Origin of the sequence: Pseudomonas sp. NPDC086581, assembly GCF_044746165.1 — a bacterium.
GTDB lineage: Bacteria > Pseudomonadota > Gammaproteobacteria > Pseudomonadales > Pseudomonadaceae > Pseudomonas.
Window position 1 is genome coordinate 57672 of the sequence record NZ_JBIVBR010000001.1, and the last position, 112379, is coordinate 170050.

The window sequence follows — 112379 nt, forward strand, 5'->3', positions numbered from 1 at the left end:
GTTCGCGGGTCTGGGCTTTCTTGTCGCTCATGGCTGACGTCTCCCTCGGGAAATATTATGGATAGAATATTATTATCATAATAAAATCGACAAGTAGAAAACGTGACCGCTGGTCGGAGGAAAATTTTCTGGAGGGAGAAAAAACAAAAGGGCCACTGAAAGTCTCAGTGGCCCTATAGGCATCGCAGAGCGATAAAAATGGCGTCCCCTAGGGGACTCGAACCCCTGTTACCGCCGTGAAAGGGCGGTGTCCTAGGCCACTAGACGAAGGGGACATATCCTTCGAAGAAACCCACCACGCGGTGGATTCTGGCTTCATCCCGTTTGGGAATTTGGTGGAGCTAGACGGGATCGAACCGTCGACCTCTTGCATGCCATGCAAGCGCTCTCCCAGCTGAGCTATAGCCCCAGATGACTCTGGCTGACGATGCGGACGCATCGTCGCTGGATAAGTGGCGTCCCCTAGGGGACTCGAACCCCTGTTACCGCCGTGAAAGGGCGGTGTCCTAGGCCACTAGACGAAGGGGACGCAAAACCTTCGATTTCGGCTTCGTTCGGACAAACGAAGCTTACTGGTAATTTGGTGGAGCTAGACGGGATCGAACCGTCGACCTCTTGCATGCCATGCAAGCGCTCTCCCAGCTGAGCTATAGCCCCAAAGTACCGCTGGATCTACCGTTCCGCTTCTCCCTGTCAATTCAGTTCGTCGCTGGAACGGGGCGCATCTTAGGGGCGGGGCGAACCCCTGTCAACAAAATTTTTTCAGATTTCTTATTTTTTTCTCCCAAAGAACAATCACTTATGTGACCACCCTGATTTCCGCACGGTGAAATCCACGGCCCTCCTGCCCTCCTCCGGCTCGCCCGCAATCACTGGCGCCAGCATGAAAAAGGCCGGGCGCTTCGTAGCGTCCGGCCTTTTTCAGTGTAGGAAAGAACTCAGGAGCCGATGGCGTCGCGAATCTTTTCCCACTCCTTGGCTTCTTTCTTCGACGCACCGCCCAGCAGCTCCAGGGCCTGGCGCAGACGATAGCGTGACAGATCGGCGCCGAGGATCTCCATGGCATCGAGCACCGATACCGAGCTCGCTTGCCCGGTGATGGCCGGGAACATCAGCGGCATCACGTCCCGCAGCTTGAGGCCCAGGTGCTCGGCCACGGCCTGGATGGTCGCGGTGATACGGTCCTTCTCCCACTGGCGCAGCGATTCGAGCTTCCACAGCACCAGTTGCAGCACCTGGCGAACCTGGGTGGCGTCGAGTTTCTTGTGTTCGAACAGCTTGGCGTCCAGTGGCACGCCGCCGCTGAAGAAGAAGCCGGCCAGCGGGGCGATCTGGCTGAAGTTCTCCACGCGACCTTGTACGTGCGGGGCGATCTTCATCAGGTACTCGGGGTTCAGCGCCCACTTCTGCACTTCTTTCGCAAAGTCCTCGACGGACAGCTCGCGAATCCACTGGCCGTTCAGCCAGGAGAGCTTCTCGATGTCGAAGATAGGGCCGCCCAGCGACACGCGGGACAGGTCAAAGTGTTCAATCATCTCCGCCAGGCTGAACTTCTCGCGCTCGTCGGGCATGGACCAGCCCATGCGACCGAGGTAGTTCAGCAGCGCCTGGGGCAGCAGACCCATGCGCTCGTAGAAGGTGATGGAGGTGGGGTTCTTGCGCTTGGACAGCTTGCTCTTGTCCGGGTTGCGCAGCAGCGGCATGTAGCAGAGCACCGGCTGTTCCCAGCCGAAGTACTCGTACAGCTTGATCAACTTCGGTGCCGAGGGCAGCCACTCTTCGCCGCGCAGGACGTGGGTGATGCCCATCAGGTGGTCGTCGACCACGTTGGCCAGGAAGTAGGTGGGCAGGCCGTCGGCCTTCATCAGCACCTGCATGTCCATGCGGTCCCACGGGATTTCCACGTCGCCACGGAGCATGTCCGGCACCACGCAGACGCCCTCGGTCGGCACCTTCATGCGCACCACGTGGGATTCGCCGGCGGCGATGCGCTTGGCCGAATCCTCTTTCGGGATATGCATGCAGTGACCGTCGTAGCGCGGGGTTTCCTTGCGCGCCTGCTGCTCAGCGCGCAGTGCGTCGAGGCGTTCGGAGGAGCAGAAGCAGGGGAAGGCGTGGCCTTTCTCGACCAGCTCGTCGCTGTACTGCTTATAGATAGCGCCACGCTCGCTCTGCCGGTACGGGCCGTGCGGGCCGCCGACGTCCGGGCCCTCGTCCCACTCGATACCCAGCCAGCGCAGCGCGTCGAAGATCTGCTGTTCCGATTCGCGGGTCGAACGCACCTGGTCGGTGTCCTCGATGCGCAGAATGAACTGACCGCCGTGCTGGCGGGCGAAGCAGAGGTTGAACAGCGCGATATACGCGGTGCCGACGTGCGGGTCGCCGGTGGGAGACGGCGCGATACGGGTGCGGACTGTGGTCATGAAGGCTCTCGTGTGCAGCAATTCTTCGTGTGAAGCGGACAGCGCGCGACAGCGCACGCGCTCATGGGTGCGATGGTATCAGGCGGGCCGCCTTCGGCTCCAGCCAGCGACCGGGATCGATGGGCAGGTTATGAATCAGGAAGTCGAGGAAAGCCTTCACTTTCATTGCCTGGAAACGTCGCGACGGATACACAGCGTACAGCTCGCCGACCGGCAGCTGTACATGCGGCAACACGCGCACCAGACGGCCGCCGGCCAACTGTTCGTCGACGATCAGCTCCGGCAAGGAAGCGATTCCCACCCCGGCCAGCACGGCTTCACGGGCAAACGTGATGTTGTTGCAGGACAGCACGCGGTGGCACGGCACGGTTTCCCCACGCAGCGGCCAGTAACGCTGGGAGTCGGCCTGCAGCAGCACGGCGCGGTGGCCGGCAAGCTCCTCGACGGTCTCCGGGCGGCCGTGCAGCTCCAGGTACTCCGGGCTGGCGCACAGGCAGCGGTTGGTGGTCAGCATGCGCCGGGCGATCAGGGTCGAATCCTCCGGCTGGCCAACCATGATGACGATGTCCACGCCCTCCTCCAACGGATCGACGGTGCGCGAGGTCAGTTCGACCTCGGCGGTGATCTGTGGATAAAGGTTCATGAAATCGCCCACCACCTTGGCCAGGTACATCTGGCCGAACTCGATGGGCGCGCTGATGCGCAACAATCCCGACGGTGCCTGCTGCAACTGCATAACCGCCTGCTCCGCCTCGGCGAAGTCATGCATGATCTGCCGGCAGCGGTCGTAGTAGGCCTGCCCCACTTCGGTCAAGCGCAGTTTGCGCGTGGTGCGGTTGATCAGGCGCACGCCCAAACGCTCTTCGAGCAGCGCGATACGCCGGCTCACCGTGGACTTCTGCATGCCCATGCTCTGCGCTGCCTGGGTGAAGCTGTGCAGTTCCACCACGCGAGTGAAGATCAGCGCATCATCCAGCCCCATGATTGTTCCCTATAAGCAACAAAGTTTCCGAAGTGTAGCGGCTACGTGCCGCCACGGAACACTGTTACATTGGCAAACATTTTTTGGCCAACCAAACGCTCGTTTACCTATGCCCGCACAATTGAAACGCCGCCTGTCCGTGTTCTTCGTCATCCTCGCCGTGGTCGCCCTCGCCTTCCTGGCGCGCTGGTACTTCATCGGCCGCTTCGTCGAGAGCACCGACAACGCCTACGTGCAGGGTGAGATCACCCGCATCGCCAGCCAGCTTGGCGCACGTGTCGACGAGGTGCTGGTGCAGGACAACCAGCACGTCGAGAAAGGCCAGTTGCTGGTGAAACTGGAGGCTGCCGACTTCCAGCTCGCCCTGGACCGCGCCAAGGCCACCCTGGCTACCCGCGAGGCGGAACTGGAACAGGCGCGCAGCAAGCTCAAGGGCCAGACCAGCATGATCGCCGCCAGCGCGGCTGACGTGAACGCCAGCCAGGCCACCCTCGGCCGCACCGAAGTCGACCTCGGCCGCGCCCAGGCCCTGCGCAAGCCCGGCTATGTGTCGGAAGAGCGCGTGACCACCCTGGCCGCCGACTCCAACGTCGCCCGCTCCCAGGTGGCCAAGGCCCAGGCCGACCTCCAGGCCCAGCGCGTGCAGCGCGAAACCCTGGGCACTGACGTGCAGCGCCTGCAGGCGCAGATCGAAAGCGCCCGCGCCGACCTTACCCAGGCCGAGATCAACCTCGCCCGTACCGAAATCCACGCGCCGGTCAGCGGCCTGGTCGGCCAGCGCGGCGCCCGCGTCGGCCAGTACGTGCAGGTCGGCAGCCAGTTGCTGTCGCTGGTGCCGGACGACGGCATCTGGGTCCAGGCCAACTTCAAGGAAACCCAGATCGGCAAGATGCGCCCCGGCCAGACTGCCAAACTGGTGTTCGACTCCTTCCCCGACCAGCCCATCGAAGGCCAGGTCCAGAGCCTGTTCGCCGCCTCCGGTGCGCAATTCAGCCTGCTGCCGCCGGACAACGCCACCGGCAACTTCACCAAGGTGGTGCAGCGCATTCCGGTCAAGATCACCTTCGCCGACGACAACCCGCTCAAGGGGCTGATCCGCCCAGGCATGTCCGTCGAGGCCGAGGTCGAGCTGCGTGGCCGGTGATCAACTGGTCCGGCCGGTCGGCGAACCGACCCGCCGCGACTGGATCGCCGTGTTCAGCGCCATGCTCGGCGCGTTCATGGCGGTGCTCGACATCCAGATCACCAACTCTTCGCTGAAGGACATCCAGGGCGCGCTGGCGGCCACCCTGGAAGAAGGCTCGTGGATTTCCACCTCTTACCTGGTGGCCGAAATCATCATGATCCCGCTCACCGCGTGGCTGGTGCAGTTGCTCTCGGCGCGCCGGCTGGCCTGGATGATTTCGGTTGGCTTCCTGTTCTCGTCCCTGCTCTGCTCGTTCGCCTGGAACCTGGAGAGCATGATCGTGTTCCGCGCCATGCAGGGCTTCACCGGCGGCGCGCTGATTCCCCTCGCCTTCACCCTGGCGCTGATCAAGCTGCCGGAACACCACCGTCCCAAGGGCATGGCGCTGTTCGCCATCACCGCCACGTTCGCGCCCTCCATCGGCCCGACCCTGGGCGGCTGGCTGACGGAGAACTTCGGCTGGGAATACATCTTCTACATCAACATCCCGCCGGGCCTGCTGATGATTGCCGGCCTGCTCTACGGCCTGGAGAAGAAGGAAGCGCACTGGGAGCTGCTGAAAAGCACCGACTACGCCGGCATCATCACCATGGCGATCGGCCTTGGCTGTCTGCAGGTATTCCTCGAAGAGGGCCACCGCAAGGACTGGCTGGAATCGAACCTGATCGTCAGCCTGGGCAGCATTGCCCTGATCAGTCTGATCCTCTTCGTGATCCTGCAGACCTCGCGGCCGAACCCGCTGATCAACTTAGGCATCCTGCGTAACCGCAACTTCGGGCTGTCGAGCATTTCCAGCATTGGCCTTGGCATGGGGCTGTATGGTTCGATCTATGTGCTGCCGCTGTATCTCGCGCAGATCCAGGGTTACAACGCCATGCAGATCGGCGAGGTGATCATGTGGATGGGCGTGCCGCAGCTGTTCCTTATCCCGCTGATTCCCAAGCTGATGAAGATCATCGCGCCACGCCTGCTCTGCGCCCTGGGCTTCGGCCTGTTCGGCATGGCGAGCTTCTTCTCCGGCGTGCTCAACCCGGACTTCGCCGGCCCGCAGTTCAACCAAATCCAACTGTTGCGCGCCCTCGGCCAGCCGATGGTGATGGTTACCATCTCGCTGATCGCCACCGTCTACCTGCAGCCGCAGGATGCAGGCTCGGCGTCCAGCCTGTTCAACATCCTGCGCAACCTCGGCGGCGCTATCGGCATCGCCCTGCTGGCGACCCTGCTGGATAGCCGCGCGAAGGTCTATTACGACTACCTGCGCGAAGCGGTGGTGCCGGTGAATGGCGCGGTGGACGAGCGCCTGGCGCAACTGACCTCGCAGCTAGGCACGCAGCAGGCGGCGCTGGGCAAGATCAGCGAGATCGTCCACCAGCAGGCGGCGATCATGGCCTACAACGATGCCTTCCACGCCATCGGCATCGTGCTGGCGATCAGCATGGTGGCGGTGCTGCTGACCCGGCCGCTGCCGGCTGGAATGGGGGCTGGCGCGGGAGCCGGGGCGCACTGAGCCCCCGCCCTCCTCTTACCCCATCGACACCATGCGATCGCGCAACTTGCCGATCTCGTCGCGCACCCCAGCCGCGGCCTCGAACTCCAGGTCGCGGGCCAGCTGGTACATGCGCTCCTCCAGCTGTTTGATGCGCTTGCCGATCTCGTCGGGCGTACGCAGCTCGTTCTCGTACTTCCCGCTCTCCTCCGCCACTTTCGCCAAGCTGCGGCGCTTGCCCTTGGCGCCCGGCACCACGGCCCCTTCGAGGATGTCCTTGATGTCCTTCTTCACACCCTTGGGCACGATGCCGTGCTTGGCGTTGAACTCCAGCTGCTTGGTGCGGCGGCGCTCTGTCTCGTTGATCGCTCGCTCCATCGAGCCGGTGATCTTGTCGGCGTAGAGGATCGCCTTGCCGTGCAGGTTCCGCGCGGCGCGCCCGATAGTCTGGATCAGCGAGCGCTCGGAACGCAGGAAGCCTTCCTTGTCCGCATCGAGGATCGCCACCAGCGCCACCTCAGGCATGTCCAGGCCCTCACGCAGCAGGTTGATGCCCACCAGCACGTCGAACTTGCCCAGGCGCAGGTCGCGGATGATTTCCACCCGTTCCACGGTGTCGATGTCCGAGTGCAGGTAACGCACGCGCACGTCGTGGTCGCCCAGGTAGTCGGTAAGGTCCTCGGCCATGCGCTTGGTCAGGGTGGTGACCAGCACGCGCTGATCGACTGCCACACGTTTGCCGATCTCCGAAAGCAAGTCATCCACCTGGGTGGTTGCCGGGCGGATTTCCACTTCCGGATCAACCAGACCGGTGGGGCGCACGACCTGCTCGACCACGCGGCCAGCATGCTGGTCCTCATAAGGGCCGGGCGTTGCGGAGACGAAGATGGTCTGCGGGCTGATCGCCTCCCACTCTTCGAAGCGCAGCGGGCGGTTGTCCAGCGCCGAGGGCAGACGGAAGCCGTACTCCACCAGGGTTTCCTTGCGTGAGCGGTCGCCCTTGTACATGGCGCCGACCTGGGGAACGCTGACGTGGGATTCGTCGATCACCAGCAGGGCGTTGTCCGGCAGGTAGTCGTAGAGGGTCGGCGGTGGCTCGCCGGGACCGCGTCCGGAGAGGTAGCGCGAGTAGTTCTCGATGCCGTTGCAGTAGCCCAGCTCGAGGATCATCTCCAGGTCGAAGCGGGTGCGCTGCTCCAGGCGCTGGGCTTCGACCAGCTTGTTGTTGGTGCGCAGGTAGTCCAGGCGCTGCTTCAGCTCGGCCTTGATGTGCTCCACCGCCTCGAGCAGCGTCTCCCGCGGGGTGACGTAGTGGCTCTTGGGGTAGAAGGTAAAGCGCGGCAGCTTGGTCAGCACCTCGCCGGTCAGCGGATCGAAGGCGGCGATATTTTCCACTTCGTCGTCGAACAGCTCGACGCGGATGGCCTCGAGGTCGGATTCCGCCGGGAAGATGTCGATCACGTCGCCGCGCACGCGGAAGGTCGCGCGGGCGAAATCCATGTCGTTGCGGGTGTATTGCAGGCTGGTCAGGCGGCGCAGCAGCTCGCGCTGGTCCATCTTGTCGCCACGGTCCAGGTGCAGAACCATCTTCAGGTAGGACGCCGGGTCACCCAGGCCGTAGATCGACGACACGGTGCAGACGATGATGGCATCCTTGCGCTCCAGCAGCGCCTTGGTCGCCGACAGCCGCATCTGCTCGATGTGGTCGTTGATCGAGGAATCCTTCTCGATGTAGGTGTCCGAGGACGGCACATAGGCCTCGGGCTGGTAATAGTCGTAGTAGGAGACGAAGTACTCGACGGCATTGTTCGGGAAGAAGGTCTTGAACTCGCCGTAGAGCTGCGCGGCCAGCGTCTTGTTCGGCGCCAGCACCATGGTCGGGCGCTGCACCTGGGAAATGACGTTGGCGATGCTGAAGGTCTTGCCGGAGCCGGTCACCCCCAACAGCGTCTGGTGCGACAGCCCCGCTTCCAGTCCTTCCACCATCTGTCGGATGGCTTCGGGCTGGTCGCCGGCGGGCTCGAATCGCGAATCCAGCTGAAAAATCGACATGGGAACCTCGCTATGGCGTGTGACGCTTCGGTCGCCAAAGCGTCATACCAGTCGAAAAGCACGCGCGACAACTCGCCGCCTGCTGTAGAGGCCTATATAATACCGGCCCGTCGACGCAACCCCCAGCGCCGTGTGCGGGTGGGTTGCAATTGCACTTCACTCCCGCCTTAGAGCTGCTGCCAACATGAGTCTGTTCTCCGCTGTCGAAATGGCCCCCCGTGACCCGATCCTGGGCCTGAACGAAGCTTTCAACGCCGATACCCGTCCGGGCAAGATCAACCTGGGCGTAGGCGTTTATTACAACGAGGAAGGCCGTCTCCCGTTGCTGCGTGCCGTGCAGGCCGCGGAGAAAGCCCGCATCGAGGCCCACGCACCGCGCGGCTACCTGCCGATCGAAGGCATCGCCGCCTATGATTCCGGCGTGCAGAAGCTGCTGTTCGGCGCTGATTCCGAGCTGCTGGCCGAAGGCCGTGTGGTCACCACCCAGGCCGTCGGCGGTACCGGCGCGCTCAAGACCGGTGCCGACTTCCTCAAGCGCCTGCTGCCCAACGCGACCGTCGCCATCAGCGACCCGAGCTGGGAAAACCACCGCGCGCTGTTCGAAGCCGCCGGCTTCCCGGTGCAGAACTACCGCTACTACGACGCCGCCACCCATGGCGTTAACCGTGCCGGCCTGCTCGAAGACCTGAACGCCCTGCCTTCTCAATCGATCGTGGTTCTGCATGCCTGTTGCCACAACCCGACGGGCGTCGACCTGACCATGGACGACTGGAAGCAGGTCCTGGACGTGCTCAAGGCCAAGGGCCACGTGCCGTTCCTCGACATCGCTTACCAGGGCTTCGGTGACGGCATCGACGAAGATGCTTCCGCCGTGCGCCTGTTCGCCAAGTCGGGCCTGAACTTCTTCGTGTCCAGCTCCTTCTCCAAATCGTTCTCGCTGTACGGCGAGCGTGTTGGCGCCCTGTCGGTGGTGACCGACAGCCGCGAGGAGTCCACCCGCGTCCTGTCCCAGGTCAAGCGCGTGATCCGCACCAACTACTCCAACCCGCCGACCCACGGCGCCAGCGTCGTCGCTGCTGTGCTGAACAGCCCGGAACTGCGTGCAGTCTGGGAAGAAGAGCTGGGCGAAATGCGCACCCGCATCCGCGCCATGCGCGTGGCCATGGTCGAGCAACTGGCCGCCCTGGGCGCCAAGCGCGACTTCAGCTTCGTTGCCGAGCAGCGCGGTATGTTCTCCTACTCCGGCCTGACCGCCGAGCAGGTTGAGCGCCTGAAGAACGAATTCGGCATCTACGCTGTCGGCACCGGCCGCATCTGCGTCGCCGCGCTGAACAACGGCAACCTGGACACCGTCACCCGCGCCATCGTCCAGGTGCTGTAAAAAAATCAGGGGAAGTCGTCGGCACTATGTTGACTTCCCCTTTTTAATCAGTAAGATACGCCTCGTTGTTCCGCGATAGCTCAGTCGGTAGAGCAAATGACTGTTAATCATTGGGTCCCTGGTTCGAGTCCAGGTCGCGGAGCCAAAATTCAAAGCCCTCGGCACACGCCGGGGGCTTTTTTATTGAGCCGGAGAAATGCGCCCCATTGAAAAAAGCCGGCCAGTGACCGGCTTTTTCATTTCACCAGGCAAAGGTTCAGAGCGAGATCCTGTCCCGGTTCTTGTCCAAAGTGCCCTTGCCGATACCCTTCACTTCCAGCAGTTGATCGACCGTGGTGAACGGCCCGCTGCTGGTCCGATAGTCGATGATGGCCTGGGCCTTCACCTTGCCGATGCCCTTCAAGGACTTCTGCAATTCTTCGACGGATGCCGTGTTGATGTTTACCGCCTCGACTTGGGCGACAGGCGCCTTGGCAATCGGCGCCGATACTTCGACCGCTGGCTTGCTGACAGGTTGAGTGCTGGTGGCAGCCTGGACGACACCACCAAAAGACAGGCTGGTGAACAAGATCAAGCTGGCGATGGAGAGCAGGTTCTTTTTCATGAGTCATTCCTTGAAATGAGAGGCTTCTAGGCGGGCGCGAAGGCGCCGCCCAGTGACCATATCGCCAGGAGTACTCGTGAGAACCTTGGTTTAGAGAGTCGACGCCAGTTTCCGGCGCCGCCGACAGATCGCCAGGAAAGAGCTGACGATGCTTGCAGACGCGGCGATCAAAGCGTCTGCTAGGAGCCCGGTATCAGGGCTCCATCCGCCGTTGCTGGTGGATCAGATCGACGATCTCTCCCTCGGGGCAATAGCCGCTGACGGTTTCCCGCAACAGTTGCCGCACCCGCGCGTAGTTGCCCTGGTCCACCGCCCTGAGCAGGTCCGCCAGGACGAGCTTGAAGCCCTCCCAGTGCATCAGCTCCTCGTTGGCCTTCATGATCATCGGATGCTCGGTGGCGCTGACGTTGTCGCCAATCAGCAGCTCCTCATAGAGCTTCTCGCCAGGCCGCAGACCGCTGAACTCGATGGAGATGTCGCCGTGGGGAGTTCGCTCGGAACGAACGCTCAGGCCCGACAGGTGGATCATCCGCTCGGCCAGTTCGAGGATCTTTACCGGCTGCCCCATGTCCAGCACGAAGACGTCGCCACCGCGCCCCATGGAGCCGGCCTGGATCACCAACTGGGCCGCCTCCGGGATGGTCATGAAGTACCGGGTGATGCCCGGATGGGTCACGGTGACCGGCCCGCCGCGCTTGATCTGCTCGCGGAACAGTGGGATGACCGAGCCGGACGAGCCGAGCACATTGCCGAAGCGCACCATGGTGAAACGGGTCTTATTGACCTGGTGCACCCCGGATTTATCGCCGAACAGCACTGGCGCCGATTCCTGGCTCAGGGCCTGGAGGATCATCTCCGCCAGGCGCTTGGTACTCCCCATCACATTGGTCGGGCGCACAGCCTTGTCAGTGGAAATCAGCACGAAGTGCTCGACACCAGCCTGCACCGCCACTTGCGCGGTATGCAGGGTCCCTATCACATTGTTCAGCACGCCCTCGGAAATGTTGTGCTCGACGATCGGCACGTGCTTGTAGGCAGCGGCGTGGTAAACGGTGACGACCTTCCAGGTGCGCATCACATCCAGCAGGCGCTCGGCGCTGCGCACGGACCCCAGGATCGGCACCAGTTGCACCGCGAGAGACTCGCGCTTGATGCGGTTTTCCAGCTCCTGGTGCACGCGGTAGAGGTTGTATTCGCTGTGCTCGAACAGCACCAGCACGGTGGGCGATGAGCCGAGGATCTGGCGGCAGAGCTCCGATCCGATGGAGCCGCCCGCACCCGTGACCATCACAACTTCGCCACGAATGCAGTGCTCGAACAACTCCTTGCGCGGCTCGACCGGGTCACGCCCAAGCAGGTCGGCGATGTCCACTTCCTGAATGTCGTCCACCCGAACCCGACCGTTAGCCAGCTCGATGAATCCCGGCACGCTTCGTACGTGAACCGGGTAGGGCTCGAGCAGGCCGAGGATTTCACGGCGCCGGGCGCGGGTAGCAGAAGGGATCGCCAGCAGCACTTCCTGGACCCCGGTCTCGTCGATCATCTGCTGGATGTGCTTGGGCTTGTAGACGCGCAGACCCGCGATAACGCGGTTGGCGATCTCGTCATCGTCATCGATGAAGGCCACCGGGCGCATCGCACGTCCCAGGCGCAACGCCGCCACCAGTTGGTTGCCGGCAGAACCGGCACCATACACCGCCACCTTGGGCAGGCCATCCTGTTGCTTGAGGAAGGGTACCGCCTGGACGGTGCTGTACCAGTCCCCCATGAAATACTGGCGCATGGCCAGGCGTAGGCCGCCGATCATCAACAGGCTTAGCCACCAGTAGTTCAGCACCAGAGAGCGCGGAACCATTTCGGTCACTGAGCGGTTCCAGTAGACCACTAGCGAGAGCAGCAGCGCCGAGATGGTCACCGCCTTCCAGATGGCGATCAGCGCGTCATTGCCCAGATAACGCATCACCGCACGGTACATGCCGAAGCGGATGAACAACGGGATCGCCACTGTCGGCGCCGCCACGAACAGCCAGCCATGAACGCGCAACGGATACTCCAGATCATCCGTACCCAGTCGCACGATGAACGCCAGCCACAGCGAGAACCACACCAGACAGATATCTGTGGCGACCTGCAATAGCCGTTTATGTCGTCTCGGAAGCCTCAGCAGGCGTTCTCGGAGCATCAGCGCTTGTCCTTAATCCCGAGCGGAGAAAATCATCCACTCGCTACATTGACCACCAAATCCGGCGGAGTTCAGCTCACATCCTGTTCATCCGGGCGTCCCGCACCCAGATGAGCTACGACAAGCACCAACGGAGCATAGGCCACAATCAGCGCCAGCAAACCCGAAACATGCCCCAGTGCAGCCAGCAACGCCAGCGGTAACAGCCACAGCAGGTTGATCAAGGTGACCCACAGCGATACCCGCAGATGACTGCCAAAGCGCCGTGATATGCGCTGGTATGCGTGGCTGCGATGTGCTTCGTAGACGCGCTCGCCACGCATCAGGCGATGCACCAGAGTGAAGGTCGCATCGACGATGAATGCGCCAAGCAGGATCAACCAGCTCCAGACCAGCGGCTGCGCTACCGACGCCGCCTGCAATGCCAGGCCGCCGAGGATCAACCCCAGGAATCCACTGCCCGCATCCCCCATGAAGATCCGCGCCGGGGGAAAGTTCCAGACCAGGAACCCCGCCGCCGCCATGCCCAGGATCAAGGGCAACCACACCAGTTGCGACTCGCCGACGAACCACCCGCAGAGGGCTCCGCCCAAGCAGACGCTGATAGCTTCCAGGCCGGCAATCCCGTCGATGCCGTCCATGAAGTTGTACAGGTTGAGCAGCCAGACCAGGAACACCACGCCCAGCAGGTCGCCGGCCAAACCCAGGTCCAAAGGTCCCCACGGCATAGTCAGCGCAGGCAGCCCACCGAGCCAGCCAAGCAGCCAGAACGCGGCGACAAAATGCCCGAGCAGCCGCCAACGCGCCGGAATATGACGGTGATCGTCCAGGAAACCTATGACCGCAACCAGAGAGCCGGCCGGCAATAGGGCCAACAGACTGCGGCCATCCACGGCGCCGAGAACAGCGGCCAGCGGTAGGCAGCCCAGGAAGCCCAACACTATGGCAACTCCGCCGCCGCGGGGCGTGGGAATCTGATGCGAACTGCGAGCGTTGGGAATATCCATGATGCTGCGCGCCAGTGCGTAGCGGCGCACGCCAGCAGTCATCACCCAGGATGCTATGAATACGACCACCAGCAGAATACCCATGCTCATCGTCCCTGCTCCTGATCACGCCCCTGCGCCGCTTCCCTCAGGGCTTGCTCGACGCTGACCGGCGGAGTCCAACCCAGTCGACTGCGCGTCGCGGAAATATCCACCTGCAGCGATCCCAGCAAGCGCTGGACCTGCCGGCTCCGCCCGGTCAGCAGCCCGAGCAGGCGCAGCAGCGCGGCGGGAACCGGCAGCAACCGCGGGCGAACCTCCAAAGCTCTGCTCAGGCCACGGCACAGCTGTGCCGTCGACAAATCTTCGCCGTCGCTAACCAGAAATACCTGCCCGGCGGCTGCCGGATGACGCGTGCAAAGCACCAGTAGGTCCACCAGGTTATCCCGCGCCACCAGGCTTCGACGATTATCGATAGAGCCAAAGGGCAACGGCAGGCGACGCTGCAAGGCGCGCATCAGGCTGGCGAAATTGGCCTTCACACCCGGACCATAGACCAGCGGCGGGCGCACCACAGCAACTTCGAGCCCGGTCTGGCGGGCCACGTCGAACAAAGCCTGTTCGGCTTCGAGCTTGGATTGCCCGTAAGGGTCCTGCGGTTGCGGCTCGGCGTCGGCAGTAAAGGGATGACCCGGCGCAGTCTCCTCGCCATTGACCTTGATCGAACTGACAAAGACGAAGCGCTTCGCACCAGCTGCCGCGGTCTGCTGCGCCAGATGCCGGGTCGCCTCGACGTTCACCGCGCGAAACTCGGCAAGCGGATCCGCCGCCTGCTCGTCCATGACATGAACGCGGGCAGCGCAGTGAATCACCACGTCCACCCCTTGCAGGGCCTGCGTCCAGGATTGCGCCACGCTCAACCCGTCGATGAGCGCCACCTCGACACCTTCGGGGTACTGTGCGATGGCGCCACGCTGGGCGACGCGAACCTGCACGTTATCTTCCTGGCACAAGCGCGCCAGTACGCCTCGGCCGACAAAACCGCTCGCACCCGTGAGAAGAACCTTCAATACAGTACCTGCAGAACCTGACGCCAGCGGCGTCTTCCATGTTTGAGCGAGCGCGTCAGAGCGGCGAAATGACCGGCCGCAGCGCATTCCAAGCGTGGCAACTGGGACATTGCCAGTGCAGTTCGCGGCCGGCAAAACCGCACTTGCCGCATCGATAGCGCGGCATTGTCTTATACAACCCGATGATTATTGGAGCGATTTTTCCCGTCGCCGAGTCTTTTTCCGTGTCGCTCCCCACTACTTCCAGGTATTCGCCCACACCTTGCCAGGAGGGATGGCGTTCCACCCGCTCCAGCATTCTTTCGCGCCAGCTGGAAGAACGCCCCGGCTGCTCGCTGTCGGCCAACAGCGCGAGGATCGCCGGCGGTACTTCCTCGCCCCCTGCCAGCTCGCGCAAACAAGCCAGCACCTCAGGCCGGGCAAGGCCGTCGTGGCGACGCAACAGCGGAACGATCTCGCCCAGGAAGGCCTTGGCATCGCTCGCCAGTTCGCCGATGGTGGCGACGGCAGCGGCCGGATCCTTGCGCCACAACTCGCAGTCCAGCCGCATCAGCAGAGCGCGTACACAGCGCTTGTCGACGCGACGAGCCTCGCGCAGCAGCTCCTGCATGGCACTGCGATCCCCAGTCTTGCCTTTTTCCTGAGCGAGCTCGCAGTAGTAGTTGGCCAGCGCCGCGCTCAACTCGGGCCGGCTCGACACCAGCCGGGCGGCCAGTTCGATCGCGCGGGACCAATTCTTCTCGCGCTCGCAGATGAGGCGCTGTTCATCCAGCGCCTCAAGCGAGATAGGCTCATCACGCTGCTGGGTCAGCTCGTCCAGCAACTCCTCGGCGCTGCCGAGCAAGCCGCCGGCAATATAGTCTCGAGCCAGCTCCAGGCGCACTTGCGCCACCAGCGAACCATCTTCGCCGGCGCGTCCCAGCAGGTCCTGGTGGATGTGAATGGCTTTCTCGATATCGCCACGGCGGCGGAACAGGTTGCCAACGTGAAGGTGGCTTTCGAGCGTTTCCGGGCTGACGACCAGGCCCTGGGAAAGGCTTTCCAGCGCGTCGTCGGAATGTCGCTCCAGCAGATTGTGCATGCTGTGGACGCGCGCCCGGAGGTTCGACTCGGACGCTGGCTGGGTTCGGGAAAGAGAGCGACGCCCCATCCACCAGCCGATGGCCAGGGCACAGAAGAAGAACAGCGTGGCGATGACGCTAGGCATGGTCCGTCAGCGACTTTTCACGCAGCGCGTCATTCTCCTTGCGGAAACGGGTGACTTCTGAACGCAGCCCGGTCATGCGGACGTGCGTCTTAGCGCGGAAGGGAATGCTCAGCAGCAGGCCGATCACGCCGCCGACGATGAAGGCAAGGGAGATGAAGACTACCAGCGGCCACTGCGGCGACTGCCAGCCGAGGAAGGTCAGCTGCGCGGGCTGCAGGTTTTCAAGGACGAAAACCACGACGACGGCAGCCAGGACGACCAGTGCCAGAATCAGCAGGAAACGTTTTGCCCGAAGCATGGACACTCCTTCTTGAAGACGGATACCCCGGGTTCATTCGGGTTCGTTGACGCGGTCGCGCAACTCCTTGCCAGGCTTGAAGTGCGGGACGAACTTGCCATCCAGGCGCACGGACTCGCCGGTCTTCGGGTTGCGGCCGGTGCGCGGCGCACGGTAATGCAGCGAGAAGCTACCGAAACCCCGGATTTCGATGCGATCCCCAGTGGCCAGAGCCTGGGACATTTGCTCAAGCATGGTCTTGATCGCCAGCTCCACATCCTTTGCGGAAAGCTGCCCCTGATGGGTGACGATTCTCTCGATCAACTCCGACTTGGTCATGGTTTTCCCTTCTTTTTCAAGCGGCTAGATCAGCTCTAGGTTCTTTTAGCATGCTGGTCATGCTTTGAACAGCCCGAACGGGAAGGATGTGTTTTCATCCGGTCAAGTAGTTGGCAAATAAAAAATGGCCGATTCCTGGGGAAGGAATCGGCCACGGTCGCGCCCAGGAGCGGGAGGACGCGCAAACAGGAAACGGATCAAGCGATGGCGGCGACCTGCGCCTTGGCCTTGGCCAGGCCCTTCTCGGCGAATTCACCACCCATGTTCAGGCCTTCGGCATGGATGAAGGTCACGTCGTGGATGCCGACAAAACCCAGCGCCTGGCGCAGGTAGGGTTCCTGGTGATCCAGCGCACCGCCGGCGTAGACGCCGCCACGGCTGGTCAGGACGAAGGCGCGCTTGCCGGTGAGCAGACCCTGCGGGCCGGTCTCGGTGTACTTGAAGGTGACGCCGGCGCGCAGCACGTGGTCCAGCCAGGACTTCAGGGTGCTGGGGATGGCGAAGTTGTACATCGGCGCAGCCAGGACCAGCACGTCGGCAGCCTGCAGTTCGGCGGTCAGTTGGTTGGAGCGTTCAAGCGCGGCGCGTTCGATCTCGCTGTGCTCCTGAGCCGGCTTCATCCAGCCGCCTAGCAGATTGGCGTCCAGGTGCGGCACCTGCTCGACGACCAGGTCGCGCACCTGGATCTCGTCGGCCGGGTGAGCGGCCTGCCACTGGGCGATGAAATCGCGGGTCAGTTGGCGGGAAACGGAACCTTCCTGACGGGCACTGCTTTCGATAACCAGGACGCGGGACATGGACTGGACCTCCATCGGTCGTTGAATGTGTCGATGGAGGTCATCCTAAAGATGAACAAATCGATAAAAAAGCGTAAATAGTCGCTTCTAATTATCGAATAAATTGATTTCTTACCTGACTGCTTCTAGTCTTGGGGGAACTCAGGAAGGGTTGCAGGTCAGCTTGATGCGCAGCTTGATCACTGCGCGGCTGAAGCTGGAAGTCAGGTTGGCCTCCTTGCCCGGTGCAATGGTCGCCTTGCGCACATGCGGCGTCTCGGGACCGTTGACGAAGACCGCAGTGCAGGTCACCGGCTGCTGGCCGCCGTTGCGCAGGAGGATCGCCCCCATCTGGTCACCGATGTCCTGGGTCTCGATATCCACCTCGGTGCCATTGAGGCTCTTCTGCACTTCGATGGGATAGGCCAGGGCGGTCAGCGGAAGCATGGCCAGAACGGCACAACAGAATTTTTTCATGGCGGTCTCTTGTAGGTCTTCTGCGGACCGCCAGAGTAGACAAGAGGAAGCGAGGATGAAAGCGCCCCGCGTTACCCTGGATCAGTGGAGAACCCTGCAGGCCGTGGTCGACCATGGCGGCTTCGCCCAGGCGGCGGAAGCCCTGCACCGTTCGCAGTCGTCGATCAGCTACACCGTGGCGCGCATGCAGGAGCAGCTCGGCGTGCCGCTGTTGCGCATCGACGGGCGCAAGGCCGTGCTCACCGAAGCCGGCGAGGTACTCCTGCGCCGCTCACGGCAACTGGTGAAATCCGCCGGCCAGCTGGAAGAGCTGGCCCACCATATGGAGCAGGGCTGGGAGCCGGAAGTGCGCCTGGTTGTCGACGCCGCCTATCCCACCGTGCGTCTGGTGCGCTCGCTGTCGGCCTTCATGCCGCAGAGTCGCGGCTGTCGCGTGCTGCTGCGCGAGGAAGTGCTGTCGGGCGTAGAGGAAGCGCTGGTGCAGGGCCATGCGGATCTCGCCATCAGCGGCCTGAACATTCCCGGCCACTTGGGCGCAGACCTATCCATCGTCGACTTCGTCGCTGTCGCCCACCCCGATCATCCGCTGCATCGCCTGCAACGCGAGGTCACCCACCAGGATCTGGAAACCCAGATGCAGGTAGTGATCCGCGACTCCGGCCGCCTGCAACCGCGCGACGTCGGCTGGCTCGGCGCCGAGCAACGCTGGACCGTCGGCAGCCTCGCCACTGCCGCCACCTTCGTCAGCAACGGCCTGGGCTTCGCCTGGCTGCCGCGACACATGATCGAGCGCGAACTGCGCGACGGCCAGCTCAAGCCCTTGTTGATGAAACAGGGCGGCGTGCGCGAGAGCCGCTTCTATCTTTATCCGAACAAGGAAAAGCCCCTGGGCCCGGCCACGCAGATACTCGTGGAACTGCTGACCACCTTCGCCAACGTGCCCCTCGACGCCCATTTCGCCGCCCCGGAAAGCCCGGCCTGAGCCCACAGCCGCCCGAACAAGGAGCCCGTCATGCCGTTCTTCGACCACGCCGGTCATCGCCTGCACTACGAGGAAAGCGGTTTCGGCACGCCGGTGCTGCTGGTGCATGGGCTCGGTTCCAGCACCCGCGACTGGGAATACCAGGTGCCGGAGCTGGAGAAACGTCATCGGGTGATCGCCCTCGACGTACGCGGCCACGGCCAGTCGGACAAACCGCGCCAGCGTTACAGCATCGCCGCCTTCGCCGAGGACGTGATCGCCCTGCTCGATCACCTGAGCCTGGGACGTGTGCACCTGGTGGGCATCAGCATGGGCGGCATGATCGGCTTCGAACTCGCCACCCGCTGGCCGGAGCGGCTGAACAGCCTGACCATCGTCAACAGCGCCCCGGAAGTGAAACCGCACAGCCTGCGCGAGTACCTGGAAGTGGCGCGCCGGCTGTTCCTCGCCCACGTGTTGGGCCTGGATACGGTAGGCAAGGCGCTGGGCAAGATGCTCTTCCCCAAGCCCGAACAGAGCGACCTGCGCCGCAAGATCCAGCAACGCTGGCCGCAGAACGACAAGCGCGCCTACCTCTCCAGCCTCCACGCTATCATCGGCTGGGGTGTGCAGGAACGCCTGGCGCGCATAACCTGTCCAACCCTGGTGATCAGCGCCGACCGCGACTACACCCCGGTCTCGCTCAAGCAGGCCTATGTCGGACGCATGCCCAACGCACGTCTGGTGGTGATCGAGGACTCGCGCCACGCCACGCCGCTGGACCAGCCGGAAAGATTCAATACCACCCTGCTCGACTTCCTCGAGCAGGTCGACCATCCCTAGAACCCTCAGGAAACATCCGCCAAATGACCCTGTTCAAACGCATCCTGCTCGCCGCCTGCTCCCTGGTCCTGGCCGGCTCGGCAATCGCCGCCGACGCCAACAAGCCCCACGTGCTGCTGTCCACCACCTCGGGTGAAATCGAAATCGAGCTGTACGCCGACAAGGCACCGATTTCCGTGAAGAACTACCTGTCCTACGTCGACAGTGGCTTCTACAACGGCACCATCTTCCATCGCGTGATTCCCAACTTCATGATCCAGGGCGGCGGATTCACCGAAGCCATGAAGGAGAAGGACACCCAGGCGCCGATCAAGAACGAGGCCGACAACGGCCTGCTCAACGAGCGCGGCACCCTGGCCATGGCACGCACCAGCGATGTGAATTCCGCCACCAGCCAGTTCTTCATCAACCTGACCGGCAACGACTTCCTCAACCACGGCGCCCGCGATTTCGGCTACGCGGTGTTCGGCAAGGTCGTGCGCGGCATGGGCGTGGTCGACCAGATCGCCGGTGTGAAGACCGGCAACAAAGGCATGTTCCAGGACGTACCGACCACCCCGGTGGTCATCCTCTCCGCCAAGCGTCTGTAAGTTTCCACAATTACGGCTGACGGAGGCCAATCAAGACGAGCCCAGGACGGGCTCGCCGACACAACCCGAGAGCCATCATGCTTTACCGTCGTTTCGAACGTCTGATCGATCCCTTCCGCGACACCCCCGAGCGCATGCCGCCTTCCGACGTCGTCCGCTTCTACGTCTACTACCTGCGCCAGGTCTGGCCGGTCTTCCTCGCCCTGCTCTTCGTCGGGCTGATCGTCGCACTGATCGAAGTCGCGCTGTTCAGCTACCTGGGGCGCATCGTCGACCTCGCGCAAGGCACCGCGCCTGCCAACTTCTTCACCGTGCACGGCCGCGAGCTGATCTGGATGGCGGTGGTCGCGCTGGTCCTGCGCCCGGTATTCAACGGCCTGCACGACATGCTGGTGCACCAGAGCATCAACCCCAGCATGACCAACCTGATCCGCTGGCAGAACCACCGCTACGTGCTCAAGCAGAGCCTGGGCTTCTTCCAGAACGACTTCGCCGGGCGCATCGCCCAGCGCATCATGCAGACCGGCAATTCCCTGCGCGATTCCGCCGTGCAGGTAGTCGACGCCATCTGGCACGTGGTGATCTACACCGTCAGCGCCCTGGTGCTGTTCGCCGAGGCTGACTGGCGCCTGATGATTCCGCTGGCGCTCTGGGTGTTCGGCTACGTCGGCGCGCTGGCTTACTTCGTGCCCCAGGTGAAGAGCCGCTCGGTGGCAGCCTCGGACTCGCGCTCCAAGCTCATGGGGCGGATCGTCGACGGCTACACCAACATCACCACCCTCAAGCTGTTCGCCCACACGCGCCAGGAAGAGGACTACGCCCGCGAAGCCATCGACGACCAGACCCGCAAGGCCCAGCGCGCCGGGCGCGTGGTGACCTCGATGGACGTCACCATCACCATCTTCAATGGCCTGCTGATCGCCGGCACTACGGGCCTCGCCCTGTGGCTGTGGACCCAATCGCTGATCTCGGTCGGCGCCATCGCCCTGGCCACCGGCCTGGTCATCCGCATCAACAACATGTCCGGCTGGATCATGTGGGTGGTCGGCGGCATCTTCGAGAACGTCGGACAGGTGCAGGACGGCATGCAGACCATCGCCCTGCCCCGCCAGGTGACCGATGCGCCCGACGCCAAACCGCTGGTGGTGAAGCACGGCGAAGTGCGCTTCGACCAGGTGAACTTCAGCTACGGCAAGGGCGGCGGCCTGATCAGCGGCCTCGACCTGACCGTGCGCCCCGGCGAGAAGATCGGCCTGGTCGGTCCTTCCGGTGCCGGCAAGTCGACCCTGGTTAACCTGCTGCTGCGCCTGTATGACCTGGAGGGCGGACGCATCCTGATCGACGGCCAGGACATCGCCCACGTGACCCAGGAAAGCCTGCGCGCGCAGATCGGCATGGTCACCCAGGACACCTCGCTGCTACACCGCTCGATCCGCTCCAACCTGCTCTACGGCCGCCCGGATGCCGGCGAGGCCGAGTTGCAGGACGCGATCCAGAAGGCCCGCGCCTCGGAGTTCATCCCGCAGCTGAGCGACGCAGAAGGGCGCACTGGCCTCGACGCTCACGTCGGCGAGCGCGGCGTCAAGCTCTCCGGCGGCCAACGCCAGCGCATCGCGATCACCCGTGTGCTACTCAAGGACGCGCCGATCCTGATCCTCGACGAGGCCACCTCGGCGCTGGATTCGGAAGTGGAAGCGGCGATCCAGGAAAGCCTGGAGACCCTGATGCAGGGCAAGACAGTGATCGCCATTGCCCACCGTCTCTCGACCATTGCGCGCATGGATCGCCTGGTGGTGCTGGAGCACGGTCGCGTGGTCGAGAGCGGCAGCCATGCCGAGCTGCTCGCCCATGGCGGGCTCTATGCGCGGCTGTGGCGACACCAGACCGGCGGGTTTGTCGGGGTGGATTGATCACGCCCCGCGCACGACCGTCCACGATTGTGCGTCGGAGCTTCCCTAGGAGCGGGCCATGCCCGCGATCAGCGTCGACAGGCAGTGCCTGATTCACAAGTCCTCGCGATACTCCCCCGGCGTCTTGCCGAACCAGCGGCGGAAGGCGCGGAAGAAGTTGCTCGGCTCCGAGAACCCCAGCAGGTAGGCAATCTCCAGCAGCGTCATGCGCGGCGTGGCGAGGTACTGCTGGGCCAGTTCGCGACGCGTATCGTCGAGCAGTTGCTGGTAGCTGGTGCCCTCTTCCTGCAGGCGACGCTGCAGCGTGCGCTCGGACAGGTGCAGCGCCTGCGCCACGCTCTCGCGCTTGGGTTCGCCTTGCGGCAACAGGCGACACAGCACCTGACGCGTCTGGTGGCTGAAGCGGCTGCTGACGAAGCGCGCCAGGTACTCCCCGGCGAAACGGTCGTGCAGCCGCGCCAGCTCCTCGTTGGCGGTGGGCAGCGGCGCGCTCATGTCCTCGTGGGAGAACAGCATCGCGCAGTCCGCATGGCCGAAGCTCAGCGGCGCCTGAAACAGCTCGCAGTAGGGTTCGACATCCGGCGGCGCCTCACCAGCCAGGCGCACCTCCAACGGCTTGATCGCCCGCCCGGTGATCCAGCGCAGCATGGCGATCAGGCTCGCCAGCGAGCACTCCGCGCTCTGCCGCGGCACGGGCAGGAGATCACCATGGACGACGATGCGGTACAGGCAGCCCTCAGGCAGGCGGCGGAAGGTCAGGTCGGCACCCTCGGCGATGATCCGCTGGTAGCGCTCCAGGCGCTCGAAACCCTCGCCCAGGTTGCGGCTGGACATCAGCGCATAGCCCACCACGGGGAACGCCGGCGTATGCACGCGAGCGATGTTCAGGCCGATGGCCGGGTTGCCGGACAGCTCCACGGCGCGGTTCCACAGGCGGCTCATGGCGTCTTGCGGGAAGCGCGCATCGGGGTCGTCGAGGGCGGCGAAATCAAGCCCCAGTTCGGCGAACAGCGCGCGGCAGTCGAGGCCTTCCAGCTCCAGCGACTGGACGATCCCCCGCACCCAGCTCGACAGGGTCGTACGCTCAGGCATGCAATTTCTTCTGGTTATGGTGGTGATCCGCGCCGATCGGCCGGAGAAGCCGGCGGCACAGGGGGATACTAAACTGGCCCCCTATGTCATCCGCAAGTCTGAAGGCACCAGCCTACACTGGCGCCATCACAACAACAGGAGGTGCGCCATGAGCACCCAGACCGCCGATCGATTCCAGAGCTTCGCCGAGTTCTACCCGTACTACCTGCAGGAACACAGCAACGCCGTGTGCCGCCGCCTGCACTACGTGGGCAGCCTGCTGGTGCTGTCGATCCTCGCCTACGCCATTTTTAGCGGCCACCTGCTGTGGCTGCTGGCCATGCCGCTGGCCGGCTACGGCTTCGCCTGGGTCGGCCACTTCGTGTTCGAGAAGAACCGCCCAGCCACCTTCAAGTACCCGCTGTGGTCGCTGATGGGCGACTGGGTAATGCTCAAGGACGCCTTCACCGGGCGCATCCGCTTCTGAGTCACTGAGCGATCAGCGCGCGGCGTTACGCAGCGACGCGCGCTCGAACAACAGCGCCTGTACTTCCCCGCCGGCATGCTGGGCAACGCGCCGCCAGCTCGAGGGAACGTCGGGAATCTCCTGGTCGTTGTAGCGACTCATCACCAGCCACACGCGGCCATCGCCTGGCGGCAGGTCGGCCAGGCGATCGACGAAGCTGTGCTGGCGGTCGTCGATCAGCGAACCGAAGCCATACTCGCCAGGTCGCCCGGAAGAGCCGTCGTCCGCTGGCGCGGTATAGAGCAGCGGCTCGATGCCGGTGCGGTTGTAGTAACGGAATGCCAGGTACCAGAGGATGTCGTCGACCACCACCCGGTCGCCGGCGCGGTAATGGGCGTTGACGAAGTCGACCATGCCGTCGAACTGCTCATCCGGGTCCGTTTCGAGGGCGCGTTCCAGGCCCATGCCCTGCAGGCCGAGCAGCGTGGCCAGCATCACTGCGCCGAGAACGCGCCGCGCCTCCAGCAGGCGGTCCAGCGCCAGCGCGAACAGCAGCGGCAGGCCGAGGGCAAAGGCCGTCAGGTAGCGCTCGACGAACACCGGCGAAACGAAGGACACACCATACAGCCCCAGCAGCGGCAGGCCGACGTACAGCGAGACCAACACGCCAGCGCGCTGGCGGCTGCGATCGTGACGCAGTACCAGCAACATCGCCCCCACCACCAGCAACGGCACGCCCGCCAGCAGGGGCCAGGACAGCTCGTTGCCATCGGATTGCGCCAGCCATTGCCAGAGCATGGAGGGAACGGAACGGCCATCCACCGGCGGCTCCCAGCCCACGTCGCCACCGGCGACCAGCACCGCCATATGCCGAACCAGGTCCAGCAGGCCGGGCAACCAGGGCAGGAACAGCACGGCGATGGCCAGGTTGGCCAGCCACCAGTCGCGGCGGCGCAGCGGAGTGTTCGGCAGCGACGCCAGCCAGGCCCAATGCACGAGCAGGCCGAACAGGCTGAAGTAGTGGGTGTAAAAAGCCGCCGTCATCAGCAGCACGTAGACCAGCAGATGACGACGCTTGCCCTCCTCCAGCCAGTAGAGCAAGGCCAGAGTCGCCGCCAGCAACCAGCAGCCGAGCAGCGAATACATGCGCACTTCCTGGCTATAGCGCACCGCCGTCGGCAGCACCACCAGCAGCAGAACGGCGAGCCAGGCCGCGCGGCGACTGGCGAGGCGCCAGGCCAGCCAGCCACCGAGGAATACCGCGAGCGTGCCGAATACCGCACTGAACAGGCGCAGCGAGAACACGCCCTCGCCCAGCAGCCCGGTCCACAGGTGCAGCAGATAGAAGTACAGCGGCGGATGCACGTCGCGGGCGGCGTGCTGCCAGAGTTGCAGCGGCGAATAGCGGGCGAGGAACAGGCTGGAGCTTTCGTCGCCCCAGATGGCCGAACCGGTCAGCTCATACAGGCGCAGACACAGAGCTAGCGCCAGCAGCGGCAGGAACCACCACTGGCGCAACAAGGCAAACAGACTCGGGGACTCGCGGGAAGACATCACAGCCTCGCAGGGAGAAACTGCCGTGCCGCTGAGTGTACGTCAGCCGCGCCCGGCTTACCGGCGGATCAGCAGTTCCCGCGCGCGGGCCTGGTCTTCCGGCGCCAGCTCCGCGAGCAGCTCCACCTCGCTGGCGATCAACGCGCCCACCGGCACACCATCGCGATAAAGCACGCGGTTGCCGCTCACCGCCGGTACCTTGCGCCCCGGCAACAGGGTGCCGGCCAGGTTCAGCGGATCGACTGCAGACACCACCACCCATTCGCCGCTCGCTTCACGGCGGCGCACTTCGCGCAACAGGCCGACGGCTTCGGGCAGGGCGAACTGCTCGCCGGTCAGCCCGGCGACGAAGCGCCCGCCACGGATTTCCCCGCGCGCCTCCAGGCGGTGATAGACCCGCAGCAGATCGCGCCACGGCGGCAGCCAGTCGGCTTCGCGGTCGAGCAGGCGCCAGCAGACCACGCCGTAGCGGCGCAGCAGGGTCATGGCGACATGTTCGAGCACTTCCGCCGGCAACCGCGCGCCCGGCTCCAGCGTGGAGCGACGCAGCAGCGCCCAGCGCCCGGCATCGGCCATGCCGAACAGTGGCGTGCGCGAGCGACGCTGCGGGTGCCGCCGCGCCGCCGGCATCAGCAGCGCGCGCAGGCCGGCGAAGCTGTCGGCATTCACCCGCCCCGCCGCTACCAGTTCGCCCAGCACGGTTTCCAGCTCGGTGCGCAGCAGGTGGCTGTCGCTGGCCAGTTCCTCGAAGAAAGACGCGCCTTGCTCCTTGAGCACCTCCAGCACCTTGCTGGCCTTGGCGGACAGCTCGGCATCCGCCTGCCCCGCGCTCAACGCGCTCCACTGCGCCATCTGTGCGCGGGGCAGCAGCACGATGGGCGTGCTCTTCAGCGGGCCGCCACGCCCCTTTGCAGCGGTTCGACCCGGCAGGCGCGCCCAGACGATGCGACCGGCGCGGCACAGGTCGTCCAGCCAGTTGATTCCGTAGTCGGCCACGCGGCTGGGCAGGATGTCGCTTTCCCAGGCAGCAGCGGCCGCCTGGAAGCCTTCCAGCTGGCTGAGCACGCCGGCCAGTGATTCCGCACCGCGCACCCGCGCTGCGCTGGAGACGCGCTGCCAGTCGAACAGGAAGCGCATGAAGTCCGCCCGCGCCACCGGCTCGATCTCCCGGCGCAGGCGCTTGACCGTGTAGCGGTGGATGCGCGCCAGCAGATGGCGTTCGCACCACTCGTCCTCGCTCGCGCCGGGGGTAAAGCGACCTCGCAGCACGTAGCCCTCACGCTCCAGGCTGGCGAGGGCGAAGCCGGTATCACCGGTGGCAATGCCCAGGTCATCCGCCAGTTCACGCAGCAGGCGCGGGCCGAAACCGGTCAGGCGCGCCCGCACCAGTTCGACCTGCGCTTCGTCCACCGCACAGGGCTCACACAGCGCCGCCGGTAGATCAAGCGAGTGCTTCATCGCGAGCTGCGGATGCAGCGCAAGCCATTGGCTGAGCCGTTCCGCCGCCACCCAGACGGCGCCCACGGGCAGTTCCAGGCGCGTCGCCCTCCCCGCCTTGGCCAGCGCGTGGAGCAGGAAGGGCCAGCCCTCGGTGGCCTGCGCCTCGCTGTCGCGAATGCCGCCCAGACCGGTCAGCGCCTCGTGCATTTCATCGGCGTCGCGGGCTTCGGGCCAGGTCTCGGCACGCACCGCGTCGATGGCATCGGCATCCAGCGCACCGAGGTCATCGGCGCTTTCCGGGTCGGTCCAGCGGCGGCTCTGCACGGCCTGGGTACGGCGTTCTTCCAGCGGCGCGTCGTCGAGGAAGGCGTACGGACTGGCGGACAATACCTCCGCCGCCAGCGGTGACGGCGCCGGCAGGTCGCGCGCCAGCAGGGTCACCGCACCGCTTTCCATGCGCCGCAGCAGGTTGAGCCAGCCTTCACAGTCCATCGCCTCGTGCAGGCAGTCGTCGAGGGTCTGCGCCACCAACGGATGATCGGGAATCTCGCGCTCGCCGACGATGTTCTCCAGGCACGCCACCTGATCGGGGAACACCGAGGCCAGCAGGTCTTCGCTGCGCATGCGCTGCAACTGCGGGGCGACCTTGCGCCCGCCGCTATAGCGCGGCAAGGCTAGCGCGGTAGTCGCGTTCCAGCGCCAGCGCACACCGAACAGCGGCGCGTCGAGCAGCGCCTGGATCAGCACATGCTCGGCGCTGTTGGAGTGCAGGTAGCGCCACACCTCATCCAGCGGGAAGCTGTGGCTGGTGGACAGCGAGAGGATGATCGCGTCCTCGGTGGCGGCGGCCTGCAGCTCAAAGTTGAAGGTACGACAGAAGCGCTTGCGCAACGCCAGTCCCCAGGCGCGATTGATGCGGCTGCCGTAGGGCGAATGGATGACCAGCTGCATGCCGCCGGATTCATCGAAGAAGCGCTCGAGGATCAGCGTCTTCTGCGTCGGCAGCGCGCCGAGGGCGTGGCGCGCGCGGGCCAGGTATTCCACCAGCTGCCGCGCCGCGGCGTCGCTCAAGCCAAGCAGCCCCTGCAGCCAGTCGATGGCCTGTGTCAGCGGTTCGGGGTCATTCGCACCCTGGGCGAGCAATTCGTCCAGTTGGCCGCGCAGGCGCGCGACGCTGGTGGACAGCTCGTCGGTACGCCCCGGCGCCTCGCCGAGCCAGAAAGGGATGTTCGGCGGCTGGCCCTGGGCGTCTTCGACGCGCACGCGTCCCGGCTCCACGCGCAGGATGCGGTAGGAAATATTGCCCAGCTGGAACACATCGCCGGCCAGGCTCTCCACCGCAAAGTCCTCGTTCACCGTGCCCACGGTGAGGCCTTGCGGCTCCAGCAGAACGGCGTAGTCGCCGGTATCGGGGATGGTGCCGCCGGAGGTCACGGCGGTGAGCTTGGCGCCGCGTCGGCCGCGCAGGCGTTGGTGCACGGCGTCACGGTGCAGGTACGCGCCACGCTGGCCGTTGCGGCTGGTGTAACCCTCGGCGAGAGTGCGCAGCATCGCGTCGAAGTGCTCGCGACTGAGGTCGGCATAGGGCTGCGCGGCGGTGAACAGTTCGAAAAGCGCGTCCTCGCGCCATTCCTGGCAGGCCACTTCAGCGACTATCTGCTGGGCCAGGACATCCAGCGGCGCGTGGGGAATGCTCAGGGCGTCCAACTCGTTCTGCCGCACGCTGTCGAGCAGCGCCACGCACTCGATCAGGTCGTCCCGCGAGGTCGGGAACAACCGCCCCTTGGGCGTGCCACCGACGCTGTGGCCGGAGCGGCCGACGCGCTGCAGGAAGGCGGCGATCGAGCGCGGCGAGCCGATCTGGCAAACCAGTTCGACGTCGCCGATGTCGATGCCCAGTTCCAGCGAGGCAGTGGCCACCAGCACCTTCAACTGGCCAGCCTTGAGTCGCCGCTCGGCGCCCAGGCGCAGTTCCTTGGACAGACTGCCGTGGTGCGCCGCCACCCAGCCGGCACCGATGCGCTCGGCCAGGTGCCGGGTGATGCGCTCGGACAGCCGCCGAGTGTTGACGAAGACCAGCGTGGTGCGGTGCTCGCTGGCCAGTTCGGCGAGGCGATCGTAGACCTTGTCCCAGACATCGTGGGACATCACCGCCTCCAGCGGCGCCGCCGGCACTTCCAGGTTCAGGTCGCGCTCGCGGCTGTAGCCGATGTCGACGATGCGACAGGCCTGGTGGCGGCCGACGAGAAAACCCGCCACCGCCTCGATGGGTTTCTGCGTGGCGGACAGGCCGATGCGCACCAGCGGCGCTTCGCACAATGCCTGCAGGCGCTCCAGTGACAGCGCCAGATGGCTGCCACGCTTGCTTGCGGCCAGTGCGTGGATTTCATCGACTATCACGCTGCGCGCGCCGGCCAGCATGGCGCGGCCGGAGTCCGAGCCGAGCAGCACGTAGAGCGATTCAGGTGTGGTGACGAGGATATGCGGCACCTGCCGACGCATGGCCTCGCGCTCGCTGGAGGTGGTGTCGCCGGTGCGTACCGCCGTGCGGATATCCACTTCCGGCAGGCCCATTTCGACCAGCGCCGCGCGGATGCCGGCCAGGGGCTCTTCGAGGTTGATGCGGATGTCGTTGGACAGCGCCTTGAGCGGCGAGACATAGACCACGGTGGTGCGATCGGGCAGCGCGTCGCCGTTCGCCAGCCCCTCGCGGACCAGCGCATCGATGGCCGAGAGGAAGGCCGTGAGCGTCTTGCCCGAACCGGTGGGCGCCGCCACCAGGGTCGATTCTCCGGCCTGGATCGCCGGCCACGCCTGCACCTGGGCTTGGGTCGGAGCCGGAAAATGCGCACGGAACCAGCCGGCCACCGCCGGGTGGAAGGCAGACAGCACATCGGCTCGCTTGGCGCGGGGGGAGGTTCGGGGAGCGCTCATGCAGACTAATATGGTGGCGCGCGAAGCCCGTCACAAGGACCACTGATCGCGCCTCGCCGCAGGCCGCACCAGCCGTTACTCTTCATTCACCCACCCGGCGGAAGTACATCGATGAGCGAGCGTGATCGCGACTATTACTGGGAGCAGGTCAGGCAGCAGAACAAGCAGAAGCCGCCCGAAGACCCGAAGCGCAACTGGCGGATGCTGGTGAAGCCGCTGCTGTGGTTCCTGATTCCCTTGCTGATCCTCGCCGCCGGCACCGCCCTGTGGCGCAACCCGGCCAGCCAATTCTGGCTGCACGAACGCTGGGTACTGCTGCAGATTCGTCTGGGCGTGACTCCTGACGGTCTGCAGACGACGCCCGCGGCCTCGCCCTACAGCGACAGCCCGCGCAAGCTGTCCGACTGCATCAAACCGGGCAATGTGATCGACGATGAAGTGCGGGCGTGCGTGAAGGGATATCAGCCGAAGACCTGGTGACCAGCGCCTCAGGACTCCTCGCTCTGCCCCAGCCCGTGCATCCGCAGCTTGTTGGCGATGGTGGTGTGCGACACCCCCAGCCGCTTGCCCAGTTGCCGGCTGCTCGGGTGCTCGCGGTAGAGCCGCTCCAGCACCGCGCGTTCGAAGCGGCCGACGATGGCGTCCAGCCCGCCTTCCAGGGAAAAATCCCCCAGCGGGTGCGGCGCACCGTAGTCCGGCAGGCGGATGTGCTCGGGGCGGATGGTGCCGCCTTCGCACAACGAAACCGCCTGGAACAGCGCGTTCTCCAACTGCCGCACGTTGCCCGGCCAGTGGTAGCGGCCGAGGCGGTCCAGCGCCTGCGGCGAGAGCCTGGGCAGCGGGCAGCCGATCTGCCGGCTGGCCTGGTCGAGGAAGTGCTCCACCAGCGGCTCCAGGCCGTCCAGGCATTCGCGCAGCGGCGGGATGTGCAGCGACAGCACGTTGAGGCGGTGGTAGAGGTCCTGGCGGAATTCGCCCTTGGTGCACAGCTCGGACAGGTCCACCTGGGTCGCGCAGATCACCCGCACGTCCAGGTACACCTCCTCGTCGCTGCCGACGCGGCGGAAGCAGCCGTCCTGCAGGAAGCGCAGCAGTTTGGCCTGTAGACGCGGGCTCATTTCTCCGACGCCATCGAGGAACAGCGTGCCCCCGGCAGTCAGCTCCAGCAGGCCGAGCTTGCCTTCCGGGCGCGCACCTTCGAAGGCGCCGGGGCCGTAGCCGAACAGCTCGGTCTCGGCCATGGATTCGGGCAGGCCGGCGCAATTCAGCGCCATGAACGGCGACTGCCCGCGCGGGCTGGCGAGGTGGCAGGCGCGGGCCAGCAGCTCCTTGCCGGTGCCGGTCTCGCCTTCGATCAGCAGCGGCGCGTCCAGCGGCGCCATGCGCCTTGCCTCGCGGACCACGGCCGCCATCACCCGCGAGCTCTGGAAGATGCTGTCGAAGCCGCGCAGCTCCAGGCGACGCACGTTGTAGATGCGCTCGCCGACCCGGTCAGCGCGGTGCAATGTGAGTACGGCGCCAGCCAGTGCTTCGCTTTCGTCGTGCTCGGTCTGCAGCGGCGCGATGTCGGCGAGGAACACGTCGCCCTTTACCTTAACTCGCAAGCCATTGATGCGCGCCTTGTTGGCCCGCACCAGTTCGGGCAGGTCCAGGTCTTCGACGTAGCGCGACAGGGGGATACCCGGCACTTCGTCGACGCGCACGCCCAGCAGCTGGGCGGCGGCGCGGTTGCCCGCGACTATCTGCCCGGCCATGTCGATGGACAGCACCGGGAACTCCAGCGCCGCCAGCAGTGCGTTTAGCTCGAGGTGGCGGCGCTCGCTGGGCATCAGGCCGACGCGCTTGACGCCGAACACGCCGGGCACCGCTTCAAGCTTGGGCTTGAGTGACTGGAACTGCAGGTTGATGAGGTTCGGGCAGAGCAGGTAGATGGCGTTGCCCTGCTCGCCGCCGACTTCGCCGCGGTTGACGTTGATGCCGTAGTCGACCAGCAGGTTGAGGATGTCGCGCAGGATGCCGACGCGGTTCTGGCAGTGCACTTTGATGCGCATGGCGGGCCCGTGGTTGTCGTTGTGATGGGCACTCCGGCACGGGTTTTCGCAAGGCGGCCGGAAATTACCGTCAAGAATATGTGACAGATCAGCGCACCTTCAAGCCATGGCGGGATGCTTGCGCCGCCAAGCGTAATTATTTCTTTACGGATTGCCGCTCAGGGCGCTGGCCAGCGCTGCGCCAGGGGGCTGATCGCCGGCGCGCATCGCGCTATTGATGAGTCATCACAAGAACAGGCAGCTCGACGCCGGAGGCTCCATGAAGACAACGCAGTACGTGGCCCGCCAACCTGATGAAGACGGTTTCATCCACTACCCGGAAACCGAGCACCAGGTCTGGAACACCCTGATCACCCGCCAGTTGAAAGTGATCGAGGGCCGCGCTTGTCAGGAATACCTGGACGGCATCGAGCAGCTCGGCCTGCCCCATGAGCGCATCCCGCAGCTGGCCGAGGTCAATCAGGTGCTCCAGGCCGCCACCGGCTGGCGTGTGGCGCGGGTGCCGGCGCTGATCCCGTTCCAGACCTTCTTCGAGCTGCTGGCCAGCCAGCAGTTCCCCGTCGCCACCTTCATCCGCACCCCAGAAGAGCTGGACTACCTGCAGGAGCCGGACATCTTCCACGAGATCTTCGGCCACTGCCCGCTGCTCACCAACCCCTGGTTCGCCGAGTTCACCCACACCTACGGCAAGCTCGGCCTGGCCGCCAGCAAGGAAGAGCGCGTGTACCTCGCCCGCCTGTACTGGATGACCATCGAGTTCGGCCTGCTGGATACCTCGCAGGGCCTGCGCATCTACGGCGGCGGCATCCTCTCGTCGCCCAGGGAGACGGTCTACAGCCTCTCCGACGCGCCCGAGCACCAGGCCTTCAGCCCGCTGGAATGCATGCGCACGCCGTACCGCATCGACATCCTGCAGCCCCTGTATTTCGTGCTTCCCGAGCTCAAGCGCCTGTTCGAGCTGGCCCATGAGGACATCATGGCGCTGGTGCGCGAAGCCATGCGCCTGGGCCTGCATGCGCCGAAGTTTCCGCCGAAACAGGCCGCCTGATCCGCTGCAATCGATCCCATCTGTGCCTAGGATGAGACGTGCTCGCGAGCCTAAGATGGTTCGCGAGCGCACTCCTATGCCACCCACGACAAGGAGAACCTTTGATGACCGCACTCACCCAAGCCCATTGTGAAGCCTGCCGCGCCGACGCCCCGAAGGTGTCCGACGAAGAACTGGCGGTGCTGATCAAGCAGATTCCGGACTGGAATATCGAGGTCCGTGACAATCACATGGAACTGGAGCGGGTCTTCCTGTTCAAGAACTTCAGGCACGCCCTGGCCTTCACCAACGCGGTAGGCGCCATTGCAGAGGAAGAAGGCCACCACCCCGACCTGCTGACCCAGTGGGGCAAGGTCACCGTCACCTGGTGGAGCCACGAGCTGAAGGGCCTGCACCGCAACGACTTCATCATGGCCGCGCGCACCGACGAGCTGGCCGCCACAGCAGAGGGACGCAAATGAGCCATTTCGCCAAGGTCACCCGCGTGCCGGGCGACCCGATCCTGGGCCTGCTCGAAGCCTACCGGGCGGACCCCAATCCCGCGCGGCTCGACCTTGGCGTGGGCGTCTACAAGGACGCCCAGGGCCTCACGCCGATCCCGCGCGCGGTGAAGCTCGCCGAACAGCGCCTGGTGGATACCGAGACCACCAAGAGCTACGTCGGCAGCCACGGTGACGCGCTGTTCGCCGCGCGCCTGTGCGAGCTGGTGCTGGGCGTCACCTCGCCGCTGCTGGCCGACTCCCGCGCCGACGCCACCCAGACGCCCGGCGGCACCGGCGCGTTGCGCCTGGCGGCGGAGTTCATCGCCCACTGCCTGCCGGGCAAGAACATCTGGCTGAGCGACCCGACCTGGCCGATCCACGAAACCCTGTTCGCCGCCGCCGGCGTGCCGATCAAGCACTACCCCTACGTCGGCGCGGACAACTGCCTCGACGCCGAAGCCATGTTCGCCATGCTGGAGAAAATCCCCCAGGGCGACGTGGTGCTGCTGCACGCCTGCTGCCACAACCCGTCCGGCTTCGACCTGGATCATGCGCAATGGCAACGCGTGCTGGAGATCGTCCGCCGGCGCGAACTGCTGCCGCTGCTGGACTTCGCCTACCAGGGCCTGGGCGATGGGCTGGAAGAGGACGCCTACTCGGTGCGCCTGCTGGCGGAAAGCCTGCCGGAAGTGCTGATCACCAGCTCCTGCTCGAAGAACTTCGGCCTCTACCGCGACCGCGTCGGCGCGCTGATCGTCTGCGCCGAGAACGCCGACAAGCTCACCGACATCCGCAGCCAGCTGGCGCTGTTCGCCCGCAACCTGTGGTCCACCCCGCCGGCCCACGGCGCGGAAGTGGTCGCCACCATCCTGGGCGACCCGGAGCTGAAGAACCTCTGGCTGGACGAACTGGACGGCATGCGCGGCCGCATCGCCGAACTGCGTATAGGCCTGGTGGAAGCCCTGCGCCCCCACGGGCTGGCGGATCGCTTCGCGCACATCGCTATCCAGCGCGGCATGTTCTCCTACACCGGCCTGCAGGCCGAACAGGTGCGCATCCTGCGTGAGGAGCACAGCATCTACCTGGTGAGCAGCGGTCGCGCGAACATCGCCGGGCTCGACGGCGAGCGCCTCGACCACCTGGCGGCGGCCATCGCCCGCGTCTGCCGCTGACGACGATTTCTTCCCCCTCGACCGGCCTTTGAGCCGGTCTTTTTTTGCCTTGGCTGAGGGGGCGCATGAGCGTAGGAGCAGGCTGGTTGCGCCGGCGAAAACCTGTAGGAGCGAGGTTGGTCAGTAATCGTCACGCTTGCGAAACGCCCAGCGCCCGGCCAGCCCGGTGAAGCTGGCCACCAGCACCACCAGGATCCAGAAGCCTTCCGGGTCGCCGGAGAACGGAATGCCGCCGACGTTCATGCCGAAGAAGCCGGCGATGATGTTGATCGGCAGCGCCAGGACAGTGACAACGGTGAGGGTGAACAGCGTGCGGTTGCTCTGCTCGTTGATCTTCGCGGCGATCTCTTCCTGCAGCAGCTTGATGCGTTCGCCCAGCGCCGTGAGGTCGTTGATCACCAGGGAGAACTCCTCGGTGGCCTCGCGCAGCACGCGCACGTCGTCCTCGGTCAGCCAAACCGGTGGGCGATTCAGCAGGCGCATCAGCGAGCCCGGCTCCAGCGCCAGCAGGCGTTGCAGGCGAACCAGCACACGGCGCATGGCGCCCAGGTCGGCGCGGCTGGCGGAGAGGCGCGAGGACAGCAATTGGTCCTCGATGCGATCCACGCTGATGCTGGTCTCGCGGACGATGCGGGTGAGGATTTCGCCCTGGTCGCGCAGCAGGTGCACCAGCAGTTCCAGCGGCGAATTGAAGCTCTCACCGTGCTTCACCGAAGAACGCAGCGTGTCCACCGAGCGCAGCGGCTGCGCACGGGCGGTGACCAGTACGCGGCCACGGGCGCAGACCCAGAGGGTGGCGACGTCCGAAGACATGCGGCTGCCGAAATCGAATACCACGTCGTTGACCACCGCCAGCAGCGCACCGTCCACATGCTCGATGCGGGTGGAGCGCGAGCCTTCGCGCAGGGTTTCGAAGAAGTAGTCGGGCAGCTCCAGGTGCGACTTCATCCAGCGCTCGCACGCTGCGTGCGCCAGGTTCAGGTGCAACCAGAGGAATTCATCCGTGGCGCGCGGCTCCCGCAGGCGTTGCAGGGCGGTAGGCGAATCGATCTCCAGCCCCGGCTGGTCGGGGCGAAAGCTGAAGCCATAAAGCAGGCCGAACAGATCGGAATCCTGATGGCTCTGGACGATGCTGTGGTTCATGGGACTCCGTGCACGCAGGTGGGAGGTGCGTGTAGGAGCGAGCTTGCTCGCGAACCCGCACGGCACGGGCTATTCGCGAGCAAGCTCGCTCCTACGAAGAGCAGATTGCGCCCGCCCCTTGGTGTTACCAGACACCCATGAAAGTCAGATGACAGCCACGTGTCAGCCGAACAGGGTCGCCACAGTGCGCTCGCCCAGCGCCGGGCCGATGCTCATGCCCACCCCGGTATGCATCAGCACGGCGGTGATGCCATCGCCGGCCTGCAGCACCGAGAACGGCCCCGGCCCGCGCGAGCCATAGACACCCTGCCAGCGCTCGACCACTTCCACGCGCATGCCTAGCGTGTCCTCGGCCAGTTGCAGCATCAGCCGGTCGACGAACTCGGCATTGAACGGCGCGGCATCGCTGCCGTAGTGGTGGGAGTCGCCGATGATCAGCTCGCCATGGGGCGTCGGGCTGACCAGCAGGTGGATGCCCTGCTCTTCCAGCTCCGGTGTCTCGCGGCGAATCTGCTCGCGCACCGCCTCGGTCTCGGGCAGGTCGGAGAAGGCGCCGTAATGCACGCAGCTCAGGCCGGTAAGGATCGAATGGGCGAGGCCGATGTCGACCTGCGGGCGGGCACGCAGCATCTGCAGGCGGCACACCTGCGGCTGCAGCGGAGCGATGACCTCGGCCAGCAGCGTCTGGTAGTCGTGGCCGGAGCAGACGATCACCTGTCCGACGGTGAAGGTGCCCGCGGTGGTGCACAGCACGCCGGTGTCGACGTCACGCACCAGGGTGGAGAAGTGGAACTCAACACCGTGCTCGCGGTGCAGGTAGTCGATCAGGCTCGGCAGCGCCTCGCGGGAATACAGCTGCTGGTCGTCGAAGCCCAGCAGCGCCGCGCGATGATGGCGGAAGTGGCCCTGGTAGAGGTCGTTCAGTTCACTGCCGCGCAGCAGGCCCACGCGATACTCCAGCTCCTTGGCGCGGCCGGCGCAGAAGGCTTCCAGCAGATGCTCCTCAGCTTCGCTGCGGGCGAACAGCAACGAGCCGTTGCGCCGCAGGGAGAACCCCGCGCCCTCTGCCCACTGCGCCCAGATCGGCCGGCTGGCACGGGCCAGGTCCGACATCACGCCCGGCGGCTGGCCGGTGACCAGCGCCTGGCCGAAGTTGCGTACGGAGGCGCCCAGGGGCGTGGCGGTGCGTTCGAAGACGCGCACGGAGAGGCCGCGGCGGGCAGCGGCGTAGGCGTGGGAAAGGCCGAGGATGCCGGCGCCGACGATGGCGACGTCGCAGTGGGTGTGGGTCATGGGGGTATGTCCTGCGTGGTGAAGAGCCCCTCTCCCCAACCCTCTCCCTGAAGGGAGAGGGCTAGGGAGAGGGAATCCTCGCTCGGAAAATTACTTCTGCGCGACCTTCTCCGACTTGCCGTCATAGCGCTTGCGCCATTCGGCAAGGATCTCGTCGCGGTTCTTCGAGGCCCAGGCGAAGTCGTTCTTGATCAGGCGCTGTTCGTAGTCGGCCGGCAGTTCGGTCTGCGGCTTGGCGATGCCCGGCTGTGCCAGCACGGCGAAGTTTTCCTTGTACAGCTCCATGGCTTTCGGGCTGGCGGAGAAGTCGGCGAGTTTCTTCGCCGCGGCTTCATGCTGGGTGCCCTTGACGATGCCGGTGGCTTCGATTTCCCAGCCCAGGCCTTCCTTGGGCAGGACGATGTCCAGCGGCGCGCCCTGGCGCTTGAGCTGTACGGCCGGGTATTCGAAAGAGATGCCGATCGGGAATTCGCCGGCGGCGGCCAGCTTGCACGGCTTGGACCCGGAGTGGACGTACTGGCCGATGTTCTCGTGCAGCGCGTCCATGTAGGCCCAGCCCTGCTTCTCGCCGAAGGTCTGCAGCCAGGCGGAGACGTCGAGGAAGCCGGTGCCCGAGGAAGCCGGGTTCGGCATGACGATCTTGCCCTTGTACTCGGGCTTGGTCAGGTCCTGCCAGCTCACCGGCTTCTCCAGGCCCAGCTTCTCGGCCTCGACGGTGTTGAAGCAGATGGTCGCGGCCCAGACGTCCATGCCGACCCAAGCCGGCGGGTTGGCCGGGTCGCGGTAGTTCTTGCCGATGGCGTCCAGGTGTTTGGGCGCGTACTTCTCCAGCATGCCCTGCTGGTCGAGGATCGCCAGGCTGGAAGCGGCCAGGCCCCAGACGGCGTCGGCCTGCGGGCGATCCTTCTCGGCCAGCAGCTTGGCGGTGACGATGCCGGTGGAGTCGCGCACCCACTTGATTTTGATATCCGGGTTCTCGGCTTCGAAGGCCTGCTTGTAGGCGGTCAGCTGTTCCGGTTCCAGGGCGGTGTAGACGGTCAGCTCGGTGTCGGCGGCGTGGACCTGTGCAGCGAAACCGGCAACCACGGCGGCGGCGAGGGCAAGACGTTTGAACATGTGGAGCTCCTTGGCAGTGTTGGTCTCCCGCGCGGGGCGGGTTTGTCAGGGGTTGAGCCCGGCACGCAAGCACCGGGCGACAGCGTCCAGCGGGGTTACGGGTTCGCGCCCTTCCTCCAGGCCTGCGAGCGGCGCAGCAGGCCGCGCGAGGCGCCGGCCAGCAGCAGCGACACGGCTGCGGAAGTGAGCAGGATCAGGGTCGACATGGCGGCCGCGCCGCCGACGTTGCCGGAGTCGTCCATGTTCAGCACGGCGACGGCGGCGAGGATGGTGTCCGGGTTGTAGAGGAAGATCGCCGCCGACACCGTGGTCATCGCCGAGACGAACAGGTAGCGGGTGATATCCAGCAGCGCCGGCAGGCAGATCGGCACGGTGACGCGCAGGTAGTGGCGCCACAGCGACATCTTCAGCGACAGCGCAGCCGCCTCGAACTCGCCGTCGAGCTGGCGCAGCGCGGCGGTGGCGGTCATCTGCGCGGTGGTCAGGTAGTGGGAAATGGTGCACACCACCAACAGCGCCATGCTGCCGTAGAGCACATGCAGCGGGTTGCCCGGCAGGTTGAAGAAGAACACGTAGCCCAGGCCCAGCACGAGGCCCGGCACGGCCATCGGCACGAAGCACAGCATGCGCAGCAGTTGGCTCAGCCAGCGCTGCTCGCGGGTCTTCTCGATCAGGTAGGCGCCGGTGAAGATCAGCGCGCTGCCGATGATTGCGGTGCACGCGGCCATCGTCAGGCTGTTGCGGTAGGCCAGCCAGCCGCCACCGGCGGTAGTGTTGAAGTCGTAGTGGTGTAGCGACAGCGACAGGTTGTACGGCCAGAACTTCACCAGCGAGGAGTACACGGCCATACCGAGCACGCCCAGCAACACCGCGCTGATCAGCACGACGATGGCGAGGAAGGCGGCATCTCGGCGGCGTGACGTCTTGGGGTGGTAGACCTGCGCCCGGCCGCTCATGGCGTCGCCCCGGCGACGGCGCAGCCAGGTGTCGACGGCGAAGCTGAGCAGCGCCGGCAGCAGCAGGATCATGCCGATCTGCGCGCCACGGCCGAACTGCTGCTGGCCGACCACCGCCTTGTACGCTTCCAGCGCCAGCACCTGGTAGTCGCCGCCCACCACGACCGGCACGCCGAAGTCGGTGATGGTCAGGGTGAACACCAGGCAGAAGGCAGCGAACACGCCCTGCCGCGAGGCCGGCCAGGTAATGCTGCGGAAGGCCTTCCAGGGCCCGGCGCCCATGCTCGAGGCGGCGTCGAACAGGCGCGCATCGGCCAGCGACAGCGCCGACAGCAGGATCATCAGCGCATGGGGGAAGGTGTAGATGGCCTCGCCGAGGACGATGCCCCAGAAGCCGTAGATGTTGTCCGGCAGCAGGTGGCGCAGCAGGCCCTGGTTGCCGAACAGGTAAATCAGCGCGATGCCCGGCAGCATCGACGGCGCCAGCAGCGGCAGCAGGGAAATCCCGCGCCACAGGCCCTTGGCCGGGATCAGCGTGCGTTGCAGCGCGTAGGCGAACAGGTAGGCCGCCGGCACGACGATGCAGGCCACGCTGACCGAGACCTTCAGGCTGTTGCCCAGCAGCCAGTGGAAGTTGTCGCTGCGCAGCAGCTCGCCCATGGCCGCGAGGCCGCCGCCCTGCCCTGCTTCGCCGCTGAAGCCGCGCCAGAAGATGGCCAGCAACGGCATCAGCACCGCCAGGGTGAGCAGGACCAGCAGCAGGTATTTGCCGCCACGGACGAACAGGCGATCACCCAGATCGCCGCGAATCCTGCCGGCGGACAGCGCCAGGTTGTGTTTCACCACGGCTTCCATCTCAGGCGAACACCTGCAGGCTGCGCGGCGGCAGCGACACCCAGATGTCCGGGGTGCCCAGGCGCGGCATGTCCTCGGGCGCCAGCTCGGCCAGCAGCGCGTGGCCCGGCAACTGTTCCAGCTCGAAACTCATGCGGCAGCGGTTGCCGAGGAAGGTGATCTCGCGAATCTGCGCGCGGAACAGGTTCTCCTGGTGCACGGCAGGGTTCACGCTGATCGCTTCCGGGCGGCAGAACAGCCGGCCCGAGGCGCTCGGTGCCTGGCAGTGCAGGCGCAGGTTGAGGCTGCCGACCCGCGCATGACCATCGCTGCCTCGCTCGAACGGCAGCCAGTTGCCCTGGCCGACGAACTCGGCGACGAAGGGCGTGCTCGGGTTGCTGTAGATCTCCTGGGCGGTGCCGTACTGCTCGATGCGCCCGTGGTTCATCACCGCAATGCGGTCGGCCATCAACATGGCCTCGTCCTGATTGTGGGTGACCATCACGGTGGTGATGCCCAAGCTCTTCTGCAGTTGGCGCAGCTCGCCGCACAGATGCTCGCGGACGCGGGCGTCCAGCGCCGACATCGGCTCGTCGAGCAGCAGCAGCGACGGGCTTGGCGCCAGCGCGCGGGCCATGGCGATGCGCTGCTGCTGGCCACCGGAGAGCTGGCCGGGATACTTCTTCTCGCTGCCGGTGAGGCCGACCAGTTCGAGCATCTCGGCGACGCGGCGGCGCGCTTCATCCTTCGAGGCGTTAGTCAGGCCGTAGGAGATGTTCTGCTCGACCGTGAGGTTGGGGAACAGCGCGTAGGACTGGAACAGGATGCCGTAGTCCCGCGCCTGCGGCGGCAGGTTCGACACATCGCGATCACCCAGGTGCAGGCTGCCATCGTCCTGTCGCTCCAGGCCCGCGATACAGCGCAGCAGCGTGGTCTTGCCGCAGCCGGAAGGGCCGAGCAGGCAAACCAGCTCACCGGCCTTGACGTCCAGCGACACGCCGTCGAGGGCGACGAACTGGCCGAAGCGCTTGCGGATGTGGCGCACGCTGAGCGGCGTGCCGGCGACGGTGGGATGCATGGCGGTACCTCGTTTTCTTGTGGTCCACGCCGCGTGAGCCGTGACGTGAAGGAACGAGGTCCATGCTAGGGACGGATTGCGACGGGACTATTGCTGAAGGGCCAAGTGCGCCGATAGATCCATAGGCAGATTTGGGTAGGGGGGCGAAAAATTTTTGGAAGTAGCGGTATTGAGCGGGCAAACGTAGGGCGCATAACCCGGAACGGGTTCTCCGCCGATACCACAGCGGCGGATAACGTTGGCGCGTTGTTCGCCCTACGAAGCTGACGGTGCGCGAGATCGATGGGTATCGCTTCGCTCCACACATCCTACGGTCGTGCTTCGCCGTGATTTCGGTGGAAATGGGAACTCCAATCGCGGACAAGTTCCGCTTGTACAGGTAGGTAGCGGTGCCAGGTTGTTCGCGAGCAAGAACTAGGCGTCCCCCTCGGTCCTACGAAGAGCCACTCCGCGCCGCTCTGGCTCTGGCTCTGGCTCTGGCTCGTAAAGACTTCCAGAGAAACATCCGCAGGCGCCGAACTGCCCCGTTCAGGAGGCCTCGTTGAATTGGAGTTTCAGGGGTTGAGCGGCATGGATGCCGCGAGAGCCGCGATGGGCCAGGGACGGCCCTTCGCGGCGTGCCCCTGAAACTTCAATTCAACGAGGGAATTTTTCGCCTAGGCGAAAAACCGGATGTCCGGGGCAAGACCTTTTGGTTCCTTTTGGGAGGGCGGCTATCCGACGTTTGCCAAAAGGGACTCGCCCGAGGGGGCGAAACACAGAGTTTGCGCGCACTCCATGGCGGCGCTGAAACACCCAAGCCAAAGCAGGAAACCTGCAACACCACCGCCCTGCCAACGGATCGCGAAGTCCATTCATACAAGGAGCGATCTCTACCCCTGCGCCAACGCCAGGAAAGCGCTCGGCAGGCGCGCCTGCCGCCGGTCCTTCAGGCAATACAGGTACTCGTCGATCAAACTCGCGCCCTTGATCTCAAGCACGCACAACTGCGGGTTATCCGGCACTTCCTGGCGGGCGATGATGCTCACGCCCAGGTTGCGGATCACCGCCTCGCGAATCGATTCGCGGCTGCCGATCTCCAGCATCGAGGCCGGCGTCACCCCTGCCTGCTGCAACATCGCCTCGGTCAGTTGGCGGGTGGTCGAACCCGCCTCGCGCATCAGCAGGCAATGGCTACGCAAGTCGCCCAGGCTCACCGACTGTAGCGCCGCCAGCGGGTGGCTGCGGTGCACCGCCAGCACCAGCGGATCACTGCCCAGCACCACGCGGGTCAGGCGCGCATCGTCCACCTGCTGCGAGGAGGCCGCAAGGTCCACCCGGCATTCGATCAGCGATTCGAGCACCTGCTGAGAATTGCCGATCTCCACCGACACTTCGATCTGCGGGAAGCGCTCGCGGAAGCTCTTGATCAGCCCGAGCACGTAATAAGGAGAGGTGGCGCCGATGCGCAGCGCGCCCTGCATCTGCCCGCAGTTGCGCAGGTAGAACTCGATATCAGCCTCCTGCTGCAACAGCGCCTCGACCATCGGCAGCAGACGCGCGCCCTCGTCGCTCAGGGTCAGGCGACGGCCGCCGCGATAGAACAACTCCACCGCATACTGGCTCTCCAGGTTGCGGATCTGCGTGGTCACGGTCGGCTGGCTGAGGCCGAGTTTCTTCGCCGCCTGGGTGATGCTGCCCAGCTTCGCCACCCGGTAGAACGCCTTCAATTCCGCGCTCAGCATCGACCGATCCGCCTATTCGAAAAATCCATCAACATTTTTTCTCGGCGCTGCCGGCAAACCGGCGCCAGCCCACTGACGACGCGGCCTGCAGCCAGGCGACAAAACACCCGAAAAGGTCAACATACCTGACCTGTATCACTGGCAATGCCAGTTGTAGCTGGACAGCCCGGACTTGAGCGACTTTCATTGCCCTTGGAAAAATCCCACACGGAAACCGAAGGCGGCCTCACAAGGGTGCGCCCAAGGAGCAATTGATGAAGTACAAAGTCACCATGGTTTTCGGAACCCGTCCGGAAGCCATCAAGATGGCCCCCCTCGCCCGCGTCCTCCGCCGTACCCCGGAAATCGAGCTGCGTATCTGCTCCACCGGCCAGCATCGCGAGATGCTACAGCAAGTGCTGGACTCCTTCGAACTCGAGGTGGACGAAGACCTCGACGTCATGACCCAGGGCCAGACGCTGAACAGTCTGTCCCTGCAGATGATGGGCAAGCTGGACGACAGCTACGACCGCCATCGTCCGGACATCGTGCTGGTCCACGGTGATACCACCACCAGCTTCATCGCCGCCCTCACCGCATTCCACCGGCAGATCCCGGTGGGCCACGTCGAGGCTGGCCTGCGCACCGGCAACATCCACCAGCCCTGGCCGGAGGAAGCCAACCGCCGCCTCACCGCGGTGATCGCCGACCTGCACTTCCCGCCGACCAAGGCCTCGCGCGACAACCTGCTGCGCGAAGGGGTGAACATCGACCAGATCGAGGTCACCGGCAACACGGTGATCGACGCCCTGCTGTGGATGCGCGAGCACCTACACGAAACCAACTGGAAACCCGCTATCGACTCGCCCCTGGCCAAATTTACCGGGGACCGCCGCGTGGTACTGATCACCGGCCACCGCCGGGAAAACTTCGGCAAGGGTTTCGAGCGCATCTGCCAGGCCCTGGCGGAGCTGGCCCAGCGCTTCCCCGACGTGGACTTCGTCTACCCGGTGCACCTGAACCCGCAGGTGCAGAAAGCCGTGTACGGCCTGCTCTCGGACAAGCCCAACATCCACCTTATCGCCCCGCAGGACTATCAGCACTTCGTCTGGCTGATGGACCGCGCGTACATCATCCTCACCGATTCAGGCGGCATCCAGGAGGAAGCGCCGGCGCTGGGCAAGCCGCTGCTGGTGCTGCGCCGCGTCACCGAGCGCCCCGCCGTACTGGAAGGTGGCACCGTGGTGCTGGTGGGCACCAACACCAGCCGCATCGTCAGCGAAGCCAGCCATCTGCTGCGCGACGAAGAAGTCTACGAACAGATGAGCCGAGTATTCAGCCCCTACGGCGACGGCCATGCCAGCGAGAAGATCGTCGCCCGGCTGCTGTCCTGGTTCGGTGAATCACGCAAGCCAAGCGAGTTCGAATGAGCCTCGAACTGGTCGATATCCTCACCTACGTTCTCTATGCCCTGAAGTACCTGGCGATCATCCTCGCCGCGCTGATGTTCCTGCTCGGACTGGATGACCTGTTCATCGACCTGGTGTACTGGGGCCGCGTACTGGTGCGCCGCTTCCGAATCTACAACCGCTTCGACCGGGCCGACGAGGAACGCCTGTTCGCCGCTCCGGAGAAGCCGTTGGCGATCATGGTGCCGGCCTGGAACGAGGTCGGCGTGGTGGGCGAGATGGCCCGCCTGGCGGCTTCCACCCTGGACTACGAGAACTACCAGATCTTCGTCGGCACCTACCCGAACGACCCGCAGACCCAGGCGGACGTGGACGCGGTGTGCCTGCACTACCCCAACGTGCACAAGGTGGTCTGCGCGCGCCCCGGCCCCACCAGCAAGGCCGACTGCCTGAACAACATCATCGACGCCATCCTGCGCTTCGAGGCCGACGCGCGCATCGAATTCTCCGGCTTCATCCTGCACGACGCCGAAGACGTCATCTCGCCTTTGGAACTGCGCCTGTTCAACTACCTGCTGCCGGCCAAGGACCTGATCCAGATCCCGGTCTACCCCTACGCCCCGGAATGGACCGGCTTCACCGCCGGCCACTACGTCGACGAGTTTGCCGAGAACCACGGCAAGGACGTGCCGGTACGCGAAGCACTGACCGGCCAGGTGCCCAGCGCCGGCGTCGGTACCTGCTTCAGCCGCCGCGCCATCGCAGCGCTGCTGGAGGACGGCGACGGCATCGCCTTCGATGTACAGAGTCTCACCGAGGACTACGACATCGGCTTCCGCCTGAAGCAGAAAGGCATGAAGTGCATCTTCGCCCGCTACTCCATCACCGACCCGCAGCTGGCATTGAAGAACGAATGGGTGCCGGGCATGGACCGGCGCTTCTCACAGGTCATCTGCGTGCGCGAACACTTCCCGCGCACCTGGCAGCACGCCATCCGGCAGAAGTCCAGGTGGATCACCGGGATCGTTTTCCAAGGCACGCGCAACCTGGGCTGGAGCAGCAAGACCATGCTCAACTACTTCCTCTGGCGTGACCGCCGGGGGTTGATCGCCTACCTGCTGAGCTTCCTGGTCAACCTGCTGTTCCTGGTGCTGATCACCATGTGGCTGATCACCAGCCTGTCGCCCAACGCCTGGCGCTTCCCGTCGATCCTCGAAGGCAGCCAGTTGCTGGTCGTGCTCTTGTTCCTCAACGGCCTGATGCTGCTCAACCGACTGTTCCAGCGTTTCTGGTTCGTCACTCGCTTCTACGGCATCTTCGAGGGGCTGCTGTCGGCGCCGCGGATGATGTGGAGCAACTTCGTCAACTTCTTCGCCAACCTGCGCGCGCTCAAGCAGGTGATGGAGATGGGCGATTCGCGCCGGGTCGCCTGGGACAAGACCACCCACGAATTCCCCGCCCTCGCCGGCCCGCAGCGCACGCCGCTGGGCCAGCGCCTGAAGGAGAAGGGCTTGATCACCGAAGAGCAGCTGCAGTCGGCGCTGACCAGCCCGGTCCGTCGCCGCCTAGGCCGCGAGCTACTGCTGCGCGAGCTGATCACCAGCACCCAGTTGGTCGAAACACTGGCCGAGGAACTGGGTGAGGAATGGGCGCCGCTCAATCCCTTCACTCTGGACGAGAAGCTGATCGAAGCACTGCCGCGCAAGCTCGCACTGCGCTACGCGGTGCTGCCGGTAGCCATCGAGGGCAACACCCTGGTGTTGGCCAGCGAACAGCAGATAAGCCAGGTCTCCCTCGGCGCCATCAGCCGTCAGCTCAAGCGCCCGGTGCGCGGTCGACTGGCTCCCCAGGGACGCGTCACCCTTGGTTTGCGGCACTGGTATGGCGGCCGCAACCAGACCGACGAAACCCGCGCCATTGTGGAGGTGCTCAGGCAACGCCAAGGCGACGAAGCCCTGATGGAACGACTCAGCGGGCACGTGGTGATGTTCGGCGCCCTGCTGCAGGTGCGCGGCATGGTCCCGCCCAGCCTGTTCAACCAGGCGCTGATCGATTTCGATCCCGAGCAGGACTCCCTCGGCGAACACCTGATCAAGCGCGGCATGATCACCCAGCAGGTGCTCGAAGAAGCTCTCCAGGAACAGGCCAGCGAACAGCACGAGGCCTATCGCATCGCCCGGGAGGCCGTGTGAAACCGCAACAAACCCTGCTTTACGGCCTGATCCTGGCGAGCATCGCCGCCCCACTGGCGCAGGCCGCCGACGACCAGCTCAGCGAGTTCCAGCGTTTCCGCAGCTTCCCCTACCTCGACAAGGGCTACAAGGAAGCGAAGAAGAACAACTGGGCGGAAGTCGAACGCCTGATGCGCCACCTGCTGGGCCGCGTGCCGAATAACACCGAGGCACGCTCCCTGCTGATCCAGTCCCTGGCCAAGCAGCAGCGTTTCGACGAAGCCGAAAAGGAAGCCCAGGCGCTGGCGGGCACCGATGCCGGCGCGCAAGCCCTGACCGAACTGCGCCTGGACCTGATCGAGAACGGCCCGCCGCCCGAAGCCCAGATCAACCAGTGGCTGGCCCACACCAGCAACGCCAACGAGCGTGTGCGTCTGTGGCAGGCCTACAGCCTTCGCCTCGGGCAGACCCAGGGGCCGGCAAAGGCACTGGAATGGCTGAGCACCCTGCCGCCGGGCAACGACGGCCGCGTGCTGCGCGAAGCCCGCGCCAACTGGGCCGAACAACTGCGCGACTGGGACACCACCATCGCCCAGCTGGCGCCGCTGGCCGCCGCTCACCAGCTCTCCGCCGACGACTGGCGACGCCTGGCCAACGCCTACGCCCAACGCCTGGAAGAGAAGCCGCTGGAGCAACTGATCCAGCAGGCGCCCGATGCCAACGCCGCGCGCCAGGCAAGACTGGCGATCATCGACCGCGCTATCGCCGTCGAGCAGACTGAAGTGGCCAAGCGCTGGTTGCTCACCCTGCCGGAGCAGGACCGCAACGACCCCACGCGCCAGGCGCAACTACTGGAGGTCGCCCGCGACAGCGCCGACACCTCGCTGGTGACCAAACTCAGTGACCAGCAGAATCGGCCGTGCCTGGAAACCACCGAATGGCTGTCGCGCCACGATCAGGCTGCCGCACTTGCGAAACTGCAGCAGTGCAAGCCCGCTGACGATCCGAAGACCTGGCTGGTGCTGGCCCAGCGCCTGGACGCCACCGACCTGCTGGAAAACACCCGGCTGCCCGAACCCTGGGACACCGCCCGGCGTGACCAGTTGGTGGACTCCTGGCGACGCCAGGGGCGCACAGACCAGGCTCTGGCCTGGCTATCGCGCCAGCCGCAGACGCCTGACACCGTGCGCCAGCGCGCCGAGCTACTGCAGGCCCGTGGCCGCACTGGCGAAGCCGCAGCACTGTGGGAGCAGCGCTATCGCCAGACCGGTGACCTCAAGGCGCTGGATCAGGCCAGCTACCTCGCCCTCAACGCCGGGCGCACCGAACGCGCCAAACAGCTGCTGGAAAGCGCCTACGACCGCCGCGGCGGCAATTTGCCGCCCGCCCTGCTGCAACGTCTGGCCGGCATCCACGCACGCAGCGACACACCGCTGGACGTCGCTCGGATCGAAGCCCTGCTGCCCAAGGCCGACCCGGTGTCGCGCGGCTACCTGCTCGGCCGCCTCGCCGAGGCCGGGCGCTGCGACGCCCTACAGCGCTACCTGAACCCGAACTCCAACACCCCCGGCGAACTGCGCGCCCTCGGCCGTTGTGCCATGCCCGCGCGCCCCGGCGAAGCCGTGGTCTACTACCAGGCCGCGATCGCCCACGGCGACAAGCAAAGCCAGCTGCCGCTGGCCTATGCGCTGGAAGCCGCCGGCGATCCCGCCGGTGCATTGCGCATCTTCAACGCCCTGCCCGCCAGCGAACTCAATGACAACGCCCGCCTCACCGCAAGCCGCGCCGCGCTGCTCACCAATGACAATGCCGGCGCCGAGCGCTACTGGCAGCAGGCGAAGAAAGCCAGCGCGGACGACTGGGCACTGGGTGCCAACATCGCCGACGCCCGCGGCGATTACCCCGACGCCCTTTCGCGGCACCGCGAGGCCCTGCAGCACGAACCCAACGGCCAGCACTTCTACAACGCCGCAGGCAGTGCACAGAAGGCCGGGGACACGCAGCAGAGCAAGCTCTGGCTAGCCGAGGCGGTACGCCGAGAACCCAACAATCCGCGCTTCCGCGCCGATTACGGCATGCGCCTGGCCGGCACCGACACCCCGGAAGAGCGCCGCACCGCGATCCCCTACCTGGAGCGTGCCACCCGCGATTACCCCGAGGACTTCCGCCTGGGCGAAACCCTCGCCTGGCGCTACGACGAGGCCGAGGACAGCTTCGCCGCCCGCCGCGAGCTGCGCCGGGTGATCGACCTGGAACAGGACCCGGTCGCCGCCGACGACGAGTACGGCAGCCTCGAAGCCCGCCGTTTCCGCCAGCGCCGCGCGCATCAGGTGCTGTCCCAGCGCGACAACCTGACCATCGCCAGTACCTGGTCGCCGGCCGGCGTCACCACGGTGCCGATCCTCAATGACGACAGGCAGACCGGCAACCGCCGCCGTGCGCAATCGCAGAACCTGCAGACCTTCATCTGGGACCACGCCCTGGGCGAGGAACCGACTCGCAACGGCAGCACCCTCTCGGTGTACGGCCGGGCGATCGCCGGCAATGAAGGACGCAAGCAGTACACCCAGACCCTCGCCGCCGGTTTCGGCCTGCGCTACAAGCCCTTCGGCGACTACAACCTCAACCTCTACAGCGAGCTGTACAAGCAGAACACGGTGAAGAACGACGGCGATTCCGACTACGCCTTCGACGGCATCCGCCTGCACGAGATCGGCACACCCGAGAAGTTCGAGCGCTACGTGCGCCAGCGCGACAAGTACGGCCAGACCTCCACCGACTTCCTGCTGCGCGCCACCGCCTCCTTCCTCGACCAGGGCGACTACCGCAACGACTGGCGCGTGGACGAAAGCGATTGGGATGAGCGCTTCCTCTACACCGATTTCGCCTGGTGGACTCACGCCGGCGACCACCAGTGGGTCTCGCGCTACCAGCAGGGCCACACCTGGAAGCTGCCAGTGGACTCGCCGCAGACGATCATGCCGTACGGCTTTGCCGAGTTCTCCGCGCAGGACCCGAGCAACGACTGGCGTCAGGACCTGCGCAGCGGCGTCGGCCTGCGCTGGCAGTACTGGTACGGCGAAGACCGCTACAACGCCTACCGCGCCCACGTCACCGTGCGTACCGAGTACCAGCTGGGCATGGCGGGCAATCTCTATGAACAGGCCAACGGCTGGCTGGTGGGACTCGAGGTGAACTTCTGATGCGACGCCTGATTTTCGCCCTGGCCCTGCTGTGCTCCGCCGCCACGGCGCACGCCGATGACCGCCTGTTCTACCAGCCGCTGAATGTCGATGCCTCCCTGACCGACGCGCAGTGGCAGCAGATCTGGCGCGCGAGCGCGGCCCAGGGCGCGAAGACTCTGATCGTGCAATGGACCGCCTATGGCGACTCCGACTTTGGCGGTGCCAGCGGCTGGCTCGCCCGCTCACTGAAAAGCGCTCATGACAGCGGCCTGCAACTGGTCCTGGGCCTCTACATGGACCCGGCCTACTACCAGCGCCAGAGCGAAATGGACACACCCGGCCTCGAAGCCTACTGGCAGCACCAGCTGGGCCGCTCCCTGGCGCAGCAACGGAAGATCAGCGAACAGTGGAAACTGCCGGTCGCCGCCTGGTACCTGCCGATGGAACTGGATGACTGGAACTTCCAGGCCGTCGAACGCCGCCAGGCCCTGCAGCATCAGCTCAAGGACTTCGCCGGCCAGCTGAAGGCGCCATTGCAACTGAGCGCCTTCTCCGGCGGCAAGCTGGCGCCGCAGGTTTACGGCGACTGGCTGGGGCAGATAGCCGGGCTCGGCGTGCAGGTCTGGTGGCAGGACGGCGCCGGCACCGGCGCGCTGCCCGAGCGCGTGCGCCAGGCTTATGCCGCGGCCCTGCCCTGCCCGGTCGGCATCGTCCGCGAAGCCTTCCGCCAGACCAGTGCCGCCGGCCAGCCCTTCCATGCAGAAGCTGCCGCGCCTTCCAGCGCGCCCACGGGCTGCCACGCCAGCGCCGTCTTCGAGGTGCGCTACCGGCCCTGGGGCAAGGTGCTGCTGGACAACCAGCGCGCGCACCCCAGCATATCCGCAACGCCCTGAGATCCCTCGCCCGATGCCCGCCGCACGCTAGCGCAGTGGGCAGCGGGTTCGGCTATTCTCGCGCGAGCGATCCCACACGCGCACAGGGCGGTTCATGTTCAAGACCATCGAGTCCGAGATACTCAAGCAAAGCGTCCCGGCCGGGATCAGGGCCGAATTCCTCCAGCACGATTTCGAGCGACTCCACGGCCTCAGCCTGCTGATCTTTGCCGTGAGCGCCGCGATGTGGCTGCTCTTCGACCTCATCGTCAGCTTCCAGGCCGGCCAGGGTTTCACCTACGTCTCGGTACTCTTTCTCGGCGTATTCTTCCTCATCACCGTGCTGGCCAGCTTCGTGCGCAAGGCGGTGCACTTCTACTGGCTGAACCTGGCCTTCGTGATCACCTTCAGCCTCGGCGCGCGCCTGGTGATCGATGGCTTGCCGGAGCCACTGCGCCCGGCCTGGCTGGTGATCGCCGCCGCCACGGTGCTCTACAGCGCCACCGCGATGCCGCTGAACAATCTCGCCTTTTATTCAGTGCTGGCAGTGACCTGGACCTTCCTCAACCCGCTGCTGGGCGATGTGCCGGCCCTGGACGCTCGGCGAAGCATGCTGGTCAGCTACCCGCTGTTCATCAGTGCGCTGTCGGTCTACATCTTCCACCACCTGAGCAAGTCAAAGCTGTACAACTACGCCATGGCGCGCCTGTTGCTGGACCAGGCCTACCTCGACGCGCTCACCGGCATCCCCAACCGCCGCTCCTTCATGACCCGCGTCGGCCAACGCCTGAGCAACGACGGCGAACAGCGCTACCTGGTGATGATCGACATCGATCACTTCAAGCGGGTCAACGACACCTACGGGCATGACATCGGCGACGAAGTGCTGACCCGCGTCGCGCGCGCCATCCAGCATGAAATGCAGGACTTCGAATTCGCCCGTCTGGGCGGCGAGGAGTTCGGCCTGTACCTGTGGGGGATCAGCGTTGAGGAGGCCCAGTCGCGGGTCGAGCAGCTACGCCGCGTGACCGCCGAGTTGCCCGGCACGCCCAGCGTCACCATCAGCCTGGGCCTGGCCCATCTCACGGCGGACGGAACCTTGAGCCAGGCGCTGATCAAGGCCGACCAGGCGCTGTACGACGCCAAGCACAACGGGCGCAACCGGATGACCTATTCGCCTTGATGGCCACCCCGGGTAGAAACGAAAAAGGCCCGCAGATGCGGGCCTTGGCGTACTGGTGTCCCGGAGAGGGGTCGAACCTCCAACCTTCCCCTTAGGAGGGGGACGCTCTATCCAATTGAGCTACCGGGACAATCGGGTCGGCATGTTAACCACCGACAAGCGATTTGTCATGCCGCCGCCACCGTCGCGGTCCATAATTTCGCCGTCAGCCGGAGAATCACCATGACCACAGACGACGGCGCCCTGCCCGATTCCCCTTTCGCTACCTTCGATGTGCGCGTCGCCACGGCCGATGATGCGGCGGCGCTTGCTCCGCTGCTGCAGCAACTGGGGGCGCGTGACCCGCTGCCCGACACCGCGCTGCTCGCCCTCGCCCTGAGCGACCAGCAACCCTCGCGAGTGACGCTGATCGCCGAGCGCGATGGTGTCTTGCTCGGCACCTGCACCCTGCACCTGATCGAACACATCGCCCATGGATTCGCCCGCTCGGCAATCCTCGAGGACATGGTGGTGGACAGCCGCGCACGCGGACAGGGCATAGGCCAGGCGCTGATTGGCCGGGCCGTGGAATGGGCTCGGGACTGGAAGTGCTACAAACTGGCGCTCTCCAGTCACCAGGACAGGGAAATGGCGCACCGCTTCTATGCGGCGATGGGCTTCGCGCCTCACGGCGTCAGCCTGTCGCTGAGCCTGGACTGACCTCAGCTGGCCTGGGCATCCGAAGGATCGAGCAGGTCCAGAAGGTGGCTGACCGTCACATCCAGGGACACCGAATTGTCCAGCTCCACCAGCGGCCCGGGCAGGCCATCGGCGAAATGCGCGTTGCGCGCCAAGCGCTCCTCGATTTCCGCCAGCGTCTCCCGCCCGCGCTTGAGCAGACGCTGGCGCAGCACGTCGGCATCGACCTTCAGCAGCACCGCGATCAGCCGCGGATAACGACGGCGGGCCTCGGGCAGGTACTTGCGCGAACCATTGACCAGCACGTCGTGGCCGGCAGCGAGCCAGTCATCTATCTCGCGGGGTATGCCGTAATGCAGGCCATTGGCATGCCAGCTCATGGCGAAGGCGCCGGAGCGCTCCAGCGCGGTGAATTCGTCGACGCTTACCGAGTGCGCTTCTTCACCCTGCGCCTCGGCGGAACGAGTGATGACGCGCCGGACGATCCGGCAATCCATCGCGGCCAACGGAGCGCTGGCGGCCTGCAACACGCTGTCCTTTCCGGAACCCGAAGGGCCCATCAGGAAAATCAATCTGCCTGGGGTCATGAGTCTCTCGGTACGCCGGCGGCTCGGCGCTACTTCAATTCTGATCCGCGGGGCGGATAATACTCCGAGCCTTGTGCGATATCAGTGAAAACCCGATATCGACGCCCGCTCGAACCCACCACCCCTGACTCACCACCAAACGCTGTGCCATCATGGCCATCCGCGACGAAGTGCCCCCATCAGGCTGCCTAACGGCAGGCAGGCGCACGGTACATATCGACTACGCTGACTGAGACGGGCACATCACCAGCTTTCCCTTCAACTCCAATCCAAAGAGGGGTCTGCCTAGGCGGTCTCATTTCGGACGATTGGTGCTGGCATTTAGCCTTCACCCGAGACACAATATGCCGAAGGTTTGACGTCAAGTTATTGGATATTTTTTCAAAAGCTTTGACGACGCGCTGAACGGCCACTGGAAATCGCTGTCAAAGGGCCTGAACGAACGCTGACCCATGGCATCGGCCTCCCTGACTTACAGGTTTAAAGTATGCGCCCATTGAAACAGGCAACCCCCACCTACTCCAGCCGTACCGCTGACAAGTTCGTCGTACGTCTGCCCGAAGGCATGCGTGAGCGTATCGCCGACGTCGCTCGCAGCCACCACCGCAGCATGAACTCCGAGATCATCGCGCGTCTCGAACAGAGCCTGCTGCAGGAAGGTGCGCTGCAGGACAATCTGGGCATCCGCCTCGACAGCCCGGAACTCAGCCTGCACGAACGCGAACTGCTGCAGCGCTTCCGCCAGCTGACCCATCGTCAGCAGAACGCGCTGATCGCTTTGATCGCGCACGATGCCGAGATGGCACAGAACGACGCCTGATTCGTTCGCGACACCCGAAACAGCCGGCCCCGAGCCGGCTTTTTCATGTCCACGATTTACGGGTGGCGCATAACGAGAGGCAAAAAAGCCGCCTCGCGGGCGGCCTTTTCGGCGGAACTGGCGCTACATCAGGAATAGCGTGGCCAATCCGAGGAAGATGAAGAAGCCGCCGCTGTCGGTCATGGCGGTAATCATTACGCTGGAGCCCATCGCCGGATCGCGCCCCAGGCGCAGCAGCGTCATCGGGATCAGCACGCCCATCAGCGCGGCAAGCAGCAGGTTCAGCGTCATGGCGCCGGTCATTACCGCACCCAGCTCCCAGTTGCCGTACAGGTAGAAGGCGACCAGGCCGATCACCCCACCCCATACCAGGCCGTTCACCAGCGCCACGCCCAATTCCTTGCGCAGCAGACGGTTGGCGCTGCTGGTCTGGATCTGGTCCAGCGCCATGGCGCGGACGATCATGGTGATGGTCTGGTTGCCGGAGTTGCCACCGATGCCGGCCACGATGGGCATCAACGCTGCCAGCGCCACCAGCTTCTCGATGGAGCCTTCGAACAGGCCGATCACCCGCGAGGCGATGAAGGCGGTGACCAGGTTGGTGGCCAGCCAGGCCCAACGGTTGCCGACCGACTTCCAGACCGAGGCGAAGATATCTTCCTCTTCACGCAGACCGGCCATGTTCAGGACTTCGCTTTCGCTTTCCTCACGGATCAGGTCGACCATCTCGTCGATGGTCAGACGGCCGATGAGCTTGCCATTCTTGTCCACCACAGGGGCAGAAATCAGGTCGTAACGCTCGAACGCCTGGGCGGCGTCGTAACCGTCCTCATCGGGTGTGAAAGTCACCGGATCGGTGGCCATGACTTCAGCCACGTCCTTGTCCGGATCGTTCACCAGCAGGCGCTTGATCGGCAGCACGCCCTTGAGCACGCCGTCGTAGTCGACCACGAAAAGCTTGTCGGTATGGCCCGGCAGCTCCTTCAGGCGACGCAGGTAGCGCAGCACCACTTCAAGGCTGACGTCATCGCGGATGGTGACCATCTCGAAGTCCATCAGCGCGCCGACCTGGTCTTCCTCGTAGGACAGCGCAGAACGCACACGCTCGCGCTGCTGCTGGTCGAGGCTTTCCATCAGCTCGTGGACCACATCGCGCGGCAGTTCCGGCGCGAGGTCCGCGAGTTCGTCGGCGTCCATGTCCCTGGCCGCGGCGAGGATCTCGTGATCGTCCATGTCGGCGATCAGGGTTTCCCGCACGGAGTCGGACACTTCGAGGAGGATGTCGCCGTCGCGCTCGGCCTTGACCAGTTGCCAGACCGTCAGGCGGTCATCCAGTGGAAGGGATTCGAGGATGTGGGCGATGTCGGCCGGGTGCAGTTCTTCCAGCTTGCGCTGGAGTTCCGCCAGGTTCTGGCGGTGCACGAGGTTTTCGACGAGGTCTTGGTGCTGGCCTTCCTGACGGTGCGTCAGGTCTTCCACCAGCTTGTGCTTGTGCAGCAGGTCGACCACCTGGTTGAGGCGGTCCTGCAGGCTTTCCTGCGGCTTCTTGGCTTCTACTTCGGTCATAGCACGCTCCACCCCCAGTGGCAGAACGGGCCAGAGGGGATCAATACATCAGGTCGTGTGTACGCAATCGGGGTTCTGAGTAACTACTGGGTAAGTCCATGGTGGTGTCCCATGCGCCCATCGAGGGCAGATGCGGGAAATGATAACACTCCGGGGTGTATTAGGCGTTACAAAATGGCGGCCAGAACAATCGCTTGCAGGCGAAAGTTCATTGGCGAATCACTGCTCGGTTCGACGCCCGAAAGCTCCCACAGGACACCCGGCCCCGACTGACAATTTCCACTCCTAGGCTGCACGCAGGCCCGCCATCACGGAGGACACCATGCGCCTGCCTGCCCTGCTCTGCTCAATCCTGATTCCACTGGTACCGACCTGCGAGGCGGCCTCAGTGTTCCGCTGCACGGCGGCCGATGGCCACGTGCTGTTCAGTCAGTATGGCTGCCCGGTGGAGCGACAACAGGAAATCCAAGAAGCGAACAACCCCACCCCCGGTAGCGGCGAGCCGGTGCCAATGGCGACTCCGCAGGAATCCGCTCCCCAGAAGCCTGCGGCGCGTAGCAGGGGCCAGCGCAAGGAAGCCGAGCGAGAGGCGGTCGTGGTCGTTGGCGAACAGCAGAATGGCTGCGGCAACCGCGTCACGGGCAGCGCGCGGCGCAAGGCAATCATCGAGGGCCGTGTGAAGACGGGAATGACCCGCCGCGACGTGGAGAGCGCCCTGGGAAGGCCGGACAGGACCAGCCAGCACAACGAGACACTGCGCTATCACTATGAGGCGGACAAGAAGCGCGGTGCACGTACCGTGACCTTCGACGAGGATGGTTGCGTGACGGGCAAGTCGAAGCGCTGACCAACTTGCCCACTCTTTTTGGAAGGCAAAGAAAAAGGGCCTGCATTTCTGCAGGCCCTTTCGTATATGGCGCACTCAGGAGGATTCGAACCTCCGACCGCTCGGTTCGTAGCCGAGTACTCTATCCAGCTGAGCTATGAGTGCGTCGTTGGTAAAGTTTAACCAGATTCACCAACTGGTTGCAGCTAATGGCTTTTCAGCCCTTTCGCCACTGAAGCCCCGCTTTCGCGTTGCCTCTTATATGGCGCACTCAGGAGGATTCGAACCTCCGACCGCTCGGTTCGTAGCCGAGTACTCTATCCAGCTGAGCTATGAGTGCGCTGATGAGGGCGCAAATTCTAGGGCGATTTTCCTGACCTGTCAACAAGATTTTTTAATCTTTTCAGTCACTTACGTAACCGGACAACTCATCGCACCAGAGGATGCAATGGCGGAGAGGGGGGGATTCGAACCCCCGACACCCTTTTGAGGTGTACTCCCTTAGCAGGGGAGCGCCTTCGGCCACTCGGCCACCTCTCCGCAACACGGGGCGCATGATATCCATGTTTTCCCCGTTTGCAAAGAAAAATTTTAGAAAAATTAATGGTTTGGTTCTTGGTCTTTCTCTTTCTGGATGCGCTGGTAGATTTCCTCACGGTGCACAGCAACTTCCTTCGGCGCATTCACACCGATACGCACCTGATTGCCTTTGACGCCCAATACAGTCACGGTGACGTCATCACCGACCATCAGGGTCTCTCCGACCCGGCGTGTCAGAATCAGCATTCCTTTCTCCTTACGTGTTACGGGATAAGCAGTCTGCAAAAAAAGAAATGGTGGCAGATTCGTATAGATCAAGTGCGCGAATCCTTCACCCAAGTATTGACCAGTCCTGCCGGAAAGAAAGTTCCTGTCAGACAGTCAAAAACGACAAAAGGCGCGGGGTAGCCGCGCCTTTCGGTATATCTCGCCTTACTCGCCCTGTCGGGCCGGGGCGTCGAGTTCGAAAGCGGTGTGCAGGGCACGGACCGCCAACTCGAGGTACTTCTCTTCGATGACCACGGAAACCTTGATTTCCGAGGTGGAGATCATCTGGATGTTGATGGTTTCCTTGGCCAGGGCTTCGAACATTCGGCTGGCGACACCAGCGTGGGACCGCATGCCGACGCCGACGATGGAAACCTTGGCGATGTTGGTGTCGCCGGTAGCTTCACGCGCACCGATGGTGACGGCGGTCTGCTTGAGGATTTCCAGGGCGGCCTGGTAGTCGTTGCGGTGCACGGTGAAGGTGAAGTCGGTGGTATTATCGTGCGCAACGTTCTGCACGATCATGTCGACTTCTACATTGGCGGCACTGATCGGGCCGAGAATCTTGAAAGCAACGCCGGGAGTATCCGGTACGCCACGGATGGTCAGCTTGGCTTCGTCGCGATTGAAGGCGATGCCGGAGATGATCGGCTGTTCCATGGATTCCTCTTCATCAAGGGTAATGAGGGTGCCCGGACCCTCCTGGAAGCTGTGCAGCACGCGCAGCGGGACGTTGTACTTGCCGGCGAATTCCACCGAGCGGATCTGCAGCACCTTGGAACCGAGGCTGGCCATTTCCAGCATCTCTTCGAAGGTAATCTTGTCCAGGCGACGCGCCTGCGGCACGACGCGCGGGTCGGTGGTGTAGACGCCATCGACGTCGGTGTAGATCTGGCACTCGTCGGCCTTCAGTGCCGCCGCCAGGGCTACGCCGGTGGTGTCGGAACCGCCACGACCGAGGGTAGTGATGTTCCCCTGCTCGTCCACCCCCTGGAAACCAGCGACAACAACCACACGGCCGGCCTTCAGATCTGCGCGAATGTTCGCATCGTCGATGCTCAGGATACGCGCCTTGGTGTGGGAACTGTCGGTCAGGATACGGACCTGATTACCGGTGTAGGAAACCGCCGGCACGCCGCGCTTCATCAGCGCCATGCTCAGCAGGGCGATGGTCACCTGCTCGCCGGTGGAGACCATCACATCCAGCTCGCGCGGAACCGGCTGGTCCATGATCTGTTTCGCCAGACCAATCAGGCGGTTGGTCTCACCGCTCATGGCGGACACCACCACGACGATGTCGTCACCCGCTTCACGGAATTTCTTCACCTTCTCGGCTACCTGCTCGATTCTCTCGACGGTGCCGACGGAGGTCCCTCCAAACTTCTGTACGATCAAAGCCATTTCAAAAGCCGCCTGATTCCTGAAGGGCGCCCATTAAACATGCATCACCGCATGCTGCCAAGGCCCGCCGGACGCGCTGCGGGCCCCGTATTTCAGGGCCTTTAGAGGCCCTGTTCGACAAATTTCACTGCCAGCGCCAGAGCCTCGTCCAACTTGCCGGCATCGACGCCACCGCCCTGGGCCATGTCCGGGCGACCACCACCCTTCCCGCCCACGGCCGCAGCGGCCTGCTTCATCAGATCGCCCGCTTTCAGCTTGGCGGTCAGGTCCTGGGTCACACCGGCGACCAGCACGACCTTCTCCTCGAACACGCCGCCCAGCAGGATCACGCCGCTGCCCAGCTTGTTCTTCAACTGGTCGACCAGCGCCAGCAGCGCCTTGCCGTCGAGGCCATCGAGACGAGAGGACAGCACCTTCACACCACCGACTTCCATGGCGGAACCCGCCAGGTCGTCGCCGGCTGCGCTGGCAGCCTTGGCCTTGAGCTGTTCCAGCTCCTTTTCCAGCTGACGGTTGCGCTCGATCAGGCCGGAGAGCTTGTCCAGCAGGTTGTCGCGGCTGCCCTTGACCAGGCCGGCCGCTTCCTTGAGCTGCTCTTCCGCGCCATTGAGGTAGGCCAGTGCAGCGCCGCCGGTGACTGCTTCGATACGGCGCACGCCGGAAGCCACACCGCCTTCGCTGGTGATCTTGAACAGGCCGATGTCACCGGTACGGGAAACGTGGGTGCCGCCGCACAGCTCGACGGAGAACTTGCCGCCCATGCTCAGCACGCGCACCTGATCGCCATACTTCTCGCCAAACAGCGCCATGGCGCCCTTGTTCTTGGCGGACTCGATGTCAGTCTCTTCGGTCTCGACCTCGGAGTTCTTGCGAATCTCGGTGTTGACGATGTCTTCCAGCTGCTTCAGTTGCTCGGGCTTGATCGCCTCGAAGTGGCTGAAGTCGAAGCGCAGGCGCTGGCTATCGACCAGCGAGCCCTTCTGCTGGACGTGATCGCCCAGTACCTGGCGCAGCGCAGCGTGCAGCAGGTGGGTAGCGGAGTGGTTCAGCGCGGTGGCCTGGCGCACCGAGGCATCGACCTCGGCCTTCACGGCAGCGCCAACGGTCAGGCTGCCCTGGGCAACCACACCGTGGTGCAGGTGAGCGCCGCCAGCCTTGGTGGTATCGCGCACATCGAAGCGCACGCCGGCAGCTTCAAGGTAGCCGCTGTCGCCAACCTGGCCGCCGGATTCGGCGTAGAACGGAGTCTGGTCGAGGACGACCACGCCTTCCTCGCCTTCACCCAGCTGCTCGACGGCCTTGCCGTCCTTGAACAGGGCGATGATCTGGCCGGCGCCGGAAACGCCCTGGTAGCCGAGGAAGCGGGTGTCGCCATCCACTTTCACCAGGCTGTTGTAGTCCATGCCGAAGGCGCTGGCGGAGCGGGCACGCTCGCGCTGGGCCTCCATCTCGCGCTCGAAGCCTTCCTCGTCGAGGGTCAGGCTGCGCTCGCGGGCGATGTCGTTGGTCAGGTCCACCGGAAAGCCGTAGGTGTCGTACAGCTTGAACACCACGTTGCCGGGGATGACGCTGCCCTTGAGCTCGGACAGGTCCTGCTCGAGGATCTTCAGGCCCTGCTCCAGGGTCTTGGCGAACTGCTCTTCCTCGGTCTTCAGCACGCGCTCGATGTGCGCCTGCTGCTGCTTGAGCTCGACGAAGGCTTCGCCCATCTCGCCAACCAGGGCGGCGACGATCTTGTGGAAGAAGGTGCCCTTGGCGCCCAGCTTGTTACCGTGGCGGCAGGCGCGACGGATGATGCGGCGCAGCACGTAGCCGCGGCCTTCGTTGGACGGCAGCACGCCGTCGGCGATCAGGAAGCCGCAGGAACGGATGTGGTCGGCAACCACTTTCAGCGACGGTGCGTCGTCGTTGGCGCAACCGATGGCCTCGGCCGAAGCTTTCAGCAGGCTCTGGAACAGGTCGATCTCGTAGTTCGAGTGGACGTGCTGCAGCACGGCGCTGATGCGCTCAAGGCCCATGCCGGTGTCAACACTCGGCGCCGGCAGCGGGTGCATGACGCCGTCCGCGGTGCGGTTGAACTGCATGAACACGTTGTTCCAGATCTCGATGTAGCGATCGCCGTCTTCTTCCGGCGAGCCGGGCGGGCCGCCCCAGATGTCGGCGCCGTGGTCGAAGAAGATCTCGGTGCACGGGCCGCACGGACCGGTGTCGCCCATTGCCCAGAAGTTGTCCGAAGCGTAAGGGGCGCCCTTGTTGTCGCCGATGCGGACCATGCGCTCGGCGGGAATGCCGACTTCCTGGGTCCAGATGTCGTACGCCTCGTCATCGCTGGCATAGACGGTCACCCAGAGCTTTTCCTTGGGCAGGTTCAGCCACTTGTCCGAGGTCAGGAATTCCCAGGCGTAGGTGATCGCGTCGCGCTTGAAATAGTCGCCGAAGCTGAAGTTACCCAGCATTTCGAAGAAGGTGTGGTGGCGCGCGGTATAACCGACGTTTTCCAGGTCGTTGTGCTTGCCGCCGGCACGCACGCACTTCTGGCTGGTGGTAGCGCGGGTGTAGGCGCGCTTTTCCAGGCCCAGGAAGCAGTCCTTGAACTGGTTCATGCCTGCGTTGGTGAACAGCAGGGTCGGGTCGTTCGCGGGGATCAGCGAACTGGACGCTACGCGGGTGTGCCCCTTCTCTTCGAAGAAGCGGAGGAAGGCTTCACGGATTTCAGCGCTTTTCATAGGTTCTTCCACGGAAAAATGCGGCCACGAATCGCCGGCAAAGGGCCGCATTATATCGGCCCCGCATCAAGGTTGTAGTGTCTTTGCGCGATAGTTAACCCCTATCGCGCAATAATTTCTGTCAGGAACGACGAAAGGCGGCAAAAGCTTCGACGATACGCGGGATATCGGCGTTTTTCACATCCAGGTGGGTGACCAGCCGCAGGCGCGCCGCCGGGCTGACACGAATGCCGCGTTCGACCAGGTGCTCGCCCAGCGCGCAGGCCTGCTCGCCGATGCCGACGTAGACCATGTTGGTCTGCACCGGCTCGATGGCGTAGCCCAGTTCCGCCAGGCCACGGCCCAGCGCTTCGGCGTTGGCGTGGTCCTCGGCCAGGCGCTCGACCTGATGGTCCAGCGCATACAGCGCCGCAGCCGCGAGACCACCGGCCTGGCGCATGCCGCCGCCGACCATCTTGCGCAGCCGGCGCGCGCGGCCGATCAGCTCGGCATCGCCGCAGAGCACCGACCCCACCGGCGCGCCGAGCCCCTTGGACAGGCACACCGAGACGGAGTCGAAGTGACGGGTGATCTCGCGGGCATCCACGCCCAGCTTCACCGCCGCGTTGTACAGGCGCGCGCCGTCCAGGTGCAGCGCCAGGCCACGGCGGCGGGTCAGCTCCCGTGCGGCGGCCAGGTAGGTCAGCGGCAGGACCTTGCCCTGCATGGTGTTTTCCAGCGCCAGCAGGCGAGTGCGGGCGAAGTGGAAATCGTCCTGCTTGATCGCCGCCTCGACCTTGGCCAGGTCCAGCGAGCCGTCGGCTTCGCCATCGATGGGCTGCGGCTGGATCGAGCCCAGTACCGCGGCGCCGCCGCCTTCATATTTATAGGTGTGGGCCTGCTGGCCGACGATGTACTCGTCGCCCCGGCCGCAATGGGCCATCAGGCCGAGCAGGTTGCTCATGGTGCCAGTGGGCACGAACAGCGCGGCGGCAAAACCCAGGCGCTCGGCCAGGGTCGCTTCCAGGCGGTTCACCGTCGGGTCTTCGCCGTAGACGTCATCGCCCAGTTCGGCCCGCGCCATCGCCTCGCGCATGCCGGCGGTGGGCAGGGTCACGGTGTCGCTGCGAAGGTCGATGATGGGCATGGCGGAGCTCCTTGGGCAATCAGGCGGAAAGGCCGATGCTAAGCGCTCGCCAGAGACGGAACAAGGCTTGGAGCAACAGTAGGAGCGAGCTTGCTCGCGAACGTTCCGCGCACGGGGTTCGCGAGCCTACGAAAAGCCGGTCAGAGCTCGGTTGGGACCACCAGGATGCCGGCGCGCAGACCGTTCTTCACCCGCGGGTTGGGGAAGATGATCCGCGCGCCCTGCTCCTCCACGATCCAGCGGGTGCCGCCGATGTCCTCGGCGAGCAGGAAGCCGTGGTCCAGCTCGGTGAAGTTGTCCACCGCATCGTCCAGGTGCAGGCGGAAGTGGTCGCTGTGCTTGATCACCTCGCGGGAGACGGCGAACAGCTGCAGGCCGTCCATTTGCGCCCCGTCCGCTTCCTGGCCGCTGATCACGTCCTGCAGCATGGCTTCCAGGCGATCCAGGTTCACGGCCTGGTTCTGTCCGAACGGCCGGGCCTTGCCCAGCTCCAGGGTGAATGCCTCGGCGCCGAGCTGGCTGTAGGTGTAGGCGCTGAACGTGATGCCCGGCTTGCTTTGCAGCAGCACCGCATCGATGCCGGCGCTGCGCAGGCGCGCCAATTCCTCGCGGGAATGCTCGCGGCCGCTGGCCCAGGGGTAGAGCGCGAACTGCTCGATCTTCGAACCCCGGATGGCGGTGTGCAGGTCGTAGTGCAGACGCGAACGGCCCTCGCGGGCAAAGAACGCGGCAGCCAGGCGCTCCAGCTCCGACGCACGCAGGGCCTCGTTGCCGCTGCCCTCTTCGTGGCGACCACAGAACAGGCGGTTGATGTCCTGTTCCAGGTAACGCTCGCCCCGGCGCATGGCCTCGGGATTGCCGAGCAGGAACAGCACCCGCGACGCCGGCTTCAGCTCGCCACGGGCGATGCCGTGCACCAGTCGGTCGAGCAGTTCGATGGGGGCCGTCTCGTTGCCGTGGATACCTGCCGAGAGCAGCAGGTCGCGGCCATTGTCGCGCGCCACCGGCGGAGTGACTTCGAGGGCGCCTTCAGCCAGCCAGTGCAGGCGGGTGCCGTCTGCGGTGAGCTGAATCTTTTCCGTCGGCTCACGGCCGGCGAGGGTCAGTTCGAGCAGTTTGCCCAGAGCTAGCATGCGGACGCCTCCATCATTCCCCGCGACCGGAACGGCCGCGGGCTCCGCGATCAGTGGTGATGGTCACATCCACAGTCTGGACCATGTTCGTGGACTTCGGCGGCTTCCAGCTCAAGGCTCAGACCCAACTGGTTCACCGCCTGCGGGCGCACCACCAGCAGCGGGATCTCGGCGTCGTCCTCATGGGAGTCGGCGTAGATCACCAGGCCGCCCTTGCCGTCGGCCTCCAGCCACAGCTCGCGCCCTTCCAGGCGGATGGCCAGGCGCGCGGTATGGGTCTCGCGGCGCTCGCCCTTGTTGTCTTCGAGAATCAGCGGGAGGCTTTCGGTCATGTCAGTTACTCAAATCTGCTGGAAGGGATAAACCGAGCCCAGTTTAAGGATCTGGCTCAATTCATCCAACGCCGTCCGGCACTCGACGAGCAGTTGCGGATCGGCCAGGTCGGTTTCGGCCAGGCGATCGCGGTAGTGCTTGTCGACCCAGGTGACCAGGGTGTCGTGCAGGGTCGGGGTCATGATGACGCCCGGATTGACCGCTGCCAGCTCCTTGTCGGTCAACGCCACGCGCAGGCGCAGGCAGGCGGGGCCGCCACCGTTCTGCATGCTCTGCTTGAGGTCGAACACCTTAACCTCGCGGATCGGGCCATCCTCGGCGGTCAGGCGCGACAGGTAGCTCCAGACGCGCTCGTTCTTGCGGCACTCCTCCGGGACGATCAGCAACATGTTGCCGTCGGCACGGGTGAGCAGTTGGCTGTTGAACAGGTAGGACTTCACCGCGTCCTCGACGGTGACCTGGTCGCGCGGCACGCACACGGCGCGGAACCGGCCGCCACGGCGACCGAGCTTGTCGTGCAACTCGGCGAGCACGCGCTCGGTGTCGAGGAAGGCGTCTTCGTGGTGGAACAGCACTTCGCCATTGCCGACCGCAATCACGTCGTTATGGAACACGCCCTGGTCGATCACCGCCGGGTTCTGCTGGGCGTAGACCACGCCGTCATCGCTCAGGCCGTGCAGGCGGGCGACCGCCTGGCAGGCTTCCAGGGTCTGCCGCGCCGGGTAGCGCTGCGGCGCCGGGTAGCGGCTGTCGAAGGCGCTGCGACCGAACACGAAGAATTCCACGCCGGCTTCGCCATAGGACTTGCAGAAGCGCGTGTGGTTGGCCGCGCCCTCATCGCCGAACTGGGCGACTGCCGGCAGAGCGGCGTGGTGGGCGAAGTGTTTCTCGTCGTTGAACATCGCGGCGAGGATGCGGCTGGTCTGCGGATGCTCGATGGAACGATGGAACTTGCAGTTCAGGTTGGCGGCGGTGAAGTGCACGCGGCCATCGGCGGTGTCCGCACCTGGGCTGACGGTGGCAGCGTTGGCGGTCCACATGCAGGACGCCGAGCTGACGGCGGCCAGCAGCGGCATGGCCTCTTTCGCCGCCTTGGCGATCACTTCGGCGTCGCTGCCGGAGAAGCCCAGGGCGCGCAGCGAGGCAACGGCCGGACGTTCCTGCGGGGCGAACACGCCCTGCTTGAAGCCCATCTCCATCAGTGCCTTCATCTTCGACAGGCCCTGCTTCGCCGCCTCGCGCGGGTTGGAGGCCGCCTGGCTGTTGCTCTGCGAGGCCACGTTGCCGTAGGACAGCCCGCCGTAGTTGTGCGTCGGCCCGACCAGACCATCGAAGTTCATTTCATAGGCGGTCATCACAGGCTCACTCCCGGAGTCAGGGTTGCAGGCAGGCTCAGGCTGTCGCTTTCCAGCGAAGCCACCGGGTACGCGCAGTAGTCGGCGGCGTAGTAGGCGCTCGGGCGATGGTTGCCGGAGGCGCCGATGCCGCCGAACGGCGCGCTGCTGGCGGCGCCGGTCAGTTGCTTGTTCCAGTTGACGATGCCGGCGCGGCTCTCGATGAGGAAGTCCTCGTAGCGGTCGCGGGAATCCGACAGCAGGCCGGCGGCGAGGCCGTACTGGGTGGCGTTGGCTTCACGCACAGCGGCGTCGAAATCGGCATAGCGAATCACTTGCAGCAGCGGGCCGAAGAACTCTTCGTCCGGGCGCTCGCTGACGGCGGTCACGTCGAGGATGCCAGGCGTCAGCAGCGCGGCGGTGGCCAGCGGCTGGGTCATCGCCAGCAGCGGCTTGGCGCCCTTGGCCAGCAGTTGTTCCTGGGCCTTGATCAGGTGTTCGGCAGCGGCCAGCGAGATCACCGAGCCCATGAACGGCGCCGGTTGCTCGTCGAAACGGCCGACCTTGATGGTCGAGGCCACGGCCACCAGGCGCTCGATCAGCGCATCGCCCCAGGCACCCAGCGGAACCAGCAGGCGGCGGGCGCAGGTGCAGCGCTGGCCGGCGGAAATGAACGCGGACTGGACGATGGTGTAGACGGCGGCGTCTACGTCCTTCACTTCGTCGACGATCAACGGGTTATTGCCGCCCATCTCCAGCGCCAGGATTTTCTGTGGGCGACCGCCGAACTGGCTGTGCAGCAGGTTGCCGGTGCGGCTGGAACCGGTGAAGAACAGACCGTCGATATCGTCATTGCCAGCCAGGGCCACGCCGGTATCGCGGGCGCCCTGCACCAGATTGATCACGCCAGCGGGAATGCCCGACTCGATCCAGGCCTGCAGGGTCAGCTCGGCGACCTTCGGGGTCAGCTCGCTGGGTTTGAACACCACGGCATTGCCTGCCAGCAGGGCCGGCACGATGTGGCCGTTAGGCAGGTGGCCGGGGAAGTTGTATGGGCCGAACACGGCAACCACGCCATGGGGCTTGTGACGCAGCACCGCAGTGGCGTCGGCCAGCGGACCGCTCTTCTCACCGGTACGTTCACGGAAGGCCTGAACCGAGATGGCAACCTTGTTGACCATGCTGGTCACTTCGGTGGCGGCTTCCCACAGCGGCTTGCCGGTCTCCTCGCCAATGGCGCGGGCCATTTCCTCGGAACGGCTCTTGAGGGCTGCGGCAAAGCGCTCCAGTACGGCGATGCGCTCTTCCACCGGGCGACGGGCCCAGGCCGGGAAGGCTTGGCGCGCGGCGGCGACGGCGGCGGCAACCTGCGGCTGCGAAGCGGCACGGCCGGACCAGACCACGGCCTGGCTGACCGGGCAAAGCGATTGCAGAGGCTCGCCTTCGCCCGCCAGCCACTGGCCGGCAATGTAGTGGGTATTCATCATCAGGCTCCCCTGACGCCGGGCGGCGTCAGTTGCGTTTTCCGGAGAGGGGCACCGCGCGGACCGAAGCCCCGGCGGACAGGCGCAAGCGTTTGGCGGTCTGCGCATCGACCACCAGCGAGCCGGCGGCCACGCGCGCCGGGGCCGCGGTGATGCGGCACTCCTCACGCTTGCGGTTGTGGATCAGGTAGGGCTCGGCGTCGTCGCCCGGCGTGCCGATCGCCAGCACCAGGTTCTGGCTGTCGGCAATGGCGCGGACCTTCTCGGTCGGCGCCTCGATGGCCGGGCCGGCGTCGAAGATGTCGACGTAGCCCTGATAGCTGAAGCCCTCGGCCTTGAGCATGGCCAGCGCCGGCTCGGTATCGGAGTGCACGCGGCCGATCACCGAGCGTGCCTCTTCCGAGAGGAAGCAGGTGTAGAGCGGGAACTTGGGCATCAATTCGGCGATGAAGGCCTTGTTGCCCACGCCGGTCAGGTAGTCGGCCTGGCTGAACTCCATCTTGAAGAAGTGCCGGCCCAGGCTTTCCCAGAACGGCGAGCGCCCGGCGGCATCGGACATGCCGCGCATCTCGGCGATCACCTTGTCACCGAACAGTTCGCGGAACTCGGCGATGAACAGGAAGCGCGCCTTGGACAGCAGGCGACCGTTCAGGCCGGCGCGGTGATCGGCATGCAGGAACAGCGAGCACAGCTCGGACTGGCCGGTGAGGTCGTTGGCCAGGAACAGCGTGGGAATCTCGCGGTGGATGCCCAGCTCCTGGGAGGCGCTGACGGTCAGGCCGACGCGGTAGTTGTACCAGGGCTCGCGCAGGCCGACGGCGCCGGCCACGGCGGAGATACCGACGACCTTGCCTTCGTCGTTTTCCAGCACGAACAGGTAGTCGGCGTCGGCGCGCTCGGCCTCGCCACGGAAGGCCTTTTCGGCCCAGCTCACACGGTGCTGCAGGCGCTGCTCGTTGGCCGGCAAGGTGGTCAGACCGGTGCCGGTGCTGCGCGCCAGGTCAAACAGAGCCGGCAGGTCGGCGCTGGTTACGGGACGGACGATCATGCTCTCTCCCCTCAGATCGCAACCAGGCGCACGCTGGCGCCCTCACCAATGCCCAGGGCATCGGCGGTTTCCTGGTTCAGGGTGACGGGCTTGCCCGGTACCCAGTCGAGTTCGGCGACGATGGCGCGGAAATCCTGCAACTGGCCGTTGGTGACCAGATAACTGCGGCTGCCATGCCCCGACGCGCCGATGCGTACCGGCACCTGGCGGCTCTGGGCGATGGAGCGGATGTTCGAGGTGCGCGCATGCAGCGCCGGGCCGCCATCGAAGATGTCCACGTAGTTCTCGGACTCGAAGCCGTCGCGCATCAGGATGTCGAAGGTGATCTGCGCACGCGGATGCACCTGGCCCATCGCCTCCTGCGCCTCGTCTGGCAGCAGCGGCACATAGATCGGGTAGTGCGGCATCAGCTCGGCGAGGAAGGTGCGGCTCTTCAGCCCGGAAAGCTTCTCGGCCTCGGTGTAGTCGAGGTCGAAGAAGTTGCGACCGATGGCGTTCCAGAACGGCGACTGACCCTGCTCGTCGCTGTAGCCGACGATCTCCACCACCACCGCATCGGCGAAGCGCTCCGGATGGCTGGCCATGAACAGCAGGCGGCCACGGGAGTTGAGCTCGGCGATCGGCGTGTTCACCAGGTCGCGCTCGACGTAGAAGCTGGTCAGCAGGCTGTTGCCGGTGAGGTCATGGCACAGCGAGAGGACGTGGATCTTGTTGTGGATCTTCAGCTCGCGGGAAGCGTGCACGAAGGTCTCGTTGCGGAAGCTGTAGAACGGCTCGGAGAAACCGGCCGAGGCGACAATGGCCGAGCAGCCGACGAGGCGGCCGGTCTCACTGTCCTCGAGCACGAAGAAGTAGCTCTCTTCACCGTTGAAGCTCACTTCGGCGGTAAACGAAGCCTCCGAGGCAAGTATCTTCTCGCGCAGGCGTTCCGCGTCGTCCGGCAGCGACGTGACGCCGACCGGGCTGTCCGCGGCGAGACGCTGCACTTGCTGCAGGTCGGCCACTTGGGCGGGGCGCATCACCAGCATGGCGTCACTCCTCTAACCAGACAAAAATTGTGATTCTTGGTTGATGAATCATGGGCGCGACACGGCCTGTGCCGCGCACATAGGGGCATTCGAAGAACCGGCCGGGACGAGCCGACCGGTTGAGCGGCGAGGCGCGGGCCCCGCCGGTTCAGCGTAGCCGGGGGATCAGCCGCGGGTCAGCTTGGCGATGGCGCGCTCGAGGCGATCCAGGCCTTCGTCGATGTCCGCGTCCGGGATCACCAGGCTGGGGGCGAAGCGCACCACGTCCGGGCCGGCCTGCAGGACCATCACGCCTTCCTTCTCGGCAGCGTTTAGTACGTCCTTGGCCTTGCCCTTGAAGGCATCGTTGAGCACCGCGCCGATCAGCATGCCCATGCCGCGGACCTGGGTGAAGATGCCGTACTCGGCGGCGATCTTTTCCAGGCGGACCTTGAAGCGCTCATGCTTGGCCTTCACGCCTTCGAGCACTTCCGGGGTATTGATCACGTCGAAGGCCGCACCGGCCACCGCGCACGCCAGCGGGTTGCCGCCGTAGGTGGTGCCGTGGGTGCCGACGACCAGGTGCTCGGCGATCTTCGCGGTGGTCAGCATGGCGCCGATCGGGAAGCCGCCACCCAGGCCCTTGGCGCTGGAGAGGATGTCCGGGTTCACGCCGTAGTACTGGTGGGCGTAGAGGTAGCCGATACGACCGAAGCCGCTCTGCACTTCATCGAAGATCAGCAGCGCGTTGTTCTCGTCGCACAGCTTGCGCACGCCTTCCAGGTAGGCCTGGTCGGCCGGCAGCACGCCGCTCTCGCCCTGCACCGGTTCGATGATCACGGCGCAGGTCTTGTCGGAGATGGCCGCCTTCAGGGCTTCCAGGTCGTTGAACGGGATGTGGGTGATGCCTTCGACCTTCGGGCCGAAACCATCGGAGTACTTGGCCTGGCCACCGACATTGACGGTGAACAGGGTACGCCCGTGGAAGCTGTTGACCATCGAGATGATCTCGTACTTCTCGGGGCCGTAGACGTCGTGGGCATAGCGGCGCGCCAGCTTCAGCGCAGCTTCGTTGGCCTCGGCGCCGGAGTTGGCGAAGAACACGCGCTCGGCGAAGGTGGCGTCGATCAGCTTCTTGGCCAGGCGCAGGGCCGGCTCGTTGGTGAAGACGTTGGAGACGTGCCAGATCTTACTCGCCTGCTCAGTCAGCGCCTGCATCAGCGCAGGATGAGTGTGGCCCAGGGAGCTGACCGCGATGCCGCCGGCGAAGTCCACCAGCTCTCGGCCGCTCTGATCCCAGACTCGGGAACCCTCGCCACGCACCGGAATGAAGGCAGCCGGCGAATAGTTGGGAACCATGACCTGGTCGAAGTCGGAGCGTTGGACCTGAGCTTGCGGAGCGGACATCGGTGTTCTCCTGCCTGGTTGAGGCGGCTATCGATGGATGGATTGTAGGGACGATACGCGGGCCGGCATTGCCGCCATGCGACAACTTGTTATAGCGCCAACCCGCGAATTGCCGAGGCTTACGGAAATGCGACAGAAAGCGTCGGGAAGGCGCAGTGTAAGGCCTGGGGCCTGCTGCGGGTACAAGCGGGCGTGGAATTTGTTCGCTGCGCGAACGGGGGAAATCGGAATAAGGAAGGAAGGGGCTTTTGAGCAGCAGCGAGCAGGGTGCTAGGGCGGAGAGATGCTTTTCGTAGGAGCGAGCTTGCTCGCGAACCGCTTTACGCCGGTGCATCCGGCAGGATCGTTCGCGAGCAAGCTCGCTCCTACCAAGGGCCGTTCAGACTCGTAGGGCGAATAACGCGCCAGCGTTATCCGCCGTACCCGGAGAGGCGGATAACCTGTTCCAGGTTATTCGCCTTACGAAAAGCGCGGCGTCAACCGCGCTCGGCGACCACCGGGGCAGCTTCGGCAACGCTCTGGCCGCGGCGCTGGTTGCGGTCTTCGCGCGGGGTCACGCCGAAGAAATTGCGGTACGCGCTGGAGAAGTGCGGGCCGCTGGAGAAGCCGCAGGACAGGCCGATCTGGATGATCGACTTGCTGGTCTGCATGAGCATCTGCCGCGCGCGGTTCAGGCGCAGTTCCAAGTAGTACTGGCTCGGCACGCGGGTCAGGTACTGCTTGAAGATACGCTCCAGCTGGCGACGCGAGACGCAAACGTGCTGGGCGATCTCGTCGGTGGTCAGCGGCTCCTCGATGTTCGCCTCCATCAGCAGCACCGCCTGGGTGAGCTTCGGGTGGCTGGAGCCAAGGCGGTTCTTCAGCGGGATGCGCTGGCGCTCGGAGCCTTCGCGGATGCGCTCCACCACCAGCTCTTCGGACACCGCGCCCGCCAGCTCTGCACCATGGTCGCGGGACAGCACGGCCAGCAGCAGGTCGAGCACCGCCATGCCGCCGCAGGCGCTCAGGCGATCACGGTCCCACTCGAACAGGTGGTTGGTGGCAATGACCTTGGGATAACGCTCGGTGAAGTCGTCGTGCCAGCGCCAATGCACCGCAGCGCGGTAGCCGTCGAGCAGGCCCAGCTGCGCCAGCGGATAGATACCGGCGGACAGCGCGCCGATGCTCACACCGCTACGCGACAGCTGCTTGAGCACAGAGGCCAGTGGCGCGGGGACCGTCTGCGGAATCTCGTCGGCGACCAGGAAGATGCGCTGGCACTGCTCCAGCACACCGCTCCAGGCTTGCCCCGGCAACCGCCAACCATCAGAGTCCGCGACCGTCTCGGCGCTCATGAACACCGGTTCGTAGAGCGCCTCGGGGTGCAGCCGGCGGGCGACCCGCAAGGCCTCCTCGGCCAGACCGAGGGTCAGCGCCCGCGTGTGCGGCCAGAGGAGGAATCCGATGCGTTGTGCGGTCATTCGACTAGATCACCAGGCGACGGTAACAGACAGCTTACTTCAAGCTGCCGGAAAGGAACTGCTTCAGGCGGTCCGATTGCGGATTGGCCAGGACTTCCTTCGGGCAGCCCGCCTCTTCCACCAGACCCTTGTGCAGGAACACCAGTTGGTTCGACACCTCGCGGGCGAAGCCCATCTCGTGGGTCACCACCACCATGGTGCGGCCTTCCTGGGCCAGGTCCTGCATCACACGCAGGACTTCGCCGACCAGCTCGGGGTCGAGCGCCGAGGTCGGCTCGTCAAAAAGCATGACCTCCGGCTCGACCGCCAGGGCACGGGCGATGGCCACGCGCTGCTGTTCGCCGCCGGACATGTGGGCCGGGTAGGCATCCTTGCGGTGTGCCACGCCGACTTTCGCCAGGTAGTGCTCGGCCTTTTCCAGTGCCTCTTTCTTCGATACGCCCAGCACGTGGACCGGCGCCTCGATGACGTTCTCCAGGGCGCTCATGTGCGACCACAGGTTGAAGTGCTGGAACACCATCGACAGGCGCGAGCGCATGCGCTGCAGTTGCTTGGCGTCGGCTGCCTTGAGCGCGCCGTCCTTGTTCGGCACGAGCTTGAGCTCTTCGCCGTTGAGCAGGATCTTGCCGGCGTGGGGCTGCTCCAGCAGATTGATGCAGCGCAGGAAGGTGCTCTTGCCCGAGCCGGAGGAGCCGATGATGCTGATCACGTCGCCCGCTTTCGCCGCCAGGGAGACGCCCTTGAGCACCTCGTGACTGCCGTAGCGTTTGTGCAGGTCCTGGATTTCCAGTTTGTACATGGTGTCGGTTCTCGAATTCAGTCGTTGATCAGCCGGCCCTTGCGGAACGGCTCACGCCCGGCCACCTTGGCCAGCCAAAGCCCTGGCTGGGCATAGCGCCCACGCTCGATGGCGAACAGCACGCCGGAAGTCCCGGCGCGAACAGTGCTGACCTGGTCGTTCAGCGGGTCGACGACCTCGAACAGCACGTCGCCCTTCTCCACCCACTCCCCCGCCCGGCGCAGGAAACTGACCACGCCGGCATGAGGTGCGTAGAGGTATTCGGTACCTTCGAACGGCATGCCTTCGCAACATTCGGCCGGTGCCGCCGGCCAGTCGCCGGCGATCAGGCCCTGCTCGGCGAGGAAACCGAGGATGGCTTCAGCATTGGCCTGCCCTTGGTCGACGCGGGTGTCGCCCACGCCGCCCAGCTCGACGGTGGTCGCCAGGCACGCCAGCGGAATCGCTGCCTGCGGGAAGGCCTGCGCCAGGCGCAGCCAGGGCAGTGAGCAGGATTCGTCGAAGGAGCTGCCGCCGGAGTCTTCGGCAAGCAGAGCGACGCCGGCTTGCAGACGCGCAGCCAGCGACTTCCAGCGCGGCCAGTGCTGCGGGATCGCGTAGACATGGATGGCAGCGTCGAAGTCGCAGTGCAAGTCGAGCACCACTTCGGCATCGCAGGCGTGGCGCAGCAGGATGCGCTGCATGCCCTGCAGCTCGGACGAGGCCGGCGGCAGCGCGTCGAGACCATCACGCATGGCCTGGCGGATCAGCTCGACGTTGGCAGCTTCATCGGCGCCCAGCTGGTCGCCGACACGCTCGGCAACCAGAGCGCTCAGCTCGACGAAATCGCGGTTGAAGTTCTTCCCGCTGCCGAACTCGAAACGCCCCAGGTGGCTGGCCTGCAGGGTCTGGCCCAGGCCGATGGGGTTGGCCACCGGCACCAGTTCGACGACGCAGTTCAGTTGCCCGCGCGACTCGAGATCGGCCAGGCGCTGCTTGAGCTCCCAGGCGGTGCGCATGCCCGGCAGCTCGTCGGCGTGCAGGCTGGACTGGATGTAGACCTTGCGCGAGCCCTTGCCGTAGCGGAATACGCTCAGGCGGCGCTCGCTACCCAGGCTACTCCACGGCAGCAGATGATCGATACGTTCCACGGTGTATTCCTCAGTGCTTACGCGGCGCGAGATAGGCCAGCCAGCGGCGTTCAGCCAGCTTGAACAGGCGCACCAGGGTGAAGGTCATGATCAGGTAGAAGATGCCGGCGGTGATGAACGCTTCGAACGGCAGGTAGTACTGCGAGTACACGGTGCGCGCGGCGCCGGTGATGTCCACCAGGGTCACGATGGACGCCAGGCTCGTGGTTTGCAGCATCATGATCACTTCATTGCTGTATTGCGGCAGCGCGCGGCGCAGGGCCGAGGGCAGCAGGATGCGGCGGTAGAGCTTGATCCGCGACATGCCCATGGCCTTGGCGGCCTCGATCTCGCCGTGGGGAGTGGCGCGGATGCTGCCGGCGAGAATCTCGGCGGTGTAGGCGCTGGTGTTGATGGCGAACGCGGCGCAGGCGCAGAAGGTGGCGTTGGACAGCAGTGGCCACATTGCGCTTTCACGCACGAACTCGAACTGTGCCAAGCCGTAGTAGATGAGGAACAGCTGCACCAGCATCGGGGTGCCGCGGATCACGTAGGTGTAGAGCCAGGCCGGCAAGTTTACCGCGGGGTTCTTCGAGCAGCGCATCAGTGCCAGCGGCACCGCCGCCAGCAGGCCGAAGAACAGCGAGATCGCCAGCAGCTTGAGGGTCACCAGCAGGCCGCTGAAATAGAGCGGCAGGCTGTCCCAGATGACGGAGAAGTCGAAAATCATGATCAGGCTCCCGGTCTCAAAGCTCGGCGACTTTCACGCCGACCGAATAGCGGCGTTCGAGCATGCGCAGCAGCACCAGGGAAACGCTGGTGACCACCAGGTACAGCGCCGCCACGGCGAGGAAGTAGGTGAAGGGTTCGCGGGTCGCGTCCGAGGCCTGCTTGGCCTTGAACATCATGTCCTGCAGGCCGACCACGGAGATCAGCGCGGTGGCCTTCACCAGCACCAGCCAGTTGTTGGTGAAGCCGGGAATGGCCAGGCGGATCATCTGCGGCACCTGGATGCGGAAGAACACCTGGAGCGGGCTCATGCCATAGGCGAAGCCGGCCTCGCCCTGCCCTTTCGGGATGGCCATGAAGGCACCACGGAAGGTCTCGGACAGGTACGCGCCGAAGATGAAGCCCAAGGTGCCGACGCCGGAGGCGAAGGGGTTGAGGTCGATGTAGTCGTCATAGCCGACCATGGGCGCGATCCAGTTCACCACGGCCTGGCCGCCGTAGAAGATCAGCAGGATCAGCACGAGGTCCGGCACGCCACGGATCACTGTGGAGTAGAGGTCGCCACACCAGGCCAGCCACTTCACCGGCGACAGGCGGATGGCCGCGCCGAGCAGACCCAGCGCGATTGCCAGGGCCATCGACAGCAGGGACAGCTGAAGCGTCAGCCAGGCACCATCGACGATGGTGGCTCCGTAGCCATTGAGCATAATTTCGCACCTCGTGAAACCGGACGCCGCCCGCAACGACGCGGACGCTCAGGGCAAGCGCGACTGCTGGCTCACCCCCAATAAAAAAGTGGCACAAACTTCAGGATCAGGCCTGGGTCTGTGCCACTTCTGGACTTGGATCAGTTCTCGCCGTAGACGTCGAACTTGAAGTACTTGTCCTGTACTTCCTTGTACTTGCCGTTGGCACGAATGCCGGCGATGGCCGTGTTGAATTTCTCGGCCAGGGCGGTATCGCCCTTGCGCACGGCGATGCCGGCGCCACCACCGAAGTACTTCGGATCATTGTATTCCGGACCCACAAAGGCGTAGCCCTTGCCGGCGTCGGTTTTCAGGAAGCCGTCGTCGAGGTTGACCGAATCGGCCATGGTCGCGTCGATGCGGCCGGAGACCAGGTCCATGTTGGCTTCGTTCTGGGAGTTGTAGCGCACGACTTCGATACCGGCCGGGGCCAGGACGTCGGTGGCGTAGCGGTCATGGGTGGAAGCGCGCAGCACACCCACCTTCTTGCCCTTCAGGTCCGCCAGCGGATCGTTCAGGGTCACACCTTCCTTCATCACGAAGCGCGCGGGGGTGTGGTAGTACTTGTTGGTGAAGTCGACGGACTTCTTGCGCTCCTCAGTGATGGTCATGGACGAGAGGATCGCGTCGATCTTACGAACCTTCAGTGCCGGGATCAGGCCGTCGAACTCCTGCTCGACCCAGGTACATTTGACCTTCATCTCTTCGCACAGGGCGTTGCCGATATCCACGTCGAAACCGGCGAGCTTGCCGTCGGGAGTCTTGAAGGAGAAAGGCGGATAGCCGGCTTCGATGCCGATGCGGACCGGCTTGTCGTCAGCGTGGGCAACCAGGGAAAGCGCGGACAGGGCCAGCGCACCGAGAAGTGCAAACTTCTTCATCAGTAACTCCTTCGAGGGTAGGACTTCGATTGGCAGGAGAAAGGGGTTGGCCCAGGCTGCCCGTGCAGAAGTGAAGGTTATTGTTCGTCTGCGCATTGCCGGCGCGATTCTCGTGAAAAGCGCGCCTACCGGGGTGAGCGGCATTCTAGCGACAGCCCCTGAGCGGTTATTTCTTCAATGCGACAAGTAATTATAGAAGCGCTGGGGGCGGGGGCCCGACAGCTTGACGGCGCGGATTTTACGTGATCTGAAAGCGCGGAGTAAAACCCAAATTACTTGCAGTAATTGGGCCATAAATACCTGGCCTCAGTCCCTGCGCGGGGGGCGCGATATTGACTCATTCTGCACGGACAGAAAAGTGCACCAGGGCCGCGCAAAATGTTTCCTGACGCCTCATTTTATTGCGGGGAAATGTTACCGACAGGCAGGAAGGACACTGCAAGAAGCACGGAGCCAAGCGCAGTTGACTTGATATCTGTTGCTCGAACGATCGTAGAGACATCCCACTCATGAATGGTTGAACGTCAAACGCCCTCTGCCGCACCAATGAAAACGCCGCTACGAAGAGCGGCGTTTTCATTGTGTGCCCGATGTCAGAACAGGTGAGTAAACAGCCAATACAACGAAGCAGAGAGCACGATGGCCGCCGGCAGGGTCAACACCCAGGCCATCAGCAGGTTGCGGATGGTGCGCATCTGCAGGCCCGAGCCGTTGGCCGCCATGGTGCCGGCGACGCCGGACGACAACACGTGGGTCGTAGACACCGGCAACCCGTACATGTCCGCCGCGCCGATGGTCAGCATCGCTACCATCTCCGCCGAGGCGCCCTGGGCGTAGGTCAGGTGAGTCTTGCCGATCTTCTCGCCGACGGTGACCACGATGCGCTTCCAGCCGACCATGGTGCCCAGGCCGAGGGCGATGGCCACGGCGACCTTCACCCACAGCGGGATGAAGCGGGTCGACTCGTCGATCTTGCCCTTGAACGCGGCCAGCTTGCTGGTGGTATCGGCGTCGAAGTTGCCGACCTTGTCCTTGTCCATCAGGCGGATCGCCTCGCTGGTCAGGTACATGTCGTTACGCACGTTGCCCATGGCTTCCGCCGGCACGCGGGCCAGGCTGCCGTAGCCCTTCACTTCCGTGCCGATGGCGCCGGTCAGCGCCGCCAGGGACGGGATCAGTTCCGGCTTGGCCTCCTTGGTGCGCACATACTCCGACAGCACCACGCGCGGGTCGGCCGGGGCCGGCTGCGGCGCGGCGCGCAGCAGCGCCTGCTGGGTGACTTCGGCGACGGCGACGAACTGCACGGTCTGGTCCGCCGGCATGGTGCGATTCAGCGCGTAGGCCATCGGCAGGGTCCCGACCAAGATCAGCATGATCAGGCCCATGCCCTTCTGCCCGTCGTTGGAGCCGTGGGCGAACGACACGCCGGTGCAGGTGAGGATCAGCAGACCGCGAATCCACCAGGGCGGCGGCGTCTTGCCCTTGGGCGCCTTGTACAGCGCGCGGTTGCGCACCAGCAGGCGCAGCGCCAGCAGCAGGAGCGCGGCGCAGACGAAGCCGATCAGCGGCGAGAGCAGCAGCGAGTAGCCGACCTTGGTCGCCTGCGCCCAGTCCACACCGCTGGTGCCGTCGCGGCCGTGCATCAGCGCGTTGGCCACGCCGACACCGATGATCGAGCCGATCAGGGTGTGCGAGGACGATGCAGGCAGGCCCAGCCACCAGGTACCGAGGTTCCACAGGATGGCAGCGATCAGCAGGGCGAAGACCATGGCGAAGCCGGCAGAGGAGCCGACCTGCAGGATCAGTTCCACCGGCAGAAGGGCGATGATGCCGAAGGCCACCGCGCCGCTGGAGAGCAGCACGCCGAGAAAGTTGAAGCAGCCCGACCAGACCACCGCGAAGTGCGGCGGCAGCGAGTGGGTATAGATGACGGTGGCCACTGCATTGGCGGTGTCATGGAAGCCGTTGACGAACTCGAAGCCCAGGGCGATGAACAGGGCGACCCCGAGCAGCAGGAACGGCGTCCAGGTGGTAACCGCGGTGGTAACGTCGTCGACGTCGCGCACCAGGCTCCAGGCCGAGAACAGCAGGCCGACGGCGAGCACGGAGAAGAAAACGAAGGCGGTAATGCGGCCGGGCTTGTGTTCCAGATGGGGCCGGTCTTCGACGACAGGAAGGTCGCCGGCGGCCAGGGTATCGGTGGTCATGCTGGGAGTCCGCTTGGAGGGGTGTCCCGGTCATGATCAGCGGGGAATGTTACAGGTTGTGTCTCCATTCATTGTCCGAGCATTGTCGCCGCGAGCTTGCTCGCGAACGGGACCGGGTTCAACGGCATCAGTCGTTTCGCGAGCGAGCTCACTCCTACGAAGAGCAGCGTTCTCAGTAAACCTCCGGCACCACGATCTCCTGCGGCGTCGGCGTACGCGCGTAGTCCTCGTGGCGCTGGCGCTGCGGCAGGATCACCGCCGGGTGCTCCACATCCTCGTAGGGAATCAGGTTCAGCAGGTGGCTGATGCAGTTGAGCCGCGCACGCTTCTTGTCATCGGCCTGCACCACCCACCAGGGCGCCTCGGGGATGTGGGTGCGCTCGAGCATGATTTCCTTGGCCTTGGTGTAGGCCTCCCAGCGACGCCGCGACTCCAGGTCCATGGGGCTGAGCTTCCACTGCTTGAGCGGGTCGTGGATGCGGCTGAGGAAGCGCAGGTGCTGCTCGTCGTCGGAGATGGAGAACCAGTACTTGATCAGCTGGATGCCCGAGCGCGCCAGCATGCGCTCGAACTCCGGCACGCTGCGGAAGAACTCCTCGTACTGGTCGTCCGAGCAGAAGCCCATTACCCGCTCGACGCCGGCACGGTTGTACCAGCTGCGATCGAACAGGACGATCTCCCCCGCCGCCGGCAGGTGCGAGACATAGCGCTGGAAGTACCACTGGGTCTGCTCGCGGTCGTTCGGCGCAGGCAGCGCGGCGACCCGGCAGACGCGCGGATTGAGGCGCTGGGTAATGCGTTTGATCACGCCGCCCTTGCCCGCCGCATCGCGGCCTTCGAAGAGGATCACCACCTTGTGGCCGGTCTTCACCACCCAGCTCTGCAGCTTCACCAGCTCGCCCTGCAGGCGGAATAGCTCGCTGAAGTAGCGACGGCGGGCGAGCTTTTCCTCGTCGACGTCGGCGTGCTCGTCGAAAAGCTCGTCGAGGTTGCGCACATCTTCCAGCAGCTCCAGCTCCAGCTCTTCGTCGCTGTGGTCGAGCAGTTCGCGGTGGATGCGGCGGATCACGGATTCATTGGTCAGGGGCATGGCGGCGGCCTACGCGTCGGGGGCTTTGCCGCCAGACTAGGGGCGCCGGGTGTCAGGCTGGTGACAACTGGCGGCAGACCTGTAGGAGCGAGCTTGCTCGCGAACGGTGCTCCCCGGTGACTCGGAGTTGAGCGGTTCGCGAGCAAGGACTAGGCGTCCCCCTCGGTCCTACGAAAAGCGTGCCCGCCGTAAATGCACGCGTTACTGCTCGCGCAACTCCATCACCTTCAGCTCCGGATCGGCCTTGATCTGCTCGTCGGTAAACGGCAGCTCCGGCCATTGCTGGCGGGCGAACAGCTCGGTCTGGTCGCGGTGATGCGGGGAGCCCGGTTCGCTGGACTGCGAGAACGCCAGCAGCCCGCGCGCCTTCGGTCCGTCGGCGGTGAAGTCCACCAGCTGGATGTAGCTGCTGCCGCTGAGCACGCGGTAATGGTCGCCCTGCCACTCCGAGGTGATGGCGTTGTACACGCCCTCGTTGCCCGTGCCCCCGGGAATGCCCAGCGGATTGGCGGCATCGCCGGTCAGTTGCAGCTCGCCCCACTTTTCGTCCGCGCGGATCTTGCGGCCGTCGATCTCCTGCGCGGCTGCCAGCAACGCGTGCTGCGCCTGCTGGCGAACCTCCGGCTTGTCCAGGGCGACGCCCGAGGGCGTCGCCAGCGGCAGCTTGGGATCGAAGGGCAGGCGCCAGCCGCCGTCGATCTTCAGGAAGCGCGCGACGAAGGCCTGGAAGTAGGCGAAGCCCGGATTGCTGTCGAGGTTGACGTGGCGGTCCCACGAACCCAGAGCCGCGCAAGCCGCCTCGGTGCCCGCCGGGGCCGGTTTGCACAGTTGCAGTAGGTCGTCGAGGAGCATGTCGGCCACATAGACGCGGTTGTCGGTGACCATTTTCTGCAAGTCATCCGGGCCGATCTTGCCGTCGCCCTTCAGCCGGTCGAGGGCGAAGCGCGCGCGGGCGCTGACCGGCACCGAATCGCGGCTCACCAGCGGCGAGAACCCGGTCAGCGGCTGCGCCGGGTTGCTCATCCAGGCGCTGTCATTGGAGTTCTGCACGAAGTCCTCGCGCTCCAGAGCCGGCATCTGCTCCGGCGGCGTCAGCCCGGCGTGACGGGTGCCCGGCGCGCTCGACCAGTTGCAGGCGCGGCGCCCGCCCTGCAACACCGGCAAGCCCTGCTTCTGGTACTCGGCGATGGCGCAGTCGGCCAGTTGCTGCTGACTCAGGTGCGGCACCACCGACTGGTTGAGGTAAAGCACCTTGCCCTCGGCGTTGGTCGCCAGGGTGTTGACCCAGGGAATGCCCTGCACGTGCTCGATGCTGTCACGCAGCTCATCCAGGCTGCGCGCGTGATCGATGGCGTACCACTGCTGCAGCACGCGATCGTTGCCCAGGTTGGCATCGCGCAACGCAAAGGCTTCGCTGGCGTTCCAGGGGAATTTGCCGGGCACGCTGAGCAGCGGGCCGTACTCGGACTCGTACAGCGTATGGCTGCGCGTGCCCACGCGACCGTTTTGCTCCAGCACGCGAACGCGCAGGGTGATTTCCTTTAGCGGCCGCGACTGGCCATCGACGCGGTAGTTGCGCGGGTCCTGTGGATCGAGGTCGAGACGGTACAGCGTGAAGTGGCTGGAGGTGTCCACCGTGTGGCTCCAGGCCACGTCCTTGCTGAAGCCGATGTTCACCAGCGGCATGCCCGGCAGGGAGGCGCCCATCACGTCGAGCTGGCCGGGAATGGTCAGGTGCATCTGGTAGAAACGCAGCGCGCCGAACCAGGGGAAGTGCGGGTTGGCCAGCAGCAGCCCGTTGCCGTCTACCGAGCGCTCGCTGCCCACGGCGACGGCGTTGCTGCCGTGGTCACGGTGGAAGTTTTCGCGACGCTGCATCGCCGCCAGCACCTCGCTGTCACTGACTACCGAAGTGCTCGCCTGCCCCGGCGGCGTGGCCGCCATCATGGCCTCGGCGAACTGCCCGGCACCGGCCTGCACCAGCAGGCGGCGGGTCAGGCGCAGCAAGTCGTCGGCCTCCAGCGGGCGCAGCCAGGCCTTGCCTGCGCACTGTGTGCCAGCGGCCTGGGTGTCCCAGAGCCAGCGGTTATAGCCCGCGGCGTAGCCATCGAGGAGGTCGCGGATCGGCTGCGGCTGGGCGCTGCGCAAGCGGCGCAGAGACTCGTTGTCGTTGAGCCAGGTGTAGAAGAAGTCCGAGGGCAGGTTGCCGACGCCGGCGGAAGTCTTGCCATCCTCGCCGAAGTAGCGCGAACGCTCGCCCCGCGCGGTGAGTACTTCTTCTGCGAGCAGGCAGGCGTTGTCGCGGGCATAGGCATAGCCAATGCCGTAGCCCAGGCCCAGTTCGTTCCTGGCCTGGATGTGCGGGATGCCGTAGCGGGTCCAGCGAATCTGTGCCTCGAGTTCGGCACCATAGGCCAGCGCGGGCAGCCCGGAAGCCAGCAGGCTGCCGGCCACGGCGGCCAGACGGAAGGTCTTGCTCATTGATTCCCTCAATGCTCGGATAACGGCCGGATGCCCGGCCAGGGGCACGCGGCCGCGCCGCTCGCGCGGTGCCGGTGCAAAGAGTGGATGGCGGCTCAAGCCCGCCAATGCAGTGCGCTGAAGGTGATCGCGCCGCGCCTTCCGAGGCACGCGCGCAGGCAGGTTGCACAGGACATGGATTCTCCTTTTCTTGTTGGACGCCGCACGAAAAATTGCGATGCGCCTCTTGAGGGCAACGGATGGGAAGCACGCGAAATTAGCCCGCGACCGATGGCAATCAGCCACACCAGAAGGCTCTATCTCGCGGCTTTCACCCATTGCAGAGGCGTTGCGGGCGGTTCGACTTCAGTGCGCCGGGAGGGTTCCGGACTGACGTTTCCAACGTCCGGGTGACTGCCCCGTCCAGCGCTGGAATGCGCGGGAAAAACTCGCCGCCTCGGCATAGCCCAGGCACTGGGCGATGCCGTGCAGGTCCATCCGCGATTCGCGCAGCAGGCGTTCGGCGAGTCGCTGCTTGATACCGTCGTTCAGCCCCTGCAGGTTTTGCCCTTCCTCCGCCAGACGCCGTTGCAGCGTGCGTTCGGAAAGGCCCATGCGTTCGGCCACCGCGGCCGCGCCGAGCAAGCTGGCAGACTCACGCAACAGCAGTTGCTGCACCCGCCGCGCGGTGGGTGTCGAGGCCAGGGTCAGCGCCAGTTCGCCACACAGGCGCTCGCAGAGTTGCTCGCCGCTGTCGCGCGCACTGATCTGCGCCTGCGGCAGCGGCGCCTGCAGGTCCTCCAGGGCGAAGAGCATGGCGTTGCGTGGCGCCGCGAACACCGGCTCGATGCCGAAGGTCTCGCGGAACGCGCTGGCATCGCCCGGCGCCGGGCAGCGCAGTTCGATGGCCAAAGGTTGCAGCGGCCGCTGCAGGAGTTCGCCGGAAAGCTGCCAGCAACCGGCGATGCCGCGTTCCACCACGAAAGCGCGGGCATCCTCGGGCAGCACCCGGTCATCGAACACCAGCCACAAACCCCGCGACTCCACTTCGCTGCTCACCGGGCAGAGCGTCAGCGCCAGGCTCTGGAAACGCCCGAAAGTCTCGAAGGCTTCCTGCAGCGTGCGGCTGGCGAGCATGGTGAAGCCGAGCAGGCCCAGCGAGGTGAGGTGGTATCGCCGCCCGGTCGCCAACCCCAGGCCGGGCCGCCCGACACGCTGCAGCAGGTTGCGGATCACCGCCAGCTCCTGCCAGGCCTGGATGCGCCCGGCGCGCGCCTGCAGGTCGGCCAGCGAGATCGCGCTGCCCACCAGGCAATCGTCCGCGCCCAGGCTCTCGTCGCGGGCGCTGTCGAGCAGGTAACGCACTCCGGTGATCTCGCGGGTCTGGCGCCAGTCCATCGCGGGCTCCTGTGGCGGCAAAGTACGCCGTGGCGGGAATCATCATTTTTTGGCGGACTTCATCATGGAAGAAAGCGCCAGCGCTGACCATGCTGGAAGTGCCAATAACACTCACAAGAGGCTTCCCCATGTTCGAGTTCTTCTACGCGCTGCCGAGCCAGAACCGCGCGGCCGACTACCGCCACTTCCGCATCGTCCCCGCCACCGGCGCGATCGGCGCGGATGTCAGCGACCTCGACCTCACCACCCTGGGCGAGGAAGGCTACGCCGAGCTGCGCCAGGCGCTACTGGCGCACAAGGTGCTGTTCATCCGCGGGCAGAACCTCAGTGTGGAGAACCTCGAAGCCGTGACCCTGCGCTTCGGCGAATTCGGCCGTGAGCCCTATGTGGTCGGCATGGACGCTCATCCGCACGTGGTGCGGGTGGTGAAGGAAGCCAACGAGAAGACGCCGGTGGTGTTCGGCGGCGCCTGGCACAGCGACTGGTCCTTCCAGGAGCGCCCGCCGGCCTTCACCCTGCTCTATGGCCACGACATCCCGCCGTTCGGCGGCGACACCCTCTACGCGAACCTGGCGCTGGCTTACGAATGGCTGTCGCCGAAACTGCGCGCGCAGCTGGAAACTCTCGACGCCATCCACAGCCCCGAGCGCGCCTACGGCGCCGAGGCCAAGCACAACGACCTGATGGAAAACATGGCGGTGCGCTATGGCAGCCACGAGGGCGAGGTGCGCTCGCATCCGCTGGTAACGAAGCACCCGGAAACCGGCAAGAAAATCCTCTACATCAACCCCGCCTACACCAGCGGCATCAAGGGCATGCGCCCGGCAGAATCGCAGCCGCTGCTGGATTACCTGTTCAGCATCGCTACCCAACCGGCATTCACCTGCCGCATGCGCTGGAGCGCCGGCACCCTGGCGATCTGGGACAACCGCAGTACCTGGCACTACCCGGTGTCGGATTACCACGGCATGCGGCGGGAGATGTACCGCACCACGGTGGTGGGCGAGGTGCCCAGTCGCTGAACACGCGGAGTGATCGTAGGGCGCATAACCTGGAACAGGTTATCCGCCGGATGTGTCGCGGCGGATAACGCTGCCTCGTTATTCGCCCTACGAAGCCGTGCCCAACTGCAGGTGCTCAGCCGGCGGTTACAGCTCTGCGCCAAACCGCTGCGCATGCTCGCGCAACATGCCGCGCAGCAACTGCGCAGCGGGCGACAGATAGGCGCCCTCCCGCACCGCCAGGCCGATGGTCCGCGTCAGCGTCGTCTCAGCCAGTTGCACCTCGCGCAGCTGGTCCATGCCGTGGCCGCCGGCCAGCGCCTCGCGGGCAATGAAGCTGAGCAGGCGGGTGCGGGCGATCAGGTTGGGCAGCATGGGAATCGCGTTGGTCTCGATCTGCACCTGCGGCATGGGCAACTGGTGGGCCTGGAAGGTGGAATCCATCCAGCGCCGCGACGACACGCCGGTGGCCGGCAGAACCCAGCGGTAACGACAAAGGTCGGCCATCGTGACGGGGCCGTCGAAGATCGGATGGTCGCGGCTGGCCACCACCACCACCTGATCCTGCAACAGCGGCTCGCTGCTCAGTTGCGGGTCGTCGACAATCCGCGAGCAGATCGCCATGTCCAGCCGACCGCTGCGCAGCGCCTCGCGCAGCACGTCGTCCTGTCCCAGCACCAGGCTCATGGTGATTTCCGGCGCGCGTGCCAGCAGGTCCTCGGTCAGCCGCGGCAACAGGTACTCGGCCATGGTCGCGGCGCAGCCGAGACGGATATTGCCGACCACGCCGCTGGCAAAATCTCTCACCTCGCGGCGGGTTTCTTCGATGTCCTGACGCAATTGCCGAGCGCGTTGCAGCATGAGTTCGCCGGCTGGCGTCAGACGAATGCGGCGGCCATCGCGCTGGAACAACCGCGTGCCGAGGGACTCCTCCAGGCGCTGGATGCTCTTGGTCAGCGCCGGCTGGCTGCGCCCCAGGCGCTCGGCGGCGCGGCCCAGGTGGCCAAGTTCGGCGATGGTTTCGAAGTAGGCGAGATCGCGCAGGTCCATGGCGGCATACCGATAAATTTCAGGAATGAATTCATGACTATTAGAAAATAGACTTGATCAATCCGGCTACCGATAATTCCTCCGTCTTCCCCGCCCGGAGCCGTCCGTGTCCAGCCGCCCTGCCCAGTCCGTCGCCCAAATTCCCGTCAGTCTGCAATGGCTGGCCCTGGCGCTCGGAGCCGGAGGCGCCGGGCAATTGCTGACCTGGCTCGGCATCCCCGCCGCCTTGTTTCTCGGCCCCATGCTGGTGGCCATCGCCTTCGGCGTCAGCGGCGCGCAAATCCGTCTGCCGCGCCAGGCTTTCCGCTTGAGCCAGGGCTGCATCGGCCTGCTGGTCGCCCACGCCATGAGTTGGTCGGTGCTGCAGGCGATGGTCGCTTCCTGGCCGCTGATGCTCAGCGCCACCCTGCTCACCCTGTTGCTCTCGGCCGTGGTCAGCTACGCCATGGTCCGCTTCGGCGGCATCCCCGGCAGCACCGCCGCCTGGGGCACCGCGCCGGGCGGCGCCGCGGCCATGGTGTCGATGGCCGAAGCCAACGGCGCCGACCCACGAGTGGTCGCCACCATGCAGTACGTGCGGGTGGTCTGCGTGGTCATGGCCGGCGCCCTGGTCGGCCGCTTGCTGGGCATCGAAGGCGGCGGCTCGGCGACGCACAGCACGCCGATCATCGACACCGCCACCCTGCCCGACCTGATCAACTGCCTGCTGCTGATCTTCGTCTGCACCACCGCCGGCGCGAAACTGCCGGCCGGCCCGCTGCTGGTACCCCTGGTGGCCGGTGCCGTGCTGCAGCTGACCGGCGTGCTGCACATCACCCTGCCGCACTGGTTGCTGGCCACCGCCTACGGCGTGATCGGCTGCTACATTGGCCTGCGCTTCGACCGCGAAAGCCTCGCCTACGTCGGCCGCCACTTACCGGCCATGCTGGTCAGCGCACTGGCCCTCATCGCCAGCTGCGCGCTGTTCGCCTGGGCGCTGGCGGCCATCACCGGGATGGACTTCCTCTCCCTCTATCTCGCCACCAGCCCCGGCGGCCTGGACGCCATGGCGATCATCGCGGTGGACACCCACTCCGACGTCGGCCTCGTGCTGGCGATGCAGACGCTGCGGTTGTTCGTGGTGCTCTTCACCGGGGTTTCCGTCGCGCGCACGGTGATCCGCCTGAGCCGCGCCTGACACCGCGCCATAACCTGCAGGAGCGCGCCATGCGCGCGATCGCGGGCGTGGCCCGCTCCTACAAAAAACGCTGCGTCTGAGTCTTGTACTGCTGCCCGCCCCGCCTCTAAGGTCACCGCTCTTTCACTGAGCGAGCACGACATGGACAGCCTTCGCCACCGCCCCACTGCCTTCCACGTTACCCACTGGAGTGACGACCCGTTCAGCCGTGGCGCCTACAGCACCCTGCTGCCCGGTGCCACGCCGGAGCATCGGCGGCGTTTGGGTGAAGCGCTGGGTGGCAGGCTGGTGCTGGCCGGCGAGGCCTGCAATCCCGACGCACCGGCCATGACCCACGGCGCCTGGAACGATGGCCTGCGCGCCGCCGAAATCGCCATCGAAAGCGGAGCCCGCCGAGTGCTGGTGATCGGTGCGGGCTTCGCCGGGATTTCCGCCACGCGACGTCTGCGGGAAGCCGGAATCGACTGCGTGGTGCTGGAAGCCCGCGAGCGAATCGGTGGCCGCGTCCACAGCATTTCCCTGGGGCCGGTACGGGTAGACGAAGGTGCCGCCTGGCTGCAGCACTTCGACGAAAATCCCCTGGCCGCCCACGCCCGGCAGCTCGGCCTGCCGCTGCAGGAAACCGATTTCGGGCAGCCCCTGGCTGCCACGGCGGATGGCCCGGTGCCCGACATCGATTCAGCCTGGGAAGCCCTGCGCGCGGGGATCGACCGCAGCCTGCCGCTGGCCGAAGGTGTCGCGCGCTATCTCGAAGATCGCGATGAAGAAACCCGCCGCGCCACCCGCTTCGCCCTGGACGCCAACCTGATCCTGGAAGCCTGCCTGCCGCTGGAGTCACTCTCGGTCGATGCCCTCGACGAAGAAGGCGTCGGGGCCGGCGACCGCTTCCTGCCACAGGGTTATTCACAGCTGGCCGCGCATCTCGCCGAAGGGTTGGATATCCGCCTGAACCAGCCGGTGACCGCCATCGACTGGTCCGGCGAGCAGGTGCGAGCGGGAGCCGAAAGCGCCGACTTCTGCATCTGCACCGTGCCCATCGGCGTGCTACGCGAAATCCGCTTCGCCCCACCGCTGCCGGCCGCGCAGCAGGATGCGCTGGAGCACCTGGGCATGGGCCAGCTGGAAAAGGTCGTGCTGCAGTTCGACGAGCGCTGGTGGCCGATGTCGCCGTCGGGTTACCTGCGCTGGTACGACACGCCGGCCAGCTTCGGCGAGTGGCTGGATCTCACCGACGCAGTGGGCACACCGACGGTTGCCGGGCTGATTGCGGCGGATGCATTGGAGCGGGTGTTTGCCGGACGCAGTGATGAGGAGATTGCCGTCGCGGCTTGCGGCGCTCTTCAGGCGTGGGCAGATGCAGTGCGGAGCGCGCAGTTGTAGGAGCGAGCTTGCTCGCGAATCGAGTCAGCCGGCAGCGCTGATGCTGGGCGGTTCGCGAGCAAGCTCGCTCCTACAGGTAATCCAACCGAGGGTTACAACCCGTCCAGTGTCAGATCGACCAGGCGCTCGACATACGCCACCTCCAGCTCCTCGCCGGAAAACAGGATGCGGTACACCAGCGGCGCCATCAACCGATCGACGATGCGGTCGACCTCCGGCAGCTTTTCGCCACGTTCCCTGGCGCGCAGCAGGATGATGTCGAACTGGCCGCAGGCGATCGCCATGCAGCGCCCGGAGCAGCCGCCACCGGCAGCCAGCAGGTCGAGCACCACCGCGCGGCCGGGCACCGAGGCGGTTTCCTCCATGTACTGCACGCCCCAGGCCAGCAGATCGCCGCGCAGGGTTCCGGTATCCGCCGGCTCTGCGTCAGGGCGGATGCGCTGCAGCGCGACGTCGCCGAGCAGTTCGCTCAGGTCGCCCCACCGCCGATAGATGGTCGACGGCGTGACGCCGGCACGCGCGGCGATCATCGGCACCGTCAATTCGGAACGGTCGCGCTCCTCCAGCAGCTCTGCCACGGCCTTGTGCACCGAAGCCTGCACCCGCGCGCTGCGGCCGCCCGGTCGAACACCCTGATTGATTGCCATAAGCACCTTAAAGCAAAGAATTTGCTTTTATCTAGAAACGGGTCCAGCATCTCGCAAAAGCAAAATCTTAGCCTTTGCGAGCTGAATCATGGCATACACCCAATCGAAAAGCGCGTCTGGTTTATCACCCAGAGCCTCCGCCTGGCTGCTGACGGCCATCCTCATGGCCTTCCTCGCTGCCGCCGCCGCACCCACGCCGCTATATGCGTTGTACCGCGAGTCCTGGCACTTTTCCCCGGCCCTGCTGACCCTGGTGTTCAGCATCTACGCGGGTGGCCTGATGCTGGCGCTGCTGGTGTTCGGCTCGCTCTCCGACCACCTCGGTCGGCGCCCGGTGATCCGCGCCGCGCTGATTCTCGAACTGCTGGCGATGGCGGTGTTCCTCTACGCCAACTCGGTGGAGCTACTGATCCTCGCGCGCCTGTTGCAGGGCTTTGCCACCGGCATCGCCACCAGCGTGCTGGGCGCGGCGATGCTGGATATCGACCGCGAGCGCGGCCCGCTGATCAACAGCGTGGCGCCCATGCTCGGCATGGCCATGGGCGCGCTGGGCAGCAGCACGCTGGTGCAGTTCGGTTCCGATCCGCTGCATGAGGTCTACGTCTGGCTGCTGGCGGTGTTCGCGCTGGGCATCGTGCTGCTGCGCTGGCTGCCGGAGAGCATCAGCCGGCAACCGGGTACGCTGGCCTCGCTGAAGCCGCGCATCCGCATTCCGCTGCAGGCACGTCGCGCGTTCTGGAGCGTGGCGCCGCTGAACGCCAGCCTCTGGGCGCTGGGCGGTTTCTACCTGTCGCTGGGGCCGACGCTGGCACGGCAGGTCACCGGCCTGCAGGTGCCGATGATCGGTGGCGGGCTGGTGTCGCTCCTGTGCCTGTGCGGTGCGCTGGCGATCTTCGCCCTGCGCAATCAGCCGGCGGCGGTGATCCTGCGCCGTGGCGGCCTGGCGCTGATCGTCGGCCTGCTGATCACCCTGCTCGGCGTGGACAGCGCCAACCTCTGGCTGTTCTTCCTCGGCACCGCAGTGGCCGGGCTCGGCTTTGGCGGCGCCTTCCTCGGCGCGCTGCGCTCGGTGGTACCGCTGGCCCACGCCCACGAACGCGGCGCGCTGATGGCGAGTTTCTATGTGCTCAGCTACCTGGCCTTCAGCGTGCCGGCGATCCTCGCCGGGCTGGCGATCCAGCGCTACGGCCTGGTCGCCACCACCAATGGTTACGCCAGCCTGCAGATTCTCGCGGCCTCGCTGGTCCTGCTGCTGTCCTTGCGCGCGCCTGCTGCACAGAAGGCGCAGGCCTGAGTCAGGCTGCCTCGCGGGCTCTCAGGAAGTCGTAGAGTCCGCGTACCGCCGGGTGCTCCAGCGCCTGGGCGGAGTGGCAGAGGCCGATGCGGCGGATCGGCAGCGGCAGGTTCAGCGTGCCGCTGCGCACCGTTGGCGCGCCGGCCAGCAGCGATGCCGGCAGGATTGCCGCGCCAACGCCCGCGCTGACCAGGCGCAACGCCAGGTTCAGGGTGCTGGCCTGCGCGACCACCGGCGCGCCGCCATAAGCCGTCATCAGGCGCTGATGGGAAGGATGCGTCGGGCAGGTGATCCAGCCGCAGCCCAGCACATCCTCCACGCCCGGCGGCACCGCCAGTACGTACGGGTCTTCCCAGACCGGCACGAAGAGTTCGTCCTCGCAGCAGAATTCCTCGACCGCCAGCCGCGCATCGCCCACACAGCCTTCCTCCAGGTGCAGCAGCAGATTGGGCACGGCCTGCTGCGCCAGGCTGACGAAGCCTTCGACCTGCTCGGCGCTGACGTCGCCCTCCACGCCCAGGTGCAACGGCTGTCGGGCGGAAGCCTGGCGGAACATGTTGCGCAGCCCGTCGGCCTCGGCCAGCAAGGCGCGCGCGCGCGGATACAGGGCGCGCGCCGCTTCGCTGACTTCCACCCCGCGCGCCTGGCGCACGAACAACTCGGTGCCCAGCGCCTCTTCCAGCTGGCGGATAGTCACCGACAGCGTCGGCTGGCTGACGAACAGGCGCTGGGCGGCGGCGGTGATGTTGCGTTCTTCGAAGACCGCGACGAAGGCGGCCAGTTGTCGGATATCCATAGGCAAACCCGATACCAGGCACAGAGATAAGCCATTTTTCAGGCGGAATACTGCTCAATATACTTCACTGCATCGTTCAGTCATCCAGATTTCCGATAGCAGGAGAATCCCCATGAGCAAGCCCCTGATCATCGTCACCGGCGCCAGTTCCGGTATCGGCGAAGCCACCGCCCGCCTCTTCTCCCAGCAGGGCCACCCGCTGCTGCTGCTCGCCCGTCGCGTCGAGCGCCTGGAAGCATTGCAACTGCCCAACTCCCTGTGCCGCGCCGTGGACGTGACCAATCGCGAAGCACTGGAGGCCGCCGTGGCAGAGGCCGAGAAGCGCTTTGGCCCGGCCGACGCGCTGGTGAACAACGCCGGCGTGATGCTGCTGGGCAACATGGTCGAGCAGGACCCGGCCGAGTGGGAGCGCATGCTCGACGTCAACGTGAAGGGCCTGCTCAATGGCGTGCACGCCGTGCTCAAGGGCATGGTCGAGCGCAACCAGGGCACGCTGATCAACGTCAGCTCGGTGGCCGGGCGCAAGACCTTCCCCAATCACGTCGCCTATGTCGGCACCAAGTTCGCGGTGCACGCGATCTCCGAGAACCTGCGCGAGGAAGTCGCGGCGCACAACGTCCGCGTCGTCACCATCGCACCCGGCGCGGTGGAAACTGAGTTGATCAGCCACACCACCGACGAGGCGATCAAGAGCGGTTATCAGGACTGGAAGCGCGAGATGGGCGGCAAGGTGCTCAGCGCCGAGGACGTGGCCAACGCGATTCGCTATGCCTATGACCAGCCGCAGGGTGTGTGCATCCGCGAGATCGTGCTGGCGGCGACGCGGCAGCAGGCGTAACGGGCAAGCGCCCATCGCACCTTCGTCTGCATAACCCGCCCGCAACAAGCTCCTCTGCCATTCATGCGCCCTCTCCCCCGCCCTCTCCCTTCGGAGCGGGGCGCGCAGCCATGGTTAGGGAGAGGGTAAGCTCCCGCACGGACGATCAGAAACCGCACGAAATCATACGACGACGAACCTGATTAGCCCGCCTGCCGCGCCGCCCAGCGCCGGTACTGCTTGGCCCGGCGCAGCGTGTGCCACTGTTCCATCACCAGCGTGCGCCACGGCGAAGCCTGCGGGTTGGATGCACGGCGGGCGCCGATGCGCTTCAGCTGCAGCTTGACCAGCGCCATGTAGGCCAACGCCGCCAGCGGCTTGGAGCGCCAGCGGATCGCCGGCAGCTCCGGCTGGGTCTGGCTGCCGCGCTGCCAGTGCAGCACCAGCTGCGGCTCCAGCGCCAGGGCGGTGCCGATGCCGACCATCTCCAGCCCGCTATCGAGCACCTGCTCCGCCACCGGCAGGCGACGGATGCCGCCGGTGACCATCAGCGGCATGCGTGCCCCTTCGCGCATCTCACGAGCGAACTCGAGGAAGTAGGCCTCGCGCGCCAGGGTACGGCCGTCGCGGGCATCGCCCTGCATGGCCGGCGCCTCGTAGCTGCCGCCGGACAGCTCGACCAGGTCGACCCGCTCGTCGTTCAGCCACTCGATTACCTGGCGCGCATCGCTGGCGTCGAAGCCACCTCGCTGGAAGTCGGCGGAGTTGATCTTCACTCCCACGCAGAACTCCGGCGACACCTCGGCGCGCACCGCGCGGACGACTTCCAGCAACAATCGTGCGCGGTTTTCCAGCGAGCCGCCCCAGCGATCCTGCCGCTTGTTCGCCAGTGGCGAGAGGAACTGGCTGAGCAGGTAGCCGTGCGCCGCGTGGATCTGCACGCCAGTGAAGCCGGCCTGCTCGGCGAGTTTGGCCGCGCGGACGAAGCGCTGGATCACCTCGGCGATATCGCCTTCGGTCATCTCGCGGGCGACGGCGAACAGCTTGGAGAACTTGCCCATTTCCAGCGGCACCACCGACGGCGCGATGGCGCCCTGGCCGAGGTTGGTCTGCACCTGGCGGCCGGGATGGTTGAGCTGCAGCCAGAACTGCGCGCCACGGGAGCGGCCGATGCGCGCCCATTCGCGGAAGCGCTCAAGATGCCGGTCATTCTCCAGCACCACGCCGCCGGGGCCGGTCATGGCGCGGCCGTCGATCATCACGTTGCCGCTGAGGATCAGGCCGACGCCGCCATCCGCCCAGGCCTGGTAGAGGCGCAGCAGCGCGGCCGAAGGCGCCTGGTCGGCGTCGGCCATGTTTTCTTCCATGGCGGCCTTGGCGATGCGGTTGGGGACTTCGCCGCCGTTGGGCAGGCGCAGGGGCTGGAAGGGCGACATGGTGCGGCTCCTAGGTTGTGGTGCCGGGGAGGTTAAGTTTAAAGTTCACTTCAAGGTCAAGCCCCTTTCGGAGCCCAGCATGAAAATCGGTGAACTGGCCAGCCTCAGCGGCCTCGCCCCCTCGCGCATCCGCTTCTACGAAGCCAGCGGGCTGATCGCCCCGGCGCGCCGCCTGGCCAACGGTTACCGCGCGTACCCGCCGGAAACCCTCGACCTGCTGGAGATCATCCGCAGCGCGCAGCAGACCGGCTTCAGCCTGGAGGAAATCCGCAGCCTGTTGCCGCACTCCAGCCCCATCGAGAACGGCCACGGCGAACTGGTCGCCGGCCTGCGCCGCAAGGTCGCGGAGATCGAGGTGATGGAGCAGCAGCTGCGGCAGAATCGCGAACGCCTGCTGGCGGTGATCGACGGCATCGAGAACAAGCCCGAGGGCATGGGCTGCCAGGCCAATGCCGAGCGCATGCTGGCGGAGATGCGCGAGCGCAAGAAGCGCAGCTGATGCAATGCCTGTAGGACCGAGGGGGCGCCTGGGCCCTGCTCGCGAACAATGCCCTGGAGCCAGGCGGTTCGCGAGCAAGCTCGCTCCTACGAAGAGGCCCCGCCTACACCGTAGGGCGGATAACCTGGAACAGGTTATGCGCCGCCCCCGGAACGGCGGATAACGCAGGCGCGTTATGCGCCCTACAGTTACGTCCCCTTCCCCCAGCGCTATTTCCAGCCTTCCAGGCGCAAGGTCGCCCGCACCAGCCGCTGCTCTTCCTGCTCGATCTCCCGTAGGTTGTCGCGCACGCTGTGGATATGTTCGCGGGCGGCGCGCTGGGCCTGTTCCGGCTGGCGTTCGCTGATGGCGCGGTGCAGCCGCGCGTGCTGGCGGTCGATCTGGCGTTTTTGCGGCGGGCGGTTGTAGAGGTTGTTCACCGAGGCGAACACGGTGCTGAGCATCAGTTCGTTGAGCGACTGCAGCGTGTGCACAAGCACCGGGTTGTGCGAGGCCTCGCTGATCGCCTGGTGGAAGGCGTGATCGCGCCGCGCATGCTCGCGCGGGTCCAGCGGCTGCGGTTCGTCGTAGGCCGCGTGCATCTCCTCGAAGCGCCGGCCGATCAGCACCAGGTCGGCCTCGGTGGCGCGCAACGCGGCCAGCCGCGCCGACTCTCCTTCCAGCAACGCGCGCACCTCCAGCAAGTCGTAAAGCGTGCGCGGCTGCGAGCGGAACAGGTGCAGCAGCGGCGACACATCTTCGGCGCCGTTCAGGTCAGCAACGAACGAACCGCGCCCTTGCTCGGTATCGACGATGCCGCGTCCGCGCAGTGCGCGCAGCCCCTCACGCAACGCCGAACGCGAGCAGCCGAGCTTCTCTACCAAGCGCCGTTCCGAAGGCAGCGCCTGGCCGACCTTGAGCACACCATCGACGATCAGCCGTTCGATCTTCTCCGCCACCTGGTCGGCAACGCGCTGCTTGCCCTGTGCATAAGTCGTCATTGCGGTTCTCCCGAACTGGTAGGACCAGCTGAAACTGGCCTGCATGGGTGCAAAGAACCCTAGCTGTCAGGACAGGGCCTTTCCAGTGGACGCCCGTGCAAGAACTGGTAGGACCAGTGCTGACGCCAGTGGACGCGGCCTGACCGGCAGTCGCATTTTCAGCGTGCCGTGGCTCCACGCGACCGCTTGGCGGGCGCGAACAAAAAAACAAAATCAGAGCACCGTCAGCCTATGAACATCCTCTACGACGAGCGCGTCGATGGCGCGCTGCCTGCCGTCGACAAGTCCGCCCTGCTGGCCGAGCTGCGCGCAGCCCTGCCCGACCTCGAACTGCTGCACCGCGCCGAAGACCTCAAACCCTACGAATGCGATGGCCTCTCCGCCTATCGCACCGTGCCGATGTTGGTGGCGCTGCCCGAGCGCATCGAGCAGGTGCAGGCGCTGCTGAAACTCTGCCATGCGCGCAAGGTGCCGGTGGTGGCGCGCGGCGCCGGCACCGGGCTCTCCGGCGGCGCGCTGCCGCTGGAGAAAGGCATCCTGCTGGTGATGGCGCGTTTCAACCGGATTCTCGAAGTGAACCCGCAGGGGCGCTTCGCCCGCGTGCAACCGGGCGTGCGCAACCTGGCGATCTCCCAGGCTGCCGCGCCGCATGGCCTGTACTACGCGCCGGACCCGTCCTCGCAGATCGCTTGCTCCATTGGCGGCAACGTCGCCGAGAACGCCGGCGGCGTGCACTGCCTCAAGTACGGCCTGACCGTGCACAACCTGCTCAAGGTGGACATCCTCACCGTCGAGGGCGAGCACCTGACGCTGGGCAGCGACGCCCTGGACAGCCCCGGCCTCGACCTGCTGGCGCTGTTCACCGGTTCCGAGGGCATGCTCGGCATCGTCACCGAAGTCACCGTCAAGCTGCTGCCCCGCCCGCAGGTGGCGCGGGTGCTGCTGGCCAGTTTCGATTCGGTGGAAAAGGCCGGCCGCGCGGTGGCCGACATCATCGCCGCCGGCATCATTCCCGGCGGACTGGAGATGATGGACAACCTGTCGATCCGCGCCGCCGAGGACTTCATCCACGCCGGCTACCCGGTGGACGCGGCGGCCATCCTGCTGTGCGAGCTGGACGGCGTGGAAGCCGACGTGCAGGACGACTGCGAGCGCGTCGACGGCGTGCTGCGCGCGGCCGGCGCCACCGACGTGCGCCTGGCCTGCGACGAGGCCGAGCGCGTGCGCTTCTGGGCCGGGCGCAAGAACGCCTTCCCGGCGGTGGGGCGCATCTCGCCGGACTACTACTGCATGGACGGCACCATCCCGCGTCGCGAGCTGCCGCGCGTGCTGCATGGTATCGCCGAGCTGTCGGAGGAGTTCGGCCTGCGCGTGGCCAACGTGTTCCATGCCGGCGACGGCAACATGCATCCGCTGATCCTCTTCGACGCCAACGTGCCCGGCGAGCTGGAGCGCGCCGAGGCCATCGGCGGGAAAATCCTCGAACTCTGCGTGGCGGTGGGCGGCAGCATCACCGGCGAGCACGGCGTGGGGCGCGAGAAGATCAACCAGATGTGCGCGCAGTTCAACAGCGACGAGCTGACCCTGTTCCACGCGGTGAAGGCAGCGTTCGACCCGGACCGCCTGCTCAACCCCGGCAAGAACATCCCCACCCTGCACCGCTGCGCCGAGTTCGGCGCCATGCACGTGCACCACGGGCAACTGCCCTTCCCCGACCTGGAGCGCTTCTGATGCCCGACGCCAGCAGCGAACTGCTCGAGCAGGTGAACCAGGCGCTCGCGGCGCACACGCCGTTGCGCATTCGCGGCGGCGACAGCAAAGCCTTCCTCGGCCGCCCGGTGAACGGCGTAGAACTGGACACTCGTCCGCACAGCGGCATCGTCAGCTACGACCCGACCGAACTGGTGCTCACCGCCCGCGCCGGCACGCCACTGGCGGAAATCGAAGCGGCGCTGGAGGCGGCCGGGCAGATGCTGCCGTGCGAGCCACCCGATCATTCTGGCGCGACCTTCGGCGGTGTGGTCGCTGCCGGGCTTTCCGGCCCGCGCCGCCCCTGGTCCGGCTCGGTGCGCGACTACGTGCTGGGCACGCGGCTGATCACCGGCCACGGCAAGCTGCTGCGCTTCGGCGGCGAGGTGATGAAGAACGTCGCCGGCTACGACCTGTCGCGCCTGCTGGCGGGCAGCTTCGGCTGTCTGGGGGTGATCACCGAAGTCTCGATGAAGGTGCTGCCCAAGCCGCGGATGTGCGCCAGCCTGCGCCTGGAAATGGGCGTCCACCAGGCGCTGGGTGAGCTCGCCGAATGGGGCGCGCAGCCGATCCCGATCACTGCCGCCTGCTATGACGGCACCGCGCTGTACCTGCGCCTTGAAGGCGGCGAAGGTTCGGTGTGCTCCGCGCGACTGCGCCTGGGCGGCGAGGAGATCGACAGCGGCTACTGGCAGGACCTGCGCGAGCAGCGCCTGGACTTCTTCGCCGGCCCCGGCACGCTCTGGCGACTGTCGTTGCCCAATGCCACGCCGGCGCTGTCCCTGCCGGGCGAACAGCTGATCGACTGGGGCGGCGCGCAGCGCTGGCTGAAATCCGAGGCGGACGCCGAACTGATCCGCCACAGCGTCGCCGAAGTCGGCGGCCATGCCCTGCGCTACACGCCGGGCGACGACGGCTTCCACCCGCTGCCCGCCGCCTTGCTGCGCTACCACCGCAGCCTCAAGCAACAGCTCGACCCGCAAGGCATCTTCAACCCCGGCCGGATGTACAGGGAGCTCTGATGCAAACCAACCTGAGCGAACAGGCCAAGCAGTTGCCGCGCGCCGAGGAAGCCGAGCGTATCCTGCGCTCCTGCGTGCACTGCGGTTTCTGCACGGCCACCTGCCCGACCTACCAGTTGCTGGGCGACGAACTGGACGGCCCGCGCGGGCGCATCTACCTGATCAAGCAGGTGCTCGAAGGTGCCGCGCCCAGCGCCAGCACCCGCGAGCACCTGGACCGCTGTCTGAGCTGCCGCAACTGCGAAACCACCTGCCCTTCCGGCGTGGACTACCACAACCTGCTGGACATCGGCCGCGTGGTGGTCGAGCAGCAGGTGCCGCGCACCTTCAGCGAGCGGCTGCTGCGCCAGGGCCTGCGCGCCGTAGTGCCGAATGCCGCGCTGTTCGGCGCGCTGGCCAAGGCCGGGCGCACCTTCTACCCGCTGCTGCCGGAGGGCCTGCAAAGCAAGCTGCTGCGCCATCCGCATCCGCCCGTGGAGCGTCCGAAGCCGCGCCACACGCGGCGCATGCTGATGCTCGAAGGCTGCGTGCAGCCGGCGCTGTCCCCCAACACCAATGCCGCCGCTGCGCGGGTGCTGGATCGCCTCGGCATCAGCGTCATCCCGGCGGCGGATGCCGGCTGCTGCGGCGCCGTGGACTATCACCTGAACGCCCAGGAAAAGGGGCTGGAGCGGGCGCGCAGGAATATCGACGCCTGGTGGCCGTCGATCCAGGCCGGCGCCGAAGCCATCGTGCAGACGGCCAGCGGCTGCGGCGCCTTCGTCCGCGACTACGGCCATCTGCTGGAGCGCGATGCGCAGTATGCGGCCAAGGCGCGGCGGGTCAGCGAACTGTCCCGCGACCTGTCCGAGGTGCTGCGCGACGAGCCGCTGGAAGATCTGCACCTGCACGGAGATCGCCGACTGGCCTTCCACTGCCCCTGCACGCTGCAGCACGCGCTGAAGCTCGGCGGCGCGGTGGAAGGCGTGCTCACGCGCCTGGGTTTCAGCCTCACCGCCGTGCCGGACAGCCACTTGTGCTGCGGTTCCGCCGGCACCTATTCGCTGACCCAGCCGGAGCTGTCCAAACGCCTGCGCGACAACCGCCTGAAGGCGCTGGAGAGCGGCGCCCCGGAAGTCATAGTCACCGCCAACATCGGCTGCCAGACGCACCTGGGCGGCGCGGATCGCACGCCGGTGCGGCACTGGATCGAACTGGTGGAAGAGGCGCTCGCCGATGCGCCATTGGAATCCCTGCAAGGCGAGGTGCAAGCATGCTCAGCAAAGCCGTTCTGACCCAGCAGGAAGTAAGCCGCATCCTCGCCGCCGCGCGCGCCGAAGCGCAGCGCAACCACTGGGCGGTGGCCATCGTGGTGGTCGATGACGGCGGCCACCCGCTGGCCCTCGAACGCCTCGACGGCTGCGCCCCGGCCAGCGCCTACATCGCCACCGAGAAGGCCCGCAGCGCGGCACTGGGCCGGCGCGAAACCAAGGGCTACGAGGACATGGTCAATGGCGGCCGCACCGCCTTCGTCACCGCACCGCTGATCACCTCGCTCGAAGGCGGCGTGCCGGTCGTGCTGGACGGCCAGGTGATCGGCGCGGTGGGCGTTTCCGGGGTGAAGGCCGGCGAGGATGCGCAGGTCGCCAGCGCCGGAGTGGCCGCGCTTTGAAAGCGCTCACGCGGCCCTGGCGACAGACAGCCACCGGCCGAGTTGTGGTCGCCGCCGGCCTCAAGCGAACCGGCGGCGACACCCCGAAAAGCTTGCCCGAACCAGCCTTCAGAAGCCCCGCTACGCGCCGCGTTGCGGGGCTTTTTCAATACCTGCCGGCCCGTGCGCCACCCCGGCATGCGCCTTCTGAAAGCACTATCCACCGCTGACGCTTTGCCACCGACAACAACAAGGGACAATCCCCATGCAAACCTGGCAGCAGCTCTACACCCCGCTCGGCAGCCTCGGCCTCTCGGCCCTGGCCGCCCTCGTGCCGATCATCTTCTTCTTCCTCGCCCTGGCGGTGTTCCGCCTCAAGGGCCACGTCGCCGGCGCCATCACCCTGGTGCTGTCGCTGCTGATCGCCATCAGCGTCTACCACATGCCGGTGAACAAGGCGCTGGCCTCGGCGGTCTACGGTTTCTTCTACGGACTCTGGCCGATCGCCTGGATCATCGTGGCGGCGGTGTTCCTCTACAAGCTGACGGTGAAGAGCGGGCAGTTCGAGATCATCCGCAGCTCGGTACTGTCGATCACCGTCGACCAGCGTCTGCAGGTGGTGCTGATCGGCTTCTCGTTCGGCGCCTTCCTCGAGGGCGCGGCGGGCTTCGGTGCGCCGGTGGCAATCACCGCGGCGCTGCTGGTCGGCCTGGGCTTCAACCCGCTGTACGCGGCCGGGCTGTGCCTGATCGCCAACACCGCGCCGGTGGCCTTTGGCGCGCTGGGCATCCCGATCATCGTCGCCGGGCAGGTATCGGGCGTGGATGCCTTCAAGATCGGCGCCATGGCTGGCCGGCAGCTGCCGATCCTGTCGGTGATCGTGCCCTTCTGGCTGGTGGCGATGATGGATGGCTGGCGCGGCATCCGCGAGACCTGGCCGGCGCTGCTGGTGGCCGGCGGTACCTTCGCCATCAGCCAGTTCCTCACCTCCAACTTCATCGGCCCGGAGCTGCCGGACATCACCTCGGCGCTGCTGAGCATGGTCTGCCTGACCCTGTTCCTGCGCGTGTGGCAGCCGGCAAACGTACGTGAGACGGAGTTCTCCAGCATCAACGCCGACGGCACGGCGACGCTGGGCGCAGTCGGTGGCGGCAGCGGTCTGCAGCGCCGGGAATCGCAGTACGGCTTCGGGCAGATCTTCAAGGCCTGGTCGCCGTTCCTGATCCTGACTGTGCTGGTGACTATCTGGACCATGAAGCCCTTCAAGGCGATGTTCCTGCCCGGCGGCGCGCTGGAGAGCTGGGTGGCGGTGATCGCCGTGCCCTACCTCGACCAGTTGGTCCTGAAGGCTGCGCCTATTGTGGCCAACCCGACGCCGATGCCGGCGATCTACAAGTTCGACCTGGTGTCGGCCAGCGGCACCGCGATCTTCCTCGCCGCGCTGATCTCCATGGCGATCCTGCGCATCGGCGTGAAGAGCGGCGCGGCCACTTTCGGCGAGACGCTGAAGGAGCTGAAGTGGCCGGTGCTGACCATCGGCATGGTGCTGGCCTTCGCCTTCGTCACCAACTATTCGGGGATGTCCACCACCCTGGCGCTGGTGCTGGCGGGGACCGGCGCGGCGTTCCCGTTCTTCTCGCCCTTCCTCGGCTGGCTGGGGGTGTTCCTGACCGGGTCGGACACCTCGTCCAATGCCCTGTTCGGCTCATTGCAGGCGACCACCGCGCACCAGCTCGGTGTCAGCGACACGCTGCTGGTGGCGGCCAACACCACCGGCGGGGTGACCGGCAAGATGATCTCGCCGCAGTCCATCGCCGTGGCCTGCGCCGCCACCGGGATGGTCGGGCGCGAGTCGGACCTGTTCCGCTTCACGGTGAAGCACAGCCTGATCTTCGCCGCGTTCATCGGCCTGATCACCCTGGCCCAGGCCTATGTGTTCACGGGGATGCTGGTGCACTGATGGTGCTGGCGGTGGAGTTGCCCCTGCAGGAGCGAGCTTGCTCCTACGAAGAGCAAGAGCCCCTCACCCTAACCCTCTCCCGCAAGCGGGAGAGGGGACTGTTCGGTGCAGGATGAAACCACACTGTCAGCCGGCACAATCGGCCCCCTCTCCCACTGGGAGAGGGCTGGGGTGAGGGGATCGCCCGAGCGTCAGAAATCCACTCTCCCCCGCCCCGCCTTGATCGCCCCCCGCTTGCTCTTGCCCTCCAGCCGGCGCGTCTTCGAGCCCAGCGTCGGCTTGGTTGGACGGCGCTTCTTCTCCACCTTCGTGACGCTGCGGATAAGCTCCGCCAGGCGGTTCAGCGCGTCCTCGCGGTTCTGCTCCTGGGTGCGGTATTGCTGCGCCTTGATCACCACCACGCCGTCGCTGGTGATGCGCTGGTCGCTCAGGGCCAGCAGGCGTTCCTTGTAGAACTCCGGCAGCGATGAGGCGCGCACATCGAAGCGCAGATGTACGGCACTGGACACCTTGTTGACGTTCTGCCCGCCAGCGCCCTGCGCGCGGATGGCGTTGAGCTCGATCTCGGCGTCAGGGATCTGCACGGAATTGGAAATCTGCAGCATGGGGAGGATTCAGGGAGGAAATGATGGTCAGGATACCGCGCACCGCCGCGCCTGTCCCGAAGCCATCTGGTTCGCCGCGCAGCGTCCGTTCCTGACTTTTGCGTCAATTTTTGTATACGAATTTGTGTACAAGTTTTTCTTGCAATGTCATCAATTCACCATTAGAACCCAGCCTGTCACCGACCGCCGTCCACACGGCGGGACGCCGGCCCCGAAGCCACGAAAAACAAGAACAACACAGAGGTGCAACATGGTTTCTTCCGCGATGACGGCCCCTGGCGCCGCCCGCCCCCACTCGCGTTCCAGCCGCCGCCTGAGCAACGGCCGCCGGTTCGCCCTCGGTACCGCTCTGGTGCTCGCCCCGCTGGGCATGGCACAGGCCGATGACGATCGATTCTTCGAGTGGACCAGCAATACGCTGGGCTTCCGCTACGGCAAGGGCTTCACCAACCCGAACAACCCGCACGATATCAGCAAGCGGATCTTCAGCTTCAGCCACGCCGACGGTTACCGCTACGGCAGCAACTTCTTCCACCTCGACGTGCTGCAGTCCGACAGCGATGACCCGCGCAAGGGCACCGACAGCGGCAGCAGCGAGGTCTACGGGGTATTCCGCAGCCAGCTCTACGCCTCGCGGGTGTTCGACCTGCCGCAAGGCAAGGGTCTGGTGAAGGACCACGCCTTCACCTTCGGTTTCGACGCCAGCCGCAATAACAACCTCGGCTCGGCGAAGAAGCGCGCACTGGTATTCGGCCCCACCATCAAGTTCAACGGACCCGGCGTGCTCGACCTCTCGCTGTTCTATTACCGTGAGAAGAACCACTCTGGCATCCCCAACGTGAAGCACCCGGACCACACCTTCGACACCACCTACATGATCAACCTGACCTGGCTACGGCCGTTCCAGCTGGGTGACCACGGGGCGAAGTTCCAGGGCTTCCTGAACTACACCGGGGAGAAGGGCGAGGACTACAACGACAACGACACCGCGCCGGAAACACTGGTGCGCACCTCGCTGATGTTCGCCACCCTGCCGGGCACCAAGCGCCAGCCGAACCTGTGGCTGGGCGTGGGCTACGAGTATTGGCACAACAAGTTCGGCGTGGACGGCGGACGCGGTACCCGCACCTCGACACCGACGGTGAATCTCGAATTCACTTTCTGACACGCTCCTACAGGTTTATCCGCGTATCGGCCTATGTTCGGTCGTAGGGCGCATAACCTGGAACAGGTTATGCGCCGTTGCCCGCGCGGCGGATAACGCTGGCGCGTTATTCGCCCTACAAGAGCTTTCCGCACAGGGGCGCTGACATGAAAAAGCCCGGCATCTGCCGGGCTTTTCCGTTCGGGCGCCACAAGAAAAATCAGCTCTCCTTGCAGGCTACGCCGTCGGCGGGCTCGCCGCCTTTCCAATCCTTGTACAGGGTGGCGTCTTCGCCCTTGGTCCACCAGATGTACTGGCCGGCAGCGTACTTGGCGCCGGAGGCGGAGATGACGTTGGCGAAGACCAGGCTGGAGGCGTCGGTCACCGGCACCACGGCCAGGCTGTTGTCGCCCTTGTTCAGGTACTGCACGCTGATCTTGCGGCCATCCTCACACTTGTACGAGACACTGCGCGAGTCCAGCTTGGCGTCGCCAGGCAGGACCAGCGCGTCGACCTGGGGCGCTTTCTTTTCTTCGCCACCACAGGCGACGAGCAGGACCGGCACGGCCGCCGCGAGCAGCCAAAGTGCTTTTTTCATGAGTATCCCTCTGACGAAAAATGGCCCGGTCACTCTAGGAAAGGTCGGGCCGCGCGGTCAATCACGGGCGGCCCGGCACAAAGTCTGGCAGTCAGTCGGCCAGCACGGCGGCCGCCTCACCACGCCGCGCCGGCTGGCGCTTGAGGCGATAGCAGCCATACATCACCAGCAGCCACACCGGAATCGCATAGACCGACACCTGGATGCCCGGAGTAAGCAGCATGACGCCGAGGATGAACACCACGAAGCCCAGGCACAGCCAGTTGGCCGCCGGATAAGCCACGGCGCGGAAGGCGGTGCGCTTGCCGTCCGCATCCATGCGCGCGCGGAACTTCAGGTGCGCCAGGCTGATCATCGCCCAGTTGATCACCAGCGCGGCGACCACCAGGGACATCAGCAGCTCCAGCGCACGGGCCGGGACCAGGTAGTTCACCAGCACGGCGAGGAAGGTCACCGCCGCCGAGACCATCAGCGAGCGCACGGGCACGCCGCGGCTGTCCACCTTGGCCAGCGCGTGCGGGGCATCGCCCTGCTCCGCCAGGCCCACCAGCATGCGGCCGTTGCAGTAGGTGCCGCTGTTGTAGACCGACAGCGCGGCGGTGAGCACCACGAAGTTGAGGACGTGGGCCGCGGTGCTACTGCCGATCATCGAGAAGATCTGCACGAAGGGGCTGCCGCTGTAGGAGTCGCCGGAAGCATTAAGGGTCTGCAGCAGGCTGTCCCAGGGCGTCAGCGAGAGCAGCACGGTGAGCGCGCCGATGTAGAAGATCAGGATGCGGTAGATCACCTGGTTGATCGCCTTGGGGATCACCCGCTTCGGCTGATCGGCCTCGGCGGCGGTGAAGCCGAGCATCTCCAGCCCGCCGAAGGAGAACATGATAATCGCCATGGCCATCACCAGCCCGCTGATGCCATTGGGGAAGAAGCCGCCGTGGGCCCACAGGTTGCTCACCGCAGCCTGCTCGCCGCCGGTACCGCTGGCCAACAGGTAGCAGCCCAGGGCGATCATGCCGACGATGGCGGCGACCTTGATGATGGCGAACCAGAACTCCGCCTCGCCGAAGGCCTTCACGTTGAACAGGTTGATCGCGTTGACCACGACGAAGAACAGCGCGGCGGTGGCCCAGGTCGGCACGTCCGGCCACCAGTAGTGGATGTACTTGCCCACCGCGGTGAGCTCCGACATGCCCACCAGGATGTACAGCACCCAGCAGTTCCAGCCCGAGAGGAAGCCGGCGAAGCCGCCCCAGTACTTGTGCGCGAAGTGGCTGAAGGAGCCGGCGACGGGCTCCTCGACGATCATCTCGCCGAGCTGGCGCATGATCAGGAAGGCGATGAAACCGGCGATGGCGTAGCCGAGGATCATCGACGGACCGGCGGACTTGAGCACCCCGGCCGAGCCGAGGAACAGCCCGGTACCGATGGCGCCGCCGAGGGCGATCAGCTGGATATGGCGATTCTTCAGGCCGCGCTGGAGCTGGCCTGCGTGTTGAGTTTCACGCGTCATGCGTCACCTGTTGTTTTTATCTGTGACGGGATCGGCCGCCCGGCTTGTGGCCAGGCGGTGCCTGTAGTGCGAGCAAGGCAAGGCTAAAGAGCGGTGGAGCGGTGGGGCTTACTGGGCGTCGGGCTGCACCTCCGGGGCGGCCTGCTGGAAGGCTTCGAGGGATTCGCAGCGCGCGGCGATGGCGAGCAGGCGCGGGCAACCGGAGAGGTCGCAGTTGAAGCGGCGAGCGTTGTACAGCTGGGGAATCAGGCAGGCCTCGAAGTAGCCCGGGCGCTCGCCCAGGGACAGCGGGCCGGTCCAGTGAGCGACGCCCTCTTCCACCGCGCGCAGGCCGGTCTCGACCCAATGGCGGATCCAAGCATTTTTCGCCTCGTCTGCCACAGCCAGCGGGCCGCTGAGGTACTGCAATACGCGCAGGTTGTTCAGCGGGTGGATGTCGCAGGCGATGTGCAGGGCCAGCGCGCGCACCTGCGCACGTTGCAGCGCATCGCGCGGCAGCAGACCGGGTTGTGGATGGGTTTCGTCGAGGTACTCGAGGATGGCCAGGGACTGGGCAATGCGCGCGTCGCCGTCCACCAGCAGCGGCACCAGCTCCTGCGGGTTGAGCGACTTGTAGTCGGCAGCGTGCTGTTGCCCGCCGTCCTTCACGAGGTGCACCGGGACCTGGCGGTAGGCCAGGCCCTTGAGCCCGAGGGCGATGCGCACGCGGTAGGCCGCGCTGGAGCGCCAGTAGGAATACAAGGTAAGCATGGCGGTTCTCCAGGGGCGGCCACGCTGAGCGCGAGGCCGCCCGGCAAGCGAGTTACTGATCGGAGATCACGCCACGGCGAATCTGGTCTTCCTCGATGGATTCGAACAGAGCCTTGAAGTTGCCCTCGCCGAAGCCCTGGTTGCCCTTGCGCTGGATGATCTCGAAGAAGATCGGCCCAATCACCGTGTTGGTGAATATCTGCAGCAGGATGCCGTCATCGCCCGGCGCGCCGTCGATGAGGATGTTCAGCTCGCGCAGTTGCTCCAGCGGCTCGCCGTGGCCGGCGACGCGGGTGTCGACCTTGGCGTAGTAGGTATCCGGGGTGCTCATGAAGTCCACGCCGTTGGCGCGCAGCTGGCGCACGGTGGCGTAGATGTCCTCGGTGGTCAGGGCGATGTGCTGGATGCCTTCGCCGTGGTACTCGCGGATGAATTCCTCGATCTGCGACTTGTCGTCCGCCGACTCGTTGATCGGGATGCGAATCTTCCCGCAGGGCGCGGTCATGGCGCGGGACAGCAGACCGGTGAGCTTGCCTTCGATGTCGAAGTAGCGGATCTCGCGGAAGTTGGCGATGCGCTCGTAGAAGCCGGACCAGACGTCCATCTGGCCGCGTTTGACGTTGTGGGTCAGGTGGTCGATGCACAGCAGGCCGACGGCATTGTCGTTGGCGGTGCGACCTTCGATGAACTCGAAGTCGACGTCATAGATGCTCTTGTCGCCATAACGGTCGACGAGATACAGCAGCGAGCCGCCGATGCCTTCGACGCAGGGGATGTTCAGCTCACCGAAGTTGGCGTGGCTGCCGACCAGCTTGGCGCCCTGGGATTCGACGTAGGCGGCGGCCTGCGCTGCATTCTTCACCCGGAAGGCCATAGCGCAGGCGCTCGGGCCGTGCTTCTTGGCGAACTCGTGGACATGGCCGGTGGGGCTGCCGTTGAGCACGATGTTGATGTCGTTCTGCTGGAACAGGAAGACTTCCTTGGAGCGGTGCTTGGCGGTCTCGGTGAAGCCCATGCCGGTGAACAGCTGGCGCAGTTGCTGGATACCCTGAGCGTCGGGGGCGGTGAATTCGACGAACTCGAAGCCGTCGGTGCCGATGGGGTTGTGTTGTTCGATCTTGGTCACGGCGTTCATCCGGCCTCCTCGTTGTCGTTATCGGCTGGCTCGGCGCGCGGCCGTCCAGGCGTCTGGAATGCCTTCATCTCACCCGTCGCGGGGCTCTGGAACAAGCCGGGTACCGCCGGTTTGCGCCCTGGCGGTGCGCTTGCCCCGGCAAGAAATCCTTACACCGCCCAAGGCCCCGTGCGGCATGCCGCCGCACCGTAAAGAATTCGTGACAAGGTGGTGCGCCAGCCTGCCAGTGCGAGTGCCGCGCTCTCGTCAGGGCGCCGTGCGGCGGCTACCATGCGGCCCATCTCCCCGCACGAATCGCACTGTTGCCCGCACTATGGCCCGCGCCGCTCCCCCCGACTTCAATGCCACGCCAGCGTCCCTGCGCGCCCTGGCCCGCAGCTACCCGCGCGGCCTGCACATCGAGCCGCACTCCCACGACTGGGGGCAGGTGCTCTATGCGATGTCCGGGGTGATGTGGCTGGAAACGCCCTCCGAAGCGCTGCTGGTGCCACCCAACCGCGCCGTCTGGCTGCCGCCGCAGGTGCCCCACGGCATCCGCGTGGTCAGCGAGCTGCAGATGCGCAACATCTACCTGCGGCCGGGAACAGCGGATTCCCTCGGCGAGCAGGTGCAGGCATTCGAAGTGGGCGGGCTGTTGCGCGAGCTGATCGTCCGGCTGGTTGAGCACGAGCGCGAACCGGACACCGACTATTACCAGGCACTCTCGCAACTGGCCGTGCTGGAGCTGCAGCGTGCGCGCAGCCTGCTGTTGCGCGTGCCGTTACCGGACGACTCCGACCGTCGCCTGCTGAACCTCTGCCTGGCGGTGATGGCCGAACCGACCCAGGAGATATCCTTCGAGCAGCACGCCGCCGACGCCGGCGCCAGCGTGCGCACCCTCGCCCGCCTGTTCCAGCGAAGCCTGGGCATGGGTTTCGCCCAGTGGCGTCGGCAGGTGCAACTGGCCACCGCGGTGGCGCAGCTCAACGAGGGCCTCGCGGTGAGCCAGATCGCCCATGGGCTGGGGTACCAGCCGGGGAGCTTCAGCGAGATGTTCCGGCGGGAACTGGGCGTCGTGCCTTCGGAGTATTGCGCCAGGTGAGGTTCGGCGTTGGGGCGGTTCGCGGGCAAGCTCGCTCCTACGAAGAGCCGAATTCCAATCCCCGGCTCTGGCTCTGGCTCTGGCTCTGGCTCTGGCTCTGGCTCTGGCTCTGGCTCTGAAAAGTCTTCCAGATAAACGTCCGCGCACTCCGATCGGCCCCGTTCAGGAGGCCTCGTTGAATTGGAGTTTCCGGGGTTGAGCGACATGGATGTCGCGAGAGCGGCGATGGGCCAGGGACGGCCCTTCGCAGCGTGCCCCTGAAACTCCGATTCAACGAGGGAATTTTTCGCCTAGGCGAAAAACCGGATGTCCGGGGCAAGACCTTTTGGTTCCTTTTGGGAGGGCGGCTATCCGACGTTTGCCAAAAGGGACTCTCCCGAGGGGGCGAAACACAAAGCCTGCGCGTACACCGAAGTGGCGCGGGAACACCAAGTCGAAGCAGTCAACAGCACGTAGGGCGCACAACCCGGAACGGGTTATCCGCCAATTACCGCGCGGCGGATAACGCTGGCGCGTTATGCACCCTACGATCTGGCCTCAGCCTTCTCCTGGGCCTGGCACGCTCATCCAATACCCCGTCCATCATCTGTCCGATATTCCGAAGCCAATGACCGGCGGCGCCCCGGCCCGACTCCTAGACTGGCTCCATTCCCGCCAGCCGCCGGCCCCACCCCATGGAGGACAGCATGAATTACCTGATTTCCCTAGGCATCGGCATCGCCGTCGGCCTCGCCTACCACTTCCTCGACTTCCGTTCGCCGGCGCCGCCGCTGGTGGCGCTGGTCGGCCTGCTGGGCATGCAGATCGGCGAGAACGCCCTGCCGCTGCTGACCCGCTGGCTCCACTGACACCCTCTTCTACAACCGATTGCCAAGGACCCGAGCCATGAAAGCCCTGCAATTCGACCGCACCGGCGACCTCGCCGCCCTGAGCTTCACCGAGATCGCCGACCCGGTGCCCGCCGCCGATGAAGTACTGGTGGAAGTCCATGCCGCCGGCCTGAACCCCAGCGATGTGAAGAACGTCCTCGGCCGCTTCCCCTACACCACCCTGCCCCGCGTACCCGGGCGCGATTTCGCCGGCACCGTGGTGAAAGGCCCGACAGAGCTGCTGGGCAAGTCCGTCTGGGGCACCGGCAAGGCCCTGGGCTTCACCCGCAACGGCAGCCACGCCCAGCTGATGAGTGTGCCGACCGGCGGCGCGGCGCTGATGCCCGAGCGCCTGAGTTTCGCCCAGGCTGCCAGCTGCGGCGTGCCCTTCACCACCGCCTGGGACGCGCTGGAGCGCAGCCAGGTCGGCGCCGGCACCCGTCTGCTGGTGATCGGCTCCGGCGCCGTCGGCGCGGCGGCCATTTCCCTGGCCAAGGCCCGTGGTGCCCAAGTGCTGGGCGCGGTGCGTCGCGCCGAGTCGCAGGCGGAACTGCAAGCCCAGAGCGTACCGAGCATTCTGCTGGGCTCGGCGGACACCCTGGCGGCGCAAGTGGAAGAACACTTCCCCGGCGGTGCCGAGGTGATCTTCGATACCACCGGTTTCTGGCTGCCGGCGGCGGTCTCCGCCCTGGCTACCTTCGGCCGCATCGCCATCATCGCCGCGCCGGTGGACGGCCACGTGCAACTGCCGGCCCTGGCCCTGTATCGTCGTGGCGGTTCGGTAGTGGGGGTAAATTCGCTGCTGTACGACACGGTGGCCTGCGCCGCGATGCTCCGCCAGTTCGGCCAGTGGTTCGATGACGGCAGGCTGCCGCTGCCCACCGGCCTGCACGAAGTGCCGCTGAGCGAAGGCGTGCGGCGTTACCACGAGATCAACGAGGGCAGCAGCGAGAAGATCATTCTCGTGCCCTGAGGGTGATTTTGACGTGGCCGGAGAGCCCCTCTCCGAATCCAACCGCTGCGCGAAAAGCCGAAAATCCTATCCCGCTATCTGCATCGGCCCCCGCCGCACATCACCCTGCACCTGCTCCAGCGCCAGGCACTGGTCGAGGAACAGGCGCATGTAGCCGTAGCTCTTGCAGATCGCCTCGCGCAACGCCAGGCAGCGCGGCATGGCGAGCTGCGGGCCGCAAAGGGTGCAGATGATTTCCAGGGCTTCCCAGGGATGATCGTCGTCGTAGCGGGCGTGCATCTTTAGCCAGCGCATGGCGTCCTTGCGGGCGCCGGCCGGCAGGCTGCGTTCGTAGGTATCGGTGGAGCAGACCAGCGCCGACCAGTCGCCGGTCGCGCCTTCGATGGCGTAGTTGGTGGCGGCCATGGCCAGCGCCAGTTCCTCGGTGGCGCAGCTGTGCCAACACCAGTGGCCGAGGGCGTGGAGTTCAGCGGGTACCAGCTGGGCCTTGAGTTCGGCCAGGGTCACGCCGTAGGCCTCGGCCCAGCGCACCCAATAGTCGGCGTGGTTGAGCTCGACGCGGATATTGCGCATCAGCCAGCGCCGCGCCATGTCTTCGCCGGGGCTGCGACCAAAGCGGGTTTTGAGCAGGTTGTGGGACATGTACAGGGGGAACTGCTCCACCACCTGCCAGCCGCCTATGAGGAAGGCGCGCATGGTCTGTCGGCTCAACTGGCCGTCGCGCATGCGCGCGTAGAGGGGATGCTCGATTACCGACAGACGGCTGGTTTCGCATTCCTGCACCAGGCGCTGGGCCCAGTGCGGATAGCTGCAAAGCTCCTTGAGCGGCCCACTGCGAACAAAGGTGTCGTTCATCCAAGGCTCCGTTGCTGGTCGATCCATGCAAGCACCGGTAAATCAGGCCTCAGGTTAGTCCTGTCTTGGCTGCGCGTCACCGTCCGGAGGTTGTGTCGGATGCTACAGCTGCGACGTGCGTTTCACGCAGGAAGCTCCGATTGAAGGGTTGTGGGCGCGCCAGACCGTATCCCTGGGCGTAATCGATGCCGATTTCCCGCAGCACTTCGAGGATTTCCTGGGTTTCGACGAACTCTGCCACCGTGCGCTTGCCCATCACGTGGCCGATCTGGTTGATCACCTGGACCATGGCGCGGTCGATGGGGTCTTCGAGCATGTCCTTGATGAAGCTGCCGTCGATCTTCAGGTAGTCCACCGGCAGGTGCTTGAGGTAGACGAAGGACGACATCCCGGCGCAGAAGTCATCCAGCGAGAAGCGGTAGCCCAGGGCCTTGAGTTCCTGGATGAAGCGGGTGGCGTTGACCAGGTTGGCGATGGCGCTGGTCTCGGTGATCTCGAAGCACACGCTGGCGGGCTCGATGCCGTAGCGCGGCTGCACGTCGCGGAGGAAGTCGAGGAAGGTCTCGTCACCGATGGTAGCGCCGGAAAGGTTGATGGCGCAGGTATGGATCGGTTCGTAACCGCCCTCGGCGTTGCGCTCGGCCAGGGTCCGGAAGGCGTTCTCGACCACCCAGCGGTCGATATCCGGCATCAGGCCGTAACGCTCGGCGGCGGGGATGAAGTTGATCGGCGCCACCAGCCGACCGCACTCGTCGTTCAGGCGCAGCAGCAACTCGACGTGGGCGCCTTCCATCGTGCGGTCGTCGACCGGGAAGATCGACTGCGCATAGAGACAGAAGCGCTCCTCCTCCAGCCCCAGGCGGATGCGCTGTACCCAGGCCATCTCGCCGACGCGGTTGGACAGCTCGGTATCGTCGGGGCGAAACACCTGGGCCCGGTTGCGGCCCTTCTCCTTGGCCATGTAGCAGGCCATGTCGGCGCAGCGCAGCGCCTCCTCCACCGACACCAGCATGGCGGAGATATGCACCACGCCAATACTTACGGTGATGTTGAAGCCGCGGCCCTCCCACATGAAGTGCAGCGCCTGCACGGTCAGGCGGATGCGCTCGGCGATCTGCACCGCCAGGTCCGCCGGGCAGTGTTCCAGGAGGATGCCGAACTCATCGCCGCCCAGGCGCGCCAGGGTGTCGCCGTCGCGCAGGCACTGCTGCAGCACGGAACAGACCTGGCGCAGCAGTTCGTCGCCGGCGGCATGGCCACAGGTGTCGTTGACCAGCTTGAACTGGTCCAGGTCCAGGTACATCAGCGAATGCTGGTCGCGGGAGTCCGCCGAGCTTTCCAGGGCCTGCTTGAGGCGGAATTCGAACTCGCGGCGGTTAGTCAGGCCGGTCAGCGCGTCATGGGTTGCCTGCCACGACAGGCTGGCCATGTACTGGCGCTCGCGGGTCATGTCGTGCAGCACCAGCACCACGCCAACCACCCGGCCATCGGCGTGGATGGGCGTGGCCACCAGGGTCACTGCCACGCTGGTGCCATCCAGACGCTGGATCAGCTTGCTGGTCTCGCTGCCGCCATCCACATCGCCGCGCAGGATCTGCCCCACCAGTGGCAGGCCCTCGACCTGCGAATTCTCGTCGAGTATCCGCAGCAGCGAACGCAGCGGCAGGCCGACGGCCATGGAGTTGTCCCAGCCGATCAGGCGTTCCGCCGCCGGGTTGAAATAGGCAATGCACTCATGTTCATCGAGGGTAACCACGCCGTCGCCGATGGCGGCCAGTGTGGTCTGCGCACGCTCCCGCTCAGTGTCCAGGGCGCTTTCGAAGGCGCGCTGCTGGTGCAGCAGCTTGCGGGTGCGCCAGACCGCCAGGAGGATCAGCGCCAGGCCGGTCAGCCCGTTGAGCACCAGCAGCACCCACATGATCATCCGCGAACCCTGCCCGAGCGCGGCGGAGAAGGCCATGGCAGCCGGCGTGACGCCGTCGTTGATGGCCTGGATTCGGCTGTTCCAGTAGCTCAGGTCGCCGGGGCGGACGTCATTGGCGCGGATCTTCGCGCTCATCTCGTCGGACAGTTGCTCCAACTGGTCGAGGTAGGCGTCGCCGATGATCCACATCTTCACCGCCTGGTCGAAGTAGCTGTACTCGTGGAAATAGCGGTACAGCCAGATCAGCGCGGCGACATCGTCGGGATGGATGCCCCCCTGCAAGGCCCCGGCGCGGGCTAGTTCCAGGTCGGGTTGGCTGAGGTCGAGGGCAGCGCGGAAGGTACGGTCACCCTGGGGTATCGCGATGGCGGTGCGATAGCGCTCGTAATCCTCCGCGTCACGGCTCTGGCCATAGAGTTGCAGGTAATGGATGGCGTCCTTCTGGCCCTTGGACCAGAGGCTCTCACCGCCGACGTAGGCGCGCACGCCTGAAAGAATTATGAAGCTGCCGCTGCCGATCAGCGTCTGCAGCAGGACCACGACCATGAACGGCCAGACCAGCTTGAGCAGACGCGTCGTACGCTGGGTCGGCAATAGCCCCATTGCATCCATAACCAGTTTCGCCTTCCTTCTTTGAATTTCTGGCAGGCCACGGGGTGCGGTGAAGGCTCGCCCTGGGACTTTTCTATCAGGCCGCCCCTTCCTTAACTTCTAGCCGATCACGGGAATTCCTCAAACCGCCGGTGCGAGCCTGGGCGTCCGAAGTCCCGCCGTCCGGCGGAAAACTGCGTTTTTACTGGGCGAAACGCCCTTTATCGCTCTCCGACCGCTCCTTTGAGAGCGAACGATCAGCGGCCTTGCGACAGTCAAGGCCATGTGCCATACCTCTGTCGTGCAATTTGCAAAGAAAAGCGAGCAACCGACGGAGCGGCCATGCCACGGCGGGATATGGACATGCGGTACGACCGGCTGGTGGGCCTGACTTACGAGTGCGTGCTCGACGAGGCCAACTGGCTGCCGCTGCTCACCGAGCTGATCTGCGCCAGTGGCCGCCAGCAGGGTGCCCTACTGTTCTGGGACCAGACCGAGAGCGGTGCGCTGGCCAGCGAAATCAACCTCTGCGACCCCGGCGCCATCGAGACCTACAACCGCGAGTTCTGCACCATCGACCCGTCCAAGGGTTTCATGCTCCACCGCCCGGTCGGCCACTGGTATCACGACCGCGAGGAGTACGGCCCGCAGCGCATGGCCCGCGACCCTTACTATCAGGAGTTCCAGCGCCCCAACGGCATGCACAACGTGTCGTGCCTGAAGCTAAACGAGCAGGCCAATTCCGGCGTCTACCTGTCAGTGCTGACCAGCCTCGGCGCACGCTACCCCGGTCCGCAGGAACAGACCTTGCTGACCCGTCTGAGCGAACACCTGATCCGCGCCGCACGGATGTT

General features: G+C 65.4%; 94 protein-coding genes and 9 tRNA genes (2 of these 103 cut by a window edge). 37 read left to right on the plus strand and 66 right to left on the minus strand.

What is annotated here, in order from left to right; translation table 11 throughout:
• The 7 genes from ACIPK7_RS00255 to ACIPK7_RS00285 form a co-directional block, all read right to left on the minus strand.
• Positions 1 to 31 carry the 5' end (the start) of a TetR/AcrR family transcriptional regulator gene (locus tag ACIPK7_RS00255; protein WP_192430241.1) on the minus strand. The gene continues 509 nt to the left of window position 1, outside the view, so 31 of the gene's 540 nt are visible here — the first part of the coding sequence; its start codon is at positions 29 to 31; its stop codon lies beyond the left edge, outside the window.
• A 168-nt stretch (positions 32 to 199) separates the two neighbouring features.
• Positions 200 to 275: transfer RNA gene (locus ACIPK7_RS00260), tRNA-Glu, on the minus strand.
• A 58-nt stretch (positions 276 to 333) separates the two neighbouring features.
• Positions 334 to 409 (minus strand) — tRNA-Ala (locus tag ACIPK7_RS00265).
• Between the two features lie 44 nt (positions 410 to 453).
• Positions 454 to 529: transfer RNA gene (locus ACIPK7_RS00270), tRNA-Glu, on the minus strand.
• Positions 530 to 581: 52 nt separating this feature from the next.
• A tRNA-Ala gene (locus tag ACIPK7_RS00275) sits at positions 582 to 657 on the minus strand.
• Positions 658 to 938: 281 nt separating this feature from the next.
• Positions 939 to 2423 carry a glutamate--tRNA ligase gene (gltX, locus tag ACIPK7_RS00280; RefSeq protein ID WP_192430242.1) on the minus strand — a complete coding sequence of 495 codons (1485 nt, stop codon included), beginning with the start codon at positions 2421 to 2423 and terminating at the stop codon, positions 939 to 941.
• A gap of 61 nt (positions 2424 to 2484) precedes the next feature.
• Positions 2485 to 3405 (minus strand): LysR family transcriptional regulator, encoded by a 921-nt coding sequence (locus ACIPK7_RS00285; protein ID WP_401084302.1) that lies wholly within the window; start codon positions 3403 to 3405, stop codon positions 2485 to 2487.
• 109 nt (positions 3406 to 3514) lie between these two features.
• Here ACIPK7_RS00285 and ACIPK7_RS00290 point away from each other — a divergent pair, with 109 nt between their 5' ends.
• Positions 3515 to 4549: an HlyD family secretion protein gene (locus ACIPK7_RS00290; RefSeq protein ID WP_401084305.1), complete on the plus strand. Its 1035-nt coding sequence runs from the start codon at positions 3515 to 3517 to the stop codon at positions 4547 to 4549.
• A gap of 49 nt (positions 4550 to 4598) precedes the next feature.
• On the plus strand, positions 4599 to 6098 hold the full coding sequence (locus ACIPK7_RS00295) for an MDR family MFS transporter (RefSeq protein WP_401085544.1): 1500 nt from the start codon (positions 4599 to 4601) through the stop codon (positions 6096 to 6098).
• Between the two features lie 15 nt (positions 6099 to 6113).
• Here ACIPK7_RS00295 and uvrB read toward each other — a convergent pair whose 3' ends face one another.
• Positions 6114 to 8129: an excinuclease ABC subunit UvrB gene (gene uvrB, locus ACIPK7_RS00300; protein WP_192430245.1), complete on the minus strand. Its 2016-nt coding sequence runs from the start codon at positions 8127 to 8129 to the stop codon at positions 6114 to 6116.
• Between the two features lie 184 nt (positions 8130 to 8313).
• On the opposite strand from uvrB, the gene ACIPK7_RS00305 reads away from it, so the two are divergent.
• Positions 8314 to 9510 (plus strand): amino acid aminotransferase, encoded by a 1197-nt coding sequence (locus tag ACIPK7_RS00305; RefSeq protein ID WP_401084308.1) that lies wholly within the window; start codon positions 8314 to 8316, stop codon positions 9508 to 9510.
• A 69-nt stretch (positions 9511 to 9579) separates the two neighbouring features.
• Positions 9580 to 9655, plus strand: a tRNA-Asn gene (locus ACIPK7_RS00310).
• A 111-nt stretch (positions 9656 to 9766) separates the two neighbouring features.
• Here ACIPK7_RS00310 and ACIPK7_RS00315 read toward each other — a convergent pair.
• The 9 genes from ACIPK7_RS00315 to ACIPK7_RS00355 all read right to left on the minus strand — a co-directional run bounded on the left by ACIPK7_RS00315 (position 9767) and on the right by ACIPK7_RS00355 (position 17428).
• Positions 9767 to 10114: a ComEA family DNA-binding protein gene (locus ACIPK7_RS00315; protein ID WP_192430247.1), complete on the minus strand. Its 348-nt coding sequence runs from the start codon at positions 10112 to 10114 to the stop codon at positions 9767 to 9769.
• A gap of 193 nt (positions 10115 to 10307) precedes the next feature.
• Entirely contained in the window at positions 10308 to 12296 is a 1989-nt protein-coding gene (locus ACIPK7_RS00320; protein ID WP_192430248.1) for a nucleoside-diphosphate sugar epimerase/dehydratase, read from the minus strand.
• Between the two features lie 71 nt (positions 12297 to 12367).
• Positions 12368 to 13393, minus strand: coding sequence for a glycosyltransferase family 4 protein (locus tag ACIPK7_RS00325; protein ID WP_192430249.1), 1026 nt, complete (start codon positions 13391 to 13393; stop codon positions 12368 to 12370).
• A complete protein-coding gene (locus ACIPK7_RS00330) occupies positions 13390 to 14352 on the minus strand; it encodes an SDR family oxidoreductase (protein WP_192430250.1) in 963 nt (320 codons plus the stop codon). Before ACIPK7_RS00330 ends, ACIPK7_RS00325 begins: the two co-directional genes overlap by 4 nt.
• A 55-nt stretch (positions 14353 to 14407) precedes the next feature.
• Positions 14408 to 15559: a tetratricopeptide repeat protein gene (locus ACIPK7_RS00335; RefSeq protein ID WP_192430251.1), complete on the minus strand. Its 1152-nt coding sequence runs from the start codon at positions 15557 to 15559 to the stop codon at positions 14408 to 14410.
• A complete protein-coding gene (locus ACIPK7_RS00340) occupies positions 15552 to 15857 on the minus strand; it encodes a lipopolysaccharide assembly LapA domain-containing protein (protein WP_081519338.1) in 306 nt (101 codons plus the stop codon). The genes ACIPK7_RS00335 and ACIPK7_RS00340 overlap by 8 nt, the downstream gene beginning before the upstream one ends.
• A 33-nt stretch (positions 15858 to 15890) precedes the next feature.
• Positions 15891 to 16175, minus strand: a complete 285-nt coding sequence (gene ihfB, locus ACIPK7_RS00345; protein ID WP_015478091.1) for an integration host factor subunit beta — start codon at positions 16173 to 16175, stop codon at positions 15891 to 15893.
• Between the two features lie 197 nt (positions 16176 to 16372).
• On the minus strand, positions 16373 to 16972 hold the full coding sequence (locus ACIPK7_RS00350) for an FMN-dependent NADH-azoreductase (protein ID WP_401084314.1): 600 nt from the start codon (positions 16970 to 16972) through the stop codon (positions 16373 to 16375).
• Positions 16973 to 17113: 141 nt separating this feature from the next.
• A complete protein-coding gene (locus ACIPK7_RS00355; RefSeq protein WP_192430253.1) occupies positions 17114 to 17428 on the minus strand; it encodes a 3-phosphoglycerate kinase in 315 nt (104 codons plus the stop codon).
• Positions 17429 to 17483: 55 nt separating this feature from the next.
• On the opposite strand from ACIPK7_RS00355, the gene ACIPK7_RS00360 reads away from it, so the two are divergent.
• From ACIPK7_RS00360 to ACIPK7_RS00375, 4 genes are all read left to right on the plus strand, one after another.
• Complete coding sequence (locus ACIPK7_RS00360) at positions 17484 to 18410, plus strand: LysR family transcriptional regulator (protein ID WP_081519335.1); 927 nt, start codon at positions 17484 to 17486, stop codon at positions 18408 to 18410.
• 30 nt (positions 18411 to 18440) lie between these two features.
• Positions 18441 to 19232 carry an alpha/beta fold hydrolase gene (locus ACIPK7_RS00365; RefSeq protein ID WP_401084317.1) on the plus strand — a complete coding sequence of 264 codons (792 nt, stop codon included), beginning with the start codon at positions 18441 to 18443 and terminating at the stop codon, positions 19230 to 19232.
• Positions 19233 to 19261: 29 nt separating this feature from the next.
• Positions 19262 to 19822 carry a peptidylprolyl isomerase gene (locus tag ACIPK7_RS00370; protein ID WP_401085547.1) on the plus strand — a complete coding sequence of 187 codons (561 nt, stop codon included), beginning with the start codon at positions 19262 to 19264 and terminating at the stop codon, positions 19820 to 19822.
• A 77-nt stretch (positions 19823 to 19899) separates the two neighbouring features.
• Entirely contained in the window at positions 19900 to 21732 is a 1833-nt protein-coding gene (locus tag ACIPK7_RS00375; RefSeq protein ID WP_192430255.1) for an ABC transporter ATP-binding protein, read from the plus strand.
• Between the two features lie 93 nt (positions 21733 to 21825).
• Here ACIPK7_RS00375 and ACIPK7_RS00380 read toward each other — a convergent pair whose 3' ends face one another.
• Positions 21826 to 22824, minus strand: a complete 999-nt coding sequence (locus ACIPK7_RS00380; protein WP_192430256.1) for an AraC family transcriptional regulator — start codon at positions 22822 to 22824, stop codon at positions 21826 to 21828.
• Positions 22825 to 22972: 148 nt separating this feature from the next.
• On the opposite strand from ACIPK7_RS00380, the gene ACIPK7_RS00385 reads away from it, so the two are divergent.
• Entirely contained in the window at positions 22973 to 23290 is a 318-nt protein-coding gene (locus ACIPK7_RS00385; protein ID WP_192430257.1) for an Mpo1-like protein, read from the plus strand.
• Positions 23291 to 23302: 12 nt separating this feature from the next.
• Here the strand turns inward: ACIPK7_RS00385 and ACIPK7_RS00390 are convergent, their stop codons facing one another.
• Both ACIPK7_RS00390 and ACIPK7_RS00395 read right to left on the minus strand, forming a co-directional pair.
• Positions 23303 to 24823, minus strand: a complete 1521-nt coding sequence (locus ACIPK7_RS00390) for a glycosyltransferase family 39 protein (RefSeq protein WP_401084320.1) — start codon at positions 24821 to 24823, stop codon at positions 23303 to 23305.
• 57 nt (positions 24824 to 24880) lie between these two features.
• Complete coding sequence (locus ACIPK7_RS00395; protein ID WP_401084323.1) at positions 24881 to 29197, minus strand: DEAD/DEAH box helicase; 4317 nt, start codon at positions 29195 to 29197, stop codon at positions 24881 to 24883.
• A gap of 111 nt (positions 29198 to 29308) precedes the next feature.
• On the opposite strand from ACIPK7_RS00395, the gene ACIPK7_RS00400 reads away from it, so the two are divergent.
• Positions 29309 to 29677: a hypothetical protein gene (locus tag ACIPK7_RS00400; protein WP_192430260.1), complete on the plus strand. Its 369-nt coding sequence runs from the start codon at positions 29309 to 29311 to the stop codon at positions 29675 to 29677.
• A gap of 8 nt (positions 29678 to 29685) precedes the next feature.
• Here the strand turns inward: ACIPK7_RS00400 and ACIPK7_RS00405 are convergent, their stop codons facing one another.
• Positions 29686 to 31248: a sigma-54-dependent transcriptional regulator gene (locus ACIPK7_RS00405; protein ID WP_192430261.1), complete on the minus strand. Its 1563-nt coding sequence runs from the start codon at positions 31246 to 31248 to the stop codon at positions 29686 to 29688.
• A gap of 259 nt (positions 31249 to 31507) precedes the next feature.
• On the opposite strand from ACIPK7_RS00405, the gene phhA reads away from it, so the two are divergent.
• The 3 genes from phhA to ACIPK7_RS00420 all read left to right on the plus strand — a co-directional run bounded on the left by phhA (position 31508) and on the right by ACIPK7_RS00420 (position 33950).
• The gene (gene phhA / locus ACIPK7_RS00410) at positions 31508 to 32296 is read left to right on the plus strand and encodes a phenylalanine 4-monooxygenase (RefSeq protein WP_401084327.1); all 789 of its coding nucleotides are present in this window, start codon (positions 31508 to 31510) and stop codon (positions 32294 to 32296) included.
• Between the two features lie 104 nt (positions 32297 to 32400).
• On the plus strand, positions 32401 to 32757 hold the full coding sequence (locus ACIPK7_RS00415; RefSeq protein ID WP_138522508.1) for a 4a-hydroxytetrahydrobiopterin dehydratase: 357 nt from the start codon (positions 32401 to 32403) through the stop codon (positions 32755 to 32757).
• A complete protein-coding gene (locus ACIPK7_RS00420; protein ID WP_401084330.1) occupies positions 32754 to 33950 on the plus strand; it encodes an amino acid aminotransferase in 1197 nt (398 codons plus the stop codon). The genes ACIPK7_RS00415 and ACIPK7_RS00420 overlap by 4 nt, the downstream gene beginning before the upstream one ends.
• Positions 33951 to 34070: 120 nt before the next feature.
• Here ACIPK7_RS00420 and ACIPK7_RS00425 read toward each other — a convergent pair whose 3' ends face one another.
• From ACIPK7_RS00425 to ACIPK7_RS00450, 6 genes are all read right to left on the minus strand, one after another.
• Complete coding sequence (locus tag ACIPK7_RS00425) at positions 34071 to 35093, minus strand: transporter (protein WP_401084333.1); 1023 nt, start codon at positions 35091 to 35093, stop codon at positions 34071 to 34073.
• Positions 35094 to 35255: 162 nt separating this feature from the next.
• The gene (locus tag ACIPK7_RS00430; RefSeq protein ID WP_401084336.1) at positions 35256 to 36386 is read right to left on the minus strand and encodes a TIGR03364 family FAD-dependent oxidoreductase; all 1131 of its coding nucleotides are present in this window, start codon (positions 36384 to 36386) and stop codon (positions 35256 to 35258) included.
• A 90-nt stretch (positions 36387 to 36476) separates the two neighbouring features.
• Positions 36477 to 37502, minus strand: coding sequence for a putative 2-aminoethylphosphonate ABC transporter substrate-binding protein (locus tag ACIPK7_RS00435; protein WP_037012373.1), 1026 nt, complete (start codon positions 37500 to 37502; stop codon positions 36477 to 36479).
• A gap of 95 nt (positions 37503 to 37597) precedes the next feature.
• Positions 37598 to 39313: a putative 2-aminoethylphosphonate ABC transporter permease subunit gene (locus ACIPK7_RS00440; protein WP_401084339.1), complete on the minus strand. Its 1716-nt coding sequence runs from the start codon at positions 39311 to 39313 to the stop codon at positions 37598 to 37600.
• 1 nt (position 39314) lies between these two features.
• A complete protein-coding gene (locus ACIPK7_RS00445; RefSeq protein ID WP_401084342.1) occupies positions 39315 to 40370 on the minus strand; it encodes a putative 2-aminoethylphosphonate ABC transporter ATP-binding protein in 1056 nt (351 codons plus the stop codon).
• 872 nt (positions 40371 to 41242) lie between these two features.
• Positions 41243 to 42094, minus strand: a complete 852-nt coding sequence (locus ACIPK7_RS00450) for a LysR family transcriptional regulator (RefSeq protein WP_401084344.1) — start codon at positions 42092 to 42094, stop codon at positions 41243 to 41245.
• Between the two features lie 254 nt (positions 42095 to 42348).
• Between ACIPK7_RS00450 and wecB the strand changes: the two genes are divergently transcribed.
• The 5 genes from wecB to ACIPK7_RS00475 all read left to right on the plus strand — a co-directional run bounded on the left by wecB (position 42349) and on the right by ACIPK7_RS00475 (position 50893).
• Entirely contained in the window at positions 42349 to 43503 is a 1155-nt protein-coding gene (wecB, locus tag ACIPK7_RS00455; RefSeq protein WP_401084347.1) for a non-hydrolyzing UDP-N-acetylglucosamine 2-epimerase, read from the plus strand.
• Positions 43500 to 45674 carry a cyclic di-3',5'-guanylate-activated glycosyltransferase NrfB gene (nrfB, locus tag ACIPK7_RS00460; protein ID WP_192430272.1) on the plus strand — a complete coding sequence of 725 codons (2175 nt, stop codon included), beginning with the start codon at positions 43500 to 43502 and terminating at the stop codon, positions 45672 to 45674. Before wecB ends, nrfB begins: the two co-directional genes overlap by 4 nt.
• Positions 45671 to 48856, plus strand: coding sequence for a phage receptor (locus ACIPK7_RS00465; protein ID WP_401084350.1), 3186 nt, complete (start codon positions 45671 to 45673; stop codon positions 48854 to 48856). Before nrfB ends, ACIPK7_RS00465 begins: the two co-directional genes overlap by 4 nt.
• Positions 48856 to 49731: a DUF4434 family protein gene (locus ACIPK7_RS00470; RefSeq protein WP_401084353.1), complete on the plus strand. Its 876-nt coding sequence runs from the start codon at positions 48856 to 48858 to the stop codon at positions 49729 to 49731. The genes ACIPK7_RS00465 and ACIPK7_RS00470 overlap by 1 nt, the downstream gene beginning before the upstream one ends.
• A 94-nt stretch (positions 49732 to 49825) precedes the next feature.
• Complete coding sequence (locus tag ACIPK7_RS00475; RefSeq protein WP_401084356.1) at positions 49826 to 50893, plus strand: diguanylate cyclase domain-containing protein; 1068 nt, start codon at positions 49826 to 49828, stop codon at positions 50891 to 50893.
• A 53-nt stretch (positions 50894 to 50946) separates the two neighbouring features.
• Here ACIPK7_RS00475 and ACIPK7_RS00480 read toward each other — a convergent pair.
• A tRNA-Arg gene (locus ACIPK7_RS00480) sits at positions 50947 to 51023 on the minus strand.
• Positions 51024 to 51115: 92 nt separating this feature from the next.
• Here ACIPK7_RS00480 and ACIPK7_RS00485 point away from each other — a divergent pair.
• Positions 51116 to 51592 carry a GNAT family N-acetyltransferase gene (locus tag ACIPK7_RS00485; protein WP_192430276.1) on the plus strand — a complete coding sequence of 159 codons (477 nt, stop codon included), beginning with the start codon at positions 51116 to 51118 and terminating at the stop codon, positions 51590 to 51592.
• A gap of 2 nt (positions 51593 to 51594) precedes the next feature.
• Here the strand turns inward: ACIPK7_RS00485 and phnN are convergent, their stop codons facing one another.
• On the minus strand, positions 51595 to 52158 hold the full coding sequence (phnN, locus tag ACIPK7_RS00490; protein WP_401084359.1) for a phosphonate metabolism protein/1,5-bisphosphokinase (PRPP-forming) PhnN: 564 nt from the start codon (positions 52156 to 52158) through the stop codon (positions 51595 to 51597).
• 487 nt (positions 52159 to 52645) lie between these two features.
• Between phnN and amrZ the strand changes: the two genes are divergently transcribed.
• The gene (gene amrZ, locus ACIPK7_RS00495; protein ID WP_017517196.1) at positions 52646 to 52978 is read left to right on the plus strand and encodes a transcriptional regulator AmrZ; all 333 of its coding nucleotides are present in this window, start codon (positions 52646 to 52648) and stop codon (positions 52976 to 52978) included.
• Positions 52979 to 53101: 123 nt separating this feature from the next.
• On the opposite strand, the gene mgtE is transcribed toward amrZ, so the two are convergent.
• Positions 53102 to 54544, minus strand: a complete 1443-nt coding sequence (mgtE, locus tag ACIPK7_RS00500; protein WP_192430278.1) for a magnesium transporter — start codon at positions 54542 to 54544, stop codon at positions 53102 to 53104.
• A gap of 322 nt (positions 54545 to 54866) precedes the next feature.
• On the opposite strand from mgtE, the gene bamE reads away from it, so the two are divergent.
• Positions 54867 to 55391, plus strand: a complete 525-nt coding sequence (bamE, locus tag ACIPK7_RS00505) for an outer membrane protein assembly factor BamE (protein WP_401084363.1) — start codon at positions 54867 to 54869, stop codon at positions 55389 to 55391.
• Positions 55392 to 55458: 67 nt separating this feature from the next.
• Here the strand turns inward: bamE and ACIPK7_RS00510 are convergent.
• The 24 genes from ACIPK7_RS00510 to ACIPK7_RS00625 all read right to left on the minus strand — a co-directional run bounded on the left by ACIPK7_RS00510 (position 55459) and on the right by ACIPK7_RS00625 (position 82055).
• A tRNA-Arg gene (locus ACIPK7_RS00510) sits at positions 55459 to 55535 on the minus strand.
• A 98-nt stretch (positions 55536 to 55633) separates the two neighbouring features.
• Positions 55634 to 55710 (minus strand) — tRNA-Arg (locus ACIPK7_RS00515).
• Positions 55711 to 55819: 109 nt separating this feature from the next.
• Positions 55820 to 55910 (minus strand) — tRNA-Ser (locus ACIPK7_RS00520).
• A gap of 60 nt (positions 55911 to 55970) precedes the next feature.
• On the minus strand, positions 55971 to 56156 hold the full coding sequence (gene csrA / locus ACIPK7_RS00525) for a carbon storage regulator CsrA (RefSeq protein ID WP_003085981.1): 186 nt from the start codon (positions 56154 to 56156) through the stop codon (positions 55971 to 55973).
• Between the two features lie 186 nt (positions 56157 to 56342).
• A complete protein-coding gene (locus tag ACIPK7_RS00530; protein ID WP_401084366.1) occupies positions 56343 to 57578 on the minus strand; it encodes an aspartate kinase in 1236 nt (411 codons plus the stop codon).
• Positions 57579 to 57679: 101 nt separating this feature from the next.
• Positions 57680 to 60304 carry an alanine--tRNA ligase gene (alaS, locus tag ACIPK7_RS00535; RefSeq protein WP_401084368.1) on the minus strand — a complete coding sequence of 875 codons (2625 nt, stop codon included), beginning with the start codon at positions 60302 to 60304 and terminating at the stop codon, positions 57680 to 57682.
• A 121-nt stretch (positions 60305 to 60425) separates the two neighbouring features.
• Positions 60426 to 61430 (minus strand): low-specificity L-threonine aldolase, encoded by a 1005-nt coding sequence (gene ltaE, locus ACIPK7_RS00540; protein WP_401084371.1) that lies wholly within the window; start codon positions 61428 to 61430, stop codon positions 60426 to 60428.
• A 140-nt stretch (positions 61431 to 61570) separates the two neighbouring features.
• Complete coding sequence (gene astE / locus ACIPK7_RS00545; RefSeq protein WP_401084374.1) at positions 61571 to 62563, minus strand: succinylglutamate desuccinylase; 993 nt, start codon at positions 62561 to 62563, stop codon at positions 61571 to 61573.
• A 50-nt stretch (positions 62564 to 62613) separates the two neighbouring features.
• Entirely contained in the window at positions 62614 to 62895 is a 282-nt protein-coding gene (locus ACIPK7_RS00550; protein ID WP_054907334.1) for a hypothetical protein, read from the minus strand.
• 9 nt (positions 62896 to 62904) lie between these two features.
• Positions 62905 to 64251 carry an N-succinylarginine dihydrolase gene (gene astB / locus ACIPK7_RS00555; protein ID WP_401084377.1) on the minus strand — a complete coding sequence of 449 codons (1347 nt, stop codon included), beginning with the start codon at positions 64249 to 64251 and terminating at the stop codon, positions 62905 to 62907.
• Positions 64251 to 65717, minus strand: coding sequence for a succinylglutamate-semialdehyde dehydrogenase (gene astD / locus ACIPK7_RS00560; protein ID WP_401084380.1), 1467 nt, complete (start codon positions 65715 to 65717; stop codon positions 64251 to 64253). Before astD ends, astB begins: the two co-directional genes overlap by 1 nt.
• A gap of 25 nt (positions 65718 to 65742) precedes the next feature.
• Positions 65743 to 66762 carry an arginine N-succinyltransferase gene (gene astA, locus ACIPK7_RS00565; protein ID WP_081517973.1) on the minus strand — a complete coding sequence of 340 codons (1020 nt, stop codon included), beginning with the start codon at positions 66760 to 66762 and terminating at the stop codon, positions 65743 to 65745.
• An 11-nt stretch (positions 66763 to 66773) separates the two neighbouring features.
• Positions 66774 to 67790 (minus strand): arginine/ornithine succinyltransferase subunit alpha, encoded by a 1017-nt coding sequence (aruF, locus tag ACIPK7_RS00570; protein WP_401084383.1) that lies wholly within the window; start codon positions 67788 to 67790, stop codon positions 66774 to 66776.
• 165 nt (positions 67791 to 67955) lie between these two features.
• Complete coding sequence (locus tag ACIPK7_RS00575; RefSeq protein WP_401084386.1) at positions 67956 to 69176, minus strand: aspartate aminotransferase family protein; 1221 nt, start codon at positions 69174 to 69176, stop codon at positions 67956 to 67958.
• Positions 69177 to 69652: 476 nt separating this feature from the next.
• Entirely contained in the window at positions 69653 to 70636 is a 984-nt protein-coding gene (gene argR, locus ACIPK7_RS00580; protein WP_192430288.1) for a transcriptional regulator ArgR, read from the minus strand.
• Between the two features lie 34 nt (positions 70637 to 70670).
• Positions 70671 to 71435 carry an arginine/ornithine transport ATP-binding protein AotP gene (gene aotP, locus ACIPK7_RS00585; RefSeq protein WP_192430289.1) on the minus strand — a complete coding sequence of 255 codons (765 nt, stop codon included), beginning with the start codon at positions 71433 to 71435 and terminating at the stop codon, positions 70671 to 70673.
• A 17-nt stretch (positions 71436 to 71452) separates the two neighbouring features.
• A complete protein-coding gene (locus tag ACIPK7_RS00590; protein WP_401084390.1) occupies positions 71453 to 72565 on the minus strand; it encodes a M14 family metallopeptidase in 1113 nt (370 codons plus the stop codon).
• 10 nt (positions 72566 to 72575) lie between these two features.
• Complete coding sequence (locus ACIPK7_RS00595; RefSeq protein ID WP_088418021.1) at positions 72576 to 73274, minus strand: ABC transporter permease; 699 nt, start codon at positions 73272 to 73274, stop codon at positions 72576 to 72578.
• Between the two features lie 16 nt (positions 73275 to 73290).
• Positions 73291 to 73980, minus strand: coding sequence for an ABC transporter permease (locus tag ACIPK7_RS00600; protein ID WP_192430291.1), 690 nt, complete (start codon positions 73978 to 73980; stop codon positions 73291 to 73293).
• Positions 73981 to 74120: 140 nt separating this feature from the next.
• A complete protein-coding gene (locus tag ACIPK7_RS00605) occupies positions 74121 to 74900 on the minus strand; it encodes an ABC transporter substrate-binding protein (protein ID WP_401084393.1) in 780 nt (259 codons plus the stop codon).
• 593 nt (positions 74901 to 75493) lie between these two features.
• Positions 75494 to 77107, minus strand: coding sequence for an inorganic phosphate transporter (locus ACIPK7_RS00610; protein WP_401084395.1), 1614 nt, complete (start codon positions 77105 to 77107; stop codon positions 75494 to 75496).
• A 172-nt stretch (positions 77108 to 77279) separates the two neighbouring features.
• On the minus strand, positions 77280 to 78197 hold the full coding sequence (gene ppk2 / locus ACIPK7_RS00615) for a polyphosphate kinase 2 (protein WP_192430294.1): 918 nt from the start codon (positions 78195 to 78197) through the stop codon (positions 77280 to 77282).
• A gap of 201 nt (positions 78198 to 78398) precedes the next feature.
• Positions 78399 to 80678 carry an acylase gene (locus ACIPK7_RS00620; RefSeq protein ID WP_401084397.1) on the minus strand — a complete coding sequence of 760 codons (2280 nt, stop codon included), beginning with the start codon at positions 80676 to 80678 and terminating at the stop codon, positions 78399 to 78401.
• A gap of 345 nt (positions 80679 to 81023) precedes the next feature.
• Positions 81024 to 82055 carry an AraC family transcriptional regulator gene (locus tag ACIPK7_RS00625; protein ID WP_192430296.1) on the minus strand — a complete coding sequence of 344 codons (1032 nt, stop codon included), beginning with the start codon at positions 82053 to 82055 and terminating at the stop codon, positions 81024 to 81026.
• 128 nt (positions 82056 to 82183) lie between these two features.
• Between ACIPK7_RS00625 and ACIPK7_RS00630 the strand changes: the two genes are divergently transcribed.
• On the plus strand, positions 82184 to 83077 hold the full coding sequence (locus tag ACIPK7_RS00630) for a TauD/TfdA family dioxygenase (RefSeq protein ID WP_192430297.1): 894 nt from the start codon (positions 82184 to 82186) through the stop codon (positions 83075 to 83077).
• Between the two features lie 126 nt (positions 83078 to 83203).
• Here the strand turns inward: ACIPK7_RS00630 and ACIPK7_RS00635 are convergent, their stop codons facing one another.
• The gene (locus ACIPK7_RS00635) at positions 83204 to 84106 is read right to left on the minus strand and encodes a LysR family transcriptional regulator (protein WP_401084401.1); all 903 of its coding nucleotides are present in this window, start codon (positions 84104 to 84106) and stop codon (positions 83204 to 83206) included.
• Positions 84107 to 84212: 106 nt separating this feature from the next.
• On the opposite strand from ACIPK7_RS00635, the gene ACIPK7_RS00640 reads away from it, so the two are divergent.
• Together ACIPK7_RS00640 and ACIPK7_RS00645 are read left to right on the plus strand one after the other, a co-directional pair.
• A complete protein-coding gene (locus ACIPK7_RS00640) occupies positions 84213 to 85283 on the plus strand; it encodes an AbrB family transcriptional regulator (protein ID WP_401084404.1) in 1071 nt (356 codons plus the stop codon).
• A gap of 141 nt (positions 85284 to 85424) precedes the next feature.
• The gene (locus tag ACIPK7_RS00645) at positions 85425 to 86663 is read left to right on the plus strand and encodes an FAD-dependent oxidoreductase (RefSeq protein WP_401084406.1); all 1239 of its coding nucleotides are present in this window, start codon (positions 85425 to 85427) and stop codon (positions 86661 to 86663) included.
• 92 nt (positions 86664 to 86755) lie between these two features.
• Here ACIPK7_RS00645 and ACIPK7_RS00650 read toward each other — a convergent pair whose 3' ends face one another.
• Positions 86756 to 87310, minus strand: coding sequence for a TetR/AcrR family transcriptional regulator (locus ACIPK7_RS00650; RefSeq protein WP_401084409.1), 555 nt, complete (start codon positions 87308 to 87310; stop codon positions 86756 to 86758).
• A 163-nt stretch (positions 87311 to 87473) separates the two neighbouring features.
• Between ACIPK7_RS00650 and ACIPK7_RS00655 the strand changes: the two genes are divergently transcribed.
• Positions 87474 to 88604 (plus strand): MFS transporter, encoded by a 1131-nt coding sequence (locus ACIPK7_RS00655; protein WP_401084412.1) that lies wholly within the window; start codon positions 87474 to 87476, stop codon positions 88602 to 88604.
• A 1-nt stretch (position 88605) separates the two neighbouring features.
• Here ACIPK7_RS00655 and ACIPK7_RS00660 read toward each other — a convergent pair whose 3' ends face one another.
• Positions 88606 to 89400, minus strand: coding sequence for a LysR family transcriptional regulator (locus ACIPK7_RS00660; protein ID WP_401084415.1), 795 nt, complete (start codon positions 89398 to 89400; stop codon positions 88606 to 88608).
• A 112-nt stretch (positions 89401 to 89512) separates the two neighbouring features.
• On the opposite strand from ACIPK7_RS00660, the gene ACIPK7_RS00665 reads away from it, so the two are divergent.
• On the plus strand, positions 89513 to 90238 hold the full coding sequence (locus ACIPK7_RS00665) for an SDR family oxidoreductase (protein WP_192430303.1): 726 nt from the start codon (positions 89513 to 89515) through the stop codon (positions 90236 to 90238).
• A 182-nt stretch (positions 90239 to 90420) separates the two neighbouring features.
• Here ACIPK7_RS00665 and ACIPK7_RS00670 read toward each other — a convergent pair whose 3' ends face one another.
• On the minus strand, positions 90421 to 91653 hold the full coding sequence (locus ACIPK7_RS00670; protein ID WP_401084418.1) for an NADH:flavin oxidoreductase/NADH oxidase family protein: 1233 nt from the start codon (positions 91651 to 91653) through the stop codon (positions 90421 to 90423).
• 79 nt (positions 91654 to 91732) lie between these two features.
• Between ACIPK7_RS00670 and ACIPK7_RS00675 the strand changes: the two genes are divergently transcribed.
• Positions 91733 to 92152 (plus strand): MerR family transcriptional regulator, encoded by a 420-nt coding sequence (locus tag ACIPK7_RS00675; protein ID WP_192430305.1) that lies wholly within the window; start codon positions 91733 to 91735, stop codon positions 92150 to 92152.
• 209 nt (positions 92153 to 92361) lie between these two features.
• Here ACIPK7_RS00675 and glcC read toward each other — a convergent pair whose 3' ends face one another.
• The gene (gene glcC / locus ACIPK7_RS00680; RefSeq protein ID WP_192430306.1) at positions 92362 to 93132 is read right to left on the minus strand and encodes a transcriptional regulator GlcC; all 771 of its coding nucleotides are present in this window, start codon (positions 93130 to 93132) and stop codon (positions 92362 to 92364) included.
• A gap of 231 nt (positions 93133 to 93363) precedes the next feature.
• Here glcC and glcD point away from each other — a divergent pair, with 231 nt between their 5' ends.
• The 5 genes from glcD (at position 93364) to ACIPK7_RS00705 (ending at position 99493) form a co-directional block, all read left to right on the plus strand.
• The gene (gene glcD / locus ACIPK7_RS00685; protein WP_401084422.1) at positions 93364 to 94863 is read left to right on the plus strand and encodes a glycolate oxidase subunit GlcD; all 1500 of its coding nucleotides are present in this window, start codon (positions 93364 to 93366) and stop codon (positions 94861 to 94863) included.
• The gene (glcE, locus tag ACIPK7_RS00690; RefSeq protein WP_401084425.1) at positions 94863 to 95903 is read left to right on the plus strand and encodes a glycolate oxidase subunit GlcE; all 1041 of its coding nucleotides are present in this window, start codon (positions 94863 to 94865) and stop codon (positions 95901 to 95903) included. The genes glcD and glcE overlap by 1 nt, the downstream gene beginning before the upstream one ends.
• Positions 95903 to 97177 (plus strand): glycolate oxidase subunit GlcF, encoded by a 1275-nt coding sequence (gene glcF, locus ACIPK7_RS00695; protein WP_401084428.1) that lies wholly within the window; start codon positions 95903 to 95905, stop codon positions 97175 to 97177. The genes glcE and glcF overlap by 1 nt, the downstream gene beginning before the upstream one ends.
• Positions 97156 to 97554 (plus strand): heme-binding protein, encoded by a 399-nt coding sequence (locus ACIPK7_RS00700; RefSeq protein WP_401084431.1) that lies wholly within the window; start codon positions 97156 to 97158, stop codon positions 97552 to 97554. The genes glcF and ACIPK7_RS00700 overlap by 22 nt, the downstream gene beginning before the upstream one ends.
• Before the next feature lie 244 nt (positions 97555 to 97798).
• Entirely contained in the window at positions 97799 to 99493 is a 1695-nt protein-coding gene (locus ACIPK7_RS00705) for a lactate permease LctP family transporter (protein ID WP_401084434.1), read from the plus strand.
• Between the two features lie 191 nt (positions 99494 to 99684).
• Here ACIPK7_RS00705 and arfB read toward each other — a convergent pair whose 3' ends face one another.
• Positions 99685 to 100098: an alternative ribosome rescue aminoacyl-tRNA hydrolase ArfB gene (gene arfB / locus ACIPK7_RS00710; RefSeq protein ID WP_192430312.1), complete on the minus strand. Its 414-nt coding sequence runs from the start codon at positions 100096 to 100098 to the stop codon at positions 99685 to 99687.
• A gap of 370 nt (positions 100099 to 100468) precedes the next feature.
• Here arfB and ACIPK7_RS00715 point away from each other — a divergent pair, with 370 nt between their 5' ends.
• Positions 100469 to 101263 (plus strand): nucleoside-binding protein, encoded by a 795-nt coding sequence (locus tag ACIPK7_RS00715; RefSeq protein ID WP_401085550.1) that lies wholly within the window; start codon positions 100469 to 100471, stop codon positions 101261 to 101263.
• A gap of 199 nt (positions 101264 to 101462) precedes the next feature.
• Here ACIPK7_RS00715 and ACIPK7_RS00720 read toward each other — a convergent pair whose 3' ends face one another.
• From ACIPK7_RS00720 to hppD, 4 genes are all read right to left on the minus strand, one after another.
• Positions 101463 to 101840 carry an MliC family protein gene (locus tag ACIPK7_RS00720; protein ID WP_015476418.1) on the minus strand — a complete coding sequence of 126 codons (378 nt, stop codon included), beginning with the start codon at positions 101838 to 101840 and terminating at the stop codon, positions 101463 to 101465.
• A 91-nt stretch (positions 101841 to 101931) separates the two neighbouring features.
• A complete protein-coding gene (locus tag ACIPK7_RS00725; protein WP_401084438.1) occupies positions 101932 to 103347 on the minus strand; it encodes an amino acid permease in 1416 nt (471 codons plus the stop codon).
• A 108-nt stretch (positions 103348 to 103455) separates the two neighbouring features.
• A complete protein-coding gene (gene maiA, locus ACIPK7_RS00730) occupies positions 103456 to 104097 on the minus strand; it encodes a maleylacetoacetate isomerase (RefSeq protein ID WP_401084441.1) in 642 nt (213 codons plus the stop codon).
• Positions 104098 to 104149: 52 nt separating this feature from the next.
• A complete protein-coding gene (hppD, locus tag ACIPK7_RS00735; RefSeq protein WP_081519226.1) occupies positions 104150 to 105232 on the minus strand; it encodes a 4-hydroxyphenylpyruvate dioxygenase in 1083 nt (360 codons plus the stop codon).
• A gap of 313 nt (positions 105233 to 105545) precedes the next feature.
• On the opposite strand from hppD, the gene ACIPK7_RS00740 reads away from it, so the two are divergent.
• The 3 genes from ACIPK7_RS00740 to ACIPK7_RS00750 all read left to right on the plus strand — a co-directional run bounded on the left by ACIPK7_RS00740 (position 105546) and on the right by ACIPK7_RS00750 (position 108155).
• Complete coding sequence (locus ACIPK7_RS00740; protein ID WP_401084444.1) at positions 105546 to 106313, plus strand: AraC family transcriptional regulator; 768 nt, start codon at positions 105546 to 105548, stop codon at positions 106311 to 106313.
• 686 nt (positions 106314 to 106999) lie between these two features.
• The gene (locus ACIPK7_RS00745) at positions 107000 to 107161 is read left to right on the plus strand and encodes a DUF1427 family protein (protein WP_401084446.1); all 162 of its coding nucleotides are present in this window, start codon (positions 107000 to 107002) and stop codon (positions 107159 to 107161) included.
• A gap of 37 nt (positions 107162 to 107198) precedes the next feature.
• Positions 107199 to 108155, plus strand: a complete 957-nt coding sequence (locus ACIPK7_RS00750; protein WP_401084449.1) for a zinc-binding alcohol dehydrogenase family protein — start codon at positions 107199 to 107201, stop codon at positions 108153 to 108155.
• Between the two features lie 66 nt (positions 108156 to 108221).
• Here ACIPK7_RS00750 and ACIPK7_RS00755 read toward each other — a convergent pair whose 3' ends face one another.
• Positions 108222 to 109010: a TenA family transcriptional regulator gene (locus tag ACIPK7_RS00755; RefSeq protein WP_401084452.1), complete on the minus strand. Its 789-nt coding sequence runs from the start codon at positions 109008 to 109010 to the stop codon at positions 108222 to 108224.
• Positions 109011 to 109086: 76 nt separating this feature from the next.
• Entirely contained in the window at positions 109087 to 111537 is a 2451-nt protein-coding gene (locus ACIPK7_RS00760; RefSeq protein WP_401085552.1) for an EAL domain-containing protein, read from the minus strand.
• Positions 111538 to 111888: 351 nt separating this feature from the next.
• On the opposite strand from ACIPK7_RS00760, the gene ACIPK7_RS00765 reads away from it, so the two are divergent.
• On the plus strand, positions 111889 to 112379 hold the beginning of the coding sequence (locus tag ACIPK7_RS00765; RefSeq protein ID WP_401084454.1) for a helix-turn-helix transcriptional regulator. It continues 598 nt past the right edge of the window; only the first 491 of its 1089 coding nucleotides appear in the window; the start codon lies at positions 111889 to 111891; its stop codon lies off the right edge, out of view.

What these genes read in the sequence shown, in the direction of transcription:
- gltX (WP_192430242.1), bottom strand. Translation starts at nt 2,423, where the DNA reads ATGACCACAGTCCGCACCCGTATCGCGCCGTCTCCCACCGGCGACCCG.
- ACIPK7_RS00285 (WP_401084302.1), bottom strand. Translation starts at nt 3,405, where the DNA reads ATGGGGCTGGATGATGCGCTGATCTTCACTCGCGTGGTGGAACTGCAC.
- ACIPK7_RS00290 (WP_401084305.1), top strand. Translation starts at nt 3,515, where the DNA reads ATGCCCGCACAATTGAAACGCCGCCTGTCCGTGTTCTTCGTCATCCTC.
- uvrB (WP_192430245.1), bottom strand. Translation starts at nt 8,129, where the DNA reads ATGTCGATTTTTCAGCTGGATTCGCGATTCGAGCCCGCCGGCGACCAG.
- ACIPK7_RS00305 (WP_401084308.1), top strand. Translation starts at nt 8,314, where the DNA reads ATGAGTCTGTTCTCCGCTGTCGAAATGGCCCCCCGTGACCCGATCCTG.
- ACIPK7_RS00315 (WP_192430247.1), bottom strand. Translation starts at nt 10,114, where the DNA reads ATGAAAAAGAACCTGCTCTCCATCGCCAGCTTGATCTTGTTCACCAGC.
- ACIPK7_RS00320 (WP_192430248.1), bottom strand. Translation starts at nt 12,296, where the DNA reads ATGCTCCGAGAACGCCTGCTGAGGCTTCCGAGACGACATAAACGGCTA.
- ACIPK7_RS00325 (WP_192430249.1), bottom strand. Translation starts at nt 13,393, where the DNA reads ATGAGCATGGGTATTCTGCTGGTGGTCGTATTCATAGCATCCTGGGTG.
- ACIPK7_RS00335 (WP_192430251.1), bottom strand. Translation starts at nt 15,559, where the DNA reads ATGCCTAGCGTCATCGCCACGCTGTTCTTCTTCTGTGCCCTGGCCATC.
- ACIPK7_RS00340 (WP_081519338.1), bottom strand. Translation starts at nt 15,857, where the DNA reads ATGCTTCGGGCAAAACGTTTCCTGCTGATTCTGGCACTGGTCGTCCTG.
- ihfB (WP_015478091.1), bottom strand. Translation starts at nt 16,175, where the DNA reads ATGACCAAGTCGGAGTTGATCGAGAGAATCGTCACCCATCAGGGGCAG.
- ACIPK7_RS00350 (WP_401084314.1), bottom strand. Translation starts at nt 16,972, where the DNA reads ATGTCCCGCGTCCTGGTTATCGAAAGCAGTGCCCGTCAGGAAGGTTCC.
- ACIPK7_RS00355 (WP_192430253.1), bottom strand. Translation starts at nt 17,428, where the DNA reads ATGAAAAAATTCTGTTGTGCCGTTCTGGCCATGCTTCCGCTGACCGCC.
- ACIPK7_RS00360 (WP_081519335.1), top strand. Translation starts at nt 17,484, where the DNA reads ATGAAAGCGCCCCGCGTTACCCTGGATCAGTGGAGAACCCTGCAGGCC.
- ACIPK7_RS00365 (WP_401084317.1), top strand. Translation starts at nt 18,441, where the DNA reads ATGCCGTTCTTCGACCACGCCGGTCATCGCCTGCACTACGAGGAAAGC.
- ACIPK7_RS00375 (WP_192430255.1), top strand. Translation starts at nt 19,900, where the DNA reads ATGCTTTACCGTCGTTTCGAACGTCTGATCGATCCCTTCCGCGACACC.
- ACIPK7_RS00380 (WP_192430256.1), bottom strand. Translation starts at nt 22,824, where the DNA reads ATGCCTGAGCGTACGACCCTGTCGAGCTGGGTGCGGGGGATCGTCCAG.
- ACIPK7_RS00385 (WP_192430257.1), top strand. Translation starts at nt 22,973, where the DNA reads ATGAGCACCCAGACCGCCGATCGATTCCAGAGCTTCGCCGAGTTCTAC.
- ACIPK7_RS00390 (WP_401084320.1), bottom strand. Translation starts at nt 24,823, where the DNA reads ATGTCTTCCCGCGAGTCCCCGAGTCTGTTTGCCTTGTTGCGCCAGTGG.
- ACIPK7_RS00395 (WP_401084323.1), bottom strand. Translation starts at nt 29,197, where the DNA reads ATGAGCGCTCCCCGAACCTCCCCCCGCGCCAAGCGAGCCGATGTGCTG.
- ACIPK7_RS00400 (WP_192430260.1), top strand. Translation starts at nt 29,309, where the DNA reads ATGAGCGAGCGTGATCGCGACTATTACTGGGAGCAGGTCAGGCAGCAG.
- ACIPK7_RS00405 (WP_192430261.1), bottom strand. Translation starts at nt 31,248, where the DNA reads ATGCGCATCAAAGTGCACTGCCAGAACCGCGTCGGCATCCTGCGCGAC.
- phhA (WP_401084327.1), top strand. Translation starts at nt 31,508, where the DNA reads ATGAAGACAACGCAGTACGTGGCCCGCCAACCTGATGAAGACGGTTTC.
- ACIPK7_RS00415 (WP_138522508.1), top strand. Translation starts at nt 32,401, where the DNA reads ATGACCGCACTCACCCAAGCCCATTGTGAAGCCTGCCGCGCCGACGCC.
- ACIPK7_RS00420 (WP_401084330.1), top strand. Translation starts at nt 32,754, where the DNA reads ATGAGCCATTTCGCCAAGGTCACCCGCGTGCCGGGCGACCCGATCCTG.
- ACIPK7_RS00425 (WP_401084333.1), bottom strand. Translation starts at nt 35,093, where the DNA reads ATGAACCACAGCATCGTCCAGAGCCATCAGGATTCCGATCTGTTCGGC.
- ACIPK7_RS00430 (WP_401084336.1), bottom strand. Translation starts at nt 36,386, where the DNA reads ATGACCCACACCCACTGCGACGTCGCCATCGTCGGCGCCGGCATCCTC.
- ACIPK7_RS00435 (WP_037012373.1), bottom strand. Translation starts at nt 37,502, where the DNA reads ATGTTCAAACGTCTTGCCCTCGCCGCCGCCGTGGTTGCCGGTTTCGCT.
- ACIPK7_RS00440 (WP_401084339.1), bottom strand. Translation starts at nt 39,313, where the DNA reads ATGGAAGCCGTGGTGAAACACAACCTGGCGCTGTCCGCCGGCAGGATT.
- ACIPK7_RS00445 (WP_401084342.1), bottom strand. Translation starts at nt 40,370, where the DNA reads ATGCATCCCACCGTCGCCGGCACGCCGCTCAGCGTGCGCCACATCCGC.
- ACIPK7_RS00450 (WP_401084344.1), bottom strand. Translation starts at nt 42,094, where the DNA reads ATGCTGAGCGCGGAATTGAAGGCGTTCTACCGGGTGGCGAAGCTGGGC.
- wecB (WP_401084347.1), top strand. Translation starts at nt 42,349, where the DNA reads ATGAAGTACAAAGTCACCATGGTTTTCGGAACCCGTCCGGAAGCCATC.
- nrfB (WP_192430272.1), top strand. Translation starts at nt 43,500, where the DNA reads ATGAGCCTCGAACTGGTCGATATCCTCACCTACGTTCTCTATGCCCTG.
- ACIPK7_RS00470 (WP_401084353.1), top strand. Translation starts at nt 48,856, where the DNA reads ATGCGACGCCTGATTTTCGCCCTGGCCCTGCTGTGCTCCGCCGCCACG.
- ACIPK7_RS00475 (WP_401084356.1), top strand. Translation starts at nt 49,826, where the DNA reads ATGTTCAAGACCATCGAGTCCGAGATACTCAAGCAAAGCGTCCCGGCC.
- ACIPK7_RS00485 (WP_192430276.1), top strand. Translation starts at nt 51,116, where the DNA reads ATGACCACAGACGACGGCGCCCTGCCCGATTCCCCTTTCGCTACCTTC.
- phnN (WP_401084359.1), bottom strand. Translation starts at nt 52,158, where the DNA reads ATGACCCCAGGCAGATTGATTTTCCTGATGGGCCCTTCGGGTTCCGGA.
- amrZ (WP_017517196.1), top strand. Translation starts at nt 52,646, where the DNA reads ATGCGCCCATTGAAACAGGCAACCCCCACCTACTCCAGCCGTACCGCT.
- mgtE (WP_192430278.1), bottom strand. Translation starts at nt 54,544, where the DNA reads ATGACCGAAGTAGAAGCCAAGAAGCCGCAGGAAAGCCTGCAGGACCGC.
- bamE (WP_401084363.1), top strand. Translation starts at nt 54,867, where the DNA reads ATGCGCCTGCCTGCCCTGCTCTGCTCAATCCTGATTCCACTGGTACCG.
- csrA (WP_003085981.1), bottom strand. Translation starts at nt 56,156, where the DNA reads ATGCTGATTCTGACACGCCGGGTCGGAGAGACCCTGATGGTCGGTGAT.
- ACIPK7_RS00530 (WP_401084366.1), bottom strand. Translation starts at nt 57,578, where the DNA reads ATGGCTTTGATCGTACAGAAGTTTGGAGGGACCTCCGTCGGCACCGTC.
- alaS (WP_401084368.1), bottom strand. Translation starts at nt 60,304, where the DNA reads ATGAAAAGCGCTGAAATCCGTGAAGCCTTCCTCCGCTTCTTCGAAGAG.
- ltaE (WP_401084371.1), bottom strand. Translation starts at nt 61,430, where the DNA reads ATGCCCATCATCGACCTTCGCAGCGACACCGTGACCCTGCCCACCGCC.
- astE (WP_401084374.1), bottom strand. Translation starts at nt 62,563, where the DNA reads ATGCTAGCTCTGGGCAAACTGCTCGAACTGACCCTCGCCGGCCGTGAG.
- ACIPK7_RS00550 (WP_054907334.1), bottom strand. Translation starts at nt 62,895, where the DNA reads ATGACCGAAAGCCTCCCGCTGATTCTCGAAGACAACAAGGGCGAGCGC.
- astB (WP_401084377.1), bottom strand. Translation starts at nt 64,251, where the DNA reads ATGACCGCCTATGAAATGAACTTCGATGGTCTGGTCGGGCCGACGCAC.
- astD (WP_401084380.1), bottom strand. Translation starts at nt 65,717, where the DNA reads ATGATGAATACCCACTACATTGCCGGCCAGTGGCTGGCGGGCGAAGGC.
- astA (WP_081517973.1), bottom strand. Translation starts at nt 66,762, where the DNA reads ATGATCGTCCGTCCCGTAACCAGCGCCGACCTGCCGGCTCTGTTTGAC.
- aruF (WP_401084383.1), bottom strand. Translation starts at nt 67,790, where the DNA reads ATGCTGGTGATGCGCCCCGCCCAAGTGGCCGACCTGCAGCAAGTGCAG.
- ACIPK7_RS00575 (WP_401084386.1), bottom strand. Translation starts at nt 69,176, where the DNA reads ATGTCCGCTCCGCAAGCTCAGGTCCAACGCTCCGACTTCGACCAGGTC.
- argR (WP_192430288.1), bottom strand. Translation starts at nt 70,636, where the DNA reads ATGACCGCACAACGCATCGGATTCCTCCTCTGGCCGCACACGCGGGCG.
- aotP (WP_192430289.1), bottom strand. Translation starts at nt 71,435, where the DNA reads ATGTACAAACTGGAAATCCAGGACCTGCACAAACGCTACGGCAGTCAC.
- ACIPK7_RS00595 (WP_088418021.1), bottom strand. Translation starts at nt 73,274, where the DNA reads ATGATTTTCGACTTCTCCGTCATCTGGGACAGCCTGCCGCTCTATTTC.
- ACIPK7_RS00600 (WP_192430291.1), bottom strand. Translation starts at nt 73,980, where the DNA reads ATGCTCAATGGCTACGGAGCCACCATCGTCGATGGTGCCTGGCTGACG.
- ACIPK7_RS00605 (WP_401084393.1), bottom strand. Translation starts at nt 74,900, where the DNA reads ATGAAGAAGTTTGCACTTCTCGGTGCGCTGGCCCTGTCCGCGCTTTCC.
- ACIPK7_RS00610 (WP_401084395.1), bottom strand. Translation starts at nt 77,107, where the DNA reads ATGACCACCGATACCCTGGCCGCCGGCGACCTTCCTGTCGTCGAAGAC.
- ppk2 (WP_192430294.1), bottom strand. Translation starts at nt 78,197, where the DNA reads ATGCCCCTGACCAATGAATCCGTGATCCGCCGCATCCACCGCGAACTG.
- ACIPK7_RS00620 (WP_401084397.1), bottom strand. Translation starts at nt 80,678, where the DNA reads ATGAGCAAGACCTTCCGTCTGGCCGCCGTGGCCGGCAGCCTGCTGGCT.
- ACIPK7_RS00625 (WP_192430296.1), bottom strand. Translation starts at nt 82,055, where the DNA reads ATGGACTGGCGCCAGACCCGCGAGATCACCGGAGTGCGTTACCTGCTC.
- ACIPK7_RS00630 (WP_192430297.1), top strand. Translation starts at nt 82,184, where the DNA reads ATGTTCGAGTTCTTCTACGCGCTGCCGAGCCAGAACCGCGCGGCCGAC.
- ACIPK7_RS00635 (WP_401084401.1), bottom strand. Translation starts at nt 84,106, where the DNA reads ATGGACCTGCGCGATCTCGCCTACTTCGAAACCATCGCCGAACTTGGC.
- ACIPK7_RS00645 (WP_401084406.1), top strand. Translation starts at nt 85,425, where the DNA reads ATGGACAGCCTTCGCCACCGCCCCACTGCCTTCCACGTTACCCACTGG.
- ACIPK7_RS00650 (WP_401084409.1), bottom strand. Translation starts at nt 87,310, where the DNA reads ATGGCAATCAATCAGGGTGTTCGACCGGGCGGCCGCAGCGCGCGGGTG.
- ACIPK7_RS00655 (WP_401084412.1), top strand. Translation starts at nt 87,474, where the DNA reads ATGGCCTTCCTCGCTGCCGCCGCCGCACCCACGCCGCTATATGCGTTG.
- ACIPK7_RS00660 (WP_401084415.1), bottom strand. Translation starts at nt 89,400, where the DNA reads ATGGATATCCGACAACTGGCCGCCTTCGTCGCGGTCTTCGAAGAACGC.
- ACIPK7_RS00665 (WP_192430303.1), top strand. Translation starts at nt 89,513, where the DNA reads ATGAGCAAGCCCCTGATCATCGTCACCGGCGCCAGTTCCGGTATCGGC.
- ACIPK7_RS00670 (WP_401084418.1), bottom strand. Translation starts at nt 91,653, where the DNA reads ATGTCGCCCTTCCAGCCCCTGCGCCTGCCCAACGGCGGCGAAGTCCCC.
- ACIPK7_RS00675 (WP_192430305.1), top strand. Translation starts at nt 91,733, where the DNA reads ATGAAAATCGGTGAACTGGCCAGCCTCAGCGGCCTCGCCCCCTCGCGC.
- glcC (WP_192430306.1), bottom strand. Translation starts at nt 93,132, where the DNA reads ATGACGACTTATGCACAGGGCAAGCAGCGCGTTGCCGACCAGGTGGCG.
- glcD (WP_401084422.1), top strand. Translation starts at nt 93,364, where the DNA reads ATGAACATCCTCTACGACGAGCGCGTCGATGGCGCGCTGCCTGCCGTC.
- glcE (WP_401084425.1), top strand. Translation starts at nt 94,863, where the DNA reads ATGCCCGACGCCAGCAGCGAACTGCTCGAGCAGGTGAACCAGGCGCTC.
- glcF (WP_401084428.1), top strand. Translation starts at nt 95,903, where the DNA reads ATGCAAACCAACCTGAGCGAACAGGCCAAGCAGTTGCCGCGCGCCGAG.
- ACIPK7_RS00700 (WP_401084431.1), top strand. Translation starts at nt 97,156, where the DNA reads ATGCTCAGCAAAGCCGTTCTGACCCAGCAGGAAGTAAGCCGCATCCTC.
- ACIPK7_RS00705 (WP_401084434.1), top strand. Translation starts at nt 97,799, where the DNA reads ATGCAAACCTGGCAGCAGCTCTACACCCCGCTCGGCAGCCTCGGCCTC.
- arfB (WP_192430312.1), bottom strand. Translation starts at nt 100,098, where the DNA reads ATGCTGCAGATTTCCAATTCCGTGCAGATCCCTGACGCCGAGATCGAG.
- ACIPK7_RS00715 (WP_401085550.1), top strand. Translation starts at nt 100,469, where the DNA reads ATGGCACAGGCCGATGACGATCGATTCTTCGAGTGGACCAGCAATACG.
- ACIPK7_RS00720 (WP_015476418.1), bottom strand. Translation starts at nt 101,840, where the DNA reads ATGAAAAAAGCACTTTGGCTGCTCGCGGCGGCCGTGCCGGTCCTGCTC.
- ACIPK7_RS00725 (WP_401084438.1), bottom strand. Translation starts at nt 103,347, where the DNA reads ATGACGCGTGAAACTCAACACGCAGGCCAGCTCCAGCGCGGCCTGAAG.
- maiA (WP_401084441.1), bottom strand. Translation starts at nt 104,097, where the DNA reads ATGCTTACCTTGTATTCCTACTGGCGCTCCAGCGCGGCCTACCGCGTG.
- hppD (WP_081519226.1), bottom strand. Translation starts at nt 105,232, where the DNA reads ATGAACGCCGTGACCAAGATCGAACAACACAACCCCATCGGCACCGAC.
- ACIPK7_RS00740 (WP_401084444.1), top strand. Translation starts at nt 105,546, where the DNA reads ATGGCCCGCGCCGCTCCCCCCGACTTCAATGCCACGCCAGCGTCCCTG.
- ACIPK7_RS00745 (WP_401084446.1), top strand. Translation starts at nt 107,000, where the DNA reads ATGAATTACCTGATTTCCCTAGGCATCGGCATCGCCGTCGGCCTCGCC.
- ACIPK7_RS00750 (WP_401084449.1), top strand. Translation starts at nt 107,199, where the DNA reads ATGAAAGCCCTGCAATTCGACCGCACCGGCGACCTCGCCGCCCTGAGC.
- ACIPK7_RS00755 (WP_401084452.1), bottom strand. Translation starts at nt 109,010, where the DNA reads ATGAACGACACCTTTGTTCGCAGTGGGCCGCTCAAGGAGCTTTGCAGC.
- ACIPK7_RS00760 (WP_401085552.1), bottom strand. Translation starts at nt 111,537, where the DNA reads ATGGGGCTATTGCCGACCCAGCGTACGACGCGTCTGCTCAAGCTGGTC.